Annotated in this window: 97 protein-coding genes and 5 pseudogenes (1 of these 102 running past the window's edge); 58 read left to right on the plus strand and 44 right to left on the minus strand. The window is 62.9% G+C overall.

Translation table 11 applies throughout. The features are described from left to right. The coding region (locus ABMA59_RS21520) for an ATP-binding protein (protein WP_349007100.1) at positions 1–125 on the plus strand (125 nt) is incomplete at its 5' end. 64 nt (positions 126–189) lie between these two features. Here ABMA59_RS21520 and ABMA59_RS21525 read toward each other — a convergent pair. Continuing rightward, positions 190–684: an alpha/beta fold hydrolase gene (locus ABMA59_RS21525; protein ID WP_349007447.1), complete on the minus strand. Its 495-nt coding sequence runs from the start codon at positions 682–684 to the stop codon at positions 190–192. Positions 685–887: 203 nt separating this feature from the next. Here ABMA59_RS21525 and ABMA59_RS21530 point away from each other — a divergent pair. Continuing rightward, positions 888–1,621, plus strand: a pseudogene (locus tag ABMA59_RS21530) (IS5 family transposase). Positions 1,622–1,816: 195 nt separating this feature from the next. Next, a pseudogene (locus ABMA59_RS21535) lies at positions 1,817–2,611 on the plus strand (IS481 family transposase); the annotation flags it as partial. 325 nt (positions 2,612–2,936) lie between these two features. Here ABMA59_RS21535 and ABMA59_RS21540 read toward each other — a convergent pair. Further along, a complete protein-coding gene (locus tag ABMA59_RS21540; RefSeq protein WP_349007448.1) occupies positions 2,937–3,851 on the minus strand; it encodes a LysR family transcriptional regulator in 915 nt (304 codons plus the stop codon). Between the two features lie 249 nt (positions 3,852–4,100). On the opposite strand from ABMA59_RS21540, the gene ABMA59_RS21545 reads away from it, so the two are divergent. Further along, entirely contained in the window at positions 4,101–4,808 is a 708-nt protein-coding gene (locus tag ABMA59_RS21545; RefSeq protein WP_349007449.1) for a peroxiredoxin-like family protein, read from the plus strand. Here ABMA59_RS21545 and ABMA59_RS21550 read toward each other — a convergent pair. From ABMA59_RS21550 to ABMA59_RS21590, 9 genes and pseudogenes are all read right to left on the minus strand, one after another. Further along, positions 4,792–5,847: a LysR family transcriptional regulator gene (locus ABMA59_RS21550; RefSeq protein WP_349007450.1), complete on the minus strand. Its 1,056-nt coding sequence runs from the start codon at positions 5,845–5,847 to the stop codon at positions 4,792–4,794. The genes ABMA59_RS21545 and ABMA59_RS21550 overlap by 17 nt on opposite strands. Positions 5,848–5,859: 12 nt before the next feature. Beyond that, positions 5,860–7,704 carry an adenylate/guanylate cyclase domain-containing protein gene (locus ABMA59_RS21555; protein WP_425475960.1) on the minus strand — a complete coding sequence of 615 codons (1,845 nt, stop codon included), beginning with the start codon at positions 7,702–7,704 and terminating at the stop codon, positions 5,860–5,862. A 19-nt stretch (positions 7,705–7,723) separates the two neighbouring features. Next, positions 7,724–9,027: pseudogene (locus tag ABMA59_RS21560) on the minus strand (NAD(P)/FAD-dependent oxidoreductase). 27 nt (positions 9,028–9,054) lie between these two features. Beyond that, positions 9,055–9,504, minus strand: a complete 450-nt coding sequence (locus ABMA59_RS21565) for a DoxX family protein (protein ID WP_425475965.1) — start codon at positions 9,502–9,504, stop codon at positions 9,055–9,057. Between the two features lie 35 nt (positions 9,505–9,539). Continuing rightward, positions 9,540–10,322, minus strand: a complete 783-nt coding sequence (locus tag ABMA59_RS21570) for an HvfC/BufC family peptide modification chaperone (protein ID WP_349007452.1) — start codon at positions 10,320–10,322, stop codon at positions 9,540–9,542. Then, positions 10,309–11,331, minus strand: coding sequence for an MNIO family bufferin maturase (gene bufB / locus ABMA59_RS21575; protein ID WP_349007453.1), 1,023 nt, complete (start codon positions 11,329–11,331; stop codon positions 10,309–10,311). Before bufB ends, ABMA59_RS21570 begins: the two co-directional genes overlap by 14 nt. 32 nt (positions 11,332–11,363) lie before the next feature. Further along, positions 11,364–11,633, minus strand: coding sequence for a BufA1 family periplasmic bufferin-type metallophore (locus tag ABMA59_RS21580; protein WP_349007454.1), 270 nt, complete (start codon positions 11,631–11,633; stop codon positions 11,364–11,366). 283 nt (positions 11,634–11,916) lie between these two features. Next, positions 11,917–12,999, minus strand: coding sequence for a patatin-like phospholipase family protein (locus ABMA59_RS21585; RefSeq protein WP_425475961.1), 1,083 nt, complete (start codon positions 12,997–12,999; stop codon positions 11,917–11,919). Positions 13,000–13,035: 36 nt separating this feature from the next. Continuing rightward, entirely contained in the window at positions 13,036–13,866 is an 831-nt protein-coding gene (locus ABMA59_RS21590; RefSeq protein ID WP_349007455.1) for a 3-hydroxybutyrate dehydrogenase, read from the minus strand. Positions 13,867–14,041: 175 nt separating this feature from the next. Between ABMA59_RS21590 and ABMA59_RS21595 the strand changes: the two genes are divergently transcribed. From ABMA59_RS21595 to ABMA59_RS21610, 4 genes are all read left to right on the plus strand, one after another. Next, positions 14,042–14,956: a LysR family transcriptional regulator gene (locus ABMA59_RS21595; protein WP_349007456.1), complete on the plus strand. Its 915-nt coding sequence runs from the start codon at positions 14,042–14,044 to the stop codon at positions 14,954–14,956. Between the two features lie 278 nt (positions 14,957–15,234). After that, entirely contained in the window at positions 15,235–15,735 is a 501-nt protein-coding gene (locus tag ABMA59_RS21600; RefSeq protein ID WP_425475962.1) for a cupin domain-containing protein, read from the plus strand. 84 nt (positions 15,736–15,819) lie between these two features. After that, the gene (locus ABMA59_RS21605) at positions 15,820–17,040 is read left to right on the plus strand and encodes an MFS transporter (RefSeq protein WP_349007457.1); all 1,221 of its coding nucleotides are present in this window, start codon (positions 15,820–15,822) and stop codon (positions 17,038–17,040) included. Positions 17,041–17,134: 94 nt separating this feature from the next. Beyond that, positions 17,135–17,608 carry a DUF302 domain-containing protein gene (locus tag ABMA59_RS21610; RefSeq protein ID WP_349007458.1) on the plus strand — a complete coding sequence of 158 codons (474 nt, stop codon included), beginning with the start codon at positions 17,135–17,137 and terminating at the stop codon, positions 17,606–17,608. A gap of 66 nt (positions 17,609–17,674) precedes the next feature. Here the strand turns inward: ABMA59_RS21610 and ABMA59_RS21615 are convergent, their stop codons facing one another. Beyond that, positions 17,675–18,127, minus strand: a complete 453-nt coding sequence (locus ABMA59_RS21615; protein WP_349007459.1) for a GNAT family N-acetyltransferase — start codon at positions 18,125–18,127, stop codon at positions 17,675–17,677. A 1,141-nt stretch (positions 18,128–19,268) separates the two neighbouring features. On the opposite strand from ABMA59_RS21615, the gene ABMA59_RS21620 reads away from it, so the two are divergent. Then, complete coding sequence (locus ABMA59_RS21620; protein ID WP_349007460.1) at positions 19,269–22,100, plus strand: glycosyltransferase; 2,832 nt, start codon at positions 19,269–19,271, stop codon at positions 22,098–22,100. A gap of 134 nt (positions 22,101–22,234) precedes the next feature. On the opposite strand, the gene ABMA59_RS21625 is transcribed toward ABMA59_RS21620, so the two are convergent. From ABMA59_RS21625 to ABMA59_RS21635, 3 genes are all read right to left on the minus strand, one after another. Beyond that, on the minus strand, positions 22,235–22,666 hold the full coding sequence (locus ABMA59_RS21625; RefSeq protein WP_349007461.1) for a hypothetical protein: 432 nt from the start codon (positions 22,664–22,666) through the stop codon (positions 22,235–22,237). A 427-nt stretch (positions 22,667–23,093) separates the two neighbouring features. After that, positions 23,094–24,707, minus strand: a complete 1,614-nt coding sequence (locus ABMA59_RS21630) for a polysaccharide pyruvyl transferase family protein (protein ID WP_349007462.1) — start codon at positions 24,705–24,707, stop codon at positions 23,094–23,096. Further along, the gene (locus ABMA59_RS21635; protein ID WP_349007463.1) at positions 24,704–25,372 is read right to left on the minus strand and encodes a class I SAM-dependent methyltransferase; all 669 of its coding nucleotides are present in this window, start codon (positions 25,370–25,372) and stop codon (positions 24,704–24,706) included. The genes ABMA59_RS21630 and ABMA59_RS21635 overlap by 4 nt, the downstream gene beginning before the upstream one ends. 177 nt (positions 25,373–25,549) lie before the next feature. Between ABMA59_RS21635 and ABMA59_RS21640 the strand changes: the two genes are divergently transcribed. Continuing rightward, positions 25,550–26,260 carry a class I SAM-dependent methyltransferase gene (locus ABMA59_RS21640; protein WP_349007464.1) on the plus strand — a complete coding sequence of 237 codons (711 nt, stop codon included), beginning with the start codon at positions 25,550–25,552 and terminating at the stop codon, positions 26,258–26,260. 78 nt (positions 26,261–26,338) lie between these two features. On the opposite strand, the gene ABMA59_RS21645 is transcribed toward ABMA59_RS21640, so the two are convergent. The 8 genes from ABMA59_RS21645 to ABMA59_RS21680 are packed head-to-tail and all read right to left on the minus strand — an operon-like array spanning position 26,339 to position 35,565. Next, a complete protein-coding gene (locus tag ABMA59_RS21645) occupies positions 26,339–28,018 on the minus strand; it encodes a tetratricopeptide repeat protein (RefSeq protein ID WP_349007465.1) in 1,680 nt (559 codons plus the stop codon). A gap of 28 nt (positions 28,019–28,046) precedes the next feature. Beyond that, positions 28,047–28,928: a glycosyltransferase family 2 protein gene (locus ABMA59_RS21650; protein ID WP_349007466.1), complete on the minus strand. Its 882-nt coding sequence runs from the start codon at positions 28,926–28,928 to the stop codon at positions 28,047–28,049. Beyond that, on the minus strand, positions 28,925–30,103 hold the full coding sequence (locus ABMA59_RS21655) for a cytochrome P450 (RefSeq protein ID WP_349007467.1): 1,179 nt from the start codon (positions 30,101–30,103) through the stop codon (positions 28,925–28,927). The genes ABMA59_RS21650 and ABMA59_RS21655 overlap by 4 nt, the downstream gene beginning before the upstream one ends. Further along, the gene (locus ABMA59_RS21660) at positions 30,100–31,407 is read right to left on the minus strand and encodes a polysaccharide pyruvyl transferase family protein (RefSeq protein ID WP_349007468.1); all 1,308 of its coding nucleotides are present in this window, start codon (positions 31,405–31,407) and stop codon (positions 30,100–30,102) included. Before ABMA59_RS21660 ends, ABMA59_RS21655 begins: the two co-directional genes overlap by 4 nt. After that, positions 31,404–33,122 carry a fatty acyl-AMP ligase gene (locus ABMA59_RS21665; protein ID WP_349007469.1) on the minus strand — a complete coding sequence of 573 codons (1,719 nt, stop codon included), beginning with the start codon at positions 33,120–33,122 and terminating at the stop codon, positions 31,404–31,406. The genes ABMA59_RS21660 and ABMA59_RS21665 overlap by 4 nt, the downstream gene beginning before the upstream one ends. Next, positions 33,119–34,024, minus strand: a complete 906-nt coding sequence (locus tag ABMA59_RS21670) for a glycosyltransferase family 2 protein (RefSeq protein WP_349007470.1) — start codon at positions 34,022–34,024, stop codon at positions 33,119–33,121. Before ABMA59_RS21670 ends, ABMA59_RS21665 begins: the two co-directional genes overlap by 4 nt. Before the next feature lie 8 nt (positions 34,025–34,032). After that, positions 34,033–34,320 carry an acyl carrier protein gene (locus ABMA59_RS21675; protein WP_349007471.1) on the minus strand — a complete coding sequence of 96 codons (288 nt, stop codon included), beginning with the start codon at positions 34,318–34,320 and terminating at the stop codon, positions 34,033–34,035. A 21-nt stretch (positions 34,321–34,341) separates the two neighbouring features. Beyond that, a complete protein-coding gene (locus ABMA59_RS21680; protein ID WP_349007472.1) occupies positions 34,342–35,565 on the minus strand; it encodes a polysaccharide pyruvyl transferase family protein in 1,224 nt (407 codons plus the stop codon). A gap of 134 nt (positions 35,566–35,699) precedes the next feature. Between ABMA59_RS21680 and ABMA59_RS21685 the strand changes: the two genes are divergently transcribed. Then, positions 35,700–36,566, plus strand: coding sequence for a phytanoyl-CoA dioxygenase family protein (locus tag ABMA59_RS21685; protein ID WP_349007473.1), 867 nt, complete (start codon positions 35,700–35,702; stop codon positions 36,564–36,566). A gap of 140 nt (positions 36,567–36,706) precedes the next feature. Here the strand turns inward: ABMA59_RS21685 and ABMA59_RS21690 are convergent, their stop codons facing one another. After that, positions 36,707–37,534 carry a phytanoyl-CoA dioxygenase family protein gene (locus tag ABMA59_RS21690; RefSeq protein ID WP_349007474.1) on the minus strand — a complete coding sequence of 276 codons (828 nt, stop codon included), beginning with the start codon at positions 37,532–37,534 and terminating at the stop codon, positions 36,707–36,709. A 497-nt stretch (positions 37,535–38,031) separates the two neighbouring features. Between ABMA59_RS21690 and ABMA59_RS21695 the strand changes: the two genes are divergently transcribed. The 4 genes from ABMA59_RS21695 (at position 38,032) to ABMA59_RS21710 (ending at position 44,397) form a co-directional block, all read left to right on the plus strand. Continuing rightward, a complete protein-coding gene (locus ABMA59_RS21695; RefSeq protein ID WP_349007475.1) occupies positions 38,032–38,778 on the plus strand; it encodes a class I SAM-dependent methyltransferase in 747 nt (248 codons plus the stop codon). Between the two features lie 195 nt (positions 38,779–38,973). Next, complete coding sequence (gene rfbA, locus ABMA59_RS21700) at positions 38,974–39,843, plus strand: glucose-1-phosphate thymidylyltransferase RfbA (protein WP_349007476.1); 870 nt, start codon at positions 38,974–38,976, stop codon at positions 39,841–39,843. A gap of 57 nt (positions 39,844–39,900) precedes the next feature. After that, positions 39,901–43,284: a glycosyltransferase family 2 protein gene (locus tag ABMA59_RS21705; protein WP_349007477.1), complete on the plus strand. Its 3,384-nt coding sequence runs from the start codon at positions 39,901–39,903 to the stop codon at positions 43,282–43,284. Positions 43,285–43,419: 135 nt separating this feature from the next. Then, a complete protein-coding gene (locus tag ABMA59_RS21710; RefSeq protein ID WP_349007478.1) occupies positions 43,420–44,397 on the plus strand; it encodes a glycosyltransferase family 4 protein in 978 nt (325 codons plus the stop codon). A 36-nt stretch (positions 44,398–44,433) separates the two neighbouring features. Here ABMA59_RS21710 and ABMA59_RS21715 read toward each other — a convergent pair whose 3' ends face one another. The 4 genes from ABMA59_RS21715 to ABMA59_RS21730 form a co-directional block, all read right to left on the minus strand. Further along, positions 44,434–46,137, minus strand: a complete 1,704-nt coding sequence (locus ABMA59_RS21715; protein WP_349007479.1) for a capsular polysaccharide export protein, LipB/KpsS family — start codon at positions 46,135–46,137, stop codon at positions 44,434–44,436. Between the two features lie 436 nt (positions 46,138–46,573). Next, positions 46,574–47,221, minus strand: coding sequence for a class I SAM-dependent methyltransferase (locus tag ABMA59_RS21720; protein ID WP_349007480.1), 648 nt, complete (start codon positions 47,219–47,221; stop codon positions 46,574–46,576). 28 nt (positions 47,222–47,249) lie between these two features. After that, positions 47,250–47,435 carry a hypothetical protein gene (locus tag ABMA59_RS21725; RefSeq protein ID WP_349007481.1) on the minus strand — a complete coding sequence of 62 codons (186 nt, stop codon included), beginning with the start codon at positions 47,433–47,435 and terminating at the stop codon, positions 47,250–47,252. A 45-nt stretch (positions 47,436–47,480) separates the two neighbouring features. Next, positions 47,481–48,749, minus strand: coding sequence for a glycosyltransferase family protein (locus ABMA59_RS21730; RefSeq protein ID WP_349007482.1), 1,269 nt, complete (start codon positions 48,747–48,749; stop codon positions 47,481–47,483). Positions 48,750–49,724: 975 nt separating this feature from the next. On the opposite strand from ABMA59_RS21730, the gene ABMA59_RS21735 reads away from it, so the two are divergent. From ABMA59_RS21735 to ampH (ABMA59_RS21745), 3 genes are read left to right on the plus strand one after another with little or no spacing between them, the layout of a single operon-like run. Continuing rightward, positions 49,725–51,026: a M23 family metallopeptidase gene (locus ABMA59_RS21735; RefSeq protein WP_349007483.1), complete on the plus strand. Its 1,302-nt coding sequence runs from the start codon at positions 49,725–49,727 to the stop codon at positions 51,024–51,026. Positions 51,027–51,078: 52 nt separating this feature from the next. Then, positions 51,079–52,233, plus strand: coding sequence for a D-alanyl-D-alanine-carboxypeptidase/endopeptidase AmpH (gene ampH / locus ABMA59_RS21740; protein WP_349007484.1), 1,155 nt, complete (start codon positions 51,079–51,081; stop codon positions 52,231–52,233). A 46-nt stretch (positions 52,234–52,279) separates the two neighbouring features. After that, positions 52,280–53,431, plus strand: coding sequence for a D-alanyl-D-alanine-carboxypeptidase/endopeptidase AmpH (gene ampH / locus ABMA59_RS21745; RefSeq protein ID WP_349007485.1), 1,152 nt, complete (start codon positions 52,280–52,282; stop codon positions 53,429–53,431). 36 nt (positions 53,432–53,467) lie between these two features. Here the strand turns inward: ampH (ABMA59_RS21745) and ABMA59_RS21750 are convergent, their stop codons facing one another. From ABMA59_RS21750 to ABMA59_RS21760, 4 genes and pseudogenes are all read right to left on the minus strand, one after another. Next, complete coding sequence (locus tag ABMA59_RS21750; RefSeq protein ID WP_349007486.1) at positions 53,468–55,156, minus strand: ShlB/FhaC/HecB family hemolysin secretion/activation protein; 1,689 nt, start codon at positions 55,154–55,156, stop codon at positions 53,468–53,470. 146 nt (positions 55,157–55,302) lie between these two features. Continuing rightward, complete coding sequence (locus ABMA59_RS21755; RefSeq protein ID WP_349007487.1) at positions 55,303–56,373, minus strand: serine hydrolase domain-containing protein; 1,071 nt, start codon at positions 56,371–56,373, stop codon at positions 55,303–55,305. A 207-nt stretch (positions 56,374–56,580) separates the two neighbouring features. Next, a pseudogene (locus ABMA59_RS37255) lies at positions 56,581–56,736 on the minus strand (IS701 family transposase); the annotation flags it as partial. Positions 56,737–56,781: 45 nt separating this feature from the next. After that, a complete protein-coding gene (locus ABMA59_RS21760; RefSeq protein WP_349007488.1) occupies positions 56,782–59,655 on the minus strand; it encodes an ATP-binding protein in 2,874 nt (957 codons plus the stop codon). Between the two features lie 388 nt (positions 59,656–60,043). On the opposite strand from ABMA59_RS21760, the gene ABMA59_RS21765 reads away from it, so the two are divergent. The 10 genes from ABMA59_RS21765 to ABMA59_RS21810 all read left to right on the plus strand — a co-directional run bounded on the left by ABMA59_RS21765 (position 60,044) and on the right by ABMA59_RS21810 (position 70,123). Then, positions 60,044–61,588 (plus strand): ABC transporter substrate-binding protein, encoded by a 1,545-nt coding sequence (locus ABMA59_RS21765; protein ID WP_349007489.1) that lies wholly within the window; start codon positions 60,044–60,046, stop codon positions 61,586–61,588. Positions 61,589–61,621: 33 nt separating this feature from the next. Next, positions 61,622–62,626, plus strand: coding sequence for an ABC transporter permease (locus ABMA59_RS21770; RefSeq protein WP_349007490.1), 1,005 nt, complete (start codon positions 61,622–61,624; stop codon positions 62,624–62,626). Continuing rightward, positions 62,623–63,459 carry an ABC transporter permease gene (locus ABMA59_RS21775; RefSeq protein WP_349007491.1) on the plus strand — a complete coding sequence of 279 codons (837 nt, stop codon included), beginning with the start codon at positions 62,623–62,625 and terminating at the stop codon, positions 63,457–63,459. Before ABMA59_RS21770 ends, ABMA59_RS21775 begins: the two co-directional genes overlap by 4 nt. After that, complete coding sequence (locus tag ABMA59_RS21780) at positions 63,456–64,460, plus strand: ABC transporter ATP-binding protein (RefSeq protein WP_349007492.1); 1,005 nt, start codon at positions 63,456–63,458, stop codon at positions 64,458–64,460. The genes ABMA59_RS21775 and ABMA59_RS21780 overlap by 4 nt, the downstream gene beginning before the upstream one ends. Positions 64,461–64,538: 78 nt before the next feature. Beyond that, on the plus strand, positions 64,539–65,432 hold the full coding sequence (locus ABMA59_RS21785) for an oligopeptide/dipeptide ABC transporter ATP-binding protein (protein WP_349007493.1): 894 nt from the start codon (positions 64,539–64,541) through the stop codon (positions 65,430–65,432). A gap of 162 nt (positions 65,433–65,594) precedes the next feature. Then, a complete protein-coding gene (locus ABMA59_RS21790) occupies positions 65,595–66,353 on the plus strand; it encodes an alpha/beta hydrolase (protein WP_349007591.1) in 759 nt (252 codons plus the stop codon). 196 nt (positions 66,354–66,549) lie between these two features. Beyond that, positions 66,550–68,220 carry an FAD-dependent oxidoreductase gene (locus tag ABMA59_RS21795; RefSeq protein WP_349007494.1) on the plus strand — a complete coding sequence of 557 codons (1,671 nt, stop codon included), beginning with the start codon at positions 66,550–66,552 and terminating at the stop codon, positions 68,218–68,220. Next, positions 68,220–68,525 (plus strand): UBP-type zinc finger domain-containing protein, encoded by a 306-nt coding sequence (locus ABMA59_RS21800; protein WP_349007495.1) that lies wholly within the window; start codon positions 68,220–68,222, stop codon positions 68,523–68,525. Before ABMA59_RS21795 ends, ABMA59_RS21800 begins: the two co-directional genes overlap by 1 nt. A 125-nt stretch (positions 68,526–68,650) precedes the next feature. Next, positions 68,651–69,616, plus strand: coding sequence for a VOC family protein (locus ABMA59_RS21805; RefSeq protein ID WP_349007496.1), 966 nt, complete (start codon positions 68,651–68,653; stop codon positions 69,614–69,616). Positions 69,617–69,700: 84 nt separating this feature from the next. Beyond that, positions 69,701–70,123 carry a putative quinol monooxygenase gene (locus ABMA59_RS21810; RefSeq protein ID WP_349007592.1) on the plus strand — a complete coding sequence of 141 codons (423 nt, stop codon included), beginning with the start codon at positions 69,701–69,703 and terminating at the stop codon, positions 70,121–70,123. A 12-nt stretch (positions 70,124–70,135) separates the two neighbouring features. Here ABMA59_RS21810 and ABMA59_RS21815 read toward each other — a convergent pair. The 4 genes and pseudogenes from ABMA59_RS21815 to ABMA59_RS21830 all read right to left on the minus strand — a co-directional run. Then, positions 70,136–70,451 (minus strand): annotated as a pseudogene (locus ABMA59_RS21815) (2Fe-2S iron-sulfur cluster-binding protein); the annotation flags it as partial. Between the two features lie 101 nt (positions 70,452–70,552). Further along, a complete protein-coding gene (locus ABMA59_RS21820; protein WP_425475963.1) occupies positions 70,553–70,921 on the minus strand; it encodes a response regulator transcription factor in 369 nt (122 codons plus the stop codon). Between the two features lie 115 nt (positions 70,922–71,036). Continuing rightward, entirely contained in the window at positions 71,037–71,687 is a 651-nt protein-coding gene (locus ABMA59_RS21825) for a response regulator transcription factor (protein ID WP_349007498.1), read from the minus strand. Then, positions 71,687–73,123: an ATP-binding protein gene (locus ABMA59_RS21830; RefSeq protein WP_349007499.1), complete on the minus strand. Its 1,437-nt coding sequence runs from the start codon at positions 73,121–73,123 to the stop codon at positions 71,687–71,689. Before ABMA59_RS21830 ends, ABMA59_RS21825 begins: the two co-directional genes overlap by 1 nt. Before the next feature lie 453 nt (positions 73,124–73,576). On the opposite strand from ABMA59_RS21830, the gene ABMA59_RS21835 reads away from it, so the two are divergent. Genes ABMA59_RS21835 through ABMA59_RS21845 form a run of 3 tightly spaced genes read left to right on the plus strand, consistent with a single transcriptional unit; the run spans position 73,577 to position 77,085 of the window. After that, positions 73,577–74,293, plus strand: coding sequence for a helix-turn-helix domain-containing protein (locus tag ABMA59_RS21835; RefSeq protein ID WP_349007500.1), 717 nt, complete (start codon positions 73,577–73,579; stop codon positions 74,291–74,293). Positions 74,294–74,353: 60 nt separating this feature from the next. After that, positions 74,354–75,505, plus strand: a complete 1,152-nt coding sequence (locus tag ABMA59_RS21840) for an HlyD family secretion protein (protein ID WP_349007501.1) — start codon at positions 74,354–74,356, stop codon at positions 75,503–75,505. A 14-nt stretch (positions 75,506–75,519) separates the two neighbouring features. After that, a complete protein-coding gene (locus tag ABMA59_RS21845; RefSeq protein WP_349007502.1) occupies positions 75,520–77,085 on the plus strand; it encodes a DHA2 family efflux MFS transporter permease subunit in 1,566 nt (521 codons plus the stop codon). Between the two features lie 24 nt (positions 77,086–77,109). On the opposite strand, the gene ABMA59_RS21850 is transcribed toward ABMA59_RS21845, so the two are convergent. Continuing rightward, positions 77,110–77,328 carry a hypothetical protein gene (locus ABMA59_RS21850; protein ID WP_349007503.1) on the minus strand — a complete coding sequence of 73 codons (219 nt, stop codon included), beginning with the start codon at positions 77,326–77,328 and terminating at the stop codon, positions 77,110–77,112. 141 nt (positions 77,329–77,469) lie between these two features. Between ABMA59_RS21850 and ABMA59_RS21855 the strand changes: the two genes are divergently transcribed. After that, positions 77,470–78,963: a winged helix-turn-helix domain-containing tetratricopeptide repeat protein gene (locus tag ABMA59_RS21855; RefSeq protein ID WP_349007504.1), complete on the plus strand. Its 1,494-nt coding sequence runs from the start codon at positions 77,470–77,472 to the stop codon at positions 78,961–78,963. A gap of 78 nt (positions 78,964–79,041) precedes the next feature. Here ABMA59_RS21855 and ABMA59_RS21860 read toward each other — a convergent pair whose 3' ends face one another. Beyond that, complete coding sequence (locus ABMA59_RS21860) at positions 79,042–79,764, minus strand: YoaK family protein (protein ID WP_349007505.1); 723 nt, start codon at positions 79,762–79,764, stop codon at positions 79,042–79,044. A gap of 272 nt (positions 79,765–80,036) precedes the next feature. Here ABMA59_RS21860 and ABMA59_RS21865 point away from each other — a divergent pair, with 272 nt between their 5' ends. From ABMA59_RS21865 to ABMA59_RS21890, 6 genes are all read left to right on the plus strand, one after another. Beyond that, a complete protein-coding gene (locus ABMA59_RS21865; protein WP_349007506.1) occupies positions 80,037–81,281 on the plus strand; it encodes a cupin domain-containing protein in 1,245 nt (414 codons plus the stop codon). Between the two features lie 94 nt (positions 81,282–81,375). Continuing rightward, positions 81,376–81,891, plus strand: a complete 516-nt coding sequence (locus ABMA59_RS21870; RefSeq protein ID WP_349007507.1) for a Dps family protein — start codon at positions 81,376–81,378, stop codon at positions 81,889–81,891. A gap of 109 nt (positions 81,892–82,000) precedes the next feature. After that, positions 82,001–82,465, plus strand: coding sequence for a nuclear transport factor 2 family protein (locus ABMA59_RS21875; RefSeq protein WP_349007508.1), 465 nt, complete (start codon positions 82,001–82,003; stop codon positions 82,463–82,465). A gap of 174 nt (positions 82,466–82,639) precedes the next feature. Next, a complete protein-coding gene (locus tag ABMA59_RS21880; protein WP_349007509.1) occupies positions 82,640–84,937 on the plus strand; it encodes an FdhF/YdeP family oxidoreductase in 2,298 nt (765 codons plus the stop codon). Between the two features lie 312 nt (positions 84,938–85,249). Continuing rightward, complete coding sequence (locus tag ABMA59_RS21885; protein ID WP_349007510.1) at positions 85,250–86,080, plus strand: alpha/beta fold hydrolase; 831 nt, start codon at positions 85,250–85,252, stop codon at positions 86,078–86,080. Between the two features lie 280 nt (positions 86,081–86,360). Continuing rightward, on the plus strand, positions 86,361–87,311 hold the full coding sequence (locus tag ABMA59_RS21890; RefSeq protein WP_349007511.1) for a GGDEF domain-containing protein: 951 nt from the start codon (positions 86,361–86,363) through the stop codon (positions 87,309–87,311). A 55-nt stretch (positions 87,312–87,366) separates the two neighbouring features. Here the strand turns inward: ABMA59_RS21890 and ABMA59_RS21895 are convergent, their stop codons facing one another. Together ABMA59_RS21895 and ABMA59_RS21900 are read right to left on the minus strand one after the other, a co-directional pair. After that, positions 87,367–88,278 (minus strand): SMP-30/gluconolactonase/LRE family protein, encoded by a 912-nt coding sequence (locus tag ABMA59_RS21895; RefSeq protein ID WP_349007512.1) that lies wholly within the window; start codon positions 88,276–88,278, stop codon positions 87,367–87,369. 214 nt (positions 88,279–88,492) lie between these two features. Then, positions 88,493–88,642 carry a hypothetical protein gene (locus ABMA59_RS21900; RefSeq protein WP_349007513.1) on the minus strand — a complete coding sequence of 50 codons (150 nt, stop codon included), beginning with the start codon at positions 88,640–88,642 and terminating at the stop codon, positions 88,493–88,495. Between the two features lie 253 nt (positions 88,643–88,895). On the opposite strand from ABMA59_RS21900, the gene ABMA59_RS21905 reads away from it, so the two are divergent. The 3 genes from ABMA59_RS21905 to ABMA59_RS21915 are packed head-to-tail and all read left to right on the plus strand — an operon-like array spanning position 88,896 to position 91,832. Beyond that, the gene (locus ABMA59_RS21905; protein WP_349007514.1) at positions 88,896–90,140 is read left to right on the plus strand and encodes a phosphopentomutase; all 1,245 of its coding nucleotides are present in this window, start codon (positions 88,896–88,898) and stop codon (positions 90,138–90,140) included. Continuing rightward, a complete protein-coding gene (gene mutM / locus ABMA59_RS21910; RefSeq protein WP_349007515.1) occupies positions 90,133–91,026 on the plus strand; it encodes a bifunctional DNA-formamidopyrimidine glycosylase/DNA-(apurinic or apyrimidinic site) lyase in 894 nt (297 codons plus the stop codon). Before ABMA59_RS21905 ends, mutM begins: the two co-directional genes overlap by 8 nt. Positions 91,027–91,058: 32 nt before the next feature. Continuing rightward, on the plus strand, positions 91,059–91,832 hold the full coding sequence (locus ABMA59_RS21915) for an enoyl-CoA hydratase (protein WP_349007516.1): 774 nt from the start codon (positions 91,059–91,061) through the stop codon (positions 91,830–91,832). A gap of 69 nt (positions 91,833–91,901) precedes the next feature. On the opposite strand, the gene ABMA59_RS21920 is transcribed toward ABMA59_RS21915, so the two are convergent. Then, on the minus strand, positions 91,902–93,734 hold the full coding sequence (locus ABMA59_RS21920) for a calcium-binding protein (protein WP_349007517.1): 1,833 nt from the start codon (positions 93,732–93,734) through the stop codon (positions 91,902–91,904). A 458-nt stretch (positions 93,735–94,192) separates the two neighbouring features. Here ABMA59_RS21920 and rpsT point away from each other — a divergent pair, with 458 nt between their 5' ends. The 9 genes from rpsT (at position 94,193) to trmB (ending at position 104,318) form a co-directional block, all read left to right on the plus strand. Next, complete coding sequence (gene rpsT, locus ABMA59_RS21925) at positions 94,193–94,459, plus strand: 30S ribosomal protein S20 (RefSeq protein ID WP_349007518.1); 267 nt, start codon at positions 94,193–94,195, stop codon at positions 94,457–94,459. A gap of 880 nt (positions 94,460–95,339) precedes the next feature. After that, a complete protein-coding gene (gene dnaA, locus ABMA59_RS21930) occupies positions 95,340–96,794 on the plus strand; it encodes a chromosomal replication initiator protein DnaA (RefSeq protein WP_349007519.1) in 1,455 nt (484 codons plus the stop codon). Between the two features lie 187 nt (positions 96,795–96,981). Beyond that, positions 96,982–98,100: a DNA polymerase III subunit beta gene (dnaN, locus tag ABMA59_RS21935; RefSeq protein WP_349007520.1), complete on the plus strand. Its 1,119-nt coding sequence runs from the start codon at positions 96,982–96,984 to the stop codon at positions 98,098–98,100. A 20-nt stretch (positions 98,101–98,120) separates the two neighbouring features. Beyond that, positions 98,121–99,266, plus strand: a complete 1,146-nt coding sequence (recF, locus tag ABMA59_RS21940) for a DNA replication/repair protein RecF (RefSeq protein ID WP_349007521.1) — start codon at positions 98,121–98,123, stop codon at positions 99,264–99,266. A 148-nt stretch (positions 99,267–99,414) separates the two neighbouring features. After that, positions 99,415–101,004, plus strand: a complete 1,590-nt coding sequence (lnt, locus tag ABMA59_RS21945) for an apolipoprotein N-acyltransferase (RefSeq protein WP_349007522.1) — start codon at positions 99,415–99,417, stop codon at positions 101,002–101,004. A 116-nt stretch (positions 101,005–101,120) separates the two neighbouring features. After that, positions 101,121–101,540, plus strand: coding sequence for a helix-turn-helix domain-containing protein (locus ABMA59_RS21950; RefSeq protein WP_349007523.1), 420 nt, complete (start codon positions 101,121–101,123; stop codon positions 101,538–101,540). 144 nt (positions 101,541–101,684) lie between these two features. After that, positions 101,685–102,116 (plus strand): hypothetical protein, encoded by a 432-nt coding sequence (locus ABMA59_RS21955; RefSeq protein WP_349007524.1) that lies wholly within the window; start codon positions 101,685–101,687, stop codon positions 102,114–102,116. Positions 102,117–102,334: 218 nt separating this feature from the next. Then, complete coding sequence (gene metK / locus ABMA59_RS21960; protein ID WP_349007525.1) at positions 102,335–103,600, plus strand: methionine adenosyltransferase; 1,266 nt, start codon at positions 102,335–102,337, stop codon at positions 103,598–103,600. A 16-nt stretch (positions 103,601–103,616) separates the two neighbouring features. Further along, positions 103,617–104,318, plus strand: a complete 702-nt coding sequence (trmB, locus tag ABMA59_RS21965; protein ID WP_349007526.1) for a tRNA (guanine(46)-N(7))-methyltransferase TrmB — start codon at positions 103,617–103,619, stop codon at positions 104,316–104,318. 184 nt (positions 104,319–104,502) lie between these two features. Here the strand turns inward: trmB and ABMA59_RS21970 are convergent, their stop codons facing one another. Then, on the minus strand, positions 104,503–105,942 hold the full coding sequence (locus ABMA59_RS21970; RefSeq protein ID WP_349007527.1) for a sensor histidine kinase: 1,440 nt from the start codon (positions 105,940–105,942) through the stop codon (positions 104,503–104,505). Beyond that, positions 105,939–106,616, minus strand: a complete 678-nt coding sequence (locus ABMA59_RS21975) for a response regulator transcription factor (protein ID WP_349007528.1) — start codon at positions 106,614–106,616, stop codon at positions 105,939–105,941. The genes ABMA59_RS21970 and ABMA59_RS21975 overlap by 4 nt, the downstream gene beginning before the upstream one ends. A gap of 75 nt (positions 106,617–106,691) precedes the next feature. Here ABMA59_RS21975 and ABMA59_RS21980 point away from each other — a divergent pair, with 75 nt between their 5' ends. The 4 genes from ABMA59_RS21980 (at position 106,692) to ABMA59_RS21995 (ending at position 111,052) form a co-directional block, all read left to right on the plus strand. Further along, a complete protein-coding gene (locus tag ABMA59_RS21980; RefSeq protein WP_349007529.1) occupies positions 106,692–107,759 on the plus strand; it encodes an ABC transporter substrate-binding protein in 1,068 nt (355 codons plus the stop codon). A 311-nt stretch (positions 107,760–108,070) separates the two neighbouring features. Further along, positions 108,071–109,015 (plus strand): Bug family tripartite tricarboxylate transporter substrate binding protein, encoded by a 945-nt coding sequence (locus ABMA59_RS21985; protein WP_349007530.1) that lies wholly within the window; start codon positions 108,071–108,073, stop codon positions 109,013–109,015. Then, positions 109,012–109,497, plus strand: coding sequence for a tripartite tricarboxylate transporter TctB family protein (locus ABMA59_RS21990; RefSeq protein WP_349007531.1), 486 nt, complete (start codon positions 109,012–109,014; stop codon positions 109,495–109,497). The genes ABMA59_RS21985 and ABMA59_RS21990 overlap by 4 nt, the downstream gene beginning before the upstream one ends. Before the next feature lie 10 nt (positions 109,498–109,507). Then, on the plus strand, positions 109,508–111,052 hold the full coding sequence (locus tag ABMA59_RS21995) for a tripartite tricarboxylate transporter permease (RefSeq protein ID WP_349007532.1): 1,545 nt from the start codon (positions 109,508–109,510) through the stop codon (positions 111,050–111,052). A 27-nt stretch (positions 111,053–111,079) separates the two neighbouring features. Here ABMA59_RS21995 and ABMA59_RS22000 read toward each other — a convergent pair whose 3' ends face one another. Continuing rightward, a complete protein-coding gene (locus tag ABMA59_RS22000; protein ID WP_349007533.1) occupies positions 111,080–111,238 on the minus strand; it encodes a hypothetical protein in 159 nt (52 codons plus the stop codon). A gap of 291 nt (positions 111,239–111,529) precedes the next feature. Between ABMA59_RS22000 and rimP the strand changes: the two genes are divergently transcribed. The 4 genes in view from rimP to infB are tightly spaced (at most 37 nt apart) and all read left to right on the plus strand, a layout consistent with a single transcriptional unit that may run on beyond the window. Next, the gene (gene rimP / locus ABMA59_RS22005; RefSeq protein WP_349007534.1) at positions 111,530–112,144 is read left to right on the plus strand and encodes a ribosome maturation factor RimP; all 615 of its coding nucleotides are present in this window, start codon (positions 111,530–111,532) and stop codon (positions 112,142–112,144) included. 37 nt (positions 112,145–112,181) lie between these two features. Then, positions 112,182–113,771, plus strand: coding sequence for a transcription termination factor NusA (nusA, locus tag ABMA59_RS22010; RefSeq protein ID WP_349007535.1), 1,590 nt, complete (start codon positions 112,182–112,184; stop codon positions 113,769–113,771). A gap of 29 nt (positions 113,772–113,800) precedes the next feature. Beyond that, positions 113,801–114,451, plus strand: a complete 651-nt coding sequence (locus tag ABMA59_RS22015) for an RNA-binding protein (protein ID WP_349007536.1) — start codon at positions 113,801–113,803, stop codon at positions 114,449–114,451. Then, on the plus strand, positions 114,448–115,343 hold the 5' portion of the coding sequence (gene infB, locus ABMA59_RS22020) for a translation initiation factor IF-2 (protein ID WP_349007537.1). It continues 1,945 nt past the right edge of the window; the window shows 896 of its 2,841 coding nt (coding positions 1–896); the start codon lies at positions 114,448–114,450; its stop codon lies beyond the right edge, outside the window. Before ABMA59_RS22015 ends, infB begins: the two co-directional genes overlap by 4 nt.

Consider the following 115,343-nt stretch of genomic DNA (forward strand, 5'->3'; position numbering starts at 1 on the left):
TCGATCGCCTAACTCACCATTGCCATATCCTGGAGACCGGAAACGACAGCTTCCGCTTCAGGAACAGTTCGGCAAAACCCGTCAAACCCGCGAAGGAGAAAACCAAAAACTTGACCCCGACCTGACCCAGACCCATCATCCACCCGGGTCAGTTCTCAGTGGAAACCCCGGGTCAGTTCTTCGCGGAAATCAACAGCCTGGCTCGAAGTGCATTGCGAGAAATCCTCCAAGGGCGTCCACCTCGGATAGATATTTTCGCGCAGAGTTGTCCCCAAACGCCCCGTAGCTGCCGCCGGCAACGCTAGTGACATGAACCAGTCGCGCAGGATCTATGTACGCCGCCGCGGCAAGCGCCCAAGGCCCGCCCTCAGACCAGCCCGTCACGCCAAACTTTTGGTATCCTAGCCTGTCGGCGATGTGCTCCAAGTCTTGTGCCCAGCTCTGATATCCTCTCGACGGCTGCGGGCTCGACTGGCCTATGCCTGGCCGATCGACACCCAACAGCCGTATGCCGCATCTCTGGGCAGCATCCGCGAACAGTTGCACTTCAAGCCTGCTGCTTGGTCCACCATGATTGTGGATGATCAGGGGGCCGGCGGGATGGCCGACCTCAACGCACGCGAGTGAACGGCCATCGGAGGTCGTGATATTTCTTGTGGCGAGGTGCTCGGTCTTGGCGATCATTGTGACCTGGTTTTCTGGCTTCCTGGACGAGACGCGGAGAGGCGATTGAGCAGACTAGAAGGTCAACTGTGGATTCAGACAGGCTAGCGCTCGTGGACAAACGTTGACTGAGGAATCCGGTTTTGATTCAAGGCTTCTTTTTGGAGGGAGCCTTGGGCGAACGCGTTGGACTGACGGACGAGGAATGGGCGCTGATCGGGCCTTTGCTGCCGCCTGAGCGCGGACGCGGGTGTCGGCCGGCACAAGACAACCGGCTCTACTTCGAAGGCATGATGTGGATGGGGCGCACGGGTGCGCAGTGGCGACATCTTCCCGACGAGTACGGCAAGTGGAACAGCGTGTTCCGCCGCTACCGGCGATGGGTCGAAACCGGCGTGTTCGATGCCATGCTGGAAAGTCTGGCGGAAATGGTCGAGCGAGATAGTACCGCCGACATGATCGACAGCACGATTGTCCGGGCGCATCACTGCGCAGCCGGCATAAAAAGGGGACTCAGCAGACGGAGGCGCTTGGTCGGTCGCGCGGCGGCTTCACCACCAAGCTGCATGCCCGCTGCGACGCCAGAGGCCGCCCGCTCGGCTTCGTCGTGACGGGCGGAGAAGCGCATGACATCAAAGGCTTCGCGCCGCTGCTGCGAATGATCGCCGGCAAGATCGAAGCGCTGCTGGCCGACAAGGGCTACGATGCCGACGCCATCAGGGAGACGTTGGCGAAGGCCGAGATCGAGGCGGTCATCCCGGCCAAGCGCAACCGCAAGGACCCCGCGCCATACGATGCTGAGAAATACAAGTGGCGAAACCTGGTCGAGCGGCTGTTCAACAAGCTCAAGAACTGGCGCCGCGTCGCCACCAGATACGACAAGACAAAGGAATCCTACCTTGGCTTCGTCGCCATCGCAGCAGCCAAGCTTTGGTTACCCTTTGTCCACGAGACCTAGCACAGCATCTTGTTGGCAAAAATCCGCGTTCTCAAAGGACGCTGGAAGCCATCGGTGAGCAAGGCCTACTCTCAGACGATAGGGCAAACTCGACCTCGGACACTTCTACGGTGCCCCCATCGACCCTCTTCCGCACCTGACCACCTTCGAAGACGTAATGAACTCCACCGATCAATATTCGAAGGAGTCTACATGGGCGGTAGCGCCGGCATGTTCGACCATTCCTCGCGGCCCAAGACAAGCCCGAGGCGAACCGAAGCCGCGGTGGCGGATGCGATCGTGGCGCTGCGCCGGCAGCGCCTGACTGGCAAGCACATCGCCATGCAAACCGGCGTGTCCGAGGCGACGGTGAGCCGGGTGCTGGCACATGCCGGCCTGTCCCGCCTGAAAGACCTGGAACTGGCCGTGCCGGTACGCCGCTATGAGCGCGAGCATCCCGGCGAGCTCATCCATCTCGATATCAAGAAGCCCGGCCGGATCGGTTCTGTGGGACACCGCATCACCGGGCGATATCCTGGCGCGGTCAACCGCCATCTCGGCATCGGCTGGGGATTCGTCCACGTCTGCATCGACGATGCCTCTCGCGTCGCTTTCGTCCAGGTCATGCCCGACCAGCGCAAGGAGAGCGCTGTCGCCTTCCTCGAAGCTGCCATCGCTTATTACGCCAGCCTTGGCATTAAGGTGCTGCGCGTGATGACCGACAACGGCTCCTGCTGCCGATCAAAAGCTTTCCGGGCAGCCTGCAAGCGTTTGCGTCTTCGTCAGATATTCACCAGGCCGTACACGCCCAAGACCAACGGCAAGGCTGAGCGCTTCGTCCAGACGAGCCCGCGCGGATGGGCTTGCGCCCGAGCCTACAACACTTGTCATGAACGCACCGCCGAACTGCCAAGATGGCTTCATCGCTACTATTGGTACAGGCCACACGCCAGCTTAAAATCCAAACCACCTATCAGCCGCCTCGGACTAACTAAGGACAACCTATTGAGATCCACAACTAGCTATGGAATGCCAGCGCTTCGAGAGATTCCCAAACTGAAAGTGGCTCTGCGTGCTTCGAAGGACAAATTGTACTACGCCAGCGTGCTGGAGAACTTCCGACTGCACGATGCGGTGTGAATTGGTGGCTCGCGAACACAGTTTTACACTCAAAGCGACGGCTGAGTCAGCCGAGGATAGAAACACATCAATACGGCATCGACGACGCATCAATGAACTATAGCGAACTGCGGCTGCCTCTACGAGGGACCTATTAACCGTCGGGTTGCTGTAAGTGCTGGCCGGCATTTATGTCTCAAGATCTGGGCCAGATTTCTCACGCCGCTGAGCGTTGCGGAACCTCCACGGCGTTTCCCTCCGCCCAATCATAGGATTTGACGGAATTTACGAAGGTTAGTACCGCGGGCGAAAAGCGCCGACCCGCGACCGTGACGAGGCAGACTTGTCGCACCACCTGCGGTTCCGCGACAGGACGCACCTGTAGCCCGGGGATCACCGCGCTGTATTCTGGGATGAAGCAAATGCCCAATCCGCCGGCCACCATGTTCTGGATCCAGTCCTCGCGCTCGCTTGAATAGGACACGAGCACTTTGACACCACGCACCTCGCAAAGCTTCGACAGATAGTCGGCGTATTCGCAATTGATACGCCGCAGGTAGATCTCGCCATCGATCGCCGTGATCGGGATCGCCTCATATCTCGCAAGTTGATGGCCCGGTGGGACGGCGAGCATGAAGCGCTCGTGAAACAGGCAGGTAAAATCGAAGCGTTCCGGGAACGAGCCGCTTGTCGACATGATCGCAACGTCGAGGTCTCCCGCCTCGAGCATGCCCGAAAGCTTGTCGGGAACGCCTTCGATGAGCTGTAGGCGGATGCCGCTGTGGCGCCGGTTGAAGTCTGTGAGCAGACCGGTGAACCGCCGGGGACCGATCGTGCACATGACGCCGACCTTCAAATGGGCATCGTCCAGGCAAAGGAATTGCGAAGCTTCCTGTCGGACACCCATCAATTCGTCGACGATCTGTTGGAAGCGGGGACGAAGCAGTGCGCCGAGATCGGTGATGTGCGTAAGATTGCGCTCGCGCCGGAACAGGAGGCCGCCGACTTCGTCCTCGAGCTGCTGAACGGCGCGGGACAGCGCAGGCTGAGTGACGTTGCATCGTTCGGCCGCCCGCGTGAAATTGCGTGTCTCGCACACAGCGAGGAAATAGCGGATGTGATGAATGTCCATGGCGCCCTCCAGCCCTTTGTGGACGCTGCTGTTCTATCCCGTCGGAGGACATGCCGACCAATACCATGAGCGCATGGTTTCGATAGCAGGATGGCATTTTATTGCTGGACGGGTGTCGAGCATCTTGCAGAGCGATCTGGAAGCGAGGCTCATCCCTCGAAGATTTGGCCAGGTTAATCTTCCAATGCTTGCGAGAAGTGGCAACACTGTACCATAGTATTTCTGCTTCAGGCGAAAAGGATCGCGGGGTTGACACTGGAACAGGGAATGCCACCGCTGGCGCAAGCCGTAAAGGCAGCCATAGAGCTCGATGCTCCGCTGCGGCAACGTCTCGGATTGATCGCCGATGCGGTGCAGCGTTTTCGTCCGCAACAGGCGGAAGCGATAGGCCGGCTCGTAACACGCCTGAAGAGCAATGATGTCGGGCATTCCACCCCCAAAGTGGGACAGATGCTGCCCGGCTTCGTGCTGCCCGACGAAAACGGCAAGGTGGTCAGGCTTGCGGATTTGCTTCGGCGAGGACCGCTCGTCGTCACATTCCAGCGCGGGCATTGGTGCCCCTATTGCCGATTGACCGCTGTTAGCGTTGCCGCCGTACAGGACAAGATCGAGGGTTTGGGCGCACAGCTCGTGGCAATCGTTCCCGAGCACGCGAGATACTCCAAAATCCTCAAGGAGAGTGCGAGAGCGCGCTTTCCTTTTCTTACTGACGCCGCCAACGGGTATGCGCTTTCCCTGGATCTAGCCATTTGGGTCGGGTTGGAAATGGAAAGGATCATGGCGGAGGCCGGCGTCGATCTTCCCCGATATCAGGGCAATTCAGCTTGGTTGCTGCCTATTCCCGCAACATTTGTGGTCGGCAGCGACGGCGCCATAGTTGCTCGTTATGTCGACCCCGATCACCGGCGACGGATGGAGATCGATGATCTGCTCGCCGCTGTCAGACAGGCTCGCTGACACCGAAAGGCGACCAGTCTGCCGCGCGGAGCAGGCTAAGAAGCAATCCGCCGGCAGCCGAATTCATGCGGCCGGCTATCGCAAAGACGGAGATCGTCCGTGAGAGTTCGATGTCCGGCCTGAGAAGACGCACCCTCGCGGAGCCAGGCGCGGTCACCGAAAGGAACGCTACGCCGGCGTTGGCCTCGAGCAGAGCCAGCAGATCATGATCCATCTCGACCTCGTGTTCAATTGAGGGAACGAAGCCGGCTAAAGACCTGTCGTGATCGTTTCGAAGTTCGCAATCCGCGCGGCGCAGGAAAACCTCGCCCGCGAGTTCCGCGATTGCGATATCGGGCGGTATGCGCCGGCCAAACCGGTGATCGACATTGACCGCTACCAGGATCTGTTCGCGAAAGAGAGGCCACATGTTCAAGCGCTCCCACGAACTCAACGGCCCCGCGATCGCGATATCCACCTCGCCGTCCTTCAGAGCGTCAAGGATAGCAGATGCAGCCCCCCGCCGGATCTTCAGTTCCAGGGCTGGATAGCATCGCGCGAGTTCGGCGACGGATTGCGCAAGCACAGCCATGTTCACGCAATTGGCGACGGCGATATTGATCGAAGCCACGTCGCTGTCATGGACGGCTTTCGCTATCGCCTTTGCCGAAACAGCCGCTTCATAGCATTGCTGCAGCGTGGGCAGCATCCGACGGCCGAGTTCCGTCAAATGAGAGTGTCCCCTCTCTCGGCGGATCAGGGCACCGCCAAGTTCATCTTCGAGCTGCTTGATCGAACGAGTGAGCGCAGGCTGGCTGACATGACACTCCGCCGCCGCTCTCGTGAAATTGAGCGTCTTGGCGAGGGCCAGAAAATAGCGAACCTGCTGCATTTCCATGCGGATGAGCTCCCTCAGGAGGAAGCCTATTCGATGTTGCAGATTGGAGGCAATACAGCCGGCCAGTCCGTGAAACTGACGCCGCCAAGCAACAGCGACCGATATGTGCAAACGTAGACGGCGACGAATGCCATTACATGAGTGCAAATTGCAGGACGGCACCGCCAGCCGATCTCAGCCCAAAGCGTGAATCTCCACCGGCACCGCCTTGCCGCGCACCATGGTGATACCGAGAGGACGCGACGCAACGGTGCCGGCCGCGGCTTGCAGCGTTGCGCCGCTGATGACGATCTCCACGCCATGTTCCTTGGCGACGCCGACCAGGCGGCTGGCGAGGTTCACCGTATCGCCGATCGCCGTGTAGCTTAGTCGTTCCACCGAACCGACATTGCCGACCAATGCGGTTCCCGTATTGATGCCGATGCGAACGCGGATTTCGTCACGGTCGGGCGAGATCGCTGGCCTCGCATGCATGGCGGCGCGGATGGCGGCCGCCGCCCGGCAGGCTCGCGCTGCGTGATCGGGCAACTCATTGGGCGCGTTCCAGATCGCCATCACCGCGTCGCCGATGAACTTGTCAACCGTCCCGCCTTCGGCGTGGATCGCGTCCACCGCCAGCGTCAGAAAGCTGGTCAGGTGTGGTTCGACGCCCGGTCCTAGCTGTTCCGTCAGCTCGGTGAAGCCGGGCAGGTCTGCAAACAGCACGGTGATCTCGGTGAGTTCGCCACCCGGCTTCGGCTCGATGTCGCCCTGGACCAGTGGGCGCACGACATCGAGCGGCAGATAGCGGCCGAAAGCAGACAGGCCGCCGGCCATGCGCTTCAGCGCCTGGGACAGATCGTTGAGTTCGACGAGAAAGGTTGGCGTGTGGCGCACTTTATCCAGCTCGAAGTGTTCGACCGCATGCAATTGGCCGGCGAGCCGCCTGAGCGGTCGGGCGAAGAGGAGGTTGGCGAACAGCACCGCGCTGGCGGCCGCCAGCAACGCCATGCCGGCGATGACGAACAGCACGCGCCTGGTGTTGCGGTCGATCTCGCCGGCAAAGACCGAGCGCGGTATTGCCGTGACAAGCCGCCATTCCTGGAATGGCAGCGGCGTCGAAGAAATGAAGACCGGCCCGAGCGTTTCGCTCTTGGCGAGCGTACGATATTCCCTGTTCGGCTCCGCCGCATCGGTCGTCGCGACGGCGGCGGCCAGCGCGTCGGAACGGGGATAGTCGGAGAGCCGCGAGGCCATGATGCCGTCGTCCGGGCTCGAAGTGGCAAGCACCATGCCGTCCTGGCCAAGTACGAATGCCTTGCTGCCCTCCGCCATGTCGAGGCCCTGCAATGTCTGCGAAAGGCGGCGCAGGCTGACGGCGACCATGACGACACCCTGGAATTTCCCAAAAATCTCGACACGTTTGGAGACGACGATCGACGGCTCGAAACCGGCGGGTAGTATGTCGGCGACGGTCCATACGGGTTCGACCGCATCCTTGCCCAACCTGAACCAGGGGGCGCCCAGCGGGATGTAGGCGGTCTCGCCAAGCGACCGCTGCTCGAAAAAAATGTCGCCGGGAATTGGGTGGTAGGTGTCACGGCGCAACGGCCGGGAAGCGCCCGGCGCACCCGCGCCGATCTCCAGCATCTCGATCTTGCCTTCAGATGTCGCGTGCGAACCGAAGAAGCGACCATCGGGAAATCCGAAGCCGATCCAGGCGATCGCCGGTTGCTCACGCAGCAGCGACAGGAACAGGAACTCGCGCTTCACCTCGTCATCCGCCTTGATCGCGCCCTGGAACAGGATCGAGCGTACGATCTCGGCGGTGGAAGCGACGAGCGCAAGCGTTGATGTCAGTTCGCCGCGCACGGCGCCGACGCTCTGCGCGTCGAGGCTGGCGACGACCTTCTCGACATTGGCGCTGGCGGTGCGCTGCCAGATGATGTGCACGAAGGCGGCGGTCGACAGGACGGCAAGCAGAAGCAGACCGGTGACCGCCCGGCCCAGCCGCACTCGCGGCAGCGACCAGCCTTGCAATCTGTTTGCTTGCGTTGCGTTACCGGTCATTGCGGTCGGTGATGAGCCGCGCGCCGCGATCGAAGGTGACATAGGCCCAGGCCCAATCGAGGAAAACGACAATGCGGTTGCGGAAGCCAACCAGATAAAAGTGGTGGGCGAAGCACCAGAGCAGCCAGGCCGGAAATCCGGAAAGCCGCAGCCATCCGAAATCGGCTACCGCCGCCTTGCGGCCGATCGTGGCGAGGTTGCCGTAGTCATGGTAGCGGAACGGATCGATGGTCGCGCCGGCCAGCCGCGCCTTGATCAGCCGGGCGACGTATTTGCCCATCTGTTTTGCAGCCGGCGCAACGCCCGGCACCAGGCGCCCTTCAGCGCCCTTGACGGCGGCCGTATCGCCGATGACGTAGACGCCGTCGCGGCCGGGGACATGCAGCCGCTCATCGACTGTGACCCTCCCGGCCCGGTCTGCCGGTACGTCGAGCCACTTGGCGGCGCGTGAAGCCATGACGCCCGCGGCCCACAGGATCGAGGCGGCGGCGATCTCGTGCCCGTTCGCAAGGCTGACGCCGTCGCGATCGCAGCGGGTGACCGCCGCGCCCAACCGCACCTCTACGCCAAGCCGTTCCAGTTGCTTCTTGGCCTTGGCGGAAAGTTCTTCCGGGAAGGTAGGCAGGATGCGGTCACCGGCCTCGACTAGGATGACCCGCCCCGAGGAGGGATCGATATGGCGGAAATCCCGGACAAGGGCATGGCGGGCGAGTTCGACGATGGCGCCTGCCAGCTCGACACCGGTCGGCCCGCCGCCGACCACGACGAAGGTGAGGAGGTCACACGCAGATTGGCATCCTGCGTCGCCTCCGCCCGCTCGAAGGCGGCCAGAATGCGCCCGCGGATTTCCGTAGCGTCTGGAATGGTCTTCAGCCCCGGCGCTACCGGCTCCCAATCGTCATGACCGAAATATGCGTGGCGCGCGCCGGTGGCGATCACCAAGAAATCGTAAGGAATCCGGCAGTTTTCAATGACGACTTCGCGAGAGGCCGTGTCGACGCCCTCGACCTTTTCCATCAGCACTGTCGCATTCTTCTGGCGCGACAGGATACGGCGGATCGGCATGGCGATCTGGGCCGGAGACAAGCCGGCGGTGGCCACCTGATAGAGCAGCGGCTGAAACAGGTGATAGTTTCGGCGGTCGATGACGGTGACGTCGACGGGCGCGTTGCGCAGTCCGATAGCCGCGTTGAGGCCGCCGAAGCCGGCACCGAGGATGACGACGCGCGGCCGCCGCCCGGCGTCTTCGGTTCCGTCGGCCCGGATGTCTTCGATCACGGCATCCATCGTCATCTCTCCGATCGCTTGCCGCAACATGGGTCAGCCCCTGCCGCGGAACAAGCGGGCGACAAGATGATCGAGCGAGAAGACACCGGCGCCACGCGCGAAGATGAGCAGCAGCAGCGACGCCCACATCAGATGTTCGGCCCAATGGCCGGGATAGACGAAGATCTGGATCGTCGCGACGACGCCGAGCAGCATCAGCGCCGCTAGCCGCGAGAACAGACCGAGTGCGATCAGCACCGCGCCGGAAAGCTCCGCCGCCGTCGCCATCGGCGCGGCGACGTCAGGCGGCAGGATCGGCAGCTTGTACTCGTAGGCAAAAAGCTGCAGCGTCACCGGCCAGGAGGCGAGTTTGGTCTGCGCCGACTGCCAGAAGACGTTGGCGACGGCGACGCGACTGGCGAGTTGGACGAGCGATAGCGGAAAGGCATCGGCGATCCGGATCAGGCCGCGTATGCGGCCTGTCCAGCCGCACCGGTGCGGCATGGGCATCGAATGGGTCATGGCCACAGGACTCTCCATCAATTGCTGGGGTTTGGATCGAAACGGACATGTGCGACAAGACCGTCGCCGAACAAGCCGACCAGCGCGCCGAGCACGTCGAACATCGGGTCGTGAGCAAGGGCGCGGGAGACGGCCTTCTCCAGGCCCAGTCCTCCCCTGAGCGAATTGCGGAACGCGAACTGGGCAGCAGGCAGACTGGCGAAGCGCACGCTTTCACCGCTGCGCCAAAGCGCGATGCGCTCGGGGCGCCGCCGTGAGGCGTCGACATGCATGGGTTCTCCGCCGTCCTGGTGCGCCGACCAGATCGACAGAACCGGCCAGTGGGAGACGAGCATACGCAAAGACGGCTGCAGAATAAGGTCCGGCGTCGCCTCGGCATCGGCCTTGTCGAGATCAGCCAGGGTTCGTGCCGGGCGCGTGGCGGTGTCCAGTGCCTCGGCGATCGTCCATTCGAGCCGGGCCGTTTCGGAAACGTAGGGCATCTCCTCCAGGCCGTCGAAGGTTCGCAAGAAAGCCGGGAAATCCGAGCCGTAGCGGCTGAGCCGCGGCTCGCGCGGCGGATTGCGACGGACAAATTCACTTGCCGCGTAGCGGAAGAAGCGCTCGTCGACGAGTTTGACGGTGACCGGAAACACGGCCATCAAGGTCGCGGTGAGCGAGGCGCGCGTGTTGTTCTGGTAGACGCGCAGCCTGCCGTAGGGATCGAACTGCCCGGCCTCCAGCAGAGGCGCCAGCCCGAAACTGTTGCCGCCCAGCACCGAGCGGGCGATCGTCTTCTGCAAGGCATCAAGCGACAGCATGGCGGCGGCTCCCGGTTTGCGGATTGGTCGCGGGTGCGAGGCGCAGTGCCTCGAAGGCGGCGAGCGCCGGCATGCGGCCACGGTTGGGTTTGCGCTCGAAAGGAACGACGACGCTGGAGAAACGGCTGTCTCGCTTGGATGGCGGGTCCCCGGCCCTGCGCCCGAAGGCGATCGACGCCGAAAGCATGTCCGCCCACATCGCCTCTCCGAGCAGCACGTCGAGCTCAGGCACCTCCGTATCCCATTCGATCAGCGTCGGACGCGAGCCGATCGTCTGGAGGGTGTCAGCATATAGCGACCAGACGGCCGGCGGGACGCGCGAGCCGTGATCGTCGATCAGGATGGTGTCGTCGCCGACATGGTTGACGGCGTGACCGGCGAGATGGATCTCGCCGACCGCTTCCGCAGGCAGCGTCGCGATGAAATCCGCGGCGTTGAAGCCCAGATTGTGAGCCGATACGAAGACGTTGTTGACGTCGAGCAGCAGGCCGCAGCCGGTTCGCTTAACCAGTCCGGCGAGAAACTCGGCCTCGGTCATGGTGGAGCCGGCGAATGCGATGTAGGCCGACAGGTTCTCGATCAGCACCTGCCGCTTCAGCGTTTCCTGCAGCCGGTCGATATTGCGCGCCACGATGGCAAGCGCCTGATCGTCATAGCGCAGCGGCAACAGGTCGTTGAGATAGGCGCCATCGGCGACGCTCCAGGCGAGATGCTCGGAGACGAGGTCTGGCTGAAAACGCTGGCAGACCTTTCGCAGCCGCTCCAGGTGATCGGTGTCGAGCCCACTCGCGCTGCCGAGTGAAAGGCCGACGCCGTGAACGGAGAGCGGGTAGGTTTCGCGCAGTTTCTCGAGTGCCGAAACCTGGGCGGATTCGCCCATGTAGTTCTCGGCGTGGACCTCCAGCCAGCCCGCCGCGGGGCGGCGGGCCAGGATCTCGGCGATATGGCGGGAGCGAAGACCGATGCCCGCCGCCCTCGGGATGGTGAGAGAAGGGAAAATGTCGGACATCGGTCAGTTCCTCCGCTGCTTGCCGTTTGGGATCAGGCCTTGGGTTCGTTGCTTCCGCCGGAAATCTTGGCGCAGGTGCCGGCCGGCACGTAGATCCAGGAGTCGCCCTGGTTGTCGGCGGTGGACGTTCCAGCGCAGGAGTGCGTCGCGGTCTGGCAGTCATTCTGGCCAGCCTTGACCACGCCGTAGCATTTCTCGAACGAGAAATCAGGCTGGGCGGCGGGACCGGCGAAGGAGCCGGAAGCGGCGAGCGACGTGGCAGCGGCAAGCGCCGAACCGAGGAGAGTGCGGGTGTTGATCATGGAAAAGTCCCTTCCTGTGAGGTTGCGTATCGACGGGCCATCGACCTGTCCGAGACGACATTCGCCGATCCCAACGATCGTCTGAAATGCTGTCTCGGCATGGTTTCGATAGCGTCGGGCTATTCGTTACGTGGCGGCCTGCGGCACCAACGGAAAAACCCTCCGGTGGGCGCCGGAGGGCTTTTCTGGGCCGCGAACGGGGGCGGAACACGGCCCGGCGGCGGGTGGAGGGGACGCCCGCCGATAGCGATTTTCAATACGAAGCCGCGACGCTGCCTTCGGATCAGAGATACTTTTCGCGGATGTCGACGGTCGACCGCTTGCCGATGTCGCCGTAACTGGCTTCCAGCCACTCGTCGGCGCGCTCACGCCCCCGGTCGCGCAGATCGGTCAGCGCACCCCAGTCGGCATTCAGCTTGGATGACACACTGAGCTTCTTCATCGCCTCGTCGTCGGAGATTCCGTGGATGTGCATGCGCTTGAGGTCGAGCATGCTACCTGCCTCCGACTCGATGAGTTGGGTGACGAAGGCGATCGCCCTCATCTCGCGAAGCAGCGAGGAATTGAAGCTGATCTCGTTGATGCGGTTCAGGATCTCCATTGCCGTGCGCGGCAATTCGGGTCGTTCGATCGGGTTGATGTGAACAATCAGTACGTCCGGCGTTTCGCATGAATAGATCAGCGGGAAGATCGCCGGGTTGCCCATATAACCGCCGTCCCAATATGCCTCGCCGTCGATTTCCACCGCCTGGAACAGGAACGGCAGGCAGGCCGAAGCCATGATCGCATCGATCGACAACTCGTCGTTGGAGAACACCTTGACCTTGCCGGTACGCACGTTGGTGGCGCAGATGTTTACCTTTACCGGACAGCGCGCCATGCGGATCGCGTCGAGGTCGATCGACTGTTCCAGCACCTTGCGCAACGGATTGAAGTTCAGCGGGTTGAACTGGTAGGGCGACATCAGCCGCGTCACCATGTCGAACACGACGAAGGCCGGCGAGTATTCGAGCGACTTTGAGCCGGTCACCCGGTCGAGCACGCTAGGCTGCAACGGCCCGAAAGCGGAAGCATGGCTGACGCGCCGCCAGAAATTGGCGAGCGCCTTCTGCGCGCCGCGCCGTCCGCCCTCGGCCAGCCCATAGGCGAGCACGGCGGCGTTCATCGCGCCGGCGCTGGTCGCCACCACGCCCTCGAAGGAAAGGCTGGGCTCGTCGAGCAGCCGGTCGAGCACGCCCCAGGTGAAGGCGCCATGCGCGCCGCCGCCCTGCAAAGCGAGATTGATCGTGCGCGGTTCGCGGACCGCGACCGGCGCCATGGCAGGTGTCGCGGCGTCGGCCGTGTCGATTGTCGCATGCTGGTTCATGGTCGTTCCCTCGTTGTTATGGCTCCGGCAGGAGCGTCAATGGGCGGTCCAGCCGCCGTCAACCGGCAATGCCGTGCCGGTGATCGATGCGGCCGCGTCGGTACATAGAAAGACCGCGAGCGTGCCCAATTCTTCTGTCGTCGCAAAGCGTTTTGTCGGCTGGTTTTTCAGAAACACGTCGCGGATCACCGCATCGCGGGCGATGTTGTGGGACTTCGCCTGGTCGTCGATCTGCTTCTCGACCAGCGGCGTCCAGACATAGCCGGGACAGATCGCGTTCGAGGTGATCCCGAACTCGGCACCTTCCAGTGCCACAACCTTGGTGAGGCCAACCATGCCGTGCTTGGCGGCGACATAGGCAGCCTTGAAGGGCGAAGCGACCAGCCCATGCGCGGAGGCGACGTTGATTATGCGGCCGTAGCCGCGTCCACGCATGCCGTCGAATGTCGCCTGGATCAGGTGGAAGGCGGCCGAGAGGTTGATCGACAGGATCGAGTCCCATTTCGCCGGCGGGAACTCGCCGATCGGCGCGACGTGCTGGATGCCGGCATTGCTGACGACGATATCGACCTGGCCGAAACGCATTGCCGCGCGTTCGACCATCATGTGTATCGCCGCGCGGTCCGACATGTCGGCGTTGTCGTAAGCGACGTCGACGTCGTTCTCATCGGCGAGAGCAGCGCGCAGTGATTCGATCTCTACCGCATCACCAAAACCGTTGAGCATCACCGCGGCGCCCGCCTCGACAAACGCCCTGGCGATGCCGAGTCCGATGCCGCTGGTCGAGCCCGTGACGATCGCTGTGCGGCCTTCCAGCGGCCGCCGGCCAGTCAAGGCTTCCGCGCCGGCTTCGACAAATTTCAGCATGATGATCTCCATTGCGAAGTAACGTTCGATGTTGTCTTGCCGAACTGTGCTCGACGCCGACGCCGGTTTGAAATGCCGCTGTGCTATGGTTTCGATATGCGGTTTGCATTGGCGTCCTGGCTCACCGTCGCGCGAGAAAGGACGTCATCGGCGGCCGGCCGTCTTGGGGATGGGCATGGATATTCACCACATCCGTTATTTCCTCGCCGTGTGCGAGACCCGCAATTTCACGCGCGCGGCGGAAAAATGTAATGTCACGCAGCCGGCACTCTCGCGCGCCATACAGCAGCTCGAGGACGAGGTTGGCGGCCTGCTGTTCCGGCGCGAACGCAATCTCACCCACATCACGGATCTCGGTGCGCTGCTCAGGCCGCGTTTCCAGCAAGTGCTCGACGAATTGACGGGCGTTCGCCAGGAAGCCTCGCGTTTCCTCTGTCTCGACGAGGCGCATCTCAAGGTCGGCATCATGTGCACGATCGGACCGCGCCGCTTCACCGGGCTGCTCACCGACTTCAACATGCGTCACAAAGGCATCCAGCTCGAACTGATCGAGGGCGTGCCTGCGAAACTCTCGCAGCTGCTTGAGGCCGGAGATATCGACGTCGCCATCATGTCGACAGCGGAAAATTTTCCCGAGCGCTTCGACGTGACATCGCTGTTCCGCGAGCGATTCATGCTGGCTTTCCCGGCCGGCCACCGGCTCGCCAGCTATGACGCCATTCCAATCAAGGCGATCGACGGCGAGGTGTATCTGAAGCGAGTCAACTGCGAATATTGGGACTATCTTTCGCAGCTCTGCGACGAGCGCGGGGTAAAGACGCTCGACTCTTATTCGAGCGAGCGCGAGGACTGGATCCAGAACCTCGTCGCCGGCGGGCTGGGCATATGTTTTATCCCGGAATACAGCGCCGTGGTTCCTGGCCTCCAGGTCCGCCCGGTCGCCGATCCCGAGGTTTCGAGAGAAGTCTGCCTCGTCACCGTCGCCGGCCGCCGTTTCTCGCCGGCCGTCGCCACTTTTGTCGGCGCGGTGAAATCTTATGGCTGGGCGGAAGGCCCGGGTCCGGCAACGCTGCGGCGTCCGGCGGCATAACCGACGCGAGACGCATCAACATCCAGGCGCACTAAAGTGATCGCGAGGGCGGCTGTGCGGACCGTGGCGTCGTTGCGGCTACATTCCGCCCCCATCCGATCCCGCACGGCAGCTTTCGTCGGCCTGAGTCTGATCGTGCACAAGCCCGTTGCGCCATGCGCCGGTGCTATCGAAACCAAAAACACCCGGCATTTCTCTTGGAAAGTCGTCCCGGCCACTCTGGCATCCATGCCCCGCGGGAATCCTCCACGCCGGGTGCGAACAAGGAGAACCGCAAAATGACTTCGAAGATGACCGCGACGCACAAGCCGTTTCGCGCCCTGATGGCGCTCGGCCTGCTGGCTGGAGCCAGCATGATTTCCATGGGCACGGCCCTGGCCGGCGATTGCCCTGCCGACCAGGTCGCCGACAACGCCATGGAGGCCGGCGCCACCATGCCAAAAGACGTCACCGACGAGGTGATCTCGGCAATCGACCTGTCGTCCAAGGGCGACGCCTGGAAAGGCAGCCAGTTGCGCATGCGCAAGCTCGTCGTGCAGCCGGGCGGCGTCGTTCCATGGCATTCGCATGAAGCGCGCCCTGCCAACATCCTCGTCACGGAAGGCGCCATCACCGAATACCGCAGCACCTGCAAGGTGCCGATCGAGCATGTCGCCGGCGACGTCACCGCCGAATTCGGCCAGCTCGCGCACTGGTGGAAGAACAACGGCAGCGTGCCCGTCGTGCTCTATTCCGCGGACATTCTTTCGCCGGAAACCGACGCATCGGGCTCGATGTAAGGCGCCTTTCCCACTGCAACGTCGACCGAACGACGTTCCCGGCCTACCCGCCCGGAACGTCGTTTCGCATGAAAGGACAGTCACATGTTCGCAGCCGACCATGCCGCGCCGGGAAGTCTGCGGCTCGCCGCAGCCGACAGTTTTCGCTTCGCGATCATCGCGCTGATCGCCTTCCTGACCCTCGTCGACCTCTTCGCCGCCCAGGCGATCCTGCCGTCGCTGGTTCACAAATTCGACGTCAGCAGGGCCACCATGGGTTTCGCCGTCAACGCCAGCACATTCGGCATGGCGGTGGCCGGCATCGCCGTGGCACTGTTCGGCAGGAACATTGATCGCCGCAATGGCATCTGGATCAGTCTTGTCGTTTTGGCTCTGCCGACGACGCTGCTGGCGTTCACCGACGACATCCTCGTCTTTGGCTTGCTGCGGGTCGCCCAGGGACTGTGCATGGCCGCCGCCTTCACGCTGACCATGGCTTATCTTGCCGAGCACTTCTCGCCGGCAGAGGCTGCGGGAGCGCTGGCCGCCTACGTCACCGGCAACGTCGCCAGCAATTTCTTCGGACGCATCCTTTCGGCGGCCGTTGCCGATACGCTCGGACTGGAAGGCAATTTCCTCACCTTCGCCGGACTGAACCTCGCCGGCGCGCTGCTGGTCAGGTTCACACTGCGCAGGGCCGAACCGATGATGGCGACCGGCGGCATGCCGACGATGCGCGGCTGGGCGGCGCATTTCGGCAACCGCGAACTGCGTCACGCCTTCGCGATCGGCTTCCTCATTCTCTTCGTCTTCATCGGCACCTACACCTACGTCAATTTCGAGTTGACGGCGCCGCCGCTCGGTCTCTCGCCGATGGGGCTCGGCCTGGTTTATTTCGTCTTCCTGCCGTCGCTGCTGACCACGCCCTTCGCCGGCAAGGTTTCAAGGATATTCGGCCCGGGCGCCGGTGTCGCCATCTCGCTTGCCGTGGCCGTGGCGGGGCTGATGTGCCTGCTGTCCTCAAACCTTGCGACCGTGCTCGCCGGCATGGTGCTCGTCGCCGTCGGCACATTCCTGGCGCAGGCCATCGCGACCGGCCATGTCGGGCGTGTCGCCCTCACCGACAAGGCATCCGCCGGCGGCATTTATCTCGCCTCCTATTATTGCGGCGGGTTGGTCGGCAGCTTCGTCCTCGGCCAAGTCTACGACGCGGTCGGGTGGACGGCAGCGGTGGCGGTGCTGGTCGCGGCGCTTGTCCTGGCGACGCTGCTCTCGGCTGGGCTGCGGGCGCCGCAGCCAATTGCCGGCCATAAGCCAAGCTCATGAAAACCCGCAGGAAACGGCATTATCAATCGGCCGAAAGGCGCTGCATGGTCGAGGCAGCCGGCTCAAGGACGGGCCTTCAACAAGGAGAGACCACATGATCAAGACCATGAAATCGCTGCTGACCAAGTCATTGCTCGCGGCCGCAATCGCACTTCCCGCCGCTGTCGCACACGCCGATGCCAGCAACGGCATCGTCACCGTGAAAAGCAAATACTCCGTGTCGGAGACGGTAAAACGGATCAGGCGCGACGTGGCGAAAAAAGGCATCACCTTCTTCGGCGTCATCGACCAAGCGAAACTCGGCAACGCCGCCGGAAACGACGTGCGGCCGTCGCGGCTCGTCATGTTCGGCAACCCGGCGCTGGGAACCACCTTCATCACCGCCAACCCGACCGCCGGCCTCGACTGGCCGGTTCGCGTGCTGGTCTATCAGGACGCCGATGGCTCCGTGTACGCCGCCTATACGGATTTCGACTGGATCGCCAAGCGCCACGGCATCGAGAACCGTGCCAAGGAATTCAACATGGCCACCGAAGTCATACAGTCGGTCACGTCGACGGTGAGATGACGCCAACCCGGGCCGCAGCCAACACCAACCAAACTGACCTGCGAACGGCTGAGGCTCGTCTACCGTTCAACCCTTCGTCGGAGACCAACGCGCAACGATCTTGTTGCGCAGCGTCACGCCAAGGCGGGCGTAGAACTTAAGGGCGTTCTCGTTGCTCGGCTCAACTTCCCACCGCATCTTGGCGCCGCGCTCGAGCGCGCGCTCAGCCAATGCCCGCATCAACGCGGTTCCAACACCAACGCCACGATACTTCTCGTCAACAATCAGATCATCAACCCGGAGAATTGTACCGCCGGACCATATAGCGAAATCCCAGGTGTAAGTTACACAACCGGCGACTTGACCTTGGCACTCAGCAACGAGAGCATGAAACTGCCCTGACTCCGACAAAGCGCGCTCGATGTCCGCGAGTGTGAAGGTCAAGTCGTCGGAGACACCTTCGAAATCCGCCAACGACCTCAGGAGGCGGTCAACATGGCTCGCGTCCGTAGAGGTCGCATCTCGCGTCTTGAAGCTCATGATGTTTGCCATTTAAAAGTAAAATCGGTGGTGAATAGCGCAGCCCAGCCTGCACAAATGCAAACTTGCTGTCCATCTCAAACCCTTTCAGCAACACTGACGCAGTCTCGTTACCTGCTATCGACAACGCTGCCGGTCGCTCTGTCTCAAGAAATTCCGGACCAATCTGGCTTACCTGGCAGATGGAGTGTCCTTTCTGTTAAGCTACGCGAAGAATTGATTTGTGGTCCCGGTCGACGGAAGAGGGAAAAGCGCGGGTGATCACCAGGGCGCGCGACAGATCCCGGCGCCGCAGTGTCACGAGAAACAGGAACCGCAGCGCCGAGACAGTGCCGTTAATGGTCGCAGGTCCCACGCCGTTCTCATGCTGATCCAGCTGGAAGCGGCGGATATCCTCCGGCGCCGCGGTGTCGGGCGAGCGCCCGAGAAACGCGGCAAAACACTGGACGTGGCGATCAGTATCCGACCGTGAGGCGTCGCTCTGGCACTCTCAAACGTGTCCGTTCGAGGATCACGCAGAAGGATTGGCTGTGTCGCAAGAACACCCCGTTAAGCCCCGGACGCACAACCTTCGCCTCGACGACACCGAAAGCGCTCTTCTGTGGAAGCTGCGATGCATGGTAAGCTTTGCACGCAGTTCGCCAGAGTGGGAAGGGACATGCCAACGTCGCTTGAAGCGGCCTCAATAGTTTGCCGATGATCCAAGGACTTGATAGCAAACATGATTCGGACTGCCTTCAATCAAATTCAGGAGCCGGTGCAGCTTGGCCGTTCAATCCGGCGAAAATCAAGTCGTTGATTCCGCAGCCTGGCAACGCAGCTTTCCTCCGGGCAGAAACCCCCGTCGCCGAGAAATTCCACCAGGGCACCAATATATATCGAAATTGGCAAAGACGAAACTGAGTAATACCGGAATAATATGAGCATAATATCAACGTCTTTCGGCGAAAATGATGCCATCGAAGATTCCGAAGTCGGAAATCTCGCGGTAAAGGGCTGGAGCGTCAGCACGCAGGACGCCGGAGTTCGAGCCTTATTGTCCAGCTCGCGGCGAGGACTGGAAGTCTCCGTTCCGCCGGAAGCAAAGAATCTTCATTTTCAGACGGGCCTTACGGTTCCGATCGAGGCCATCGGCGCGTCGTTGCAACTGTCCGTCTCGGTTCATTCGGAAGACCGTCAGGCCTTGCGCAAGGCACTGGCGGAGATCGCCGTATCCAGGGTGAACAAGGCGGGACGCCAGGCCCCGCTCTTGCGTCTGTTCGACACCATTCTGCGAGAGGAGGGCACAGACGAACTGAGGGTGGAGACCGCGGTTTCGTGGCCGCCGCGGGAGGCGGAGCATATCCTGTCGTTCCGTTTCAGGTCTGGCACGGCGGCTTTCTCGATCTCTAGGATCGTCGTCTCGGTGGCATCGCTGCCCGTCGCGAAAGCCGCGGTGCCGGTACGGTCCCCCTGGCCGATCGGCGGATCGGCACCGGCGCAACTGCGCGCGGCCGTCGTCACCTGGGAGGTGGGCGACAATCCGTTCGGGCGCGCCCATACCCTCGCCGACATGATCGCGCGCCGGCATGGCGTGGAAATCCTCGGCTCGGCCTTTACGAGACCCGGCCAGGGGATCTGGACGCCCCTTCGAGATACGGCCCTGTCGGTCCGCAGCCTGCCCGGGTCGCCCATGGGCGAATTCCTGCCCGCCGTTCAGGCGTTTGTCGAAAGCGCCACTTGCGACATCGTCCACCTTTCCAAATATCGGTTCCCCGGCATGCTGATGGCGATGCTTCTGAAGCACCGCCTGGCGTGCCCCGTCGTGCTCGACCTCGACGACCGCGAAACCGCGTTCTTCCCCGACGGAGCCACCACGGCCCGGCTCGATGACCTGACCGTCACAGCGGAGGCGCCTGCCGATCTCGACGTCCCGAACGGCGCATTCTGGACGGGCATCGCGGAAGGGCTCATTCCGACATTCGAGGATCGGACCGTCGCCAATCAAACGCTGGGCGATCGTTTCGGCGGTCTCCTCGTTCGGCATGCGCGCGACGAAACCGTTTTCCGCCCCGATCCTGCCCGCCGTCAGCGCGTTCGCTCCCAAATGCAGTTGACGGACGAGGATCGTGTCGTCCTCTTCGCCGGCACGCCCCGGCGCCACAAGGGCCTGGCGCGTCTGCTCGCCGCGCTGGACAGGCTTGCCGATCCGCGCCTGCTGCTCGTCGTCGCCGGCACCATCCACGACCGCGGTTTTGCGCGCGAACTGAATGCCTTCACGAAGGCGCGAGTCAAATTCCTCCCCGACCTGCCCTTTTCGGAGTTGTCGGATCTGCTTCAATCGGCGGACGGGGTTTGCCTGCTCCAGAATAAGGAATCGCCGATCTCGGAATTCCAGACGCCTGCAAAACTGTCCGATGCATTGGCGCTCGGGATTCCGGTGGCGATGTCGCCGATTCCGTCGGTCGCGGACGCGATTGGACAGGGGCTTGTCACACCGGTCGTCGCCGACGACGACGTCGAGGCCTGGCTGCTCGGCATCGCCGAAGGGCGGGACACCCCGGCTGCCCGGCAACGCCGCCTCGATGGCTTCGACGCCGAGTTCAGCTACGGCGTAAACTGCGCCCGGATCGACCGCGCCTTCTCCCGGGCGCTTTCGCGGCCGGTGACATGGAACGATGAGTGGACACGCCTCTTCCGCGAGATCAATCGCCGGTTCGGTTCCGCCTTGCCGGAGGATCCTCCCAAATGGGCGCGCAAGGGGGGAATCGCTGCCCCGGCGGTGCGTCGCAAACGACCGATCGATCTGGTCTGTTTCTGGAAACAGAACGACACGGGCATCTACGGCCGTCGCCACGACATGCTGCTGAAATACCTGCGCCAGAGCGAAGATGTCGGCACGATCGTCCAGTTCGATGCACCGGTGCGGGTGGACCGCCTGCGTAGCGAGGAGCGTGCGGGCGCCGAATCGGCCTACCACCACGGCAAGCTGATCGCAGACGCCACCGCGCGCCGTTTCCTCGAGATCGACGACGAGCCGGGTCTGGTGAAGCGTACCTTCGTCTACGGACGGGAACCGGGCGTCAGCTATCTCGGGCGCGCCCTGCCCAGGATAGACGACTATCAGGGTTATGTCGCCGAGACGATTGCGCGCCATTGCAGCGGCAACATCGTCGGGCTGGGCTGGCCGATTGCGCCGATGTATGCCGACATAACCGAAGGGCTCGGCTTCGACCTCAGCGTGGTCGACCTGGTCGACGACCAGCGTGTGATGGCTCGGGACCAGGAGCGAGCCGATGAAGCGGAGGCAGTCTATCGCCAGACGCTCGCGCAAGCCGATCTGGTCTTCGCCAATTGCGGAGCGGTGGGGGAGGCGTTCGCGCCATTGAGCCCGGCACAGATCCACGTCGTGCCGAACGCTTGCGAGCTCTATGCGGCCGGTGGCCGCCGACCCCGCGAACTGGAAGGCATCGAAGGGCCCATCATCGGTTATGTCGGCAACCTTCGCTCGCGCGTGGACGTGACGCTGCTGGACGATCTGATCGGCCGGCGGCCATCCTGGACCTTTGTCGTGATCGGTTCGGCGCACGGCACCACCGACATCCTGGACCTGCGACGCCATCCGAACCTGCGCCTGCTCGGACCAAAAGTCTATGAAGAGGCCTTGGCATTCATGCGCTGCTTCGACGTGGCCATCATGCCGCACCTGCACAACGCCGTCAGCGAACGGATGAACCCGCTGAAGCTTTATGTCTATGTGGCGCTGGGCTTGCCGGTGGTGACGACCAACGTGGCCAATATGGACGATCTGCGGGGCCGCATCGACATCGCCGACAGTGCGGCGGACTTCCTCGCCAAGCTGGATTCCGCCGTGGCGCGGCGGGCCTTCACCGGACCGCACAAGCAACCGCCGGTCGAGAGCCTTTGGTCCATCTCCTGGCCCAAACGGGTGGCTGATATGCTGGATCTGTGCAAGCAGGCGCTGAAAATATGATAGCAACAGTCATGACGAACGGCCGTTGTCGGCGCCGGTCTGACCCTGAAGTGAATGGATACACCACGGCCAGCGTCGCCAAGCGCATGGCGCAAGGCGTTCTAACCCCAGAACCTTGAACCCGCATCCGGCGGTCACGACGTATCGATGCGACCCGCCGCGCCCTCGGCCATCACCCACCGCGCAGTCGTCAACTGGTCCCATCCGAGCGCCGGCGCGTGTCGTGCAAGACGTCCGGCCGGCCCGCCGCGAAGCGGCCGTCCCGCCTGCAAGCCGCCGAAGACCAAGGCCAGCGCGCGTAGGCAGCGGGCAAGTCGCAAAGCCTGGGCGCAACTGTCGCCATCCGGCCCCGGAGACGCAGCCGAAGGCATAGCCAGCGCGCCGCCAGCCATCTCAGCGGCCAAAATACGTGCTACGGCCTCGCAATAGCGCATGAGCGGCAGCAGCAGAAAGCGGAGCGGGAGCGGCAGGACGCAAAGCAGTTCGGCCAGAACGGCCAGCCGAAGCAGCATCACCGCGATGCTCTTCAGCGTCTCCTGTTCGTCCTGGTGTTCGGTCCTGCCCACTCCAGCCTCCATTCGACGCGCATGATAGCAAAGACGAGAGGAAGGTCAAGGTATTTTTTCCTATTCTCTGTCGACACCTATTGCATCGCGTGAAAAGGGGGGAGTTTGTGGCCGGGAGCGAACGCCTCTGGTGGCAAATTAAAGCGTGTCGCGCCCAATCTGCCCCGTTCTGCAGGGCCGGATTTGACCCAAATCCATCGGACTTCGTCTTGTCCGGGCCGCCAGCGCGGCCTGCGACGAAGCCCTCGACCTTGGGCCAAACCGTCTCCGGCACAATAAGGCCGATTGTGCGCGACACGCTTTAACGGTCGATCATTCCGGCCGCCGGTATGGGCTCCTGGATGAAGCCGACGCCAAGTCGGCGGCTCGTAGAGTTTCCGGGACGTTTGGGCGACCGACGCCTCGGAACCGCCTCCTGCTCCGGCCATCAGCCTGACGGCGTATCCGGCGAAAAGGAACCGGTCAGTTCCCGGTGCAGCGCTGGCGTGAGCGTCAGGGACTGCAGATTGGCTTCATAGAGCGCGCGCGCGTTATCCAATTCACCCTGCGCGGCCAGCAGGCGGACCAGCCTGACCACGGGCCAGGGGTTACCGGGATGTTGGGCCCGCAGGGCGGTGAGCCGCGCACGGGCCGATGCCGCATCGCCCGAGCGCTCAAGCCATTCGGCTTCAAGCAAGGCGAGCCGAAGGCTGTTCGGCCAGCGGGCCAAGGCGGCGGCGATGCGGGCGCCCAGATCAAGGTCGACGGATACTCGCAAAGCGGCGGCGATCGACTGGGCCACCCGATCCGGATCGTCGGCCGCGGCTGCGTCTTCGGTCAGCGCCTGGTCCAGGCTGGACCATTCCTCGAAGGGAGCACCGGCGGCGGAAACGGCGAAACGCAGGGCTGCGCGGCCCTCGACGGCGGACGGCGCGGGCGGAGAGGTCATCAGCCGCCGGAGCCGAGCCCCGTGATCGTCGATCAGCTTGTCGGCGGCGTCGAGCCGATCCAGAAGCGGCGCGGCGAGGGGCCGCAGCAAGGTCGCGGCCCCGCGCTCGGCGTCCTCCCAGCTTTCCTGCAGACGATCGGGTTCGCCGAGTTGCTCGAGCAGGCCGAGAAATTTTACCATGCGCGTGCGAGCGATGGCGATGCCGGGCCGGCGGTAGGCGAGCGCGGTGATCAGCCCGTGCATGGAGGAACCGACATAGGCAGATGCGTGGGCGATCAGGCCGGCGATCTCCTTCAACCCGCGCGGCCGATCGACCATAAGCACGTCGCCCTCAAACAGGGAGGATGCCTCGCGAGCCAGGGCATCGTCGCCGTGGCAAGGGCCGATGGCCACCAGGACCGGGACGGCGCCGACGGAGGCTGCGATGCGTCGCGCGACTGCGCAGGCGGCGGGGAGGCCGGAACCGACATAGCGGTCGTTGAGGTGAAAAACGATCCAACGCTCCGGCACAGCCATGCCGCGGCTTTCAAATGCGGTCCGCGCGTGATCCTGGAGCGCGGCCGCCGGCCACACCGCGCCGAGGCTCAGGACGGTGTCGGGCAGGACGTCGATGTCGAACCTGCCGCCGCTGAGATAGACGCGACTTGCCTCGTCGCGCACCGAGAGGTAGTCGGCGGCGCCCAGAGCCAGGTCGCGCAGACGCCGAGCCCACGCCCCTTCCAGAGGCGCGGGCACGCCCGGCGCATTCCATGCGAGGGCCGCGTCCGTACGCGCGGCAAGGATGGAGGCGCCGAGCCAGAGCGAAGCATAGGTGAAGCGGGGATCCGCAAAAGCACCGGCGTAGTCGGGCAGCGGCGTCGGGTTCGCATGAATGATGTTGCCGCCGCCGATCAGGCACAGAGCCGGCCGCGGATCCTGGCTGAACATCGTGACGGCGCGGGCCACGACGGTGTTGTCCCAATCAAGCCCGCCGCCGCGCGGCGAGTAGCAGCGCAGGTCGCCGGGCGACATGCCGAGCAGATGGGCGGCGACGTGGGGGAAAAGCAGATCGCCGTAGTTCGCGACGTCAAACGTTCCGAAAAGCGCGACACCATCCGGCTGCCGGCGGCTCATGCCGCACTTCGCTTCCGATATGCGCGCCGGTGCTCGCGCTTGCCGTAGCCAATGTCGATCTTCGTGTAGTCCTCGTCATGATCCATGAAGAGATCGCAGATCAGCTGGACATGCGCGGTCTCGATCTGGTCTTCCGTATAGAGCTCGAGAATTCCGGGATAGACGGAGGGCCTGAGCGTGGGAGAAACCGCGAACGACCAGTCGTAGTCGTCGAACAGGATGACGCCGCCGGGCTTGAGCAGTTCCTTCAGGAGCATCGCGGCGGGCGCATCGTGATGAAAGGCGTGGCCGCCATCGAGGAAGACGAAATCGAAGACGGGCGCCGGCCCTCCGGAAGCACGGCGGGCTTGGAGCATCTTCGCCAGCGCCCAATTGTAGCTGTCGAGCTTCCGGCGCGTGTTGCCGTGATAGACGACGTTGTGGAAGCCCAGTCCGTCGAGGTCCGGCTTGAGATCGTCCAGCCGGCTTGAATAGTCGAAAAGGTGAAACTCGCCCCGATTGTCCAACAGGCGGCAGATCGCCGACGTGGTGGCGCCGATGCCGATACCGACCTCGCAGAGCACCGGCTCGGGGTTCTGCTTCAGAACGTCCGTCAGCAGATTGAGCGCATGCTCGTTCGGTTTGGAGATGTGGAAATTGGCCGGGTCGGTAAGTTTCTCCAGCATGCTCTTCCAGCCCGCCTGATCGCCGTGAATCTTTTCATTCGACTAAGGCAGCCCAAGAGAGGCTGTCAACCCAACCGGGAGCGGCGCGTTCACGATCCTTTCGTTGTTTCCGCCGTCATTCGCATCTTGCGCCCGGCGGCGATGCTCCGTAGCTGAACTGGCATGATCGAAGCCGCATTGACCAAACTGCAAGCGCCGTTCCGGATGAACGAGCCGGAGCCCCGCGCTCATTTCCCCGCGTTGGGCCAACTTCCGCTGCGATTGAGGACGTTCCGCTGGCTGCTTTCCGAAACCTGGCCGCAGGCCAAGGGAAGGCGTCTTGTCGATCTCGGCGCGGGTCCCGGCCTGTTCGCGCGGATCGCGAGCCGCCACGGCTTTGCAGTGACCGCCGTCGACGCCAGGATGCCGTGGACGGCGGCGGACATCGAAGCTGGCCAAAGTTCCTCTGGATCCGGACCCGGCTTCAAGGATGACGAGTTCGTTTTCATCCAGAAGGACCTTCGCGATGTCGACGACCTGTCCGGCTTCGACGTCATCGCCTGCATCGGCGTGCTCTATCATCTGCCCTTCGCGGACCAACGGGATCTGCTAGTGCGCTGCGCGGGGCGCGCGATGGTGATCGACACCGAAATCTACGACGCCGCCCGAATTCCCGAGACCGAGGCCGGCCGCTTCCAGCCGGCGACAGTCGATGGAGGCTATTCGGGAGCCTTCTGCCGAGAGCAGGGCCAGGTCTACTCGTCGCATGGCGACGCATTCAGCTTCTGGTTCGACCAGGAAAGCATCCTGCGCTTCTTCGCGGATGCCGGCTGCTCGCGCGTCACGATGGTTGAACCCCAGTATTTTTCCGCTTTCGGGCCGCGGCGATGGTTTGTCTTGAACGGCTGATCGGACCAACGACCTGGAGTGTTTGCGGCGAAGCCGAACTTAGCGGAGCGACCGTCGCATTCCGGAACGCTGCCACTGTCAGCCTTTGATGACTTGCCGCAGAAACAGGTCGAATGCGCCCGTCGCGATCATGTGTGACATGACGTAATGGTGATCGCAACCGCTCACGCCATGGCGCTGGAAGTTGGGGAGGTCGCGCAGGGTCTCCACGACCTGAGCATCTATTTGATGGCCTTCGCCGTAGAAATGGTGGACCTCGGTTGCCGGAGACGCGGCGATCATGTCGACAAGGCTTTCGTCCACGTTGGTGAAGGCTGAGTACATGGCGTTTCGCAATCTGGAGCGGCTGACTTCGCTGTCGTCGTCGCCGGTTCCCGCCGCGCTCCATTGCAGGGGACCGGCAAAGGACAAGGCGGCCTTGGCACCCAGAAGCGAGCCGAGCCGGACGGCACTCGCGCCGCCGAGCGATGCGCCGAGCGTGATCGTCGGCACGCCGCCAAGTTGCGCAAGCATGTCTTTCAGCGTTGCGACAGTCGCCGTCTCGTCCGGCCCGAGGCTCGAAACCCCGGCCGTGAAAGCAAGTTCGTTCCGGTCCTTGAGGTAGATGACATTCGCCGGCATGGAGCCAAGAAGCACGTCGGCATGCGAATATGGGAGGTAACCCAGTCCTCCCTGCACACCGGCAAGCACGATCAGCGTCGCGCGCGCATCGGGGACGCGGCGGACCTGCACGTCTTCGGCGGGATCGTTGGAAATGCGGCGCGGATTGCACCAGGCCTCGTCCGGCCGCGAACCCATGGCAGCGAGCAGCGGGTCGGACATATGTGCCACCGGACTTTCCGGCTTGAGCCGGCGCAGGATCTCCAGCGCCCGGTCCGTTTGTTCGTGCCGCAGGCAGGCAAGCGCGAACTGGAACATCCACCGGTCGTCAGCGGCAAGGGCGTCCGCATGGGCGCCGAGTTTCAGGAACAGGGCATTGTCGAGGTCGAACGGGCAAAGGGCCCGATTGTACCGGAACACGAGGAGCCAGTCTTTCGGCCAGCGCTCGAGCGCGTCTCGCAGCAACGGAACCAGGACGTCGGTCCGCCGGCTGAGGCGCGCTGCGAGAATCGCACGCCGGGCCACGTCGAGGCGATCCGGGCGTGCGCGCAGGATGTCGAGTGCTGCCGCGAGCGCGTCGTTGGCGCGGCCGGACACCATCAGCAGTTCCAGGTGCAACGGACCTGCCTCGGCAGGAAGAGGACCAAGTGCGGCGGCGGCGTCGAACAAGCGCGTCGCTTCGGCGCGTTCGCCCTCCCGGAAAGCGAGTGATCCGAGCTTCACCAGGACGAAGCGGTCGGAGGCGCCTCCCGTCAGAAGGCTCGTCAGAAAGGTCCGCCGCGCCGGGTAGCCTCGCAACGCCGATGCGATGTCGGACAACGCGCCTGCCGAATCCGCCTCCGAAAGCGTCGAATTCCAGACACCCGCGACGAAGGTTGCAGCGGCCTCCTCGACTTCACCCTTGGCGAGAAGAAGCCGGACGATGCGCAACGCCACCCAGGGATTGGCCGGATGCGCGTCCTTCAGGCCGCGCAACATCGCCAGGGCCTGATCGGCGCGGCCGGTCTTTGCCAGCAGGTCACCCTGCGCGAATTTCAGCCTGATATCACGCGGGCGCTGCGCCATGGCGGCGTTCAGCCGCTGCTCGATATCGGGCGTGATCGGGCCGCGGACCAGCTCGACGAGGGCGCCGGTTTCGTCTGAAGCAATGCTGTTCAAGCTGATAGTCCCATGTCGTCGCGGCGATTCATCGCTGGACGGTCTTGCTCGCCGGGTCATAGAGCCAGCCAAGCGTCCGGACCGCCGAAAAAGGCCGGCCCCTGATGCGAAAATACTCGCGGCTCATCGCCTTGCCCGCTTCCATGAGGCCGGCGTCTCCGCTCGTCGACACACCGCCATGTACCTGATGGAACGTACCTTGCCCGAGAATCCGGATCAACTGAACGTCGGGCAGTGCGCAGGCGCGAATGAAGATATCGGGATTGACGGCCCCTCCGCCCGGACTGACGAAAGCCTCGTCCGCTCCGCCCAGTTCGTTCCAGAGCGCACGCGGCATGAACAATGCGCAGCTTTCGATCATGGGGCCGGTCAACCCGCCCTTGGCGTCGAGCGTGGAGATTTCGAACAGGCGCTCGCCGTCTTCGGGCCAGCCGATCGAGGCCAGCAGCGCGTCCTCCGCTTCCCGCGTATGCTCTTCGGCAGCACTGAAATACTGGAGCCTGCGGCCCAGATGATAGTTGAAGGTCGCGATCACAGGCCGGGGGTGAAGACGGGCCGCTTCTACGCAGGCGCTTACCAGGCCAGGCGAGGCCAAACGCGCGGCGTCGACCCAAAGCCCGATCAGAGGCGCGCGCGCAAGCCTCAGGCCGCGATTGATCGCCGGCGCGGGGGAGACAGTGGGCTTTTCCACGGTTTCGACGATGACATTTGTCCCCTGCCCGGCCATCGTCGCCCGATCGACAGGTGGCGCTGAGCCGTTGTCGACGATGATGATCTCATAGTCCGCCGGGGCAATGCAGCGCTGATAGGGCGCAGAGACCGAGACAAGCGTTCGCGGCAATTCGCGCTGCATCTGGAAGCAGACAAGCACGAGGCTGACCGCGAGCCTTCCATCCGTGCCTTCGTTCATGCCTCGAACGCCACGTCGAGCCGCCGCAGGCGTCGGAAGGAAACGTGTCGTTCCCATTCCAGGTCCGGCTTCAGCGGCACCATCGGCGCCTCGTCCAGCATGGCATCGAGAAAGATCCTGGCTTCGAGACGGCCGAGCGCAGCGCCGAGACAGGCATGCGCACCGAGCCCGAAGGCGATGTTCGGCGGTCCTTCCCGGCCGATGTCGAACCGCTCCGGTTCTGGGAACGCGGCAGGGTCGTGATGCGCCTGCTCGAGATCGACCAGCAGCATGTCGCCTTTCCTGACGGGATGATCGCCCACCATCGTATCCGCTAGCGCGAGTCGGGGGGCGGCCTGCCGCATCGGGCCGGCATAACGGACCGCCTCCTCGACGAAAGGCGCGATCAGCTGGCGGTCGGCGGCGACGGCCTCGCGTGCGGCGGGGTTCAGATGCAGGAGGACGATCATGTTGCCGAACAGGCCTGTCAGCGTTTCCACGCCCGCCAGCACCAGAAAGAAGACATATCGCGCAAGGGTGCGCGTCGAGAAGCCAAAGCCTGCCTGGTTGAGTTCCACCAGTGCCGCCAGCCCGCCTTCGGCCTTAGACAACTCGTCAAGGATCGCACTTTCAGCAGCGACCGCGTCGGCCTCCAGCTCGGCCAGCACCGTAAGCGGCAATGCACGCGCGTAGATCGGAAAAATCGACTGCGACGCGCGGCGGATCGCATGGACGGTGCCGGGCGCGATGCCGAGCGCGTTGGCCATGACGGCGGTTGGGATGGCGCGGCAGATGGCCTCCATCGCCTCCACCTGGCCAGCCCGGCGTGCGGCGGCTAACCGGTCGCGCACGATGGCGGAAACGATGTCCGGCGCGAAGGCCGGCGCCGACTGGGCGAGCGCCTTGCGCACGAGGGTTCGAAGGCCCGGATGGTCGGGGTCGTTAGGGCTGAAAAGCATACCCTGAAGCAGGTTGGCGAGCCCGGAAAAGTCGCGTCCGGCACGCCGCCCGACGCGAGCGATCGCCGTCCAGGGCTCGGTCGGCCCGACAAGCGGATTGCGCAGGACCGACATGGCGTCGGCGTAGCGCGTCACGAACCATGAGTCGCCGCCTGGCGCCGGCGTGAGCGGCGCGTGCCGTGGCACCATCCAGGCGCGGATAGGTGCCGGGGCGCCACCCGCGGCGAAGGCGTTCATGTGCCCACCTCCGCTGTCGCCTTAGTTCCAGTCGGCTTCCGCCACCGGCCTTCGACACGTTCGTTGACAAAGGGCGCGAGCAGCCCGTTGAAACCCGTGCGAATAAAGCTGTTTGTAACGATCCCCCTCAGGAATGCGGCACGCCGTGCTCGGCCGGGCTCCAGATCGTCGATCACCTTCACGACCTGCTCCCAATGGCGATCGAGGGAAGACGCGACAGAGCTGCCGATACTTGACCGGGTGTTGATGCGGACGGCGGCCCGCTCGAAGGCGCCCGGCCAGTTCCGCGCCACGTCGTCGGTGGCGTCGATCTGACGGGCGAAGCCGACGAATTTGTGAAAGGCCGGCCGCGCCACGATCACGCCGGGCGTGGCGTAGCAGGCCGCAGCGATATAGCCGTGCATCGAGTTGCCGACATAAAGACGCGCGTTCGCGATAGCCGCCGCCATTTCGCGCAAGCCGGCGGGATTGTCGAGCAGGACATGGCGGATCGGCATGGCCTGGGAAAGCTGGCGCAGCACTTCCACGTCGCCAAGGGATGGCCCGAGCGACAACAGCAACGGCGTCAACCCGCGCGGCTCTGCGAAGTCGGCGATCATGGCCGCCAGGGCCGCGGGCGAAAGGCTGCCGAGCCCGCCGGGCCTCGCGTGCACCACAAGGAGGGCAGCATCGGCACCAATGCCTTTTCTCTGGCGGAGAGCGTCGAAGTCGGTTGCGAGAGACGCCGCCGGCCAGACATCGGCGAGATCGGCGACCGTATCTGGAACCAGGATGGCCAAACCGCCGTCCGGCTGGAGAAAGCGCAGGCTCGCCTCGTCGCGAACCGCGACATAGTCGGCCGCCGCCAACGCGGGATCGAGTGCCGCCTCCCTGATCGAAGCGGAAAACGGCGCGGGAGCGCCCGGGGCGTTCCAGGCGATTGGAACGTCCAGAAGCGAAGCCACGAAGGTGGCCCCGAACCAGAGGGCCGGATAGACCTGGTTCGCTTGCCCCGCTTCGACATATTCGGCGACGAACTCGGCTGGGAAGGCGTGGGCTATCTCACCCCCGCCGATCAGCACCGCGTCGATCGGGCCGCTACCGACCGCCGACGTGAGCCCGATGCTCGGCGCGGCATCCGGCAGGCCGCACGATCCGTCGGTGGGAGATGCGGCCAGGACATCCCATCCGAACGGTCGCAGGCGATGGGCGGCGACGATCGGAAACAGGAGATCGCCGAAATTGCCCACATCGAACGTGCCCGAAATGAGAGCGGTGCGCGGGCGCGAGGAATCCGGCCGGGGCGAAATGCGGGAAGACGTCATGCGTTCTCCCGCAACGAGGAGACCGGCCGGCGGGGCGTGAAGCGGGCCAGGATGGGGAGTTCGCCTTTTGCAAGGCGTTCGGCCGTGCGTGCGCGCTGGAGCTTGCCGCTCAGCGTGCGCTCGATCGCGCCCGCGGGCACGATAACGAGGTCCTGCGGCAGGAAGCCGTGCGCATCCGCGACGGCGCCGGCCAGCCGCTGGAGGAGCGGCGCGGGGTCGGCGGATTCACCCGTGCGGCTAGCCTCGCATACGATCGCCAGTCCCTCGGTGACCGTGGGATCCGCCGCGACCGGCAACGCGGCGACGGCGCCGAGCTGCGCTGCCTCGGGCAGTTCCCTGACGGTCAGTTCCACGTCCTCGGCATAGATGTTCGTACCGCGGATGATGGCCATGTTCTTCAGCCGCCCGACGACGTGAAGCTCCCCATCGACGATCGCCCCAAGGTCGCCCGTCCGCAGGTACGAGCGCCCGCCCAGGTCCACCGTGCGGCCCCGGTCCGGCACGATGCCACCGCGGTCCGGATCCCAGAAACCGGGACTGACCTGGTCGCCGCTCACCGCGATCTCGCCGATCCCGCCAGGCGGCACCGGCTGGTCCGCACCCGGCTCGAGCAGAAGCACCGATGTGCCGTGGCTCGGCGTCCCGCAGGAAACGACCGACACGGGAACGCTGCCGCTTCGCGCAATCTTGCGCTCGCGCACGCCTGTTCCGGGTCGGCCGCCGGTGACGAACAGCGTCGCCTCTGCCAGACCGTAGCAGGGATAGAACGCCTTTTCGTTGAAACCGTGCGACCGGAAGCGCTGGGCAAAGCCGGCCAGCGTCGCGGCGCGGATGGGCTCGGAGCCGCAAAATGCAAGCCGCCATCGCGACAGGTCGACCTGCGGAATCTGGTCGTCGGTGATCATGCGCGCACAGAATTCATAGGCGAAGTTCGGCGCGCCGGCCGTCGTGGCACCAAAGCGTGCCATCGCCTTCAGCCAGCGGGCCGGACGTTGAAGAAATGCTATCGGCGCCATGAGGATCGACTGCGCGCCGAGATAGAGAGGCTCCAGCACGCACCCGATGAGGCCCATATCGTGATGAAGCGGCAGCCAGCTCACCGTGCTGTCGCTCTCGGTTTGTCCAAACGCGGCTTTGATCATGGCCAGGTTCGCCATGATGTTGCGATGCGTGATCGCCACGCCCTTCGGTCGGCTCGTGGACCCCGATGTGAACTGCAGAAAAGCCACGTCGTCGGGCAACGGGTCGCGGAGATCGGTCGCCGTATTGCCCCGCAGAAGGTCGCCCGCGCTCAGGAATGCCACCTCGGGGTTGTTCTCGCGCAGACTTGCCCAGCCGCGGCTTTCAAAAGCTTCCGCCGGCGCGATGACGGCGGCGGGACGGGCCGCTTCGACGATGCCCGCAATACGCTGCGCGGCGCGAGGGTCGGTCAGTCCCGGCGTCGGGATCGCGATCACGCCGGCATAGACGCAGCCGAAGAAGCAGCGGATGAAATCGAGCCCCTGCGGTAGCGCAAGCAGGACAGGGCCGGTTGCCAAGCAGGCGGCTGCGAGGTTGGCGGCCACCGTTGCCGCGGCCCCGTGCAGCGCCCCGTAGGTGGATTCGTCGATCACCTCTTCGCCACGGCCGAGAAAGCGCAGAGCGGGGCGTGCGCCGTCGTGTTGCGCATGGTCGCGCAGCATCGAAAGCAGTGAGGCGGCGGGCGCGCCGGTCATCGGCCCCCTGCTCCCATGACAGCTTCGCTTGGCCCGTCGCTCGACAGGATCGCGTTTTTCGATGCGTCGAAAACCCATCCGAGCTTTCTGACCGGCTTCAGCGGCTGGCCGCGAAGCCGCAGGTAGAAGCGGCTGCCCTGGTCCAAGGTTCGAAGCGCCAACGCCGCGCTGCTCGTCGTCATTCCGCCGTGGATCTGGTGGAACGTGCCCTCGCCTGTGACGCGGATAAGCTGGGTTGCCGGCAGCGCGCAAGCGCGTGCCAGCGTATCAGGATTCGCCATGCCGCCGCCAGGCTCGGTGAATGCGGGATCGTAGCCGCCGAGTTCGTTCCAAAGGCTCTTCGGCATGAACAGGGCGTTGCTTTCCAGCATCGGGCCGAAGGGCGGATCTTTCATCTCGGGCGTCGCTACTTCGAACAGGCGGTAGCCGTCGCCCGGCCACCCGATCGAGCGGAGCAACTCGTCTTCGCGCTCGCGATCATAACCTTCGGCGGCGCTCAGATGCTGCCGTTGGAAACCGAGCTGGTAGTTCGTCGTCGCAACGATCGGCCGGGGATGCAGCGAGGCCGCCATCGTCGCGGCGTGAAGCAGGCCAGGGGACGCAAGCCGGGCGCCGTCGATCCAGGCGCCGACAACATTTCCGCGCGCCGCTGCCAGTCCTTCGTTCAACGCGATGACGGGCGAGGGCGAACCGCTGCTGCATCGCAGAACACGTAGCGTCAGACCAAGGTCCGCGAACTGCTTTGCCTCCGGCGGCTCGGCCGATCCGTTGTCGACGACGATGACCTCGTAATTCCCAGACGAGACGCCGCGCTGGTAGGCAGGCGAAAGCGAGATAAGTGTCCGCGGCAATTCGCGGGCCATCTCGTAGCAGACGACAACCAGCGAGAGGTCTGGATGCATCGGGGCGCTCAGCCGATCTTCTCACCCGTCAGGGGTTGCTCGGACGGTTTGGCGTAGGTCTGGACGAAATCATCGATGGTGTGATGCTCGAAAAACTGCATGGGATCGACTGGCACCCGGAATTCCTCCTCCATCACGCCCGCCATCACGACTGCCTCGACCGAATCGAGGCCGTAGGTCGTAAAGCTTTCCGAGGTATCGAGCTTGCCCTCTGGCAGGTCGAGCACCGTGGTGATGTACTGAACCATCCAGGCGCGCAACGTATCGCCGTCAATGTCCTGCAATGTTGTGGCCAAGGGCTCGCCTCCTTCTTGGTTTCAAGCGTTTTCGTCGCGCCGTATCGGTCTCGATCCCGATGGGCTGAGAAATGGTGCAAGTGCCCAACTCGGCCCCCTGTTGTCGAGTCCCATTCGAAGAACGTCGCGGAGGAAGTCGCGTCGCGCGCCGGCGCCGCGTCCGGATTCGTCGACCCCGTCAAGGACGCGCGTCCAATGCTCGTCGAGCCGGGCGAGAACCTCGGCGGAAATGGGGGGCGCGGCTCCGGCAGGTTTCGCAGCCGCCTTGTCAAGGGCCGCGTCCCAGTCGCGCGCCATGTCCTCGGAGCGCCCGGTATGCTCGAGGAAGCCCGCGAACTTGCGGTAAGCGGGCCGCGCCACGAGGACCGACGAAACCCGGTGCGCCACGCACGCCACGTATCCGTGCAGCGACGCGCCGATGTAGAGCGCCGAATGCGCGAAGACGGCGGTCATCTCGCACAGGCTCAGCGGATCATCCAGCAAGACATGGGGCTGTTTCAGGTGCTTCGCCAGCCGGTTCGCGGTCCTCGGGTCGTCGTGATTCCGGCCGACGGCGACGAGGAGCGGGGTGAGGCCATTTGTTTGCGCGAAGGCGTCGATCTTGGCCGCAAGAACCGCCATGTCGAGGCCGGCGACTGATCGATCTCGCAAATGGAGGGTCATGTGACGCGCCGTCCGGTTCGCACCCTTGCGTTCAAGGAACCCGCGGTAGGCGGCTGCGAGCTGCTGGCTGGACCACAAGGCGCCTATGCCGGCAATGGTATCGGGAACGATGGCGAGCGGCAGGTCCGGAGGCGGAGCAAGCAGCTCGGCGGCACCACGATCGCGTAGCGACAGGTAACTGGCCGCCCGCAAAGCTGCGATCGTGAACGGATGCACCCCTCGACCGAGAACGTGCGGCACGCCCGGCGCGTTCCACAACACCGGTACGTCGGCGAGCGCGGCGGCGAGCGTGGCCCCCAACCAGAGCGCTGAGGATGCCCAGTCGCTGACCTCGTCGTTTATGTATTCGGTGAGAAAGGTCATCGGGTGATTGTGGATGAGATAACCACCACCGATGAGCACTGCATCGAAATCCTCCTCGCCGGAAAGCATCCTCGCGGCCGGGATGGGGGTGATGGCATCGGCCAGGCCGGCCGACCGGCCAGTCGGCGCAACGGGCACGATCTCGATGCCGTGCGGGGCGAGCCGTTGCCGGGCCACAAGCGGAAACAGCAGGTCGCCGTAGTTCTGCATGTCGAACATGCCGGTGATCAGGACGCGGCGCTCGCGCGGCGGGCTCATGATCGCAGCATCCTGTTGCTGGCCGGCGCGGGCGCGGGCATGATCGGCATCGCAAGATAGCGGCCGCGGCGGGCGCGCGAGGAATGGAAAAAAGCATGCGACCTGACGAGGCGATGAAAGCCCGGTTCGAACGCGACGGTCTCGTCTTCCCGATCCCCGTCCTGGAAGCCGACGAGGCAGCCCGATATTTGAGCGGCTATGAGGCGATGGTGGCGGCGCGGGGTGGCCGCCTGCCCAAGGCGTTCAACGCCAAGACGCATCTTCTCGTGCCGTGGCTCTGGGATCTGGTCCACGATCCCCGGGTGCTGGATGTGGTCGAAGAGGTGCTCGGACCGGACATACTGTGCTGGGGCACGAGCTTCATCACCAAGCGCGGCGGAGACGGCCGCTACGTAACCTGGCATCAGGATGCCACGCACTGGAAACTTTCGTCTCCCGAGGCGGTGACGGCCTGGGTTGCGCTGTCGCCGAGCAACCGGAGCAACGGCTGCGTACGCGCCGTGCCGGGAACGCATCACGTGCAACTTGCGCATGATCACCCCGAGGACCCGAACAACATGCTGGGCCGCCGCGAGCAGGTGGTCGCAGACATCGACGAGGAAACCGCGGTCGACATCGTGCTGCGGCCCGGCGAAATGTCGATCCATCACCCGCTCATCATCCACGGCTCGGAGCCGAATCTGTCGAGCGGCCCGCGCGTCGGTTTCGCCATCCGCTACATTCCGGCAGCCATCCGTCAGACCGATGGACTGGAAAATTCCGCTACTCTGGTGAGAGGCCGCGATCATCGCACTTTCGTTCTCGAACAAAAGCCTGAAGGCGAGTTCCATCCGGAAGCGGTGAAGCGGCATCGCATGGTGCTGCGGCGTGCCATGAGCGTGATCTTCGGGGACGCCGTACCGGCTCCTGAAACAGGCGGCAGTGCGCTGGAAGACGCGCAGGAGGTTAATACCAAGCGTTAAGGTTCGGGCAGCGGGCGGCGTTGGCGCGACATCCGCTGTCATGGCTAAGGACCGAAAGGCATAGCCAATCCACTGCCTTCGCTCGGTGCGCCCGTATAGAGGTCGCTCGAAGACCGAGAAGGACTTTACGGCTAATCCCATCAGGCTGGCGCCTCGTGGCTCCGTTTCACCGCGGGATACACAATGCTCATCCAGCTCCGAAGACTCTGGCTGTGGCGGCGAATTGCCTCCGGGGCGAACTCGCCCGCGGGCGGCTGCTCAAGATCGAAGGTTCCGTGATCCCGCCCGCTGACCAGGGTTGCCGATCCTCTGAGGGACCCGATCTGCGACAAGTCGCCCGCGATGTAGCGGATGGCGAAACCGAGGCGGCGCGCGCCGGACGTGTTTGGCTTCGAGCCGTGGATCAGCAACAGATGATGGAGCGACATCTCGCCGGGGGCCAGGTCCACATGAACCGCCTGCTCCTCATCGACATCGACACGGATTTCCTCGCCGCCCGCCAGCAGGTTGTTCTGGGAAGCGGACGGACCGTGCTCATGCTGCCGGGTGTGGCTGCCGTAGACCACCTGCAGCCCACCATTCGTCCGTGTCGACGGCGTGAAGGCGACCCATGCCGTCAGCGCATGAGGGGCCGATAATCCCCAGTAAGTTGCATCTTGATGCCAAGGAACTTCGCTCGGCTCGCCCGGACGCTTGTCGAAAAAACTTGAAGCCCAGCACAGCACGTCAGGGCCGAGTACCTCTGTGACCGGTGCGACGACCCGCGGGTCGGTGACGAGGTCCCAGAGCCATGGTACGAGCAGATGCGGCTTGAAGTTAAGCACCGGCGGCAGCCGACCCGCCCGCTTCTGCTCCATTTCCTCGATGCGACGCAGCCTGTCGGCCGCCTCCTCGCGCGACAGCACGCGGATCGGGAACACCGCGCCGTCGCGCTTGTAGCTGGCGGTCAACGGAGCGTCGACACTCATCGGCACATCATCTCGAATTCAAGCCTCGACTCGCGTGACAGGAACAGGATCATGCCCTGTTCAGACCTTCAAGGATCAGATCGTTCCGATCCGACAAACCGCCGCACAGCTTTTTTGGGGGAAAATGGGTGCAAGTCAACGCCGGCTGCGTGTTCGCAGCACGTTGCGATCCCTGAAGACACGATTGATGAGTTGTATGGTGCTGCGTCGTCCGGCGCCCACGGATCGCCGACGATAGGCACTTGGCGATGCCGAACGGGTCACGAAATTCGCAGGCGCAATGACGAGGGCTCGGGATTTGCCTTGGCAAAGCGGCGAAAGAGGTCTTTAGGGAGGCTCGCGACATACCGCTTGCCCCTTTGTAAGGCAGCCGTCAGCATGGGCGCGGGTGAATCGGAGCTGGCCTTCGCAGATGGATCGGGCCGCTCGTCCCGTGAGATAACGGCGAAGCGAGATAAATCATCGCGCGGACGAGCTCGTAGGAACGGAGGAACGGATTGAACACTTCGGCTGTCACGGAGGAATACGAAGGTGTCTGCAACATCTGCGGAGCGGCAAACCTCTTCAAAAGAGAAAATATCAGGACCCGCGAGACGTTTCTCTGCTCTTCGTGCCGTGGCTCGCTTCGCTATCGGGCGCAAGCCGACGCGATTCTAAGGGAGTACGCGCCAGAAGGCGTGTCGACGATCAAAGCCCTAATCGAGTCGGAAACGTTCGGGCACATCAGATTATACGAGCCCGGCGTGGTCGGACCGTTCAGAAGGCTGTTTCAAACCATGAGCAGTTACGAACAGTCATTCTATTGGGAGGATGTGGCCGAAGGCAACAAAAAGGACGGCATGGTCTGCCAGAATCTCGAACGCCTTACCTATCCAGACGAAACGTTCGACCTCGTTGTCTCATCCGATGTTTTCGAGCATGTGCGCAAGCCATATGTGGGCTTCGCTGAGGTGAGAAGAGTTTTGAAGCAGGGCGGACGTCACATCTTTTCCGTTCCCGCGAACGACAATCTCCGTGCCGATTCGGTTTCCCGCGTCGATACAAGCTCGGATAACGATATTTTCCTTCTGCCTGCCGTGTATCACGGCAACGGCACGGCCGGGGGGCGGTCTCTGGTTTACACCGACTTCGGTACCGATGTGCTGGACAAGCTCGGTGAAATCGGTCTCACGACCCAGATTTTCTACTATGCTCCGGCGCCCGGTTTCCCAAGGCAACTGACGTTCGTTTCGCGTCGCGATTGATCGATCTTTCAATCTGCGAAAAATGGCCAGAGCGACCCATGGACAGGATCTGTCGAACCGGAATCTCCAACCTTTCAACCCAGGTAAAGATTTTGACATGGAAATTCGGGCAGCCGAATCGCTTGGAAATCCGGCTCACAAACTGTATGCGAAACTGGAGGACGGCCAAACCCCACCGCCACGCCGAGGACGCAAGTGAAGGGAATCATACTGGCGGGAGGGAGCGGCACACGCCTGTACCCGGTCACCAAGGCGACGTCGAAACAACTCCTGCCGGTCTTCGACAAGCCGATGATCTACTATCCGCTCAGCATTCTGATGCTGGCCGGCATCCGCGAAATCCTCGTCATCTCGACACCCTACGATCTCCCGCAATTCGAACGTTTGCTGGGCGACGGCGGGCAAGTCGGTCTTAGGATCAGCTATGCCGCACAGCCCGAGCCTGGCGGCCTGGCGCAGGCCTACCTGATCGGCGCCCCCTTCGTGAACGCCGAGCCCTCTGCCCTCATACTCGGCGACAACATCTTCCACGGGCACGGTCTGGTCGATCTTCTCGCAAAAGCCGGCAGCCGCCAGCGCGGAGCGACCATCTTTGGATATCGTGTGAAAGATCCGCAACACTACGGGGTTGTCGAGTTCGATGCCGAGGGGCGAGCGATCTCCATAGACGAAAAACCTCACATTCCGCGGTCGGAATGGGCCGTGACCGGCCTCTATTTCTATGACGGCGACGCGCCGGAAATGGCGGCAAGGCTAAAGCCTTCGGGGCGGGGCGAGCTTGAGATCACCGATCTCAACCGGGCGTATCTCAAACGGGGCGATCTTCAGGTCGAGAAATTTGGCCGCGGATTCGCCTGGCTCGATACCGGCACAATGGACAGCCTGCTGGAGGCCGCGACCTTCGTCAGGACTCTGGAGCGGCGTCAGCGCTTGCGAATAGCGTGTCCGGAAGAGATTGCATTTCGCAACGGCTGGATTTCTCGCGAGGACCTGCACGCCCTCGGGTTGAAGTACGGTGCAAGCGAGTATGGGGCCTATCTGGCCCAGATTGCATCTACAGAGTAGTTCGACGACAGCCGAGCTAAAGGACCAAGACAACATCCGTTTCCAGGACCGCCTCCGATGACAACCACCAAATACGGGGACATCAACAAGAAGGTGACGAACCAGTTGCGCGGCTGGGCATTGGATCCAGAGGCGGCCACGAACCGTATGTCGATAACAATATCAATCGACGGTCAACAGCTTCCTCCCGTGCTTGCGAAGGAGTTCCGGTCGACGACGGTCGGCCGCCACGGAAGCGACGGCTATTGTGGTTATTCGATTGTTCCTCCGCTCTCATTCTTCGACGGCCGGGAACACCGCGTCGAGGTATCCATTTCCGGGACAGGCAACACGATATATTCCGGTCCATTCAAGTTCGATGATTTACGTGTCGGAGGCAGCGGGGCGAACATATTTGGTGTCGTCACCCAGATTAATACGGCTGGTGTTCGCGGATGGGTGCTCGACAACGACAATCGTGACAAACAGATAGTCGTATCGGTACATATCGACGGGGCGCTTCGTTTTGAGATTGCCGCCGCCGATCCTTCCAACGGCGGACCGGCCGAAGCCGCCAAGCATGGCTTTGGTTTCGAATTTCCCAGTGATCTATACGATGATCGTGAGCATACAGTAGCAGTGCATGTGTCCGGTGCGGGCGCCGTCCCCTGTCTGGTCTCCCCTGCCATCCTGCTTGCGTCGGCTGACCGGCCGTGCGTCGAGATCGAGGTGCAGGGCTGGCGCGCAGGAAAACTGGTTTGCACCGGGCGCGATACCGCCAAACCCGACGGCACCGCGCCATCCCTTGTGCTGGCGGCGGGTGACAAGACCATCATTCCAGACGTTCGCAGAAAAAGTGCGGCTGGCGATCCGCAACAGTTTGAATATTATTTCGATCTGTCCGCAATAAAGCCTTCTTTGCTAATCTCGTCTGGTGCCAGTATAAATAAAGCGAAGTCAAGAGAGTTTCTCAAGAAGGTGCCTGCGAATATATTGTCCGCATGCGCCCGGCTTGAAATCGAAAGAACTGACCGTGCCGAAGCGCGTGCATCGATCTCTCTGGCATATATGCCGCAGGAGCAGGACAGCTTTTTTGTCCTTGTCGATGGCGCCTTGCAGTGTTCGATAAGTACCGCGCGGGTGCATCCTGATGGCAAGCTGTCAGTGCCGCTGTCTCATATTGTCGGGGACCGAAGGCATCCGGTCGAGTTGGAGGTGCGTTTTGCCGACGAGTCGACTCAGATCTCCCGCTCGCCGCTGCGACTGAACCTGCTCCGAGGCGAAGATCTGGTCAGCAACGGCAGTTTGGCAAATTGGACCGGAACCCTGCCAGACAACTGGAATGTCCACCTTGACGCCGGCGCTACGCTTGTCAAATCACGTTCCCCCGGATTCGATTTCGCGCGCGTGGCAAACGAAACCGCCGAGCCGGCTATCTTTCACTTTTCGCAGAAGCTTACGGTCGACCCCGATGAGAGCGCGCTTGCCGTAGTCTTGAAGGCGCGTTCCTCCGAAGCCGCCAGTGCTGGCCTTCGAGTGGCGCTGGTCGGCGCTGGAGTGGCCCTCGAAGAACCTCAGTTCAAACCTGTCCCGCTGCATCGCGCCTGGTCGGTGCAAACCATGCGTGTCGGAGTCCCCCGCTCTTCGAATACTCATCAGGTGAAATTGGTCATCGAAGCCACCTCGCCGGCAGGCGGCTGGATCGACATCGCCCAGATAGCCGCAGGCGAGCCCGGATTTGTCGCCGGTTCTCGCCCTCACCTCGAAGCCAACAGCTCCGAGGGGGGCGACCTCAATGCAGTGACGAACGGGGATTTCAGCAATTGGGTAGGCCCTTATAGACGTGCAGCATCGTTTCGCGCCTCCGACCTTGCGGACGGCTGGACCTTTCGCTGCAAACCCGCCAGTCCGGCCTTAAGCATCGCCCTTTGCCAAGGAAATCTAAGGGAAATCACCCTGCCTGAACGCGGCCCCCTGGCCTATGGCGTCGCTATTTTCGGTCAAATCAAGGAGGGCTACGCGCGGCTGGAAACAAGACTCGACAAATATCGGCTTTCGCTCTCGAAATCTCTCAATTTAGGATTTTATGTGCAATGCGCTTCCGCGCTCGGCTTTGAGAACAACACGGCGGAAGTCAGATACGAGATTGACCACATAGGCGTCATCGAGCGCAGCCACGAGGGCCGCGATGGCGTCCGCTCTTATAAGGATCAGCGACTCTTCGTAATCAAACGCCGCGTTGCGGTCACCCGGACAGGGCGGCATTTCGGCTTAGACTTGAAACCGGACGATGTTGAGACATTATGCCGGCACGCTCGCCTGAACCTCGATAACCCGGATAGGGAATACTTTCTGTCTTTCGTTTGGACGGCTAATGTCGACGCCGCGCTGTTTTCTGTCCGATTGGGGCCGGTCGCCGAGCGGCCTGTTACCGATGCGCCGAGCAGATACTATGCCTTGGAAGACCCCAATATTGCCGCACAAATCGACCGTACCGTCGGGTTGGCTGCTTGGACGAGTCAAGCAGGAATACCGGTGTCTTCGTCCCGGCGCGTTCCCGAAAAACTCTCGGTGAAATGGAGTTGGGATCAGATCCATCCCGGCGAAACAACCGAGATTGTCATCCCGGTCTTCAACGCCATTGATGAAACGTTGGATTGCCTTTCATCCATTGGTTACGCGACGGATCGTCCGGTGTTGGTGACGCTGGTGGACGACGGGTCGACAACTCTGAACCGCGAGCGCTTGCGCCGTTTCGTTGCCGATGTGCCATGGATAAAGCTCATCGAGAACGAGGGGAACACGGGCTATACCAACGCTGCCAACAAGGGAATGAGCAGAGCTCTATCCAAATGGATCGTTCTGCTGAACAGCGACACGATCGTCACCCGGGGTTGGCTCGATGGGTTGCTCGAGGCCGCGATCGCCCGCCCGGACGCGACGATGATCGGCCCCCTCTCGAACGCGGCATCCTGGCAATCCGTCCCGGACGTCAAGGACGCCAAGGGCGGATGGAGCACCAACCCTCTTCCGCCCGGCATTTTCATCGAGGACATTGCAGACGATGTTCGCCGGTTCTCCGAAAAGGCGTTCCCTTATGTCCCGCTTTTGAACGGATTTTGCACCCTCATTCGAAGGGAGGCGCTTGAAGAAGTCGGATACCTGGATGGTCACTCCTTTCCCATGGGATATGGAGAGGAGACGGATTTATGCATCAGGATGGCCAAGGCAGGTCACAAGCTTGTTCTCGCCGACCACGTGTACATATACCATCAGAAGTCAGCGAGTTTTGGCGAAAAGCGCCGGTCCGTCTTAACGAAGCAGGGCAGCAAGGCCTTGGCAGGCAAGCACCCGGATGTAAATCTCGTCGACCTTCAGCAGAGCCTTTCCGAGCTGAACTCCTTAATCGGAATCAGAAAAGCTCTTCGAGAGATCTATCGAGCGGCGAATACGAACACCTAAATTGAGATCGGGCCCGTGGCGAAAGTACCCTCGGTTGTTTTTGTGTTGCCTGTCAAAGGGGCAAGCGGCGGAGCCAACTCCGTCGTGCAGGAGGCCCTTGGGCTTTCTGAGCTAGGCGTAAGATGCGTCGTAGCAGTGGACGCCAAGAACTGGGGTTCGTTCATCGACAACTACCCTGAGCTCATGGGAAAGGCAGTCGTATTGCGCTCTTACGATTCGCCCAATGCTTTGGCGGAGTTGATGAGGGATTGCGACGTTGCTGTTGCGACGACCAACGTGTCCGTTGCGGAGGTCTCGGTTGCGCTTGAAGCGCTCTCGTCAAAAGAGCGGGCGGGCGTGAAGCTGGCGTATTACGTCCAGGACTATGAGCCTCTTTTCTACCACCCTGAGAGCGAGGGCTGGCGTATTGCCCACGCATCGTACGGCACCCTGAAGGAGGCAACGCTTTTCGCGAAGACGAAGTGGCTCTGCGATATCGTTTATCTTAATCACGGCATCAGGGTGAGGAAGGTTACCCCATCAATCGATCACGGTATCTATTATCCCGATTTGTCGCTGGAGAAGGACTATATATGTGTCGGCGCCATGCTGAGGGTAAGGACGGCAAGGCGCGCGCCGCAAAGGACCGCCAGGATACTTCAAATCTTGCGTGATACGGTGCCGGAAAAGATCGTGTTGCAGGTGTTCGGTTCCAGCGACGAGGAACTCGAATCGGTGGGCATTGCGACATCGCAAGGGATCGTAAATCGCGGACGCCTGAAACGCACGGAAGTGCCCGCATTCATGCGGGGGTGCGACCTTTTCCTGGATTTATCCGACTTCCAGGCGTTTGGTCGAACGGGACTTGAAGCGATGGCTTCCGGCTGTATTCCCCTTGTTCCGGCGCTAGGCGGGACGGATGAATACGCTATCCATGGCAAGAACGCGCTTGTTGTGGATACCAGAAGCGACCGCCACATTCTCGATGCGGTAGGAATGTTCTTGACCTTGTCGGATCGTGAACGGCGCACCATGCAACAGGCGGCATTGGAGACAGCGTCGGATTTTTCGATACGAAAGGCCGCCCTTTCCGAGCTACGCTTGTTCCAGGAACTGTGCTGGCAAGACCATTGACTAAGCCCATAGCCCGCCGAGATCGGCGCATAGCCGTCATGGTGGAGTCGGCTGACGATTGCGGCCTTGCTTTCGTGCCCTGCGCTCCCTTATCGCTTTCTCGGTCGCGAGCAACTTGTCGTGTTCAGGATGTTTCCGTAGAGCTTCCGTTACAAGTAGCAGCGCCGCGTGGCTTTCCCCCTTGATGTGGTGAGCCCGTGCAATGAGCCACATCGGCATTGGATCATCCGGCACAAGCGCGTGCGCGCGCTCGGCGCATTTCAAGGCGGTATCGGTTAGTTCTGGCGACTTCCCAATGATCCGCCGTGAGTAGTAAGTCAGGGCTTCGCTGGTAGCATCCTTATGAAAGGCGGCGGCCCGAGCGTAATCAAAAGCCTCCTTGTCCAGGCCCATCACGAAATGTAGTTTAGCCAGCAACATAAGGTCATCGGAATCGCCCGTATGCGTGGCCAACGTCTTCGCCCAACTTAGAGCCTCTTGATGATCTTTAGCTCTATGGCATAACATTACATATTTTCGCAGTATTTCGGGGAAATCAGTCTTTAGGATTCGTTGCCTGGAGATGCCGAGGCGGGCTACCCTGGAGAGCAGCAACTCCGTCAGATCGCGGTCAACGCTGCTGGATGAAATCTCCTTGCTTGCCAGCAGCACATCGGCCACTTCAGAAATCTGTTTCTCCATGGCAAGAAGGAGCGTCGTCGTCTTGCTGAGCCGCGTCACTTCGTCGGAGACCGCGTCGTGAGACCCGTTCGCTGTTTGCGCTAGAAATTCCCCACAATGCCGCCTGACGATCGATCGCAAACGGTCCTGATCCGAAATATCTACGAAAAACTCCGACAGGAGATATCCAATGCCCCGCGTGACCTCTTGCGATTGCGGCGACTTCGCCCCGACAAACGCATCCTCCAGATCCCGCAGGTCGTCGACCCGCTTGGTGAGATGGCGGTATTCGCTGGCGGCTAGGCCGTATACGGCGGCACCGTGGATCAGTGCCTCAAGTCCGACACCGGAATTCAGCACCACCACCGCGCGCGCGGCGGGTATCAGCTGATGGACAGACGCGTCCGAAACCCGGACGTGCGCGTGCTCCGCAGCCCAGGTGAGGGCTCTCTCGATCAACTTGGACTTGCAATGCGGATGTCGCTTGAAAACCACCTTGGCCATTTGCGCTTCACTCAGATCGACAAGACGCCGGATGACGTCGACCTGGGTAAACGAAGATAGATTTAAGACCTCGTCGTCGTTTACCTGCAACGGAAAGAAGACAAACCCGCTGCCGTCTGTTTCTTCAATTTCGACTTCAGGAGCTTTCTGGACATACTTCGACTCGTTGCTCCCAAGGAATCTCGCCCGATAGTGGTCGACCAGTCGAGTCGACTCGACGATACCGCAAGACCCAGCCCTGTCGCGAATTGCAGGATCGCGTGCTATGCTGCTCCATCCGCTGTAACCATCCTTGTCCAGATACCAAAGGCCCTTGATCGGCCCGGGCCGGACGCAGTAGCTATTATTGCCCGGCTCCCTGGCGTGATAGACATAGGAAATGCCGTCCTCGCTTCCGGTACTGTATCCGTCATTGACACGAGATCTATAAGGTGAAACGATAAAATAGTTATCCGTATGTATTATGGCTTCAGAAATCGAGGAATATCCGCTGGATATCTCCTGATGCATCGCACTTTCTTTATTCCACAGATGACTGGGTATATCGAGATAAAACTTAACCATCAATTCACGCATCCCGACCAGAAGCCGCAGGACGCCAAGCCTTTTGGAGCGAGGGCCTGGCTCGCCATAGGTCAGCCTGCGTTGGATATTTCCTTGGCATAAGCTAGCCCCACCTCCTCAAATCTGCCTGGCAGGCGGCGCAAACAATGGCGCCCCCGACAAAGCGTCATCTGCATCGCGGTTTGGATATCCGAAGCCTCGCTTTCCCGGACTGCCGCCACATCTTATCGCATGGTACCCCAGATAGGGACGAACGTGCTAGGTTTTCAGGCGACAATCACAGGTTAGAATCGGTTCGAGCGTTCGCCTCCGTCATCTTCCTGGAGTGTCTGCGTCACACCCACCACGATGACAGGTCCACGCCCGCAATGGCGATCGATGCTGGCTGACTGCTGCCCGACTCGAACAGCGAACTGACCAGGCGTGCCGGTTTAAGACGCAGGTAACCTCAAACCCGGCGCTCGTTCGAGAACAGGACGTAGAAGCGCCGGGCGCCGTAGCCAGAGCGGAACAGCGGCTCGACGAGCTGAATTTCCCTGAACCCGCAATCGGCGAACAGACGTAGCATCGAGGCTTCGGTGTGCCAGAACGAGGTCGGGTTGCCGATCGAGGCCATCGGGTTGTCTTTCTCGGGGAAGAGGACGCCTTCATAGTTGTCCTGGCGAACGATCGCGTGCCAGGGCTGGCTTTCGTGCGACTCGAGAATTTCGGGCACGTGAACCTGCGTCTCCAGAATGACGGGTGCGCCATAGGTGCAACGGCTTAGCAGATTCTTCTGAGCCTCGAGCTCAAGATGGTAGAAGAGACCGAGATTGGCGATCACGCCGAAGCCGGCTGGATCGTAGCTGCGCACATCGCTCTGGACGAAGCGGACCGATCCTATATCTGGCGGCAAGCGGACGGTGCGACCATCGACCGCAGTCACATCATAGCCGCGTTTTGCAGCGAGCGCACTGAACTTACAATGACCGGCGCCGAGATCGACGAGAGTCTTGTCCTCGGGCCTGAGCGTGTCGAGGATGTCGACGAACGTCCGGAGTCGGTGGGCACCGATATTTTCGTACTTTCGCCCAAGGTCGAGGCGACTCACCGCCATCGGTTGGGTCGGCGGCGAGCCTAGAGTATCACGTGGTGTAGCCTTTGAGCTGGTCCTCGGCGGCGACGGCTTCGTCTTCATTGTCCTGTGCGATTCCGCTATCGGCGCTGACAACACCTACAACCAAGCTTTGGTGGTCGGCATAGCACCGGCTGACTTGAACGATCAACCCACAATAGCCGATCCCGCAAGCTCTCAGGCGGGGCGCAAACATCCATGCGCCGGCTCCCAAGGGGACTGAGTTACCCCATCCACGGCGCTACAATCGCACATCCACGTTCAGTAGCTCTGCCCAAAACCTGGTGGCCTCGGATAGAGAGCATTTTTGCTGGTTCGTAAGGCGGCAAGCGGACGCCATTCTATGTACACGATCTGGATCGCCTGCCAGCGATTGCAAAGCGCCCAGCCAATCATCCTCGGTATTGCTCACCAGCAAACCATCAACGCCATCATCAACTATCGCTCGATATATCGGGTTGTCGGTGAAAATCCCTGCCGCTCCCAGTGAACTTGCGTCACAAAATTTGATCCGAGACTTTCCTCCGTTGTAGGCATGGTCGAGCAGTGGGGCGACCATTATGTGGCAGGGCCGTTTCCTGACAAAATCCTTGTATTCTTCCCACGGCAGAGGGTCCATTACATTGATTTGACCAAATCCGCGCACCATCTCGCGAATTCCTTTGTGACCAAATAAATCAAACTCGACGTCGGGATTTGCTTTGCTAAACTTTTTTATCACAGGGGTGAGGAATTCCAGATCGCGGTAGTGAGTATTCGACCCATGATATCCAATTCGCAGCGGGCTGCTGTCCAAATGGTGGTCAAGCGATTCGCTTTCACGTATCGAGGGTGGTTCCAGTAAATGCGTCTTCGGTGAGTTGAAGCGCTTAGCCAAAGCCGGCGACGAGACAACCATTATGTCAGAAATGTATAGCATGTATTGAAACTCGCAAGAAGTAACATCGACCAAGCGACGTCTGTATGTGGCAGGCAACTCAATCGTATCCACGGCGGATGGAATGTCATCGTCGAAAAGGTATGTAATAAACGCGCGCGCCTTGCATTTGGCCAGTGCATCCATCCATTCCGCCGAAATGTATCGCACAACGACCACCATATTCACATCACGAAATAGATTGGCGTCTGGATGCTGCAGCGTTGTATCCACGACGATGAGCTCGCATAGTCCCGCCGAACACATCTGAGCAAGCGGTGCCTGCACATAGATCTCATCAGTTGGCAGCTGGCGTGGCCGTAGCAATAAAATCCGTCTTTTCGTCTCCGAGAGATTTATTTTCTGATTATTCAACGAAGCAACGACAATCGCCTGACGAAATGCATTTGGGGCGTCGTTGAAGAAAATCCTGGAATTTCTGACGGATGCTTTTCGCTTTTTGTCGAGATCGGATAGAGTGAAGGTATCCGGATGCGTCTGGACGTCCACTATATCGCCGTCGTCTATTTCGATAGGAGCGCCATCTCGCTCAGAGCGTGCATGACAGCGCCATCCATTGTCTTCCACTGCCATCTGGATGGGTGCCACGTTGCGAATGGTATCTCCGGAACTGAGGCTTATGTCACAGTATTTTTGTGATCGGAGCGCCTTTCGGAACAGCTCGAATCCAGGTGATCGCCAGCGCCAGAGAGGCAATCGGGTAAGAGAGCGATCGTGAGCTAAGACTTCGAGTACAAGGAGCGATTCTCGGGTCTTAATATGACCTCTGTGCACGTGCGAAAAGGACGTGGGCAAAAATTCGATGATGTCGTGTGCTGGTTGGCCATTTACATACACGTCGTAGTCGATTGGGCATCCGACACTGAATTCAATGCAATTGGTGACGTACCCGTCACGCTTGACCACATCACATTGGAGCAAGCGATTTTCGACGCGAAGCGGAACGGCGTTAACGACGCCGCAATACACCTGATCATCGCCGACCCAAAGCCAGGCATGCACCGCCGCATGCGATTCTGGCTCGAATGCAGCCTCCCATGTGCCATCACCTCGGACGTCGCAGCAAGATATCAGCCGACCGAATGACCAGAACTCTAGCGCATGTGGACGCAGATAATCGGACCGAGCAATTCCCCTCAATAGGTGCCCACCGGATTCGGTGGGAGAATGCGCAAAATGGACGCTTGGGCAATGTGGTTGGTGAGGACTCGGCATGCGATCAGTCTTCCTTGAAGAATTGTGGCGGGAAGGCTTGGATACGCCCTCCCGGTACGCGAGCAGTGCCGAGGCAGGCCCGGGAAACGCTGCACGCAGGAAATGAAGTCAGGACCAACAGGCGCTGTTGGGGCCTTCGCCGAGTGCGACCGCTTAGCATGCCGCAACCGGCAATTACTTCGAGGACAAGCACAAATAGCCACGCGGTAGCCCTGAGACGATGGCTTTGATCCGCGATGATCATCGGCTGGTCGATCGTGATGACGCGCGTCGTCGCAAAGGAGCAGACGATCCCGGACCTAGGAGCCGTTGCGGCTACTCTCGGTGGCACGGATGCCAACCCCGCGGCCTGCTCGATTTTGCGATGAATGTATCCCATTACGCGAATCATCTTGGCTCCCGCCGCACCTTGTCGTAGCCTCTCGTTTCGCGGCGCAAGTGGATGCGGGGGCATTGGAGATGTGGGTTCCAATCTGGGCTCTTTTTGCCCTCCTTATGCTGCCGATAGGGTCATCGTTCAATGCGTGGGCCGGCAGCGCAGACCCCAAGCTCACCCCGCTCGTCGCGGATATCATCGCTGCTCCCCATGTCGTTCCGGGCTCGGACGGTTCGCGGCATCTCGTCTACGAACTGGCGGTAGACAACGTCACCGGCAGAGATGTTCGTTTCGAGAAACTCAAGGTCATTGATCCCGACAGCGGAGCGACGCTTGCCGAGCTTGGTCCGGACGACCTGGCCAAACGTGTCACACCGGGTGCGAACCGCGGCAACGAAACGCGCGAACTGACAGCCTACCAGTTCGCAGTGATCTTCCTGCATGTCGCTCTGGCTGAGGGTGCGACTATTCCAAGTCGGATCACTCACGAGATCACTGCACATTTCACAGTCATTGACGCGGACATGACCCTGACGATTGGCGAGAGCCCTGTCATTTCGACAGCACCCGTTGTTCTCGGGCCGCCTTTGCGCGGCAAAGGTTATGTCGCCGCTGACGGTTGCTGCGATTCCATCCGCCACGTCCGCGCGCTGCTGCCGCTCGATGGCAAGTTTTATCTCGCCCAGCGCTTCGCCGTCGACTGGGAACAGATCGATGAAAAAAACACTCTGGTCGCGGGCGACCTCAAGGTGCCGGCGAACTACCACATCTACGGCAAGCCGATCCTCGCCGTTGCAGACGGCACGGTCGTCGGGACTCGCAATGATCTCCATGACCAGGTGCCGGGAGCGTTGCCCGCAAACCTGCCGCTCGACGAGGCGGACGGCAATTTTGTCGTTCTTGACATAGGCTCCGGCCTGTTTGTCAACTATGCCCACATGCGACCGGGCAGCGTGACGGTCAAGCTCGGCGACAAGGTGCGGCGCGGCGACCAGTTGGGTGAGGTTGGAAACACCGGCAACAGCCAGGCGCCCCATCTGCACCTGCATGTCATGGACAGTGCTTCTCCGCTCGCTTCGAACGGTCTGCCTTACGTCTTCGACAGCTTTGCCATTGCGGCGGTAGACGAGGCCGGCACGGAAGATTTCGACAAGGCGGAGGCGACGGGATCGCCCCTTACGCTGACCGCGCGCGTTCCACCGCAGAAGCTCGAAAACGTGCTGCCGCTTGATCTCTCGATTGTCGACTGGCTGCAATAGTCGGCTTTCAAATGCGACTGCCAGACCACATCAATTCCGGATGACGAATTCGATGCCGAAGAGCAAACCCCGCCTGACATCGTTTCGCCTCATCCTGGCGTCTGCTGTCCTTGTCTGCGCAAGCCCGGGGAGCGCTGATCCGCTGCTGGATGAATCGGTCAGATTCACCGGAACGATCGCTTTTGTCAGTTCGGGCGCGCCGGGCCTTGTGATTGCCGCCGTTCGAAACGGTGAGACCGCCTTCGCAGGGTTCGGCGAAACCGTTCGCGGGTCAGGCATCGTGCCGTCTGCCGATACGATGATGCGGGTTGCATCCATCTCGAAGGCCTTTTGCGGGGATGTTCTCGCCAGCGAACTGGCCAAGGGAGAAATTGGCCTGACAGACCCCGTTCAAAAACACCTGCCCGACGGGTTCGTCATCCCCGAGGCAGGCGGACGAACCCTGCGCATCATCGACCTCGCTACACAGACCTCGGGCTTGCCGCGCGAGATGGCGCAGACCGGCGGAACACCCAACGATCCCTACGCCGGTCATACCCAGCAGGCGATGATCGCGGCGATGAAGGATTCGCCGTTCCTTTTTCCTCCGGGGACCGGCGCGCTCTATTCGAACCTCGGCTTCGACCTTCTCGGGCTGGCGATCGGTGGAGCGGCGGGAAAGCCCTATGCCGCCGTGTTGGAGGAGCGCGTGTTGCGGCCACGCGGCATGGTAGACACAGTCTTCAATCCGCGGCCGGCCGACGAAGGCCGGCTTATGCAGGGCCACAATTTCGATGGATCGCCGCTGCCCTTCGTGCCGACGCCGGTGACGATGGAATGTGCCTCGGGACTTTATACAACGCCCAACGACATGCTGAAGTGGATCGGCTGGCATTTGGCGCAAGGCGGTGAAGAAGACGACGCGCGTCGGGCAATCGATCATGCCAGCCTTGTTCGGCGCGATGGGCTCTCGCCGGCCTTGGGTCTCGACGACGGAGGCGCGCCGATGGACGCGATGGGTCTCGGCTGGGTTGTCGTCGATGCCGACGGCAACCATCCCCCGGTGCTGAACAAATCCGGCGGCCGGCAAGGCATGTTCACCTATGTCGCCATCGCACCGACGCGGGGCGTGGGCGTCTTCGTGGCGATCAACCAATTCAGCGCCGAAGGGTTTGCCGCAATCGTCCAGCGCGCAAATGGGTTGATCTATCAGCTCGCGCCTCGCTAGCCGAATCCATCGTCCTAAACGCCAAATTCTCATTGATGAGGTTGCAATGACCGGCCACAAGCGTTTCCTCTTCTCCTGCCTCACGGCTGCCTGCGTCCTTGCGGCGCCCCATGTCGCTTCCGCCGAGGATCGCCTCCTGGAGGAAGCGGTCGGCTTCGCCGGCGGCATCGCCTATCTGGGCTCGGGCGCTCCAAGCCTGGTGATCGCGGGAGTTCGTAACGGCGAAACCGCCTTTGCCGGCTTCGGCGAAATCCGAAAGGGGTCGGGCCGCACGCCCGACGAGCACACGCTGATGCGTATCGCCTCCATCTCGAAGGCCTTCTGCGGCGATCTGATGGGCTCGATGATCGTGGATGGGACCATCGGCGTGGCCGATCCCCTGGCCAAACACCTGGGTCAGGACTGGACCGTGCCGGAGCGCGGCGGGCGCACGCTCCGGCTCGTCGATCTGGTGACGCAGGCATCGGGCTTGCCGCGCGAGGTGCCCAACCAGACGGGCGGCACGACGGATGATCCGTTCGCGGGGAATACATTCGAGCTCAGCCGCGCCGAGCTTGCGAAGGCCGACCCGTATCTTTTCCCTCCGGGCACTGGCGTCTTCTATTCGAACTGGGGTTACGATCTGCTCGGCCTGGCGCTCGCCAATGCTGGAGGCAAACCTTACGGCGATCTGCTGGCCGAGCGTGTGCTCACCCCTCTCGGCCTGACCGATACCAGGCTCAAGCTGGCGGAAGGCGATGCGGACCGGACCATGCAGGGCCATTTCTTCGACGGCGCGCCAATGCCGCTCGTCCGTTCCCCGGAAACGATCGGGTGTGCCGGCGGCCTCTACTCCTCCGCCGCCGACATGATGAAGTTCATGGCCTGGCATCTCGGCAAGGACGCAGCCGGCGACGCACAGCGCACGATCGACCATGCCGGCTGGCTGTGGCGTGACGGGCTCTCGCCGGTCAGCGGGATCGACGATGCCGGGCCGATGGGAATGATGACACTCGGCTGGGTGGGAGTGCTGCCCGCAAACGACAAGCCCTTGATGCTGAACAAGACCGGCGGTCTGCAAGGGCAGTTCAGCTATGTAGTGATGGCCCCGACACGCGGCGTGGGTGTGTTTGTTTCGATCAACCAGTTCAGCGTTGCCGGGTTCAACGCGATGGTCGCGGCGGCAAATGATCTCGTCGCGCAACTCGCGCCGCGATGAATTGGCAATCACGCAAAAAGGGCGCCGCTGCCCGACCTAATATGTACTCACGAGCTGAAACAGGAATCGCGTTCCCGTGTCGGTCAGATCCTGGCTGTCCCTGTACGGTATGGCTACGAGCGCTCTCGCGTTAAGGTTTTGTCCGAACACGGCCCTCGCGCCAAATCCTGCCGATCCGAGTTCCGCATTGGTGTAGTCCACGCCCGTGTCGTGGTTCCAGATCGAACCGTAGTCCACGAAAGCGAACATATTCAGGTTCGAGATCGGCAAATCCTCCGGAATCTCGATGTTGCGTCCCAATTCCAGCGAGGCTGCTATCCCGCTGTCTCCGGAAGCCGCGGAGCCATCGAAAGCCAGCCCGTAGGGATCGCCGCCAAGCACGATTTGCACCGACGAAGGAAGCGCCGTCGGCGCATATTGGGCCGCTACTCGAAGACGAGCGACAGCCAGTGACGCGATGTCCTTGCTGACGTCGAGGTCGGCCCGGAAATATCTGTAGTCGTCCGGAACGCCAAAGCGTGGCGCGAAGGGATCGGATCTGCTGCTTGCGCCCAGCGCGTCAAGACCCTGTCCGAACGTGCCGGTCAATGTGACGGCACCGTTCTCCAGTTCGCCGGTATATCTGAGGGACGCGGCCAGCCATCGCAAATCCTCGGCCGTTTGTCTCTCGCCGGCTACGTCCAGCGAGTTGTCTTTAAAATTCAGATCCAAGCGGCCAAACAGGCTATGGTCGATTGTCCGCAGCAGCGGATATTGGGCATAGGCTGATCCGAAGGTAGAGGCTATGTCCAGATCGAGGGGAGCAAGGTCGCCGCCCGGCTGGGATGAAACATAGCCCACGTTGTATCCCACATGCAGGCCGTCATACCCTATCGGAATGTCCTGCGAGCCAAGAACGAACTTCAATTCGTCGGGACTGTCTGGAATGGTCATCGCGACGACATTTGCCGCATCGAACAGCCTCAAAGTGTCGTTAAGCGCACCTGTACCGGTCAGTTCGTACGGACCGACGGCGTCGCTGCCGAAGTTGTCGAATATTCCATTTGCGCCCGCGCGCTTGAAGCTGATGTCGAGTTTCAAGTCACCGCCGGCAGAAGGGGTCTTGGGGCGAATTACCGTGCCTTCGATGGTGAGGCCGGCAAGATCGCTCATCAGCAGGAGAACACGCTCGACTTCCTTGATGCGTATCGGCCGCATGGCGACGATCCGGTCGATGTACGGCTTCAGCCGCTGCTCGATGTTCGGGATGTCGCTGTTGATGATGACGCGCCGGACATAGGATTCATAGAGAACGATGACGACGTTGCCGGAGGAAAAGTCCTGCTCGGGAATGACCGCCCAGGAGAAATAGCCCGCTCGCGTGTATATCTCGTCGATGCGCTCGGCAATGGCGTAGAGGTCGGCCAGACTTATCCTGGTGTTCAGTTTCGCGGCCCATGCCCGCGCCAGCTTGGTGGTGGGCACCGTCACAGCCCCTCGAACGGTCACCGACCTCAAAGTGAAGGTTATTCGTTTAGCTTGTTCGGGAGTCGCTGCCTTGCGCGCATCCGAGACTGAAAGATCAACCGTGCCGGGCTTTCTCGGTGCCGAATAGCGCCGAATGATCTGATTCTGATCCGAAATCACGGAGTCGACTTGATCGGGGATTGTCTGAGCAAGGCTCGGACCGACCGAGCAACCGACGATCGCAAGACCCAGCAATAGTTGCCGCACCAGGTCGAGCAATGAGGATAGCCTCTTCGTCAACGGCATCTGGCGAACTCGCGGAGCTGGCGCAATCAAATATCAGCTATAAGTCGCACCGGCGTGTCGGAAACTCAATCGGGGTCCTACACCCGAGGGCAGTATATCAACGCTAAATGCATGCCGGCTCAACGGGCCAGCAGTGCACAGACCGCCTTACTCTGGAGTTCCCTTAGACGATCGAGTAGCGGGCCAGTCGGCGGGGGGCTGTTCAGGGTCGTGGTGACGGAACGTGTTCCGTCGGCGATCGACGCCGCCCACAGCGTGTATCCGACGAAATTGCCGGTATGGCCGTAAACGACGCCGCAGGGCGTGGTGTACCTGTAGAGCCCGAGGCCGGACTCGTTCGTGCCGGGTCCGGGCGGACCGGAATTGCCCGGTATGAACTGCATCTGCTGCAACTGCTGGGCTGCGCCGAAGAATTTGAGCCCGAGATCGGCCCTTATGAACGCGCCGAGATCGATCGAGGTCGAAACGATCGCGCCCGATGCCCAGGCGCCGCTGGGGCTGATAAAGCTGGTCACGTCCTTCGGCTCGGACCCGGGCTGGATGCGGTAGCCATGGATATATGGCGACGGCAGCGAGATGTCCCGCGTCGGGAAACTCGTGTGGGTCAGTCCGGCGGGAGCGAACACGATCTCCTGCAGCAGCGTGTCATAGGACTTGCCCGTGACCGCCTCCGAGATAAGCCCGACAACGATGTTATCTGTATTCGAGTAGGCATACCGTGATCCTGGGGCGAACTCGAGTGGCGCTTCGCGGACCCAGTCGATGATTGTGGCGGGGCGAACATAGCCACCAGGATCGGCTGCGATATGCTTGGCAAAGTCTTTGGACTGCAGGTAGTCAGGTAGCCCGCTGGTGTGGTTCAGCGCCTGGCGGATGGTAACGGCCGACCAGGCCGCAGGCAGATCCGGAAGGTGCCGGACGATGGCGTCATCCAGGGTGAATTTCCCCTGTTGAACCAGATGAAGCGCAACGGCGGCGTTGTATGCCTTTGATATGCTTGCGATGCGCATGTATTGGTTGGCCGCTGGCACGTTTTCCGATCCGACATCGGCCCGACCTGCGCTCATAACCGTCAGACGGCCATCGTGGTACAGCGTGGCGATGGCTCCCGGCGGCCCGCCCTCGGCATCGACGAGTTCCTGCAGCCCGCGCTGCACCTCGGCATCGGCCGTCGTCGACTGCGCCGCCACGGTCAACGTCGGTGCTAGAAGCCAGACGCATGTCGCGCAGACTCGCGGGATTTGGGTCGCTGGATAGATCATCTGGCTCTCACGAGACGGGATCGAAATTATTGGGTAGCCGTAGGATACACCTTACTTCCACACTTCCACGTTGCCCTAAGTTTGCCAACTGGCACCTAGAGAAGCGCGTCAGTGGCTTGTCCCTCAGCGTACTGGATCGAGGCTGAGATCGTCCTTGGCGCACAGGAAGCATTCCTCGGCCGTCCAGCGCAATGCGGCCGCCGCGGCCAGTTCTGCCAACGCACCTTGGGCCGGCGCATAGGCGAAGGAACAGACGATAGCGTGCGGATCGCGCCGGCTCCCGCGCGCCAGCGGCTAGCGGGCGAAGCCCACCACGGCCTGGAGCAAGCAGCATGGTCAGGCGTATGAAAGCGCGTTGCCGGCAGCCGCTCGGAGCACGTGAAGGCGCGCACGCGCTTCCCTCAACTCCGCGAAAACGTCCTCCTGCCGGAACTTCCCGCAGCTTGCTTCCAGAATGCCCAAGGCCCGGTTGATGCAGCCATCCCCTTCCAGCTTGGCGGAGAGTGAGAGCGCGGCACGAAGCTCCAGGGTCAATGCACCGATTGCCGAAGCTTCCTTGATCGAACGCCTGAGCAATCGCTCGGCCCTGCCCGCGTCCCCGGAGTGCAGTTCCACCAGACCAGCGATCCGCAAGATCTCTGGCAGACACCAATGGGCAACCTGCTTGATTGCGAGCGCGTGCGCTTCGTCGATGACGGCCCTTGCATCTGCCAGCGCGCCGGCATCAAGGAGCGCTTCCGCCACCATGCTGTAGTGCATGGGCGCGCGCAGCAGGTTGCGCGCCGCGATAAGATCCCCGAGCCTGGCTTTCATCTCGGCCGCGGCACCGGGCCCCCGTAGCTTCGCGCTGAGCGCGCTTTTGAAGAAACGGGAAAATTCCCGCCAAATCCCAATGTCCTCGCGCCGACCGTTTTCCTCGAGCATGGCTAGGAATCTGGCACAGCTCTCGTAGTCGCCGGACCACAAAGTGATCGGAATCGCAAAAACGGCCAGGGCGTTCGACTGGGAAACCACATGTCCTGAAGCATCGGCCCGCTCGACCGCCTCGCGAGCGACCTGCATTGCCCTGCCAGGCTCGCCTGATACCCACAGCACCAGCGCCAGCGAGCACCGGATCGCCACGCCCCGTTCCGCCTGAAAGCGGGCGAACCGCACAGGCTCGCTCGGCCTGTGATACCGGGTGGCCAGCATCTCGAGCCGCTGCCTGGCGCTCGAGATTTTGCCCACATACATCTCGGCCAAAGCCATCATACGCTGCCCCTCGTCGACCGCCGACCAGTCGGCTTGCGTCTCAGCGAGAGCAATGAACTGATGAAGCCGGTCTATGCCTTCGAGCGGTCTTCCCACGTAGATGAGGTGCGCCGCCAATCCCCAGAGACCGAAGAGCTGGTATTTTACATTGTTGGCTTCCACGCCGAGCGCATGACATTCGTTCCAGGCGGTTTCAGTTCCGAGTGCAAGATGCTGGGCAAAGCTCATTCCGGACGCCCGGGCCGCAATCAGCTTCATCGTAAGGTCGGTTGGACAATCGCCGAGTTCCCGCGCAGCGAGGAGCGCGCGCTCCACCCGCGACTGCATTTCGGACAGAGACGACAACTCGTACCATAGCGGAATCGCTGCGGCCGTCAGCCGGACGCCGAGCATCCGTTGGCTGGTCTTGCCGAACGACCAGGACATCGCATTGCGCAGATCGTCCACGCGATCCGCATAGTCGGCCATCCAATCGCGCTTCTCGCGCGTTTCCAATTCCTCGCTCGCCCGTTCAAACAAGGCGAGCGTATGCCACGCATGCCGTTGCAACCCGCTGTCCCGCTCGCCGGCGTCTCCCAGCCTTTCAGCCGCATAGGCGCGGGTACTCTCTAGCAATCTGTAACGAATGGAGCCGTCCTGATAGTCTGCATAGACGAGGGACTTGCTCGTCAGCCGCTCCAGGGCATCGATCGTCTGCGTCGCGTCGAACGCCACTGCCTCCGACATGGCGATGGCGTCCTGCAAGCGGAACGCTCCTGCGAAAACGGACAGGAGCCTGAGCAGCACGGCCTCGTCCTCCGACAGCAGCCGGTAGCTCCAATCGAGAGTTGCCAGGAGGGTCTGCTGACGAAGCGGCGCCATTCGTTCGCCATTGCTCAGCAGAAGAAACTTCTGCTCAAGCATGGTCAGCAAGGTCGGCACACCGAACGTAAATGTTTTGGTGGCCACCAATTCTATGGCTAGCGGAATACCGTCAAGTCGCCTGCAGATAGCCGAGACCAGGGGCGCATCGGCGTCACTCAAAACATACTGACCGCGCTCCTGCGCGCGGGTGACGAAGAGATGCACGGCGCCGAACTCGATAGCGTTTTTGGCCGACAGGCCTCGGTCCGCCGGCGGCACATCGAGGCTTGGCAGACGATAAACATGTTCGGACACGGTCCGCAGCGGCTCGCGACTGGTTGCGAGCAAGGTGACCGTGGGCAGGCTTTCCAGCAGCCGGTTGACGACCGCCGTCATGGTCGACGACAGGTGCTCGCAATTGTCCAGGATCAGTAGCATCCGCCGATCGTGCAGCAGTTCGATGATCTCCGAGAGCGTGTCCTCGGAACGCTGCCGGGCACCGACCCCGGCGGCTATCGCGGCCGTGGCGTATTGAGGATCGCCCACCGTCGAGAGATCGACAAAGCAAGCACCATGCGGGTATTTCGCCAGCACCTGATGAGCGACCGCAAGCGCAATAGTCGTTTTGCCCACGCCGCCGGGCCCAACAATCGTAACGCAGCGGGCCGCAGCCAGCTTCTGGACAAGGCGCTCTATGTCGTCGGATCTGCCGATAACCTTTGGACGCTTGAGGAGCGGTTTCGCCTGCGTGGAAACAATTCTGGCCGGCGTGGAAACTTCAACCTGTTCCACCTCCACAGACGCGGTGAAGCGGTATCCACGACCGGCGACCGTTGCGATATAGGGCTCCGCGCTCCCGTCCGAAAGCACGCGACGCAGGGCGGCAATATTGACCTTAAGGTTGCTCTCATGGACGAACGTGCTGGGCCAGCAGAAGCCCAGCAGCTCCGTCTTGCCGACGACTTGACCCGAGCGGCGCGCGAGCAAGGTAAGGATGTCGAGCGCACGTCCGCCAATGCGAACAGGGAGACCTTCGCGCAGCAGAAGCTGTCGCCTCGGAAGGAGCCGAAACGGGCCGAATATGTAGGTCTTGTTATCGGGCTCGGGGGAATCCAATACCATCTCCTGCGGTGACCCTTGCGCGAGCGGCCGTCCACTTCTCCGTTGGAATACGCGATCTCGCCGCGTGCCGCAGCGCTAAGCCGCGAAATCGCCGGACTCTACGCAGTCAAGATGTCGTAACGTCACGCATGCCGCAAGCCCGCACCTGATGCGTGTGCATCCCGACGAGCCGGCCTCAACTCGGGCTTCATCTCGATTGCAAAGGGATTTCATACAGTTGCAGCGATTGTAAGAAAGACCGGGCGGGCTGCCGGGTTCACCACTTTTTACCTCTTTTTACGCCCGGCACCGCGTAGTCAGTCTATGCTCTACCGATCTATGCTCCCCCATCCTTCATGAAGTTGTCTTCGGGAAGAGAATGACGCCGTCTCGAAGAGATGCCTTGAAGATTTTGGCAGGATCGGCTGTCGTTTTGCCCGGCATCCGCGACCGCGCTTTCGGCCGGGGCGCCGAGAAGTTCGTTTTCGCGAACAACACCCTTTATGACACCCTGGACCCTCACACGGTCTTTGATGCGTCGCGCGTCGCGGTTCGGTTCAACCTCTACGATGGGCTTTATCGCTACGTCGACAACCCGCCAAAGCTGATCCCCTGGCTGGCCGAAAGCCACACCGTTTCCAGCAATGGGAAGGCTTACACCTTCAAGCTTAATCGGAATGCGAAGTTTCACGACGGCACGCCGGTGACGTCCCTGGACGTGGTTTATTCGATAGAGCGCATCATCGCCCTGAAGAAGGGACCCGCAAGCCTCTATCTCGAAGCGATCAAACCGGGCACCACCGAGGCCCCCGATCCGCATACGGTCGTCTTCAATCTCGCCAGCCCGTCGGCGATCTTTCTTGCCACCGTGCCGGATATTCTGGTCGTCAACCGAGCCCAGGTGACAAGCCATGAGGTTAACGGCGATTGGGGGGAAGCCTGGCTGGCGCGCAACGAGGCCGGCTCGGGATCCTACGTGCTCGATCGATACGAGCCGGCCGTCGGGTGGGCCGCGCACCGCTTCGTCGAACACTTTGCCGGTTGGGAGACCGACCCCATCGAGGAACTTGAGCTCCGGACAGTATTGGAGACGAACACACGGGTCCTCGGACTGATGCGCGGCGACTTTCAGGGTGCGGACGGATCGATGCCGTATGACCAGATTCGGCGCCTTCGCCAGTCGCAGGAGGTGCAGATCATCGAGCAAGAGTCGATGCGTATTTTCCTGCTCGCGCTAAACCACCGGAAGCCGCCGATGAACGACGTTCACCTGAGGCGCGCCCTTGCTTATGCCTTCGACTATGAAGGGTTCATCAACAACATCATGGGCGGATCGGTTTCACGCAACCCGGGACCTATTCCCAATACTATGTGGGGCACACCGCCCGGTTTGAAGGGGTACAGCTTCGACCTCGATAACGCCCAGGCGGAGCTGAAACAGATGACGGAGCCGCTCCGGCCGCTGACCATCAACGCGCTCGCCGGATTTAACGATTCCGAGCAGGCCGCCGTCCTGCTCCAGAACACAATCCGCAAGATCGGAATCGAGGCGGAGATCGAGGTTTCGCCCTGGCCCGTGGTGGCGAACCGACTTGCCAACGCGGAGACGCGTGCGGACATCGTGCCGATTTTCAGAAGCACCTTCTACGTGGATCCCAACAACTGGATCGGGGAAGGTTTCGGAACGCGCTACCACGGCCAACGGTCGCTGTCCTATTACAGCAACCCGACATTCGACCGACTTCTCGACAAAGCGCTGGTGTCGGACAGCCAAGTGGAGCGTCGACACCTTTACGAACAGATGGCGCAGATCGTCAGCGACGACGCCGCGGGGATTTTTATATACAATACGCGCTGGTACGGGCCTTATTCGAGACGGGTTGCCGGGGTCCGTTTCTCGCCCGTAAACAGCGGGCAGGATTTCCGCTGGGTTTCAATGAAAAGTTGAGAGCCGGGACCGCTTCGGGTCAAGGGAGTTTCCATGCACTGGGTCACGTTGGTGACGAACCGGCTGATATGGCTTGCGCCTACCCTCTTCGGTATCCTCGCTTTCGTATTCGTCCTGTCGCGGGTTGTTCCCGTGGATCCGGCCGTCCTGGCAGCCGGCGAAAATGCATCGCCAGCGCAGGTTGAAGAGCTTCGTCAGCACTCGGGCTTCGACGAGCCACTTCCGCGGCAGTTTATCCGTTATATCGCCGACGTTGCGCGAGGCGACCTCGGGACCAGCTTTTACACCCAGCAACCGATTGCCGATGATCTCCTCACCCGGTTGCCCGCCACCCTTGAACTCAGCATCACGGCCGTGCTGCTCGCCGCGCTGATCGGCATTCCTCTTGGCGTGCTCGCCGGCTTGCGCCGCAATTCCTGGCTCGACCATTTTCTTCGCATGGCGACGGTCTCCTGTATGGCGCTTGCATCATTCTGGATTGCGATCCAGCTTCAGCTTATGTTCTCGATGAGCTTTAGCTGGCTTCCGCTATCGGGCAGGACTGATGGTTTCGCACCGACTGCGCTGACAGGATTCATGGTGGTCGACGCGCTCATCCGGGGCGATGGCGGATCGGTTCTCTCGGCATTGGAACACCTCGTTCTACCGGCACTGACCCTGGCCCTGCCCGCCGCGGCTACCGTTCAGCGATTCACCCGCAACAGCGTGATAAACGTCATCGCATCGCCGTCGGTCACCTACCAGTCGGCGATGGGGCTGCCGCGCCGCGTGATCGTCTGGAAATATGTGTTGCGCATGGCGCTGGCCGCGACGGTAACGCAGCTTGGGCTGATTTTCGGCATTCTGCTGACGGGAGCGCTGGTCGTGGAAACCGTCTTCGACTGGCCGGGGCTCGGCGGCTACGCCGTGCGGTCAATCATGTATTCCGACTATAACGCGGTCATGGGCCTGACGCTGTGCGTTGGCGCCTTATTCGCCGTTCTCAACCTCTTGGTCGATATTCTGCAGGCGGCCATCGATCCGCGCGGTGCGGCATGAGCCGTTTCGTCCCGCGCATCGCCGGCAATCGAATGGCCCTGATCGGCCTTGGCCTGCTTGCCCTCATCGTCCTGTTAGCGCTTCTGGCACCCTTGATTGTCGCCGATCCCGCACAGTTCGACGTTGCCCGGCGCCTGATGCCCCCCTCCTCCGCCGCGCCGTTCGGCACCGATCGCATGGGGGGCGACATCTTCTCGAGCGTCGTCTTCGGCGCGCGGGTGACATTGCTCATCGCCACCGCAACCGTGGCCACGGGCATTTTGATCGGCGTGCCGATCGGCCTCGTCGCGGGGTATTTTCACAACTGGATCAGCGACGCCCTGATGCGGGTAAGCGACATAGCCTTGGCCGTGCCTCAGATCGTCCTCGCGATCGCCATTACACAAACACTTGGTCCGTCAGTCAAAAGCGTCGTCGTGGCGCTCTCGCTCACCTATTGGCCGTTCTGGACTAGACTCGTTTACGCGGAAACCCGGTCGATGCGAAACGAGATATACATCGAATCCGCGGTGGCCCTCGGCGCATCGCCCTGGCGCATCATGATCCTGCATATTCTGCCGGCCATTGCCTCGTCCATCGTGGTGCGGTCCTCGATCGGCGTGGGTGGGACGATCCTTGCCGCCGCAACGCTTGGGTTCCTGGGGCTCGGCGCACCACCGCCCACGCCGGAATGGGGCCGCATAATCGCGGAGAGCCGCGACTATCTGCCGGAGGCCTGGTGGTATCCCCTCGCACCCGGCATGGCGATCTTCCTGACCGTTCTCGGCTGCTATCTGTTCGGCGACGGGCTGCGGGATGCCCTAGATCCACGCACCAGTACCGCAAGACGATGACGCCGGTCCTCGACATAAGCGACCTTGCCGTCAGTTTTCGGACCAGCCAGGGGCCAAGCCGCGTGCTGGACCATGTCAATCTTTCAATCGAGCCCGGAGAGATCGTAGGACTCGTCGGCGAATCCGGCTGCGGCAAGACAACGCTGGCACGCGCGATCCTGGGAACGCTCGCGGAACGCGAGGCAGTGATCGGCAGCGGCCACATCCGCATAGACGGGATCGACATGCTGCGGGGCGGCGAAGCAGCCCAGCGCGCGCGGGGCCGAACCGTCACCGTCGTGCCGCAAGACAGCTATCTCAGCTTCAATCCGTTGTTCCGCGTCGGCACGCAGATTGCCGACCTTATGCGGTGGACAGCGCCAATCCACGAAGGCGGCCGCTTCCGGGGCTCGCGGCGCCTCAACGAGGAGAAGGCCCTGGCGATGCTCGCGGCTGTGCAGTTGCCGCAACCCCGCAAGATCTTGGCCAAATACCCTCACCAACTCTCCGGCGGGCAGCGCCAGCGCGTGATGATCGCAATGGCGCTTCTGCCGCAGCCGCGGATTATCATCGCCGACGAGCCTACCAGCGCGCTCGATGCGACCGTACAGGCACAGATATTGGGATTGTTGCGCCGTGTGGCGGTCGAACAAGGCGTCGCCATCCTTTTTGCGACCCACAACCTCGGAGCGGCCTGGGAAATCTGCGACCGGATCATGGTCATGTATGCCGGCCAAATCGTCGAGGCGGCGCCGCGCAACGCCTTTTTTTCCAACCCGCGTCATCCGTATTCGCGAGGCCTTCTCGCCAGCCTGCCGGAATTCGGCCGCGACCTTGCGGGCATACCGGGCGAGGTGCCCGACCCTTTGTTGCCCGCACCCGGATGCTCGTTCGGCCCCCGCTGTTCCCGCGCCTCGGATATCTGCCGGAATGCCCGGCCGGCGTTTCGGGAGGACGATCCGGGGCACCTGGTTGCCTGCCATCACCCCTGGACCGCCGAACACCCTTTCGCCTATCTCTAGGGCTTGCAACTGCTCAGGGTCGACAATCTTGCCTGCCATTACCCGATCAGCGGCCTGCTGGGTCGCCGGACTGGGATTGTGCGCGCCCTCGATCGCGTCTCGTTCAGCGTGGCTGAAGGTGAGGTGCTTGGCATCGTCGGAGAATCGGGTTGCGGGAAATCGACGCTCGGCAAGACGATTGCCGGCATCCGCGACCCAACGGGAGGCTCCATCAGCTTCAACGGCGAGCAGATCGCATCGCCGGGCCAGCAACGGCCGAAGGGCGTGCGCGCGCGGCTGCAATATGTCTATCAGGACCCAGGCGCGTCACTCGATCCACGCTGGACCCTGCGGCGCTCGCTGCATGAACCGCTGGTCATCCACACCAACTGGTCTCGCGAACAACGCGCCGCGAAAGTGGACGAAATTGCCACGGCAATGGGCCTGCCGGCGGCTCTCCTCGACCGATATCCGCATGAGATCAGCGGCGGCCAGCAGCGGCGCGTCGGGCTTGCACGCATCCTCGTGCTGGCCCCGCAGATCGTTATCCTCGACGAACCGACATCCGGGCTCGACGTATCCTTGCAGGCGACCGTACTGGCGCTGCTGCGCGATCTGAGACGTGGATTCAATCTCACATATCTTCTGATCAGCCACGATATCGCGGTCGTAAGCTCGATGTGTGATCAAGTCGCGGTCATGTATCTCGGCCGCATCGTCGAGATCGGGCCGACAAACCAAGTTCTCGCCCGCCCACGGCACCCGTACACCCGGTCCTTGCTGGCCGCATCGCCGCGAATCGGCGGACCACGGTTTACCGACAGCCTGTTGCAGCCGGATGAGGTCGCGGAACCGACCGAGATCGAATCAGGCTGCCGGTTCAGATCGCGCTGTCCCATCTCGATAGCGGCCTGCGCGACGATCGACCCGCAGCTCGTTGTCGAGGACGGGCATGGCGCCGCCTGTCTGCGTTGGAGCGATCAGCCGGCCTGACCGCGCTTGCCCGCCGGATAGATCGTTTACCCGATTTTACCATTCCTAACCCCACCGAGGCCGGGAGCAGCCTAAGAATTCACTGCCCTTTCCTCGACGAACCGCAGCGGAGAAGGTCTTGGATCCGATAGAGGTCAACTGAGACGCTTTGGAGACAGCATGATGAAACGCGCAGTCACGGGTTTGCTTGCCGCCATGATCGCCACCGCCTCCGCTGTCAGCGCCTCTGCTGCCGAGAAAGCGGTTTCGATCGTGCTCGTCCACGGCGCCTTCGTCGATGCCTCCGGCTGGCAGGCGGTCTACGACATTCTGTCGGCGGACGGATACGAGGTGCTTGCCGTCCAGAACCCGACCGTCACCTTGCAGGGTGACGTTGAGGCCACCCGGCAAGTCATCGCCAGAGCCAGCAAGCCGGTGGTGCTGGTCGGCCATTCCTATGGCGGCGCGGTTATCACCGAGGCCGGCGGCATGCCGAAGGTGGAGAGCCTGGTCTACCTCGCCGCATTCGCGCCCGAGGCCGGAGAGTCGGTGTTCGACATCGCCACGGCGCCAACCCCCGGCGAAGACAAGGCGCCGCTGCTGCCGCCATCCGACGGCTTCCTGCTGGTGGACCAGGAAAAGTTCCCCACCGCCTTCGCAGCCGATGTGGATGGCGCGAAGACCCGGTTCATGGCGGACGCGCAGGTGCCGTGGGGGCTCGGCGCCGTACAGGCCAAGATCACCGCTCCCGCCTGGAAGGACAAGCCGACATATTTCATGGTGACGACGAGGGATCACATGGTCCCGCCTAGTCAGCAGCGCGCAATGGCGAAGCGCGCCGGGGCAAAGGTCGCGGAGATCGATAGCAGTCACGCGGTGATGCTCTCGCATCCACGCGACGTGGCCGCCTTCATCGCCAGCGCGGCAGGTAATTCGAACTGACGGAAGCAGTGGCGGCACATCGCGCCGGCCGTTTAGGGACCGGCGTGACAGTTCGCAAATTATCGGGAAGGCTCTTGTCCCGGCGCCAATTCCCCGCGCCGTTCCACACCGGAAGCCCATTCCGACAGAACCCGGAACGGAGTATGAAGAGGTCGATTGCACGTCTGAACCGAACCGCCCGGCCATAATGGGAAACATGGCGAACCTCCCCCGTCACGCCCGCTACGATCAGATGTTCCCGGTTCTGGAGCCGCGCGACATCGAGCGACTGATGCGTTTCGGCACGAACGTGACGTATGACGCCGGCACGCGGCTGGTAACGACCGGCGGACTGGCGCCCGGTTTCGTCCTCCTCCTTTCCGGCGAGATAGAAGTCAGCCAGCGGACGGCCCTCGGCCAGCGCCAGGCGATCGTGACCTATGGAGCGGGCCAGTTCACGGGTGAATTGGCTCAGCTGTCGGATCGCCCGTCGCTGGTCGATGTGGACGTGATCCAGGATACTAGCGCGTTCTTGATTGCGCCCGACCGTCTGCGCGATGTGCTTGTACAGGAAGCCGCACTGGGCGAACGCATCATGCGCGCGCTCATCCTGCGACGGACGAATCTGCTGGAGCTGTCAGCCGGCGGACCGGTCATTCTCGGACGGTCGGACAGCGCGGACGTCCTGCGCTTGCAGGGTTTCCTGCGCCGAAGCGTGCAGCCTCATCGTGTCCTCGACCTCAATCGCGATCCCGACGCCGCCGCCTTGGTCGAGCGTTTCCATATCGACGTCCATCATCTGCCGATCGTGCTATGCCCGAGCGGCAAGATCCTGCGAAATCCCGGCGAGAATGAACTCGCCCGCTGCCTCGGCCTCGTCCGGCGCACGGACGACAACAAACTTTACGACGTGGCGATCGTCGGCTCCGGGCCCGCCGGGCTCGCTGCGGCGGTTTATGCCGCGTCCGAAGGCCTGTCGACCATAGTTCTCGATTGCCGTGCTTTCGGCGGCCAGGCAGGTGCGTCGTCACGAATCGAGAATTATCTCGGCTTCCCGACCGGCATCTCAGGCCTGGCGCTGATGGCCCGAGCCTATAATCAGGCGCAGAAGTTCGGCGTCGAAATGGCCATTCCGGACGAAGTACGTTGCCTCGGTCTGGAGCAAGACGGCGCAAGCCCCACCTTTCGGCTCGAAGTCGGCGACGGCAACAGGGTGAGGGCTCAAACCGTGGTCATCGCGAGCGGCGCAAGATACCGGAGGCTCAATCTCGCCAACATCGCCCAGTTCGAGGGTGCGTCGGTACATTATTGGGCTTCGCCTATCGAGGCACGTTTGTGCGAAGGCAAGGAGGTCGCGCTTGTCGGGGCCGGAAACTCCGCCGGTCAGGCGGCCGTCTATCTGGCAAGCCAGGTGGCCAAGGTCTGGCTGCTCGTTCGAGGCGCCTGTCTTGCGAGTTCAATGTCGAGCTATCTCATCGAGCGCATCCAGGCGCAGCCGAACATCAAGGTGGTGCTGCGCACGGAAGTCACGGAACTTTTGGGTGACGAAGGCCTGACGGACGTCAGTTGGCGGAATGCCGATACCGGCGAGCAAACGCGGCGACCGATCGGCCACCTTTTCCTGCTCGTCGGGGCCGATCCGAATACGGACTGGCTTGCCGATTGTGGTGTGGCGGTCGACCCGAAGGGTTTCGTCACGACCGGGGCCAACGGCCGCCATGCTCTGGAGACAAGTCTGCCCGGAACGTTCGCGATCGGGGACGTCCGTGCCGGATCGATCAAGCGCGTGGCGTCGGCGGTGGGGGAAGGTGCGCAAGTGGTCGCCGCCATTCATGAATACCTGTCTCAGGGGCGAAACCTGCAGGCATTGTCAAAGGGAGTTTCCTGATGGCGTTCGAGTGTAGCCATGCAGAGCACGTCAAGGATGTGACCCCGAGTGCCCTCGGCTGCGAGGAATGCCTCAAGACGGGGTCATGGTGGGTGCATCTGCGGCTGTGCAGAACCTGCGGCCATGTCGGTTGCTGCGACGACTCCCCCAACCGCCACGCCACGGCTCACTTCCGAACCACGGGCCATCCGGTCATAGAAGGCTATGATCCGCCTGAAGGCTGGGGCTGGTGCTACGTCGACGAAATTTTCATCGACCTCGGCGATCGCACCACGCCTCAGCGGAAACCGATACCAAGGTTCTAGCAGACAAGAATGAACGTCGGGCCAGGCAAAGGTTGCTCCTTCTGCCGCGCTGCATTTGCGAAGCGCCCGCGACGTCGCAACGACCCGCGGGAGTTCCATGAGCCCGATCGGACGTCCGCGCGCACATGGCTCGGGGCGCGACAATCTCCTACGTTTTACCTGTTTTAACAAGCTGCGGAGCGGTTGCGGGATTAGGCTTCGACCTAGTTGTCCAGTGTTCGACAGGAGAAGCCATGTCTGACCATCCCGAAGCCGCCAGTGAGTTGCACGATCCAGACCGCCGCGCTGTCCTGCGCGCCGCGGGCGGCGTCGCCATTGGCGGAATCGCCGCCGCCCTCGCCACGGGCGCGCCGGCGTTCGCCACCCAGGGGACGACCGTCCCAGCCCGCGATCAGAACTCGCTCGGCGCCAGGCTCCAGGGGGTGCAGCATTTTGGCCTGACCGTTCAGAACATGGAGCGTGCCTACGAGTTCTACACCGAGGTGCTCGGTGGAACGGAAGTGTTCCGGCATGGCGACTTCCAGGGAGATGCTGTCCAGAACACCCTGCTGGCCGACCAGGAAATCTTCGCCATCGAGCTTGGCGTCAACCCAGGAACCATCGGCGTGCCGGATCTCAGGGGCGGCGCGCAGCGCCTGGACGTGCGATTTATCCAGTTCGACAATGTCGTGATCGAGCTTTTGCAATACCGCGACGCCGACCAGCCGATGGGCGGTCCCAAGGCGTTCGCCGAACCGGTGCAACATATGAGCCCGGCCTTCCCGCGCATGATGCACATCTGCTTCTATGTGCGCGACGAAGTCGATTTCAACCAGTTCATCACCGATCTCGAGGCCGAATCCGCGCGCCGCGGCATGACCCAGGTGCGGGCGAACAGGATCATACGCGTATCGACCGAGGATGAGCGAAAGGCCGCTCCCCAGAGCGCCAACACCAACAAAGTCACGGTCGCTCCATCGGATGGCTGGGAGTTGATCTACTGCAAAGGCCCGGAGGGCGAGCAGCTTGAATTCGTCAAGGCGCTGGGTCCGGTGAAAAAGCGGTTCGCCGACGCGCTGGAAGCGCATCAGCGCCTCGCGTCAGCAAATTGATCGATCTTGGTTTCATCCGAGCGAATTGAGCCGGTCGGGCTATCGCCCGCCGATGCTGTCCAAGGCCTCGACAAGGAGAACGGCATGATCAGAACGGTACGCCTGCCGGCCGCCGCCCTTTTGCTGGCGGGATCGCTTACCCACGCGGGAACCACGTTCGCGCAGGGTAGTGGCCCCGGTCAAGGCTACACACAGATCTCACCAGGGGCGTACTCTATCGTCGCAGAGGTTCGCGCGAAGCCCGGCAAGGAAGCCGAGTTGCGCGCCGTCACTCTTCCCCTGGTCGATCTCGTCAGAAGCGATCCGAAGAACCTCGTCTATTTCCTGCAGGAAAACCGTGAGGCGCCCGGGCATTTCATCTTCTACGAAATCTTCGCAAACGAAGCCGATTTCGAAGCCCACAACGCCATGCCCTACGTGAAGGAATGGTTCGCCAAGCTCCTGGAACTGGCCGACGGCGGGGTGAAAGTCATGCGGATGGAGATACTCGCCGCACCTGCGGAATAGCGCTTCGGCGTCGTCGGCGATGTTCGAGTAGGCGCCACAGCGGCGGATGCTGCCGCTCATACGCTCGCGCAGCTCGAAATTGGTGGACTCCACCGGCGCCGCGAGATCGCTCGTGACGTGGCTCGGGACACGGTTTTTGACCTCTTCGATCACGGCAACGGCCGAGCAGATCTGGCCGACCGTGCAGTAGCCGCACTGAAAACCTTTCATGCTTCATGAATGCAGCCTGCATCGGATGCATGTTGTCCGGCGTGCCCAATCCCTCGATCGTCGCGACACTGTCGCCGTCGTGCATGGCCGCGAGGCTGAGACAGTCGCAAGCTCGTTTGAGGTGGATGCGTTCGGCGGTTGCTGCCGGGAGACCGACGATCCTCTGTCGACTTGGCACGCCATGTCCTCTTCGACCGGGCCAAGGCTGCGGCTAGCGCATTAAGGCGAGTTCTGCGCCAGGGCCTTGTCGACGCAGGACATCAGCGAGGCCGCCTCGAAAGGCTTGCTCAGGAAACCGAAAGCGCCGGCGGCTTCGGCCCGCTTGCGCAGCCTCTCCTCGGGAAAAGCGGTGATGAAGATCATCGGAACGGTGCAGCCCCGCGCTCGCAGGGCGCATTGCAGATCGATGCCGCTCATGCCGGGCATTTGCACATCGGTGATGAGGCAAGCCGTGCGGCAGACCATCGGCGATTCGAGGAACGCCTCCGCCGATGTGAAGGTTTTAGCCTCCAGTCCGTAGGATTGGATAAGGTTCTCCGTCGCGACGCGAACTTCGTCGTCGTCGTCGATAATCGTGATCGTCGGCACTTTCCGTACTTTCTTGTTTTTGCCCATGCTTACGCACGGGTCCGGCCTGTTCAGCCGCAAACCCAGCATGGGGCAATTTGCACCGCCGCGAAACTTATACGGTGGTTTGCCCGCCTTATCCTTTGTGAATGCCGAGGCTCTCGGCCATGCGGACGAGGTCGGCCACGGAGCCGGCCTGCATCTTGCGCATCATGTTGCCGCGATGGATTTTCACGGTGATTTCCGCGAGATCCATCTCGCCGGCGATCTGCTTGTTGAGCAGACCCTTCGTTACATATTTCATGACTTCGGACTCGCGCGGGGTCAGCGCTGCATGGCGCTCGCGCAGCAGGCCGGCCGACTGGCTTGCAGCCCGGCGCTCGCGGTCCCGCTCGATGGCCACCGCGACAGCGTCCAGCATATCCTGGTCGCGAAACGGCTTTGCCAGGAAATCGACCGCGCCGGCCTTCATGGCGCGCACCGACATCGGGATGTCGCCGTGGCCGGTCATGAAGACGATGGGCAAGTGCATCTCAAGCCTCGCGAGCTGGCCCTGGAAGTCGAGGCCACTGACGCCGGGCAGGCGTATGTCGAGCACCAGGCAGCTCGGCACGTCCGGCAGCTTCGCCCGCAGCAGTTCCGGCGCCGAACCAAACACCGAGACCTCCATCCCGACCGACTGGAACAGATTGGCCAGCGCGTCGCGCAGGTCGGCGTCGTCGTCGACAACGATGACCATCGAACGGACCGGCTCCTCGGCCTTGGGCGGTTTTGACGAACCGGGCATCAGGCATCTCCTGTGGCAGCATCAGGCAATCGCACGATGAAAGTGGCGCCGCCGCGCTCATTGGCCGATGCCGAGATCTGGCCATGGTGAGCCTCGACGATCGAGCGGCTGATCGAAAGTCCCATGCCCATGCCATTGGCCTTGGTGCTGTAGAAGGCGTTGAACAGCTTGCCGGCTTTCTCCGCATCGAAACCGGCTCCGGAATCGGTCACCTCCAGTACGACATTCTGGCCGTTCTCGGCCATCTCGCGCCGCGTCGCAATGCGCAGCCGGCGCGGGCCTTCGACATCGTCCATGGCCTGCAGCGCATTCATCACCAGGTTGATTATGACCTGCTGAAGCTGCACGCGGTCGCCCAGCACCGCCTGCAAGGCTGGATCGAACGACAGGTCGAGATCGACGCGCCTCTCCGCGATTTCGCGCTGCACCAGAAGCAGCGTATCGTCGACGGCTTCGTTCAGGTCGAGCGGCAGGTGCTCGGCTTCCGACCGCCGCGCCAAGGCGCGCAGTCGGGCAATCACGTCGCTGGCCCGCCTAGCGTTGGAGATCATCTTTTCCAGCGACATCCGCGCCGCGTCGATATTCGGCGGCTCGCGCGACAGCCAGCGCAGCCCCGCGTCGCCATTGGTGACGACCGCTGCCAGCGGCTGGTTGGTCTCATGGGCGATCGAGGCGGCAAGCTCGCCCAGCGTGGTGACTCGGGAAACATGCGACAGCTCCGCCTGCGCCTTGTGGAGCGCGCTCTCCGCCTCGCGGCGCTCCGTGATGTCGCCGTTGGTCTCCATGGTCGCCGCCGGCCTGCCGTGCTGGTCGCGATGCAGCGACCAGCGGCTCAGCACCTTGAGTTCCGAACCGTCTCGGCGCGTGTGCGAAAGCTCGCCCTCCCAGCGCCCGGTCTCCAGAAGTTCGGCTTGCAGCCGCGCCAGTTCGATAGGGAACCTCGTCTTTAGAAATTCGGCCGCCTTGCGCCCGACCGCGTCCTCGGCCGGCCATCCATACAGCCGCTCGGAGCCGCGATTCCAGTAGGTGATGGTGTCCCCGGCGTCGCGCACGAAGATCGCATCATGGGTCAGGTCGAGCAGCGCCGCCTGATTCTTGAGCTGCAACATGGCTTCCTGGTTCTTCAGCGACAGCAGCGTCGTGACGATGATGGCACACAGGCTGATCGCGCAGCGGATCGCGGCATCGGTATCGAAGGTGTCGCTATGCCCGAACAGGAAGGCGACGAGCGTGAAGACCACGCACAGCACCGAGACCGCGATCAGCCCGCGCCGGTCGAGCGAGGCGGCGCCAAGGATGATGACCAGCGCGTAGAGCACGGCGATTGCGATGCCGAGCGAGGTCAGCGCGTCTACGACGAAGATGGCGATCGTCAGCAGGATCGCCGCCACCCCCTTTGCGGTGGACTGAGTGTGCGCGGGCACATGGATAGGCATGCGGCTTTTCCTGCGTTTCCCCTCTAACAAACGCAATATCATCAGATCTCGCAAGGCGGCCACAGGCGGTCACTCCCTTTCCGGGATCGGGATCGTTCACAACGTCGATCGGCGACCCGGCGAATTCGCCTCGGCCCGCTTTCATCGCGTTCGGCCTGCTTTTTCGATGCCCGCCGCGAAACGTCTTTCGCGAAGGCACGCCCACCCGGATACCGCCCGCCATGAGCCTAGGCAGAGCCGCGATCATACCAAGGTTTGGGGTGCTCCAACCCATCAGATGGGCCGCGAAACCCCGGTATAATTGAGCAATTCGCCCCCGGAAATATCTTGAGTCTGCAATCGCCGGTGTTTCCGGACAGGGTTCACAGAGGAAGCCAAACCGCCTTCCCCCCGAAAACCCACCGGTCGGAAATCCCAGGAGTTTCGTCTCAGGATCATTGAGGGAGATCGGACATGCCCATCAGCTCATTCACCAGCGCCTCGACCGGTTCCATCCATTCCGCTCCGGCCGGCCTGCTCGCCGCGAATGCCCACATGAACGATGTGCCGTCCGCGCCCCGCAATTCCCGGGCCACCGTGAAGGTCGGCCTTCCGCATATGGGTGTCGTCCTGTCGCTTTCAGCCGATACGGCGGATAGCGGCGGCCTCGACTTCGACATGCCCGCGACGTCCGAAGCCCTGGCATCCGATCCGGTCATGCAGCGTCTGTTCGACCAACTCGGCCACTCCGGCAGCGAAGACAGCAACGATGACGGCGCCTATGCCGACGCCATCCGCGTGGCGCTTGCCGCCCGCTGGCTCAAGCTGCGTTCAAACGAACAGTCCGAATCCACCGAGGCCCTGCAGAAGTGGCGGCTGAAGCGCGTGCTCGCCCATATCGACGAGAACCTCGGCGAGGCCGTCTCGCTGGCCGATCTGGCGCGCGCCGCCGGCCTCAGCCGTATGTATTTCGCGGCCCGCTTCCGCGCCGCGACGGGCCTGCGCCCGCACGACTACCTCCTGCAGCGCCGGATCGAGCGGGCCAAGGAACTGCTGTCACGGACCGAGGAGACGCTGGTCAACATCGCGCTCGATGTCGGTTTCCAGACGCAGGCCCACTTCACCACCGTCTTCAAGAAATTCGCCGGCAGCACGCCGGGTCGCTGGCGCGCGGACAACCGCTTCGCCTGAGCGCCACGTTTCGACGCCGGCAGTCGCGCCCACGCATTCGCCAATCGATGGGGAAATCTCATGAACGTTGTCGTCCACCCTGCGAGCCTCAAGGCGGGCACCGTTGCGCTCGCGCCTTCTCAGCCCGTGCAAGCCCCTCCTCCGCCCGTGCAAGCGCCGCCGCGACATTTGCGGCGCGTCCTGCTCGGCGCGGCCGTGGTGCTGGCGCTATGCGCCGTTGCCTATGCGGGCGAGCAATACTGGACGGTCTGGCGTTTCCAGGAATCGACCGACGACGCCTATGTCCAGGCGGACGTCGTCACCATCGCCCCGAAGGTCACCGGTTATCTCGCCACCGTTTCGGTCGCCGACAACCAGCCGGTAAGGGCCGGCGACGTGCTGGCGGTGATCGACCAGCGCGACTACCAGGCGGCCGTCGACCAGGCCAAGGCCGATGTCGCCGTGGCGCAGGCGGCGATCGCCAGCACAAAGGCTGAACTCGACGAGCAGAACGCGCTGATCGACGAGGCGAACGCCACGATCAAGGCCGACGAGGCGACGGCCGTCTACGCCGAACAGAACAACCAGCGCTTCGGCACGCTCGCCAAGACCGGATACGGAACAGTGCAGGACGCCCAGCAGGCCGCTTCGCAGATCGCTTCCGCCAACGCCGTCGTGACCAAGGACAAGGCGGCGCTGCAAGCCGCGCAGACCGAGATCGAGACCCTCAACGCCCAACTCGCCGAAGCCAATGCCACGCTCCGGCACAATCAGGCGGTGCTCGACCAGGCCGAGCTCAATCTTGGCTACACGGTGCTGCGCGCCCCGGTCGACGGCGTCGTCGGCATGCGCCAGTTGCGGGTCGGGCTCTACGTGCAGCCGGGCATGCAATTGCTGGCCGTAGTACCGCTCGCCCAGACCTACATCGTCGCCAACTACAAGGAGACCCAGCTCGCCGACGTCGCGCCGGGCCAGCCGGTCAGCATCGACGTCGACACTTTCGATGGCGTCTCCGTGCGCGGCAACGTCGACAGCGTCGCCCCGGCCAGCGGCCAGGAATTCGCCCTGCTGCCGCCGGATAACGCCACCGGCAATTTCACCAAGATCGTCCAGCGCATACCGGTGAAGATCGCCATCGACCGCACCGACCCGCTGGCCGGCCGGCTGCTGCCCGGCATGTCGGTGACCGCGACGATCGACTTCAAGCCGCCCGTCGAGACCGCCTCGAGATAGTCCGGAGTTCGGCCATGGCCGACATCACCTATGCGGCCGCGTCTCCTGCCCAGGAGGGCGCCAGCCTGCGGGCCTGGATTTCCGTGTTCGGCTGCATGGTCGGCGCACTGATCGCGGTGCTCGACATCCAGATCACCAATTCCTCGCTTCCGGAGATCGAGGGCGGCATCGGCACCGGCGCCGACAACGGCACATGGATATCCACCTCCTACCTGATCGGCGAGATCATCATGATCCCGCTGACCGACTATCTCAGCCGGGTCTTCACCTTCCGCCGCTTCCTGATCGGCAATGTCATCCTGTTCCTGATCTTCTCCATCGCCTGCGCCTTCGCTGAAAACCTCAACCAGATGATCGTGCTGCGTGGCCTGCAAGGGTTCAGCGGCGGCGTGATGATCCCGATGGCCTTCACCCGGGTGCTGACGACGCTGCCGCCGCGCCAGCAGCCGATGGGGCTTGCCGCCTTCGCGCTCACCGCGACCTTCGGCCCGTCCATCGGCCCGACCATCGGCGGCTTCCTCACCGAGAATTATGGCTGGCAATACATCTTCTTCGTCAACATCGTGCCCGGAGCGCTGATGCTCGGCCTCCTCTATCCCACCCTCGAACGGGCGAAGATGAACCTCGCCTTGCTCAGGGAAGGCGACTGGTGGGGCATCGCCTTCATGGTGGTCGGCCTCGCCTGCCTGCAGACCGTGCTCGACGAAGGCAACAAGGACGACTGGTTCGGCTCGCCGCTGATCGTCAGACTGTCGATCATAGCGGCCGTCGCCCTGTCGATCTTCGTGGCCATCGAGCTGACGGTCGAGAAGCCGGCCGTGCGGTTGCGCCTTCTCGCCCACCGCAATTTTGCGCTTGGCACCATCGCCAACGTGACCGTCGGCTTCGCGCTGTTCGGCTCGGTCTACGTGCTGCCCGCCTATCTCGACCAGGTCCAGGGCTACAATGCGGAGCAGATCGGTCTCGTGCTGGCCTGGGCCGGCCTGCCGCAACTGCTCATCATCCCGTTCGTGCCGCTGCTGCAGAAGCGTTTCGATGCCCGCCTCATCGTCTGCACCGGGCTCGTGATCTTCGCGACCAGCTTCTTCCTGAACACGCATCTCAGCTTCGACAATGGCGGAGACCAGTTCATGACCACCAACATCGTGCGCGCGTTCGGCCAGGCCGTCGTGCTCGCTCCGCTGGCGGGCATAACGACGGCCGGCATTCCGAAGGAACTGTCGGGCGCGGCCGCGGGCCTCTTCAACATGATGCGCACCCTAGGCGGCGCGGTCGGCACGGCGGTGCTCGCCACGATCATCACCAAGCGCGAGCAGTTCCATTCCAACATCATCGGCCAGTCGGTCACGCCCTATGGCGAGAACGTCCAGCAATTCCTGTCCAGGCTGCAGGCCTATTTCCTGTCGCACGGCATTTCCGACCAGAACCTCGCGCACCATCAGGCCGAGATCCTGCTCGGCAAGCTCGTCGCGCAGCAATCGCTGATCATGGCCTTTTCGGACACGTTCTTCATCATGGGCCTGGTGCTGCTGGTGGCCGCCGTGGCCGTGGTTCTGACACGCAAGCGGCCGGCTACATGACGGCGGGCGCACAATGTCCCAAAGTCACCAGTCGGGATCCCGGCCATCCAGATCATCGTCGGAAGCGACCTGCGGCCGGCGACGGTGAATCGTATAGGGCTCCACATAGGCCATGTTGATTGCATCGCCGAGCAGACCGAACATGGCGGCCAGCGATGCTCCAATTTTGAGCATCGGAATTTTCAGTCGCTGCAAGTCAGGGCGGCGGATGACGATCGGGGCGATACCAGGGATATCGGTCATGGTGTCCTCCTGTGGCCCCGAGAGTGACACCGCTTTCCGGTCAGGTCCTTGGCTAGAACCTGAAGAGACCTGAAACACTCCTGAAGTTCGCCATCAGGTTCATCTTGGATTATCTTGTCCGCGAGGGTGGATTCTTGGCCAATGGACCTGGAATTTGGAGACTATCGCCTGAAACGCGCCGAACGGCTGCTGCTGGGGCCGAACGGGCCGCTGGAGCTTTCGGCGCGTTCCTTCGACATCCTCGCCCTGTTGCTCGACAGGCCCGACGAAGTGATTGGCAAGACCGAACTTTTCGATGCGGTCTGGCCCGGCGTGGTGGTCGAGGAAAACACGCTGCAGGTCCACATTTCGGCGCTGCGAAAACTGCTGCCCGCCGAGATGATCGCGACCGTGCATGGCCGCGGCTACAGATATGCCGGTCCCAGGCCCTTCATGGCTACGGCGGAGGCTACGGCACCGATGAGGCCGTCCATCGCCATACTTGCCTTCGACAATATGAGCGGCGACCCGGAGCAGGACTATTTCAGCGACGGCATCACCGAGGACATCATCGCCGAGCTTGGCAAGTACAAGGAGTTTTTGGTCATTGCGCGCAACTCCTCGTTCCAGTTCCGCGGCAAGGCGCATGACCTTTCAGAGGTGGCAAGCAAGCTTGGCGTCCAATACGTCGTGGAAGGCAGTGTGCGCAAGATCGGCAACCGGGTGCGGATCACCGTGCAGCTAACCGATGCGTCGTCGATGGCGCATATCTGGGGCGAACACTACGACCGGGAACTCGACGATATCTTCGCCATCCAGGACGAAATCACCCGGATGATTGCGGCGCGTCTCGCCCGGCAGGCCAGAACCGCGATTGCGTCGCGCGCCAGGGCCCGGCCGACCGACAATATGTCGGCCTATGACTTTTACCTGCGGGCGCTGCAACTGGCAGCCACCTATGACTACGACACGGTGCGCGAAGCTGAACCCTTTCTGCGCCAGGCGGTAAAACTCGACCCGCGGTTTGCTGCTGCCCACGCCTTGCTCAGCTTTGTGGAGACCCTCAAGTTCTTCTGGATCTTTTACAATCCCGACCTTTTACGCCCCGGACTGGAGATGGCGAAAACCGCGTTGCAGCTTGACCCCGACGAGGCGTACGGCCATCTCGCGACCGGCTTTGCTCTCTTGTACCTGCGCCAATTCAGACAGGCTGAAATCAGTCTTGACCGTGCGGTTGCCCTGAACCCGAACGACCCGCTCATTCTGAGCATCCGTGCGCTTTTCCTCAATTACACGGGCAGGCAGGAGGAAGGACTCGGCGAAATAGCCGAAGCCCAGCGCCGCGACCCATATGCCGTGGGATGGTATGAAGACTTTCGCGGCATCCTGCTGACGACGGCTGGGCGCTATCGCGACGCAATTGGCTGCTACGCGAAAATGGCTGATGTACCGCGGTGGTCGCTCGTCCGTCTTGTCGTCTGCCATTCCGAACTCGGCGAAATCAGGCAAGCGCGGGACACCCTGGCAAAAGTCAAGGCACATTATCCCGGGCTACGCCTTGACGAGATCGTCGATGCGGAAGTGGACTTCTATGAGGATCCCGCCGTATGCATGCGTTACCGCGCGATCCTGCGGCGCGTCGACGGCCAGGAATAAGGTCGCTGGCTGTGGTCCACCGCGAACCCCAGCGACCCGCGGAGCAGCAAGTCGGCGACATTTTTGAAACTTGGGCCTTCAGGTCGCGCGGCGGACAAACCAGATCAGCGCCATCAGGCTGAGCAGGATGGGCAGCATCAGCGCCGACAGCCCGACCTGCCATTCCAGCACCCCGCCGGCCGCACAACCGACGATGAAGCCGAAGATCTGAGGAAATGTGGATGCGACCTTGCCGCGCGCTTCGGCCCGTTTCTCCATCGGGCCGGCAGTGGCTTCCACGGCGGCAATCGTGAAGCGCCCGACATTGGTGGTCAACACCGAGGTCGAGGCGACGCCCGGCAGCGAGGTCTGCACCAGTACGGTCTGGACGGCCATGGCAGCAACGCCGCACATGCCGGCCGCCACGGCCCAGGGTGCGTTCATGCCGAAGGATTCTCCCAGCGGAAGGCTGAGCAGAAAGAACATCAGCAGGAAGACGAACTGCGCCACGAGGAATGCATGCGCGGATATCCGCCTGCGATCGAGCGTGAGACCGAGCAGCCTGGCAAGTGCGGCCACGGCCATGAACATCGGCACCGCGAGCAATTGCCCCACGCCGGCCTCGCCGCCGGCAACGAGATGGCTGGTAAGCACGACGATATTGCCGGTGATATGCGCGGTGAACAGGCCGTGCAGGCCCAGGAACCCGATCGCATCGGTCGCGCCCGCCGTCGCGCTGAGCAGGAGCAGCAGTGCCAGGTCGTGCGGAGCCTCGCGCTTCCCGACTGAACTGCCAGTCTTGGCCTGTGGCTGATGGCTCATCCTCGTCCCCCGTTTGCCCCCGCCTCGCGCAACACCATAGCTCGTGCATCGGTGCGAAAGCCTCCTTACACGGGATCGGGACGCCATTCTTTCCGTATCGGTTGTATTTTCCGGCTGGCGCCCGCGCGGAGCTCCCGGCATTCTCGAAACAGGGCCGGCATTCCCAAAATACCAAGAGCCCTCCTTAAGCGACTATCACTTCCACCAACACCGAAGCGACCGCGAGGCAACGCCGATTTCCGAGCGAGCCCGAGCAGAGAGGAGACAATGCGATGGACCAGATTTCACGCCGCGCGGTGCTGGCGCTGGGCGCGGTCGGAGGCGGCGTGCTCGCCGCGACCGCCCATGCGGCCACCTTCGGCAATCCCGATCAGCCGGCGGAGGGCGCCGTCAACGCCAATCCCGCCGGGCTTTCCGATCCCGGGCCGAAGAACCCCGTCCTCGAGAGCCAGTTCCCCTCGCGCGGCAGCCCGCCGGCGACCGACATCGGCGACATGCCGCAGTTCTGGTCGTCCTTCAGCACCGCGGCCAAGCGCATCCAGGACGGCGGCTGGGCGCGCCAGATCACGCAATCGGACTTCGCAATCTCGGAGGCCGTCTCCGGCGTCAACATGCGGCTCGGCCCCGGCGGCATCCGCGAGATGCACTGGCACCTCGCCGCCGAGTGGGCGATCATGACCAACGGCCGCTGCCGCGTCACGGTTCTCGATCCGCAGGGCCGCGCCTATGTGCAGGATGTCGGCGTCGGCGACCTCTGGTATTTCCCGGCCGGCTATCCGCACTCGCTGCAGGGGCTCGGGCCGGACGGCTGCGAATTCGTCATCGTCTTCGACCAAGGCAACCAGTCTGAATACAACACGCTGCTCGTCACCGACTGGCTGGCGCATACGCCGCCGGATGTGCTGGCGCTGAATTTCGGCGTACCGGCCGACACCTTCAAATCGATCCCGCTGAACGATCTCTGGATTTTCCAGGGCAAGGAGCCCGGCCCGCTGGCGGACGACCAGGCCGCCGTCGCCTCGGGCGGCACGCCGCCGGAGCCCTTCACCTTCCGCCTCGGCCAGTCCGAGCCGCTCCGCAACGGCAAGTCCGGCAAGCTGCAACTGGCCGACAGCTCGACCTTCAAGGTTTCCAAAACGATCGCCGCCGCGCTGGAAACGCTGGCGCCCGGGGCGGTACGCGAGATGCACTGGCATCCCAACGCCGACGAATGGCAATATTGGATCGAGGGCGAAGGCCGCATGACCGTGTTCGACGCCGGGCCCCGCGCCCAGACAGGCGACTTCCACGCTGGCGACATCGGCTACGTCAAGCGCGGCCAGGGCCATTTCATCCAGAACACCGGCACCACCGAGTTGCGCTTCCTGGCGGTGTTCAAGATCGCCGAATACCAGGAGATCAGCCTCTCCGACTGGCTCACGCACACGCCGCCGCAACTGGTCGCCCAGCATCTCAACATCGACCCCGCCGTGCTGACGAAATTCCCGAACGATCGGCCCGGCATTCTGCCGCGCTGATCCGTGAAGAGGCTCGCCTCGTCACAAAAAGCGCCTAGATTTCCGCTCGCGTTATTTCCTCCGATCCAACCGCCGAACAAAAAAGGACCTTACCATGACCACCGACACCGCCCGCCTGCGCACCGCAAAACTCCGCACCCCGTCCGACCTAGGCGAGAATGCCGCCAAGGACATCTCCGCCGCGCTTACCGCCCTGCTTGCCGACGCCTTTGCGCTCTACATCAAGACCAAGAACTTTCACTGGCACATGTCCGGCCCGCATTTCCGCGACTACCACCTGTTGCTCGACGAGCAGGGCGAGCAGATCTTCGGCATCACCGACGACATCGCCGAGCGTTGCCGCAAGATCGGGGGCACGACACTGCGCTCCGTCGGGCAGATCGCCAGGGAGCAGCGCATCCCCGACAATGACGCGGCCTATGTGACGCCGCGCGACATGCTGGCCGAGCTTGCCCAGGACAACCGCACTTTCGCGGGCTTGCTGCGTTCCGCGCACGCCGTGGCCGAGGAGCACGGCGACGTGGCCACGACCAGCCTGCTGGAGGTCTGGATCGACGAGGCCGAGCGGCGCACCTGGTTCCTGTTCGAGGCCGGCCGGTCGACCGACTGAGCCGCAAGCCGATCGGACGCGGCGGGCCAAATGATAGCGTGCCGCGTTTGATCCGCCGGCCTGTGCCAAGCAGGTGCTCTCGTGTTTCGTTTCTGAGAGGAATGCAATCATGTCCCGCCCGCCCCTGCCGCCCTTCACGGAACAGACTGCCATCGAAAAGGTGCGCTTGGCCGAGGATGGCTGGAACAGCCGTGATCCCAGTCGGGTTGCGCTCGCCTATACCGTGGACAGCGCCTGGCGCAATCGCGCCGAGTTCGTGACGGGCCGGGAAGCCATCGAGGCTTTTCTCACCCGCAAATGGAACAGGGAACTCGATTACCGGCTGATCAAGGAACTTTGGACATTCGCCGGCAATCGCATCGCCGTCAGGTTCGCCTACGAATACCATGACGACAGCGGCCAGTGGTTCCGCGCCTATGGCAACGAGAACTGGGAGTTCGAACCGGACGGGCTCATGCGCCGCAGGATTGCCAGCATCAACGAACATCCGATCGCCGAAGCCGACCGGAAGTTCCATTGGCCGCTGGGCAAGCGTCCGGACGATCATCCCGGTCTGAGCAGCTTCGGCTTTTGAGGTCCCGGCGCGCAGGCATTTTTTCTTCACTGCACTACCCGCCGCACCAGTCGGACCGTCGCCGCGGAGGGCCGGCGTGCAAATCGGAAAGCAGCGAACCTGTCGGAAAGATCATGCTGAACAGCGCCGGTACCATCCGGCATCTCCATGACAGCCCACCACAAGGGGGACGACATGCCTGGCAAGAAGTCCATTCGCCGTTACAACGAGCCGGCCGGCGGTTGGGGCGCTCTGAAGGCGCTCGGAGAGCACCTCCTCGAGCAGGATATTCCGGTCAAGGGCGCGACCACGCTGCTGCGCATGAACCAGCCGCTCGGCTTCGATTGCCCGGGCTGCGCCTGGCCCGATCCGAAACACACCTCATCCTTCGAGTTCTGCGAGAACGGCGGCAAGGCGGTCGCCTGGGAGGCGACGGCGAAACGCTGCACGCCCGAATTCTTCGCGGCCCACACCGTCACCGAGCTTGCGTCTTGGAGCGACTACGAGCTGGAAATGGCCGGGCGCCTGACGCATCCGATGGCCTATGACGCGGCCAGCGACCGCTATCTGCCGGTAAGCTGGGAAGACACCTTTGCAACCATCGGCCGGCATCTCTCCACTCTTCCCGATCCGAACATGGCGGAGTTCTACACCTCCGGCCGCACCTCCAACGAGGCCGCCTTCCTCTACCAGCTCTTCGTGCGCGAATACGGCACCAACAATTTTCCCGACTGTTCCAACATGTGCCACGAGGCTACCAGCGTCGGCCTGCCGCTGTCGCTCGGCGTCGGCAAGGGCACGGTGCTGCTCGACGATTTCGACAAGACCGACTGCATCTTCATCTTCGGCCAGAACCCCGGCACCAACAGCCCGCGCATGATGACCAGCCTGCGCAACGCCTCGCGGCGCGGCGCCACCATCGTCTCGTTCAATCCCTTCCGTGAGCGGGCGCTGGAGCGTTTCCAAGCGCCGCAGAGCCCGATCGAGATGGCGACGTTGACCTCCACCCCGATCAGCTCGCGCCTGCATCAGGTCAAGGTCGGCGGCGACGTCGCGGTGGTCAAGGGCCTGATGAAGGTGCTGGTCGAGGAGGATGAGCGGCTGCGCGCCGAGCACCAGATCGAGGCCCTCGACTGGGATTTCATCCGCGGCCACACTCTAGGGATCGAGGCGCTCGTCGCCGATCTCAAGGCGACACGCTGGGAAGACATCGAGCGGCGCTCGGGTCTTACCCGTTCGGCGATCGAGGAAGCCGCCCATGTCTACATGAAGGCCGAGAAGGCGATCATCGTCTACGGCATGGGCATCACCCAGCACCGGCGCGGCACGCGCAACGTTCAGCAGCTTGCCAATCTTTGCCTGCTCAAGGGCAATATCGGCAAGGACGGCGCCGGCCTCTGCCCGGTGCGCGGCCACTCCAACGTGCAGGGAGACCGCACGGTCGGCATCACGGAGACCCCGACCGCCGAATTTTTGGGCCGGCTGGAAAAACGTTTCGGCTTCAAGCCGCCCGCCGCCCACGGCCACAACGTCGTCACCGCGCTGGAGGCGATGATCAAGGGTGAGGCGCGTGTCTTCATCGGTATGGGCGGCAACATCGTCGCGGCGATCCCCGACTGGCAGGTCACGCGGAATGCGTTCCGCCGCCTCGACCTCAGCGTCCACGTGTCGACAAAACTCAACCGCAGCCACATCATCCATGGCCGCGAGGCGCTGATCCTGCCTTGCCTCGGTCGCACCGAGATCGACGTGCAGGCGACAGGCCCGCAATCCATCACCGTCGAGGATTCCATGTCGATGGTGCATGCCTCGACCGGCATGAACACGCCGGCCTCAGAGCATCTGATGAGCGAACCGGCCATCGTCGCCGGAATGGCGGGCGCGACACTCGGGGAAAGCTCGGTGGTGGAATGGGAAAAATTCGTCGCCGACTATGACCTGGTCCGCGACGCCATGGAGGCGGTGTTCCCGTTCTTCCAGGGCTACAATGCCCGCATCCGCGTGCCCGGCGGTTTCCATCTCACCTCGACGGCGCGCGAGCGCATTTGGGCGACCGCTTCCGGCAAGGCGAATTTCCTTCTGTTCGATGGGCTGGGCGAGGATCCCGAGGAGGCCGAGGACGTGCTGTGGCTTACCAGCGTGCGCAGCCACGACCAGTACAACACCACGCTCTATTCGCTCTCCGACCGGTATCGCGGTGTCTTCGGCCAGCGCGACGTGCTGTTCATCAGCGCCGAGGAGATCGAGAAGCGCGGCTTCAAGCCGGACGACCGCGTCGACCTCGTCACCGTGTCGGACGACGGCGTCGAGCGGGTGGTCCGCAACTTCAAGCTGGTGGCCTATGCGTTCCCGGCCGGTGGCTGCGCGGCCTATTATCCCGAGATCAATCCGCTGGTGCCGCTTGCGGCGCACGACCCGATGAGTTTCACGCCATCCTTCAAGGGCATCCCGATCCGCATCGTGCGGGCGCCGGCTGAAGTCCAGGCGGCATGACCATGGACGCGGTCATCCTCGCCCGGCTGCAGTTCGCCTTCACCAGCGGCCTCCACATCCTGGTGGCCGACGGTGATGATCGGGGCAAGGGGCCTGCGGAACAGGTCGGTCAGGCCGTGAACCGCGGCCGGTTGCGCGTCGGGATAAAGCAGCAGGCCGATTTCGGCGACGATTTTGGGATTAACCGCCATTCCGTCAGTTTTGCCTTGCAACTTGTCAGTTCCGCCCATCGTGATGATGAGCGCGAAAGGCTATTTCGTCCATATCGAGAGCGAGCGATCCTGTCGCCTCGGACACCAGGAGAAGAGAGAGATGACCACGATCACCACCAAGGACGGCACCGAGATCTACTACAAGGATTGGGGCTCCAAGGACGCGCAGCCGGTCGTCTTCCATCACGGCTGGCCGCTCAGCGCCGACGATTGGGACAACCAGATGCTGTATTTCTTGGACAAGGGATTCCGCGTCATCGCGCATGACCGCCGCGGCCACGGGCGCTCGACGCAGACCGCGACCGGCAACGAAATGGACACCTACGCCGCCGACGTCGCCGAACTGGCCGAGGCGCTCGACCTCAAGAACGCCGTCCATATCGGCCATTCGACCGGCGGCGGCGAAGTGGCCCACTATGTCGCCCGCGCAAAACCCGGCCGCGTTGGCAAGGCGGTGCTGATTGGTGCCGTGCCGCCGATCATGGTGAAGTCGGACAAGAATCCCGGCGGCTTGCCGATCGAAGTCTTCGACGGTTTTCGCGCAGCACTTGTCGCCAACCGCGCACAGTTCTACATCGACGTTCCCGCCGGGCCGTTCTACGGTTTCAACCGTCCGGGTGCGAAAGTCTCTCCGGGCGTCATCGACAATTGGTGGCGGCAGGGCATGATGGGCGGCACGAAGGCGCATTACGACTGCATCAAGGCGTTTTCCGAGACCGACTTCACCGACGACCTGAAGACCATCGACATGCCGGTGCTGGTCATGCATGGCGACGACGACCAGATCGTGCCTTATGCCGATTCGGCCCCGCTGTCGGCCAAACTGCTGAAGAACGGCACGCTGAAGACCTATCAAGGCCTGCCGCACGGCATGTGCACCACGCATCCCGAAATCGTCAATCCCGACCTGCTCGCCTTCATTCGAGGCTGATCAAGGCCTGAGAGCGAGATTCGAGCCGGTTCGCCGGCTCGAATTGTTTTCATTGGTGAATCTCGACCCGCATCCCCGGCGAACCTAGCGGACAAGGCGGCAGGTGTTTTCGATCGCCGTCAACCTGTGGCCGCAATCATCATTGTATTGATCGCGGGTAAGCGTAATACATTCCGCAGGGGACGCCTTTGTGCGTCGCGGGATGTTGAGCGGATGTTAACAGGCCGACGCCATAGTTTCGGACTTGTGCCACGGCTTGGTTTCGCTTGGTGAGGCTCGGGTGAAAACCTCTGACATCGAGATAGACCCCAAGCTTCTGGCGATGCTTGCCAGCGCCTTGGGATCGGGGCAGGTAGGCGTTTGCCTTTGCGACGACAACGACGATATCCGTTACGTCAACCAGTCGTTCCGCACGACATTCTTTCCGGATTGGCCGGGCCAGCCCGCCAACTTCGTCGACGCTCTGGCCGACGCCATCAGGTCGGGACGAGGCGTCAAGCTCGTATCCATGTCACTGGAGACATTCGTCCCGAGGATAAAGCAGCGCCGCAAGAGCGGAGAGCCGCGCTACAATTTCTCCGTCGACATGGTCGATGGAAGCTGGTGGTGGGTGAACGACTGCCGACTGGACAATGGCTGGATGCTGGTCATGGCCACGGAGATCACCACGCTCAAGAATGAGGAGAGCAGGCTTCGCGACGCGCACGCGGTCGCGCTGCAAGCTGCCGAAACGGACGTACTGACCGGGCTGCCGAACCGCCGCAGCGGCATGGCGACGGCCGACGCGGCGCTGAACGAGTTCAGGGTCAGCCGGCTGCCGCTGTGTTTCGCAGTGCTCGACATCGACCACTTCAAGTTCATCAACGATACCTATGGTCACGTCATCGGCGACGAAGTGCTGCTGCACTTCGCCAAGTCGCTGGTCGGCAGCATGGGCTCCCGCGCCAAGGTAAGCCGCCTCGGCGGCGAGGAGTTCCTCGTCGTCATGCCGGAGACGTCGCTGTCGCTGGCCGAACAGTTCCTCGACCTGTTCATGCGCACGCTGCGGCCCTACGAAGGCACACCTTCGCACCCGCCCGTAAAATTCACCTTCAGCGCCGGGGTGGCGGCGGCCAATCACGGCGACGATCTCCGATCTCTGTTCAGCCGCGCCGATCTCGCTCTCTACGCCGCCAAGAAAAACGGCCGCGGCCAGATCAAGGTCGATCGGGCCGCGTCGAACGTCGCATAGGGCCAACCGGCCGCGGGCGGCGCCCGACCGGGGTGCGCCGAATCCGCCTGAAGCGTCAGTAGGTCTTTGCGCCGTTCACCATCAGGCGCACGCTGTAGAGCGAGGTCGTGCCGCAGATATAGAGCACGTTGCGCTTCGGCCCGCCGAAGACGACGTTGGCGACGACTTCCGGCACCTTGACCTTGCCGATCAGCGTGCCGTCCGGATCGTAGCAATGGACGCCGTCGGCCGCGCTCGTCCAGATGCGGCCCTCGGAATCGAGGCGAAAACCGTCGAACAGTCCGGCCGTGCACTCGGCGAACACCCGGCCGCCGGAAACCTTGCCGGCCTCGTCGACGTCGAACACCCGCATGTGGGCGGGGTGGTGCGCGCCATGGGTGCGGCCGGTGTCGACGACGTAGAGCTGGCGCTCGTCGAGCGAAAAGGCGATGCCGTTCGGCCGCACCATGTCGGTGATCACGGCGTCGACCGCGCCCGTGCCCGGATCGACCCGGTAGACGTAGCAGGCGCCGATCTCGCTCTCGGCCTTGTCGCCCTCGTAGTCGGTGTCGATGCCGTAGGCCGGGTCGGTGAACCAGATCGAGCCGTCAGAGCGCACGACCACGTCGTTCGGCGAATTCAGGCGCTTGCCGTTCCAGCGGTCGGCGATGGTGGTGATCGAGCCGTCGAACTCGGTACGGCTGACGCGCCTGCCGCTATGCTCGCAGCTTACCAGACGGCCCTGCCGGTCCGTTGTGTTGCCGTTGGAATTGCCACACGGCTCGCGGAAGACACTGACGCTGCCGTCGGTCTCGTCATAGCGCAGCATGCGGTTGTTCGGGATGTCGGACCAGACCACATAACGCCCGGCCGCGAAATAGGCCGGGCCTTCCGCCCAGCGGCACCCGGTGAAAAGTTTATCCACCTGCGCGCTGCCGTTGAACAGGCGCGCAAAGCGCGGATCGAGGATTTCGTGATAGGTACCCATGGTCCCCCCTAGATTGTCAGTGCAGGCCTGGACATTCGCCGAAACGTCTGTCTCCTCCCGCGAATTTTTTTGCCCGGCCGCCGGCATTTTGGAAATCGGGCAGGCTTGCAAGCGGCAACCTATCGGCGACCGCGCCCAAAATCGAGCCCCGTTCCTTTGAAAAGTCCGACGCTTTCCCAGCCTTCGTGAACCGGCGAAAGATCACCTTCGGCTCTCATGGGCACGGCCGCCGTCCGCCGGAATCACAGAGGTTCATGGTCGAGCGGGTCTCCATCGGATCGATGTTGAGGCCGACGGCTCTCGACAGCAGGACACCGAAACACAGCGCGAGCAGCAGGACCGCACCAAGACGCACAACGGACATGTGGCATTCCCTCAGAATTGGACATGCCCTCTTTGCGCCATCGGTCCTGAACCCAAGCCGGCTGGCCCGTTCAGCCTCGGTTCAAACATCTTTATGAAAAGTTAAATTGAATGTTCCGGACCCGTTTCGCAGCCTCTGCTTTTCAACACCGTTAACGCAATGGATCAGAGCATGGCGGATTCCCTGCCGCCATTTGCCATTCTTTTCAGCCGGTCCTATGTGTTGCATCCTGTTCCCTCCAGGCCGAAAGACCATGGCGCGCGCCTTCCTTTTCGTTCTCGACTCCTTCGGCATAGGCGGCGCTCCCGACGCGGCGCGCTTCGGCGACGACGGTTCCGACACGCTTGGACACATCGCACTGGCCGCCGCCGCCGGCTCCGCCGACCATCAGGGTCTGCGCCAGGGCCCGCTGGCCTTGCCGGTGATGGCCTCGCTGGGCCTCGGCCAGGCAGCCCGCGTCGCCACCGACGAAGACCCGTTCGCGGCTTCGGGGATCAAGCTTATGGACGGCGCGTTCCACGGATCGGCGCAGGAACTGTCCAACGGCAAGGACACGATCACCGGGCACTGGGAGATCGCCGGCGTGCCGGTGCCCTTCGCATGGGGTTACTTTCCGGAGACCGTTCCCGCCTTCCCGACCGAACTGGTCGAAGCGATCGTTCGCGAAGGCAATCTTCCCGGCATCCTAGCGAACTGCCAAGCATCGGGAACCGAAGTCATCGAGCGCTTCGGCGGGGAGCATGTGCGCACCGGCAAGCCGATCTGCTACACGTCGGTCGATTCCGTCATCCAGATCGCCGCGCATGAGCAGCATTTCGGCCTGGAGCGCCTGTACGCCCTTTGCAAGACAGTGCGAAAACTGGTCGACCCGCTGAACATCGGCCGCGTCATCGCCCGGCCCTTCGTCGGCGAGACCGTTGCCACCTTTGTGCGTACTCCCAACCGGAAGGATTTTGCCGTCCCGCCGCCGGAGCCGACCATTCTGGACCGCGTGGTCGCGGCCGGCGGGCGCACGCTCTGCATGGGCAAGATCGGCGACATCTTTACCCATCGCGGCGTCAGCGAGGCGCGCAAGGCCGCCGGCAATCTGCCCTTGTTCGACAAGACGCTGATTGCCATGGACGACGCTGGCGACGGCGATTTGGTCTTCGCCAATTTTGTCGATTTCGACACCGAGTTCGGCCATCGCCGCGACGTCGCGGGATATGCGGCCGCCCTTGAGGCTTTCGACCGCCGCCTGCCGGAGGCGCTGGCGAAACTCAGGCAAGGCGACCTGCTTTTGCTCACCGCCGACCACGGCTGCGACCCGACCTGGCGCGGCACCGACCATACGCGCGAGCGCGTGCCGATCTTCGGCATGATACCCGGCGGCGCGGGCGGCTCGGTCGGCCTCAGAAGCACCTATGCCGACATCGGCGAGACGGTCGCCGCGCATCTCGGCCTTGATAAGGGCGCGCACGGCACTTCCTTCGCGGAGACCATAACCAGGCATGCCTGAACTGCCGGAAGTCGAGACGGTGCGGCGCGGCCTGCAGCCGGTCATGGAACGCGCCCGCATCGACCGCGTAGAACTTCGCCGCAAGGATTTGCGTTTTCCGTTTCCCGACCGCTTCGCCAAGCGCCTGACCGGTCGGACCATCGCCTCGCTCGGCCGCCGCGCCAAGTACCTGATCGTCGAGGTCGAGGGCGGGCCGGCGCTGATCTGCCATCTCGGCATGTCCGGCTCCTTCCGCATCGAGCGCGACGCGCAGCCTGCTGCCGTACCAGGGCAGTTCCAACATGAACGCTCGAAGGCGGCGGCGCATGACCATGTCGTGTTCCATCTCGCCTCGCCCTCCGGAGATATCGCACGAGTCATCTTCAACGACCCTCGCCGCTTCGGCTTCATGCTGTTTGCCGAGGACGGGCCGAACAACCATCCGATGCTCGCCGGCCTCGGCCCGGAGCCGACGGGCAACGCCCTGGACGGCGCCATGCTGCGCGAACTCCTGGAGGGGCGCGTTGCGCCGCTGAAGGCGGCCCTGCTCGACCAGCGCACCATCGCCGGGCTCGGCAACATCTACGTCTGCGAGGCGCTGTGGCGCGCGAAACTTTCGCCAATGCGCGCCGCCGGCACGATATCGGTCAAGGGCAAGCAGGCACTTGCGCGCAGCGACGCGCTGGCGGAGGCGATCCGCTCGGTGATAGCCGAAGCGATCGGGGCAGGCGGTTCGTCGCTGCGCGACCATATCCAGACGGACGGGTCGCTCGGCTATTTTCAGCATTCGTTCTCGGTCTACGACCGCGAGGGCGAGCCCTGCCCGCGCCCCGGCTGCCCCGGTCATATCGACCGCGTGGTGCAGTCCGGCCGCTCGACCTTCTATTGCCGGTCCTGCCAGAAATAGCTTACTCGCTTTGCGCCAACCGGAGAGATCACATGGCTTATGAAGACATCATCGTGGAAACGCGGAGCAAGGTCGGCTTGATCACGCTCAACCGTCCCAAGGCGCTGAACGCGCTGAACAGCCAGGTTCTTTCGGAACTGCTTGCTGCCGTGGCCGCGTTCGAGGCGGACCAGAAGATCGGCGCGCTGGTGCTGACCGGCTCGGAAAAAGCCTTCGCCGCCGGCGCCGACATCAAGGAGATGCAGTCGCGCAGCTACGCGGAGATGTATCTCGCCGACTTTTTCAGCGGCTGGGAACAGTTCACGCGGCTGCGCAAGCCGATCATCGCGGCGGTCGCGGGTTATGCGCTGGGCGGCGGCTGCGAACTTGCCATGATGTGCGACTTCATCATCGCCGCCGAGACGGCGAAGTTCGGCCAGCCGGAAATCACGCTCGGCGTCATGCCGGGCATGGGCGGCTCGCAGCGGCTTACCCGTTTCGTCGGAAAATCCAAGGCGATGGACATGTGCCTCACCGGCCGCATGATGGATGCCGCCGAGGCGGAGCGTTCCGGCCTCGTGTCGCGCGTCGTGCCGGCGGGCGAGTTGATCGAGGAAGCGCTGAAGGCCGCGGCCAAGATCGCGGAATTCTCGCTGCCGGCCGTGATGATGACCAAGGAGGCCGTCAACCGCTCCTACGAGACGACGCTCAGTGAGGGGCTGCGCTTCGAACGGCGCCTGTTCCACTCGCTGTTCGCCTTCGAGGACCAGAAGGAAGGCATGGCTGCCTTCGCGGAGAAGCGGTCGGCGAATTTCCAGAACCGCTGAGAGCTGTCACGGGCATGCCGGGCAGCGGCCTCGAACGATCCCCGAGGCCGCCCCGTTCAATTCAAGCGGCTAAAACACCACAAAATCCGCGTTGGTCAGCGCCAAGCCGGTCGAGAGCGTCGCGAACCGGATTGCGGCTCCAGCGCCCGAGCCGTCGGCGTCGTAGCTCAGCGCCCCAGTCGCAACATCATAGACGATGCGATGGTCGGTCGTGGTCGCCGCCGCGCCGATGTGGAAGGCATTCGCGGCGAGCGTTCCCGGCGCGCCGGCGGCGGCAAATATCCGGTCGTCCAGCCGTACCGTATCATCGGCGATGCTGAAGTCGATGATCGTATCGACATTCGTCGCCGCGTCGAGACCGGAACTGAACACGAAGCTGTCGGCGCCCGCGCCGCCGGTCAGCACATCGTTGCCGCCATAGCCCCGCAGCGTGTCGCTGCCGCCGCTGCCGTCGATGCCGTTGTCCAATGCGTCTCCGGCCAGAGAGTCGCCAAAGCTCGAGCCTAGAATGTTCTCGATGGACCAATAGAAGTCACCGAAAGCGTCGCCGATATTGTTCGACTTATTCATCAGGCTGACGACGACGCGCGCCGCCGCATCCGCATATGAGGCGGTGTCGATGTCGGACTCGGTGATCCCCCCGCCGCCATCCAGTTCGTCGGCACCCGCCCCGCCATTGAGAATGTCGTCGCCTGGCTCGCCGTAGAGGTCATCGTTGCCGCCGCCCCCGACCAGCAGATCGTCTCGGACGCCCCCCCAAAGCCGATTGAAGCCTTCATCACCATAGAGCGTGTCCGCCCCTATCGTGCCGATGAGGCTTTCGATCGAATCGTATGTATCGCCAGCGGCGCCTCCGGTGTTGAGGGCGGAATTTGCGAGGCTGGCGGTGATGGCGCTGTGAAAGTCCGCATAGGAGGCGGTGTCCACCTGGTCGCCGCCGTGCAACTGGTCCGCACCGGCGTTTCCAATCAGAGTGTCATCGAACCTACCGCCATACAGTTTGTCGTTGCCGGCGCCCCCTTCCAACCTGTCGAGGCCCTCTCCGCCTTCCAGCCGATCGTTGCCGTCCCTGCCCCGCAGCCAGTCGTTGCCGTCATTGCCAACAAGCAGGTTGGCGCCGGCATTGCCGACCAGGGTATCGCCGAAACTCGATCCGTTGAGACCTTCGATCGAATTATACGTATCGCCCTTCGCGGCATTCTGGTTGATCGCCGGGTTCTCGAGACTTGCCACCACGAAGGTGGTTCCATAGTCCGCTATGTCGAATCCTGCCCCACCGCTGAGATAGTCGTCGCCAAAGTCGCCCTGCGTGCGGTCGCCCTGCAGGATGTCGTCGCCGGCGCCGCCATAAAGTCTGTCGCTTCCCGATCCGCCGATCAGGACGTCATCGCCATCATAACCCCTGAGCGAGTGCGTCCTGTATCCGTTGTCGAAGCGATCCGATCCGCCAGCGCCGTCATAGGTCCACAACAGCCCGCCGAAGTAAAAGGCAAGCGGGGCAATATTGCCCAGCAGCGCCTGTTCGATCAGGTCGCCGTCCGTCGCGGCGTCGATCGAAAGTCCCGAAATCTCCAGCACCAGCGGCCCGGACGGCGGATAGCTGCCGCCGAATACCGTTCCTTCGAGCACGATGCTCATCGCGGTGATGGTGCCGCCATTCGGCGACCCGCCGGCATAGGTCAGGCCGGTTCCCTCGAAGACGAGGCTCAAGGGGCGCAAGGTAAACTGTCCGGGATCGTCCTCGCTGGAGGCGCCCCAGACAAAGCCGCTCGAAGTAGCATGGATGAGGCTGCTTCCACCGATCTCGGCGGCGTGGTCGATCTGTTCGAGCGGCGTGAATGCGCTCCAGCCATAGCCGGGCGGAATGCTGTCGGCGGACACATGCTGGGTAGTCAGAACCATCTCGTTCCTCCTCGCCAAAACAGATATCGAGTATATTCTATGGATTATATTTAAAATAACGGAATTTTATGGCTATATCAATGCGAATTGCAATTCTTCAGTCATCTCTAAAATAACCACCTTGCACTGCACATATCCAATACTTTCCACGCCATGCCTTCGCGGAGCCACGGACGACGGCGCAGCCTGCAACGCCTGGATCCGTCGCCCGGAAAATGCCGCTGCCGGGGATTTCGCCGGCCGGCGGGACTGAAATCCGCATGCCGCGAAACGCAGGGAACGCCTAGCGAAAACGTCATTGCTTGTCGCTTCCGAGAACTCTCCGAAACGGCGTTGACGGAATGGGAAAGCTCGACTATAAGCCGCGCCAGTCAGGGCGGCCTTTGGCTGCCCGGAATTTTTTGTGCTCAGAACGATCCCGTTCGGGCGCCCACCACTGAAGATACGAAAGAGGCATCATGGCCAACACGTCCTCGGCCAAAAAGGCTACGCGCAAGATTGCCCGCCGCGCCGCGATCAACAAGAATCGCCGCTCGCGCGTCCGCACCTTCGTGCGCAAGGTCGAAGAGGCTCTCGCCGCCGGCGACAAGGCTGCGGCGACAGCGGCGTTCCAGGCGGCCCAGCCCGAACTGATGCGCGCCGCCACCAAGGGCGTGCTGCATCGCAACACCGCATCCCGCAAGGTTTCGCGCCTCGCGCAGCGGGTTAAGACGCTTTCCGCCTGACGTAAAAACGATCCTTTCCAGGAACGTTCGGACCCGGCCTCACGGCCGGGTTTTTGTTTGTCGTCAAAGCCTTGCCCCTGCTATTCTTGCGCCCGCGGGAAGTGACCCTGCGGCATGCCTGAAACTTGCAGTATAGTATTTCCTCTGACTAATATTCACCACGTGAAATTGTGACAGTCACACAATTGCCATCAGTGATTTTTCCTTTTCAAATCAATTGCTTGCCCTATGCTTATCCACAGGATTTCCGAAGCCCCGGGGCGGCCCGCCGCGCTTCTGCTCTGTCAAGCAGATTCTTTTAAAATATTTCGTCGGCGCGCTTGTTTGCAGAGTGATTTGGATAAGATTTTGAATCACAAGGCATTGGCTTTCCCAATCCACAGGATGGGGTCCAGAATCGGAGTTTTCGTTGCCGGCAAACCTTAAAAAACAGTTATTCCGTCCCTTGCGAGAGTCCCCTTTGGTTCGTTAATGTCCGCGCATCGATAAGACGGGCTTACAGCCAACCCAATCCTGACAAAGCGGCGGGATGTGTGTGACGCAGGACTATTGTCCTGTGCGCGGAAGGTTTGCGTCTTTCGAGCGACAGACGAGTGGGGTTACAGGGCGTCCCAGACGAGTTCACTCCGGTCTTGGCCGGGGGGAGGTGTTTATTGCCGCCTGGTCGAAGGGCGGCGGTTGGTACGGCCATGGGCCGTGAAGGAAGAAGCGGGCGGTTTGCGCTGCGGCGCGCAGACCATACGAGGATTGCCGGCGCGGGAACGGGTGGGGTTCCGTGTACGACAGCGAAGGGAGACGAGGTGGACCTATGCACAGCAGCGTCGAGAAAGAAGCCAAATCCGGCTTTCTTTTGCCAATGAATCTCATCGGGGAAAACAATATGGCGGCATCCAGCGGCGTGGACGGCGTGTTCGAACGAGTCAAGACGCAGCTGAAGGCCCGGCTGGGCGGCGAAGTTTATTCTAGCTGGTTCGCCCGCATGAAACTCGCGGAGACGTCCAGGGGGCTTGTGCGCATCTCGGTGCCGACGGCCTTTCTGCGTTCGTGGATCAACGGCCACTATCTGGACATGGTGCTGGACATCTGGAAGCAGGAAGACCCGGACGTGCTGAAGGTGGAGTTCGTGATCCGCAGCGCGACGCGCCCCGTGCCGAGCGAGAGCGATGCGCGCGGCCCGCGCAAGGTGGCCCGCCAGACCTTCTCGACCCTGACCGCGGGCACGACAACTCTAAACGTCATGGACCGCGATGCCGGCAAACGCGCCCTGCCCGCGGAAGGCGAGGCCAAGACCAGCGTGCTCGGCTCGCCGCTGGATCCGCGCTACACTTTCGAGTCTTTCGTCGAGGGGCCGTCAAACCGCGTCGCGCTCGCCGCGGCCAAGGCCGTCGCCGAGTCGGTATCTCGCTTCAACCCGCTGTTCCTGCACGCCTCCGTCGGCCTCGGCAAAACGCATCTGCTGCAGGCGATCGCCGCGGAAGCGGTGCAGCAGAACGGCAAGTCGCGCGTCGTCTATCTGACGGCGGAATATTTCATGTGGCGTTTCGCCACCGCAATCCGCGACAACAACGCGCTGACGTTGAAGGAGCAGTTGCGCGACATCGATCTCTTGATCATCGACGACATGCAGTTCCTGCAGGGCAAGTCGATCCAGAACGAGTTCTGCCACCTGATCAACATGCTGCTGGACAGCGCCAAGCAGGTCGTTGTCGCCGCCGACCGTCCGCCGGCGGAGCTGGAATCGCTGGAGCCGCGCGTCCGCTCGCGTCTGATCGGCGGGGTCGCGCTCGAAATGTCGGCACCCGACTTCGCCATGCGCCTCGGCATGCTGAAGATGCGGCTCGCGGCGGCAAAAGCTGAAGATCCGGCGGTGGACATCGCCGACGACGTGCTCGACCACATTGCACGCACGGTGACCGGCAGCGGCAGGGAACTCGAAGGCGCGTTCAACCAGCTTCTCTTCCGCCAGAGTTTCGAACCGAACATTTCGATCGACCAGATCGACGACATTTTGCGCCATATGTACCGGTCGAGCGAGCCGAAGCGCCCGCGCATCGAGGACATCCAGCGCATCGTGGCGCGCCATTACAATGTGTCGAAGACCGAACTCCTGTCCAATCGGCGCACGCGCACCATCGTCAAGCCGCGGCAGATCGCCATGTATCTCGCCAAAGTCATGACGCCCCGTTCATTGCCGGAAATCGGACGGCGGTTCGGCGGCCGTGACCATACCACCGTGCTGCACGCGGTGCGCAAGATCGAGGACCTGTCCGGCAACGACAACTCGCTGGCTCAGGAACTGGAGCTGCTCAGGCGGCTGATCAGCGACCAGGCGTGACCGGCAGGGCCGGCCAACCCGGCAAAGGTTTTCCACAGCGCCCGCGGATCGGCCATCCTGCCGGTTCGCGGGCTTGCCTTTGCAAGCCTTTTGCTGTCAGTTTGAGGCAGATTCCCGCCGAAGTCGGGTGGCGCGGGTGATATTTCCACCGACGTTTCGTGTATAGAAAATTCGAGCCTGTTTCGTCATGCGTGTAATCCTCGAACGCTCCAATCTCCTGAAGTCCCTCAACCACGTGCATCGCGTGGTCGAACGGCGCAACACGATCCCGATTCTGTCCAACGTCATGCTGGTGACCGAGGGCAACAGCCTGGAGATGAAGGCCACCGACCTGGACCTGGAGATCACCGAGGCGACGCCGGCGCAGGTCGAGCGCGCCGGCGGTACGACGGTTCCCGCGCATCTGCTGTACGAGATCGTGCGCAAGCTTCCAGAGGGCGCGGAGGTCATGCTGCGCACCGACGACGATGGCAACGCCATGACGGTGGCGGCGGGCCGCTCCAGCTTCCGCTTGCAATGCCTGCCGCAGTCGGATTTCCCGCAGCTCACCGCAGGATCGTTCAGCCACATTTTCCGCCTGGACGCCGCGTCGCTGAAGAAGCTGATCGACAAGACGCAATTCGCCATCTCCACCGAGGAGACCCGGTATTACCTGAACGGCATCTACCTGCATGCCGTGGAGGCCGCCGGCAAGCTGAAGCTGCGCTCCGTGGCGACCGACGGCCACCGCCTGGCGCGGGCCGAGATGGATGCGCCGGCGGGCGCGGAAGGCATGCCGGGCATCATCATCCCGCGCAAGACCGTCAACGAATTGCAAAAGCTGGTCGACGTGCCGGATGTCGCCGTCGCCGTCGAATTGTCCGACACAAAAATCCGCTTCACCATCGGCGGCGTGGTGCTGACCTCAAAACTGATCGACGGCACTTTCCCGGACTATCAGCGGGTCATTCCGACCGGCAATGACAAGCGCCTGCTCATCGATCGCGAGACATTCGCCCGCGCCGTCGACCGCGTGTCCACCGTCTCGTCCGAGCGCGGCCGCGCCGTAAAACTTTCGATCGCCGACGGGTTGGTGACGCTTGCCGTCAACAATCCGGATTCCGGCAGCGCCACCGAGGAGCTGGCGGCCGATTATTCCGCCGATCCGATGGAGATCGGCTTCAACGCCAAATACCTGCTCGACGTCGCCGCCCAGCTTGGCGGCGAGAATGCGCGCTTCATGCTGGCCGATTCCGGCTCGCCGACCCTGATCCACGACACGGCCGACGAGGATACCCTCTATGTCCTCATGCCGATGCGCGTCTGACGGACCTGCCGCTCGCCACTATGTCGGAACAACCGGCGCGGGTCCGCCTGACCAGGCTGCGCCTGACGAATTTCCGCAACTACGCGGCACTTGACCTGCCGCTTCAGCCGCGCCCGATAGTGTTTGCCGGCGACAATGGCGCGGGCAAGACCAATCTGCTCGAGGCGATCTCGCTGCTGGCGCCCGGCCGCGGCCTGCGTCGCGCCACCTATGAGGAGATCGCCCGGGATGGCAGCGAAGGCGGCTTCGCCGTGCACGCGACGCTCGACGGAGCCTTTGGCACGGTCGAGATCGGCACCGGCACTGCGGGATACAGCGCACCGGACGGCAGCCGACGCACCCGCATCAACGGCGCGGCCGCCAAATCCGCCGAGGCGATGCTCGAATGGGTGCGCGTCGTCTGGCTGACCCCGGCCATGGACGCACTGTTCACCGGGCCGGCGGCGGACCGCCGGCGCTTCCTCGACCGGCTGGTGCTGGCCATCGATCCCGGCCACGGCCAGCGCGCGCTCGACTATGAGAAGGCGATGCGCGGCCGCAACCGCCTGCTTGCCGAGGACAGCCGCGACAATGACTGGCTCTCCGCCATCGAGGCGCAGATGGCCGAGACCGGCGTGGCGATCGCCGCCGCGCGCGTCGAACTTGTCGGGCTGCTGACCGCGATGATCGGCAAGATGCCGGCGGATGGAGCGTTTCCGCAGGCCGACCTGGCGCTGTCCGGCGCAGTCGAAGGCGCCATTGCGACAAGTTCCGCCACCGAGGTCGAAGAGACCTATCGCCGAAGGCTCGCCGAAGGGCGCGCGCTCGACCGAGCGTCGGGCCGTACCCTGGAAGGCCCGCATCGCTCCGATCTGCTGGTGCGCCACCGGCCGAAGGACATGGCCGCGGAATATTGCTCCACCGGCGAACAGAAGGCGCTGCTGGTCGGCATCGTATTGTCGCATGCCCGCCTCACCGGCGAGATTTCCGGTCAGGTGCCGCTGGTACTGCTCGACGAGATCGCCGCGCATCTGGATTCGCGCCGCCGGGCCGCGCTGTTTTCCATCATCGAGGACATAGGCTGCCAGGCCTTCATGACCGGCACCGAGGCCACGCTGTTTTTCAGCCTGGCCGGCAAGGCGCAGTTCCTGACGGTCGACAAGGGCCAGGTCTTCGAGGCCGGGTAAGGATCGCTTCAAACAGCATTTGCCCCTCCACCGCCGTCGGCGGTGGAGGGCGCGCATCTGCGTGGTGCACCTGCGCCCCTTTGGCGTTCGCGAAGCGCCTGCCATGCTGCTAAGCCTGTGGCAGGGTGATTCGCGACGGGGACAGCGCATGGAGCGCCTGGCTGGGCGTATTATCTTGCTTTGGGGGTGGCGCCGTGCCGTGACGGCGTTTCTGGCCGGCGCCCTGGCGGTGCTTGCGCAGGCGCCCTACGATTTCTTCGCCGTCGGCTTCGTCTCCTTCCCCATCCTCGTCTGGCTGCTTGACGGCGCGACGGCACCGGCCATGTCGGGCGTGCTGCGCCGGTTCCGCCCGGCCTTCGCGGTCGGTTGGTGGTTCGGCTTCGGTTACTTCCTCGCCGGCCTGTGGTGGATCGGCAGCGCGCTGTTGGTCGAAGCCGACAGTTTCGCCTGGGCTCTGCCCTTCGCGGTGCTCGGCGTGCCGGTCATGCTCGCCTTCTTCTACGGTTTCGCGACGGCGCTGGCGCGCCTTCTGTGGAGCGATGGAATCGGCCGCATCGCAGCGCTCGCCTTCGGCTTCGGTATCGCCGAATGGCTGAGAACGTTCCTGTTCACGGGCTTCCCTTGGAACGAGATCGGCTATGCGGCGATGCCAGTACCGCTTTTGATGCAAAGCGTCTCCGTCGTAGGCCTGATCGGCATGAACGCGCTTGCCGTTTTCGTCTTTGCCATGCCGGCGCTGCTGTCGGACAGCCGCCACAGCCGCCTCGGCCTGGCGCTGGCGGCAATCCTGTGCGTGCTGCATGCCGGTTTCGGCTGGTACCGGCTGTCGTGGCCGGCCGTCGACGACGAGCGCAAGCTCATCGTGCGCATCGTTCAGCCCGCGGTCGATATGTCGCGGAAATGGGACCCGGCGGAAGAGGCAAAGGTGTTCGACGACCTCATGCGCCTCAGCGCCGAGGCGCCGGCCGAGGGCCATGCCAAGCCGCAACTCATTCTGTGGCCGGAAACCTCTGTGCCTTTCCTGTTCACCGACCGGCCCGATGCCTTGGCCGCTATCGGCGCGATGCTCACGGAGGGCCAGATGCTGCTGGCCGGAGCAGTGCGCGCCGAAGGCGACGGGAAACAAACGGCGACGATCTACTACAATTCCGTGGTAGCAATCGACGCCGGCGGCGAAATCGTGAATGCGGTGGACAAGATTCATCTCGTCCCTTTTGGGGAATACCTACCCTTTTCTGATGTTCTCGATCGCATCGGCCTCAAGCAGATCGTCGCCGGACCTATGAATTTTGCTGCGGGAACTCTTCGCAAGGCTATCGAGCTTCCCGGAGGCATCCTTGCAACCCCATTCATTTGTTACGAAATCATTTTTCCGGACCTTGTGGCCGTTGACGTTGCATCCAGTGATATTATTGTGAATGTCACAAACGACGCATGGTTTGGAAATACGCCTGGTCCCTACCAGCATTTCCGTCAGGCGCAGGTCCGGGCCGTAGAGACAGGACTGCCGGTCGTGCGTGCTGCGAACACGGGAATTTCCGGTACTGTCGATGCGAGTGGGCGTGTGATCGACGCCTTGGCTATCGACGCGCATGGCTATTTCGATGTCGATCTCCCGATGCCCGCGCGGGAGGGTCGGCAGGCATTGCCACGTGGCGTCATCGGCCTTGCGATCGTTGCTCTGTTCGGGCTGATCGCGGCTGCCGCCATGGCTTTGCGGCGCGTCAGTTCGAATTGACAGACTGTATATTAGAAACTCATACTGTAATCGATCCGTCATGGCTTTAACCGGCACGCCATGCTCCGGAGAGGAACCGCCATAAGAACAATCAGCCGCGGAACGGCGAGGAAAAAATGAACGGCAAAGAGAACAAGAAAAAACCGAACCCGACAGACATTCATGTCGGCAGCCGGATTCGCCTTCGCAGGAACATGCTCGGCATGAGCCAGGAGAAGCTGGGCGAGACCCTCGGCATCACCTTCCAGCAGATCCAGAAATACGAGAAGGGCACCAACCGCGTCGGCGCCAGCCGCTTGCAGGCGATCTCCGAGATTCTCGGGGTGCCGGTGTCCTTCCTGTTCGAGGATGCGCCTGGGCACGAAAGCGCCGCGCGGGGGTTCGCGGAAGACTCTTCCGCGACGCTCGCACTCGACTTTGCCACCAGCACCGAAGGTCTGCAGTTGAACCGTGCCTTCGTGCGGATCGCCGACCCCAAGGTGCGCCGCAAGATCACCGAGCTGGTCAAGGCGCTGGCGGCCGACGAGGCAGAGTAGGCGCGCGAGCAGTCTACCGCTCAACTGCTTCCGGTTGTCTCCCCTGCGTTGTTGAAACACCGACGCAATGCCTCGCCCTGTCTGATGGACAGGCGGCGTCCAATCCCTTTATCCTCCTCTGGCGCAGCCATGGGGGAGCATGTTTTGACCATCGCCATGACGCCGTCATTGTTCAAACAACTGGTCGTGGCGAGCCTTGCCGTTCCCGTCGTCGGCATGGCCATCGATCTCGTGCGGTCGCCTGCTGCTCCCAGTGACGGACCTCCCACGATGTACGACGGTATTTTGGTGGGGCTTGGCCTTGCCTACCTCGTGGCTGCAGTCGCCGCGACCATCGGCCTTTGCTTTTTTGCACGATGGTCGAGGCCCACTGTTCTTTGGCTCACGGTGTTCGAGGTTGTGATGATTGTTTTCGACGGCCCCGACCTCCATCAAACCGACGCGTTGGCCGAAGCATTCTATCACCTGTCCACGCTCCTTGCCGGCGCGGTGCTCGCAGCCGCATACTGGTCACCCGTCAGCCGGCTGTTCGAACCGGGAAGCGCCGAGGCGGATTTGATGGACGTCTTCAGTTAGCGGCGACGCCATCGGGTTCGGCCCGCCGGTCGGGTGATCGCGATGCCCGCCCATTGCCGCAACAAGTCGATCTTGGCTGTTCCACCCAAGTCAAGGCATCTAATTTCAAGCTGGCGCACCTCGCCGCTTCAACGCGGGCTTGACGCCCTGCATCCCGCTTGGCTATCCGGTTGCGGCTTCGGCATCCTGCCGGACAGGCCTTTCAAGAGGGGACACCCGTGGCGCGCCAGAACTATCTCTTCACCTCGGAATCCGTTTCGGAAGGGCATCCCGACAAGGTATGCGACCGCATCTCCGACGAAATCGTCGATCTGGTCTATCGCGAGGCCAAGAAGTCCGGGATGAACGCTTGGGACGTGCGCGTCGCCTGCGAGACCCTGGCCACCACCAACCGAGTCGTGATTGCCGGCGAGGTGCGCGTGCCGAAGTCCCTGCTCAAGCAGGACAAGGATGGCAACATCCTGGAGGACGCCAAGGAATTCCCGATCATCAACCCCTCGAAATTCAAGTCGGCGGCCCGCAAGGCCATCCGCGCCATCGGCTACGAGCAGAGCGGCTTCCATTGGAAGACGGCCAAGATCGATGTGCTGCTGCACGGCCAGTCGGCCGACATCGCCCAGGGTGTCGACAACGCTGCCGACAAGCAGGGTGAAGAGGGCGCCGGCGACCAGGGCATCATGTTCGGCTACGCCTGCAAGGAGACGCCGGACCTGATGCCGGCGCCCATCTACTACTCGCACAAAATCCTTGAACTGCTGGCCGCCGCGCGCCACGAGGGCAAGGGCGAGATCGGCAAGCTCGGGCCTGACGCCAAGAGCCAGGTGACCGTGCGCTACGAAAACGGCAAGGCAGCGGAGGTCACCCAGATCGTGCTGTCCACCCAGCATCTCGACGATAGCTGGGATTCGAAAAAGGTGCGCCAGGTCGTCGAACCCTATATCCGCGAGGCGCTTGGCGACCTGAAGATCGCCGAAGACTGCAACTGGTACATCAACCCGACCGGAAAATTCGTGATCGGCGGTCCCGACGGCGACGCCGGCCTGACCGGCCGAAAAATCATCGTCGACACCTATGGCGGCGCGGCCCCGCATGGCGGCGGAGCCTTCTCCGGCAAGGACACCACAAAGGTCGACCGTTCGGCCGCCTATGCGGCGCGTTATCTCGCCAAGAACGTCGTCGCCGCCGGGCTGGCCGACCGCTGCACCATCCAGCTTTCCTACGCCATCGGCGTGGCTCAGCCGCTGTCGGTCTACGTCGACCTGCACGGCACCGGCAAGGTGGACGAGGCCAAGCTTGAGGATGCGCTGCGCCATGTCATGGACCTGTCGCCGTCCGGCATCCGCAAGCACCTCGACTTGAACAAGCCGATCTACGCGAAGACGTCCTCCTACGGCCACTTCGGCCGCAAGCCTGGCCGCGACGGGTCGTTCTCTTGGGAAAAGACCGACCTGGCGAAAGCGCTCAAGCAGGCGCTCGCGGCCTGACCGCGACCGAACGGTCATGACCGGCTCCGAAAGGCCGAGCCGCTCCACCGAAGGTTTCTTCGGTAGGCGGCGCGGCCGGCCCGTTGGGTCGCAGCAGGCTGTTGCGCTGAGCACTGGCCTGGAACGATACCGGCTCGACCTTTCCGTCCCCTGCCCCGCCGGCCCGGCCGCGCTCTTTCCGATCCCGGTTGCGGCGATCCGCCTTGAGATCGGTTTCGGCGGAGGGGAACATCTCCTGCATGCGGCAACCGCCGAACCGGGCGTCGGCTTCATCGGCGTCGAGCCCTTCGTCAACAGCATGGCGAAATTGCTGGCGCGGGTCGAGGCGGAGCCCCGTCCGAACCTGCGCGTCTATGACGACGACGCCATCCGCGTTCTGGACTGGCTGCCGCCCGCCTGCCTCGACCGCATCGATCTTTTCTATCCGGACCCCTGGCCCAAGAAAAAGCATTGGAAGCGGCGCTTCGTCAGCCGGGTCAATCTCGACAGGTTTGCCCGCGTGCTGAAAAGCGGCGGGCTGTTCCGCTTCGCTTCCGACATCGACACCTATGTCAACTGGACGCTGCTCCATTGTCGGGCGCATCCGGATTTTTCCTGGCTGGCGACCGAAGCTGCGGACTGGCACCAGCCCTTTGCCGGCTGGCCGGGCACCCGTTACGAGGCGAAGGCGCTGCGCGAAAACCGCCGGCCGGCCTATCTGACTTTTCGGCGGGCGTGATCCTCCGCGTCACGTCAATCGGTGCCGAATGGACGTCGCCGTCAACGCGGAACCCGGAAAGAAGCCGTTGCGGCAAGCCCGCAAGGGGTCTTCGTCAGGTCAAATTTGCTTTTTCAGATTATTTTTCGGGCAAGCTACTGAAATCATTGAATTTTCAGAACATGCCGAGGCAAGTAGAAATCGATTACCGGGCCGCCTGCGGAACATTGCCTGCTTCGCCGTTTGCCGGCACACTTTCCGAAAAAGCCTGCGGAAACAACACTCTCACCTTGAGCCCCTTGCCACCCCCGGGCTGCAACAGGCTGAGCGACCCGCCGAACAGCGCCGCGATCTCCTCGACGATCGGCAGGCCGAGCCCTGCCCCCGGTTTTGCCTTGCCGCCGCCCCTGGCAAAGCGCCTTCGCACCAGCACGATCTCTTCCGCCGAAAGCCCCGGCCCGTTGTCCTCGACCTCCAAAACAACGCCGGCGTCACGGCAAACCCGCACCGTCACCTCGGCCCCGGAGCCGGCGTAAGTTATTGAATTGTCGATCAGATTCCGGACAAGTTCGCCGATCAGCAGCGCATCGGCGCGGATGGACAGCGGCTCGTCGCCCTCAAAGCCGAGGTCGATGCCGGCGGCATTGGCGCGCATGATGTGATCGGTTGTCACGTCCCGTGCCAGTGCCGCAAGATCGAGCGATTCCAAGGCCTTGAGCTTTTCGGACGATGCCGCGTCGATCTTCGCCAGCAGCAGAAGCTGCGCCAGAACACGCTCGGCATGCGCCACCGCCTCGTCGCCGGCCCGCGCCGCCTCTCTCGCTTCAGCCAGCGAGCCGGCGCGTCCCGCGAGGGCGAGCTGGGTCCGGATGATCGCCATCGGCGTGCGAAGCTGGTGGCTGGCGTTTCCGGTGAAGTGCCGCATCGCCTCCAGGGCCGAATTCAGTCGTGCCATGAAGGAGTTAACGGTGTCGACCAGGCCGTGCACCTCCTGTGGGACCACTTGCTCGATCGGCTTCAGATCGTCCGGGCTGCGTTCGGCGATGGCATCCCGCAACCGGTAGAGCGGCCGCAGCGAAGCGCTGACCGCGAACCAGACGATCAGCGCAGCGCCCGCGATCAGCACGCCCAGCCTCAGCGCCGAGCGGATCAGGATCGCCCGCGCGAGTTGGCTGCGCGCGATCGTCGTTTCGGCCACCGTCACCACGAACGGGATCGAATTGGTGCCGGTCGAGGCCGAGCGCGCCAGCACGGCCAGCCGGATCGGTTCGCCCCGGAACGTGGAATCCGCGTAAGCCGTTGTTTCCCTTGTCACGCCGTCGATGGTCGGCAAGGTCTCGTAACCGGTGATGAAGGTGCCCGGCGGCCCGTCGACGCGATAGAAGACGCGATCCTGCGCGGCCGAGGTGAGCATTTCCAGAGCGACATACGGGATGTCGACTTCGAGCGTGGCGTCCTCGCCGACCACCACACGCTCGGCGATCGCCAGCGCCGACCCCGCCAGAACCCGGTCGGATACGGTGTTGGCGGTGGCGACTGCCTCGCGATAGGTGTCAACCAGCGCCAGCAACCCAACCAGCACCAGCGGAGCCAGCAGCCAGGCCAGCAGCCGGCGGCGGAGCGAATAGGCCGGGCGCTCCGTCATCCCAGCGGCTTCGACAATTCGAGATAGTAGCCGATTCCGCGCGCCGTCCTCACCGTAAGTCCGTACGGTGCAAGGCGCTTGCGCAGCCGGCTGACATATTGCTCGATCGCGTTGGCGCTGAGATCGTCGTCGAAGCCGGCCAGGGACTCGATGATCGCCTGTTTCGGAACGACCTTTCCCGAACGCAGGAAAAGCGTCTCCAAAAGACTGCGCTCGCGGGCCGGAAGATCGATCGGCGCGCCGCCGGCCGAAAACGAGCGGGCATTGAGGTCGAAAGTCACCTCGCCCACCGAAACGGTCGTGGCCTTCAGCCCGACGCGGCGGCGCAGCAGCATGCGGACACGAGCTTCCAATTCGTCCACGTCGAAAGGTTTTGTCATGTAGTCGTCGGCGCCGAGATCGAGGCCGCGAACCCGATCGTCGAGCTGGCCGCGCGCCGAAAGGATCAGCACGCTGGCGCCGTCCTGCCTCGCCCGCAGCGCGCGCAACACGTCCAGCCCGTCCATATCAGGCAGGTTGAGGTCGAGAACGACGAGGTCGAAGCGCTCGGCGGCGAGCACGGCCATCGCGGCCGCACCGTCCGCGACCGCGTCGACGGCATAGCCGCCGCCCCTCAGCACCGTCGCCAGGCCGCGCGCAAGCGCCGGGTTGTCCTCGACTACCAGAATGCGCATCCGCCCTCCTGGCATTACATTAGCCAGCGTCGGAAAGGTTGTGAACATCGCAGACGTCGGGCATGTTTGCTTGCCATGCGCCTCGCCACAGGCATTGTTGCCCTCCTCCTCACCACCGCTTCGGCGCTTGCCGACCCGCTGGATTTCCCGGCGCTCGACGGCAATGCCCAGGCGCGGGTTCTGACGGTCTATTCGTCGCTCGACACGCCGATCGCCAAACCGATGATCGCCGGGTTCCAGAAGGCCAATCCCGACGTGGCGCTGCGCTACGAGGAGATGCTGACCAGCGACATCTACGACCGCATCGTCGCCGAGACGGACGCCGGCCGGAAGACCGCCGACTTCGCCTTCTCCTCGGCCATGGACCTGCAAGTTAAACTCGCCAATGACGGCTATGCGCAGCAGAGCGACCTGCCGGGCAGCGCACGCTGGCCGCGCTGGGCGAACTGGCGCAACACCGCCTATGCACTCACCTTCGAGCCGGCCGTCTTCGTTTATCACAAGCCGAGTTTCCGCGACGCACCCCCGCCGGCGACGCGCGGCCAGTTCGTCGACTATCTCAAGGCGCAGGGCGACCAGGTGTTCGGCCGCATCGCCACCTATGACATCGAGCGCTCCGGCGTCGGCTTCATGTTCCTGTCCCGCGACCAGGAGCAGTTTCCCGACATCTGGTCGGTGGTGCGTGCCATGGGCGGGGCCGGCGTGAAACTCTATTCGACCAGTTCGGCCATTCTCGAACGCATCGCCGACGGTCGCTTCGTGCTCGGCTACAACATTCTGGGCTCCTATGCCGCCGATTGGGCCGCTCACAATCCGGATGTCGGCATCATGCTGCCGGAGGACTATACGATCGTCATGTCGCGTATCGGCCTGGTGCCGAAGGCGGCCAACGCGCCCGACCTCGGCCGCAAATATCTCGACTATTTCATGTCGGACGAAGGCCAGAGCGTCATGGCGCGCGAACTGCACATCGCTGCCGTCAACCCCGACATTTCCGGCGAGAATACCGCCAACTCGATGCAGGAGGCGATCGGCGGCCAGTTGCGCCCCGTGCCCGTCACACCCGGCCTGATGGTTTATCTCGACCAGGTGAAAAGGCAGCGGCTGATCAAGCGCTGGAACGAGGCGTTGCGCGGGCAGTAGAATTGCCCGGCAATGTCGGGCATGATCGGCTCTTGGCGTCAGCTAAATGACAGCTTGGCGCTGTAACGTGGTTCCCCAGTTGCCGTGGAGGCGGCAGGCTGAGGGCCTGCGTAAACCTTGGACGGCAAAAGGGGTTCGGGAGGACTTCGCAACATCTCATCGCGGGCTTTGGCCCGGCGACGCGGAACCGGTTCACAAGGCCGGGTCTTGTTCCGTCATCGGCGTGGAGACATCCATGCCGATCCGGCAACGAAAATGCCATTTCGGCGCGGCCGCGCATCGCGGTCACGCAATACCAAGGAGGAAATTCGGTGAAACATTTCGTCTACGCAACGCTTCTGACCGGGCTTCTCGCCCTGCCGGCGCAGGCCGCGGACTATAAGATCCTGGCACCCGCCGCCCCCGGCGGCGGCTGGGACCAGACGGCGCGCTCGATGCAGGCCGCCCTTCAGGACGAAGGCATTTCCGGCAATGTGCAGGTCACCAACGTGCCTGGCGCCGGCGGAACGATCGGCCTTGCGCAGTTCGTCAACCAGGCGAACGGCGACCCGACCCAGCTCATCGTCGGCGGCTACGTCATGGTCGGCGCTATCCTCACCAATGCATCGCCGGTGACGCTCGAGCAGGTGACGCCGATCGCCCGCCTGACCGGCGAATACGAGGCGATCGTCGTACCGGCCGCCTCCGACATCAAGGACATGGCCGGCCTGGTCGAGAAGCTGAAGGCCGATCCCGGCGCAGTCTCCTGGGGCGGCGGCTCGGCCGGCGGCACCGACCACATTACGGCAGGGCTGATCGCCAAAGCGATCGGCGTCGATCCGACCAAGGTCAACTACATCGCGTTTTCCGGCGGCGGCGAAGCGCTGGCCGCGATTCTCGGCAATCAGGTTACGGTCGGTATCTCCGGCTACGGCGAGTTCGCCTCACAGATCCAGGCCGGCACGTTGCGCATCATCGGCATCTCCAGCGACGAGCGCGTTCCCGGCATCGACGCGCCGACCTTCAAGGAAGGCGGCGTCGACGTGTCGATCCAGAACTGGCGCATGGTCGCCGCCGCGCCCGGCATTTCCGCCGAGCAGAAGGCCGCGATCCTGGCAGATATCGAGAAGCTGAACGGCTCGGCCGCTTGGACGAAGACGCTGGCCGACAAGGGCTGGGCGAACACGTACCTCGCCGGCGACGCCTTCACCGAGCAGCTCAAGAAGGACACCAACGCCACCGGCGCGATCCTCAAGGACATCGGCCTGGTCAAATGAGCCTCAACGGCGGACCGAGAGAGGAGCGCCGTCCCGACCGGGCGGCGCTCATCATAGCCATCGTCCTGGTGCTTGCCGGGCTCGGCATGGGCTGGGGAACCTTTGCGTCGGGCGGCGTTTCGATGAACACGCCGGTCGGGCCGAAGACCGTACCCTACATCATCGCCGGAGCGCTGGTCCTGCTCGGTCTCCTGACGGCGGTTGCGGCCATGCGCGGCGACTTTCCCGAGCGCGAGCGGCAGGACTTTCCGCCCATGCTATGGATCATCGGCGGGCTCGCGGTGCAGTTGCTGACGATGAAAAGCATCGGCTTCTCGATCGCCACCGGCCTGCTTTTCGCTGCCACAGCGAAGGGCTTCGGCAAGGGCCCGCTGTGGAAGACGATCCCGATCGGCATCGTCTTTTCCTTCGCGGTCTGGCTGCTGTTTGCCAAGGGCCTGCAATTGACCCTGCCGGCCGGCCCGCTCGAACGGCTCTTCTAGAGAGATCAAAATGAACACGTTCGAACTGCTTGGCCAGGGTCTGCTCACCGCCCTGCAATGGTCGAACCTGCTCTACGCCCTGATCGGCGTGACGCTGGGTACCGCCGTCGGCGTACTGCCCGGCATCGGGCCGGCGCTGACCGTGGCGCTGCTCCTGCCCGTCACCTACAAGCTCGACCCATCGGGCTCACTGATCATGTTCGCCGGCATCTATTACGGCGGCATGTATGGCGGGTCGACGACCTCGATCCTGCTCAACACGCCCGGCGAAAGCGCCTCGATCGTCACCGCGCTGGAGGGCAACAAGATGGCGCGCGCCGGACGCGGCGGACCGGCGCTGGCAACGGCCGCGATCGGGTCTTTCGTGGCCGGCCTGCTGGCGACGCTCGGGCTCGCCTTCATCGCGCCGTCCGTGGTGAGTTTCGCGCTGTCTTTCGGTCCCTCGGAATATTTCGCGCTGATGCTGCTCGCTTTCATGACGGTTTCGGCCGCCTTCGGCGATTCGACGCTGCGCGGCCTGACATCGCTGGTGATCGGCCTTGCGCTCGGCCTCATCGGCATCGATCAGTTGACCGGTCAGGCACGGCTGACCATGGGCCTTCCGAACCTCTTCGACGGCATTTCGGTGACGACGCTGGCAGTGGCGCTGTTCGCTATCGGCGAGACGCTGGCAGTTGTAGCAACCCACGCCTTCGGCGGCGAAAAGGTGGAGGCGATCAAAGGCTCTGTGATGATGACCAAGGAAGACTGGAAGCGGTCCTGGGTGCCGTGGCTGCGCGGCACGGCGATAGGCTTCCCGATCGGCGCCATGCCGGCCGGCGGCGCGGATGTGTCGTCCTTCCTGTCCTACTCGGCGGAACGCAATTTCTCGAAACATCCGGAAGAATTCGGCAAAGGCGCCATCGAGGGCGTCGCGGGGCCGGAAGCCGCAAACAACGCCTCCGCCGCCGGCACGCTGGTGCCGCTGCTGACGCTCGGCCTGCCGACCACGGCGACGGCGGCGATCATGCTCGCCGGATTCCAGCAGTTCGGACTTCAGCCCGGACCGCTGCTGTTCGCCACCAACGCGCCGCTGGTCTGGGGGTTGATCGCCAGCCTGCTGGTCGCCAATTTCATGCTTCTGGTATTGAACCTACCGCTGATCGGGCTGTGGGTGAAACTGCTCACCATTCCGCGGCCGTGGCTCTATGCCGGCATTCTGGTTTTCGCCACGCTGGGCACGATCGGCGCCGACGGCTCGACATCCTATATCGGGCCGGTGCCGATCTCGTTCGGGCTGGGGCTGCTGCTCGCTTTCGGCGTACTCGGCTATCTTCTGCGGCGGTTCGGCTATCCGATAGCACCGGTGGTCGTCGGTCTCATCCTCGGTCCCATGGCGGAGAAGAGCCTGCGGCAAGCCTTGCAAATCAGCCAGGGCAATCCGATGACGCTGTTCCATTCCTGGATCGCGGTCGTGCTCTGGCTGCTGGCGCTGACGGCCGTTCTGCTGCCGCTGTATCTGCGCTATCGCGGCAAGGGCAAAGTGCTGACGCAGTTCGGCACCGACGAGGACTAACCCTCGCTCACCTGGCGGAAAAGCCTGTTACTGGCCGATTCGACGGAACTGCTCAGGATCGATGCCGAGCGTGCGCAGGTCGCGAGCGGCCGGCTGGCGGCCACGTTCGACCGCAGATGCGGCCGCGACAGCGCTGCCGAAGATCTCAATGAATTCGCCTATGGTCCGGCGGGTGCGGGTCGACATTGTCTTGTCCTTTCGCATTGTGCGATGCAACAAAGATAATATCGCCCGTGCGAAGACAGTAGGGGCCGGACCGCAAGGCAGGCATGCGCGGACAGCACATCTGTATGAGAACGTAGCCAGCTCGGTACGGTCTCAATTTCACCCGCTGTTCACAAATTCATAGGCCGACGCGTTGGTGGTTGAAAATGCCCCTCGCATGGTTTATCTGATCCCTAAATTCTTGGTCGGTATGACGAAGAGTGGGTCCTCCCGGTCCCGCTCTTTTTTATTACCCGGGCCGCTGGAGATTAAATGACGGCCGAACAAGGCGCACAGGACGACCGGATCATCCGCGAAAGCGGCACCGAAGCGCGGGTCGCGGCGATCATCGCGCCGGTGCTGCGCGCGACCGGTTTCCGCCTCGTGCGGGTGCGGCTGATGGGCCAGAACGGCCTGACCTTGCAGATCATGGCGGAGCGCGAGGACGGCACCATGACGGTCGAGGATTGCGAAGAGGTCAGCCGCGCGATTTCGCCGGCGCTGGACGTGGATGATCCGATCGATAAGGCGTATCATCTGGAGGTTTCGTCGCCCGGCATCGACCGGCCGCTGGTGCGCAAGTCGGATTTCGTCACCTGGACCGGACATCAGGTGAAGATGGAAACCTCCATCCTTGTCGCCGAGCGCAAGCGCTTCAAGGGCAAGATCGCCGAGGCGGGCGAGACCGACGTGCTGATCGAGCGGGACATGCCCGCCTACGGCGTCGAGCCGACGGTGCGGGTGCCTTACGAGGCCATCGGCGAGGCGCGGCTGGTGCTGACCGACGACCTCATCCGCGACGCGCTGTCGAAGGACAATCGGGCCCGCAAGGAAGCGCGCAAGCGCCGCGGCGAGACCGACGAAGAAGACACAACGGAAAATGAATGAGCACCCGGCATAGCCGGCGAAGTTCAGGGAGATAAAAATGGTAGTCAGTGCGAACAGGCTGGAGCTGCTGCAGATCGCCGACGCGGTCGCGCGCGAGAAGTCGATCGACAAGGGGATCGTGATCGCCGCCATGGCGGACGCGATCCAGAAGGCGGCGCGCTCGCGCTACGGCCAGGAGACCAACATCCGCGCCGACATCAATCCCAGCACCGGCGAGATGAAGCTGCAGCGGCTGATGGAAGTGGTCGAAACCGTCGACGACTATGCGACGCAGATCGCGCTGTCCTCGGCGCGCGAACGCAACCCCGACGCCGAGCTCGGCGACTTCATCGCCGAGCAGCTGCCGCCGATGGATTTCGGCCGTATCGCCGCCCAGTCGGCCAAGCAGGTCATCGTGCAGAAGGTACGCGAGGCCGAGCGTGACCGGCAGTTCGACGAATATAAGGACCGCATCGGCGAGATCGTCAACGGCACGGTCAAGCGCGTCGAATACGGCAACGTCATCGTCGACCTCGGCCGCGGCGAGGCGATCATCCGCCGCGACGAGCTGATCCCGCGCGAGAACTACAAGTACGGCGACCGCGTGCGCGCCTATGTCTATGACGTCAGGCGCGAGCAGCGCGGCCCGCAGATTTTCCTCAGCCGCACCCACCCGCAGTTCATGGCGAAGCTGTTCACCATGGAAGTGCCGGAAATCTATGACGGCATCATCGAGATCAAGTCGGTCGCCCGCGACCCGGGCTCGCGCGCCAAGATCGCCGTGATCTCGCGCGATTCGTCCATCGATCCGGTCGGCGCCTGCGTCGGCATGCGCGGTTCTCGCGTGCAGGCGGTGGTTGCCGAACTGCAGGGCGAGAAGATCGACATCATCCCGTGGTCGCCTTCGGCCGCCTCCTTCATCGTCAACGCGCTGCAGCCGGCGGAAGTCGCCAAGGTTGTGCTCGACGAGGACGCCGAGCGCATCGAGGTGGTGGTTCCCGACGACCAGCTTTCGCTGGCGATCGGCCGCCGCGGCCAGAATGTGCGGCTTGCCTCGCAACTCACCGGCTGGGATATCGACATCCTGACCGAGCAGGAAGAATCGGAGCGCCGCCAGAAGGAATTCGTCGAGCGCTCGAAGCTGTTCATGGACGCGCTCAACGTCGACGAGATGGTCGGCCAGGTGCTGGCGTCGGAAGGTTTCACCAGCGTCGAGGAAGTGGCCTATGTCGATGCCGACGAGATTTCGTCGATCGACGGCTTCGACGAGGACACGGCCGGCGAGATCCAGTCGCGCGCCCGCGACTATCTGGAGAAGATCGAGGCCGAGCACGACGCCAAGCGCAAGCAGCTCGGCGTCCAGGACGAGTTGCGCGAAATCCCGGGCATGACCACCGCCATGATGGTGACGCTCGGCGAGGACGGCGTGAAGACGGTCGAGGATTTCGCCGGCTACGCCGTCGACGACCTCGTCGGCTGGAAGGAGCGCAAGGACGGCGAGACCAAGATATTCCCCGGCGTTCTGGCCAATCACGAAGTGTCGCGCGCCGACGCCGAACAGATGGTGCTTGCGGCGCGGCTGAAGGCAGGATGGATCACCGAGGACGAACTCGTCGCCGAGGAAGCCGCCGAGCCGGCGGATGCATGAGGTGACCCATCGCCAGTCCCCTCGACGAGATGAACGATCGCACCTGCATCGTTTCGCGCGAACGGCGCGAGCCGGATGAACTGATCCGGTTCGTCGTCGGTCCCGACGGCGCGGTCGTTCCAGACCTCAAGAGAAAACTGCCCGGCCGCGGTTGCTGGGTGAGCGCCGACCGCCTACATGTGGAGAAGGCGGTCGCGAAGAATTCCTTTGCGCGTGCCTTCAAACGGCAGGTCGACGTTTCCCCTCATCTCGCAGACCAGGTCGACCAGATCATGGTGAAGTCTGCGCTGGGCGCCGTCGGTCTCGCAAGAAAGGCCGGAGCGGTTGCATTGGGCGCCGCGAAGGTCGACAATGCGGTGCGTAGCGGCGAAGCGCTCTGCGTGCTCCATGCCACGGATGCGTCTCAGGACGGCGTCCGCAAGATTACCCAGGCCAGGCGGGCGACAGCCCATCTCGGCGGACCGGAAATCCATGCCTATAAACTTTTTTCGGAAGCCGAATTGAGTTTGGCATTGGGCGGGACAAATGTGATACATGCTGCCGTTCTCGCTGAGGAGGCGGGAAAGGCGGCAGAAAAGCGTCTCATGGCGCTCGACCGCTACCGGGGCGGCTCCCCGGAAGATCAGGCGATGTTTGCGGCGATCGCCGAAGACGAGACAGCCGCAGAGGATATGGAATGAGCGATACGAAATCCGGCGACGACAATACGTTGACCGTCAACACCAAGAAGACGCTGAGCCTGAAACCGGCCGGCGTCACGCAGGGCATCGTGCGCCAGAATTTCTCCCATGGCCGCACGAAGCAGGTCGTCGTCGAAACCAAGAAGCGCAAGTTCTCGATGCCGGGCGATCGCCAGGAACCGGCGCAGGCTCCGGTGTTGACGCCACGGCCGCAGCAGCAGCCGGCGCCCGCTCCGGCAGCAGCCGCTGCTCCGCAGCCGGTCGCTCCGAGGCCGCAGCCCACCCCGCCGCCCGTGGTCGCAAAGCCGCAGGTCGCGGCGCCAGTGGTCGCGGCTCCTCCGCCGGTGGCGGCTCCTCAACCGGCGGCACCGCCCAAGCCGCAACCCACGGTCGCCGCTCAGCCGGCCGCGCCGCGCCCCCAGCCTGCTCCGCAAGCTCCGGTGGCCGCCAGGCCGCAGCCGGTTGGGTCACGTCCTCAGCCGACCGGACCGCGTCCCCAGTCACCCTCCTCGCGTCCCCAGGCACCGGCGCCGCGCCCGCAGTCCGAGCGAAGCGGCATGGTGCTGAACGAACTTTCCAGAGGCGAGATCGAGGCCCGCCGCCGCGCACTCGAAGGTTCTCATGCCCGTGAGCAGGAGGATCGCCAGCGCGCTGTTATCGAAGCCAAGCGCCGCCAGGAAGACGAAGAGCAGCGCAAGCGCGAGCGCGAGGCTTCCGCCCGCCGTCAGGCCGAGGAAGAGGCTCGCCTTCAGAAGGAAGCCGAAGCCCGCCGCCGCTCGGAGGAAGAAGCGCGCCGGCGTGCGCCGCAGTTGGAACCCAACCAGAGCGACGACGACGCCGAGGTGCGGCCGCGCGGAGGCGCGGGCGCCGGACTTCGTGGCGCACCGCCGCG

Source organism: Mesorhizobium yinganensis (assembly GCF_040081985.1).
GTDB classification, from domain to species: domain Bacteria; phylum Pseudomonadota; class Alphaproteobacteria; order Rhizobiales; family Rhizobiaceae; genus Kumtagia; species Kumtagia yinganensis.

Excerpts from the sequence above, each read along its gene's own strand:
- ABMA59_RS21915 (WP_349007516.1), top strand. The coding sequence starts at position 91,059 with ATGGCTTATGAAGACATCATCGTGGAAACGCGGAGCAAGGTCGGCTTG.
- ABMA59_RS21790 (WP_349007591.1), top strand. The coding sequence starts at position 65,595 with ATGAAACGCGCAGTCACGGGTTTGCTTGCCGCCATGATCGCCACCGCC.
- ABMA59_RS21590 (WP_349007455.1), bottom strand. The coding sequence starts at position 13,866 with ATGCTGAAATTTGTCGAAGCCGGCGCGGAAGCCTTGACTGGCCGGCGG.
- nusA (WP_349007535.1), top strand. The coding sequence starts at position 112,182 with ATGGTAGTCAGTGCGAACAGGCTGGAGCTGCTGCAGATCGCCGACGCG.
- ABMA59_RS21565 (WP_425475965.1), bottom strand. The coding sequence starts at position 9,504 with ATGCCGCACCGGTGCGGCTGGACAGGCCGCATACGCGGCCTGATCCGG.
- ABMA59_RS21720 (WP_349007480.1), bottom strand. The coding sequence starts at position 47,221 with ATGGCGGTGAGTCGCCTCGACCTTGGGCGAAAGTACGAAAATATCGGT.
- ABMA59_RS22000 (WP_349007533.1), bottom strand. The coding sequence starts at position 111,238 with ATGTCGACCCGCACCCGCCGGACCATAGGCGAATTCATTGAGATCTTC.
- ABMA59_RS21900 (WP_349007513.1), bottom strand. The coding sequence starts at position 88,642 with ATGTCCGTTGTGCGTCTTGGTGCGGTCCTGCTGCTCGCGCTGTGTTTC.
- ABMA59_RS21880 (WP_349007509.1), top strand. The coding sequence starts at position 82,640 with ATGCCTGGCAAGAAGTCCATTCGCCGTTACAACGAGCCGGCCGGCGGT.
- ABMA59_RS21975 (WP_349007528.1), bottom strand. The coding sequence starts at position 106,616 with ATGCGCATTCTGGTAGTCGAGGACAACCCGGCGCTTGCGCGCGGCCTG.
- ABMA59_RS21605 (WP_349007457.1), top strand. The coding sequence starts at position 15,820 with ATGTTCGCAGCCGACCATGCCGCGCCGGGAAGTCTGCGGCTCGCCGCA.
- ABMA59_RS21585 (WP_425475961.1), bottom strand. The coding sequence starts at position 12,999 with ATGAACCAGCATGCGACAATCGACACGGCCGACGCCGCGACACCTGCC.
- ABMA59_RS21990 (WP_349007531.1), top strand. The coding sequence starts at position 109,012 with ATGAGCCTCAACGGCGGACCGAGAGAGGAGCGCCGTCCCGACCGGGCG.
- lnt (WP_349007522.1), top strand. The coding sequence starts at position 99,415 with ATGGAGCGCCTGGCTGGGCGTATTATCTTGCTTTGGGGGTGGCGCCGT.
- ABMA59_RS21825 (WP_349007498.1), bottom strand. The coding sequence starts at position 71,687 with ATGCCCGGTTCGTCAAAACCGCCCAAGGCCGAGGAGCCGGTCCGTTCG.
- ABMA59_RS21895 (WP_349007512.1), bottom strand. The coding sequence starts at position 88,278 with ATGGGTACCTATCACGAAATCCTCGATCCGCGCTTTGCGCGCCTGTTC.
- ABMA59_RS21780 (WP_349007492.1), top strand. The coding sequence starts at position 63,456 with ATGACGCCGGTCCTCGACATAAGCGACCTTGCCGTCAGTTTTCGGACC.
- dnaN (WP_349007520.1), top strand. The coding sequence starts at position 96,982 with ATGCGTGTAATCCTCGAACGCTCCAATCTCCTGAAGTCCCTCAACCAC.
- ABMA59_RS21635 (WP_349007463.1), bottom strand. The coding sequence starts at position 25,372 with ATGCTGGAGAAACTTACCGACCCGGCCAATTTCCACATCTCCAAACCG.
- ABMA59_RS21770 (WP_349007490.1), top strand. The coding sequence starts at position 61,622 with ATGCACTGGGTCACGTTGGTGACGAACCGGCTGATATGGCTTGCGCCT.
- ABMA59_RS21830 (WP_349007499.1), bottom strand. The coding sequence starts at position 73,123 with ATGCCTATCCATGTGCCCGCGCACACTCAGTCCACCGCAAAGGGGGTG.
- ABMA59_RS21665 (WP_349007469.1), bottom strand. The coding sequence starts at position 33,122 with ATGACCGGCGCGCCCGCCGCCTCACTGCTTTCGATGCTGCGCGACCAT.
- dnaA (WP_349007519.1), top strand. The coding sequence starts at position 95,340 with ATGGCGGCATCCAGCGGCGTGGACGGCGTGTTCGAACGAGTCAAGACG.
- ABMA59_RS21870 (WP_349007507.1), top strand. The coding sequence starts at position 81,376 with ATGACCACCGACACCGCCCGCCTGCGCACCGCAAAACTCCGCACCCCG.
- ABMA59_RS21810 (WP_349007592.1), top strand. The coding sequence starts at position 69,701 with ATGATCAGAACGGTACGCCTGCCGGCCGCCGCCCTTTTGCTGGCGGGA.
- mutM (WP_349007515.1), top strand. The coding sequence starts at position 90,133 with ATGCCTGAACTGCCGGAAGTCGAGACGGTGCGGCGCGGCCTGCAGCCG.
- ampH (WP_349007485.1), top strand. The coding sequence starts at position 52,280 with ATGACCGGCCACAAGCGTTTCCTCTTCTCCTGCCTCACGGCTGCCTGC.
- ABMA59_RS21860 (WP_349007505.1), bottom strand. The coding sequence starts at position 79,764 with ATGAGCCATCAGCCACAGGCCAAGACTGGCAGTTCAGTCGGGAAGCGC.
- ABMA59_RS21840 (WP_349007501.1), top strand. The coding sequence starts at position 74,354 with ATGAACGTTGTCGTCCACCCTGCGAGCCTCAAGGCGGGCACCGTTGCG.
- ABMA59_RS21835 (WP_349007500.1), top strand. The coding sequence starts at position 73,577 with ATGCCCATCAGCTCATTCACCAGCGCCTCGACCGGTTCCATCCATTCC.
- ABMA59_RS21865 (WP_349007506.1), top strand. The coding sequence starts at position 80,037 with ATGGACCAGATTTCACGCCGCGCGGTGCTGGCGCTGGGCGCGGTCGGA.
- ABMA59_RS22015 (WP_349007536.1), top strand. The coding sequence starts at position 113,801 with ATGAACGATCGCACCTGCATCGTTTCGCGCGAACGGCGCGAGCCGGAT.
- ABMA59_RS21525 (WP_349007447.1), bottom strand. The coding sequence starts at position 684 with ATGATCGCCAAGACCGAGCACCTCGCCACAAGAAATATCACGACCTCC.
- ABMA59_RS21580 (WP_349007454.1), bottom strand. The coding sequence starts at position 11,633 with ATGATCAACACCCGCACTCTCCTCGGTTCGGCGCTTGCCGCTGCCACG.
- ABMA59_RS21775 (WP_349007491.1), top strand. The coding sequence starts at position 62,623 with ATGAGCCGTTTCGTCCCGCGCATCGCCGGCAATCGAATGGCCCTGATC.
- ABMA59_RS21730 (WP_349007482.1), bottom strand. The coding sequence starts at position 48,749 with ATGGCAGTGGAAGACAATGGATGGCGCTGTCATGCACGCTCTGAGCGA.
- ABMA59_RS21650 (WP_349007466.1), bottom strand. The coding sequence starts at position 28,928 with ATGAACGAAGGCACGGATGGAAGGCTCGCGGTCAGCCTCGTGCTTGTC.
- ABMA59_RS21905 (WP_349007514.1), top strand. The coding sequence starts at position 88,896 with ATGGCGCGCGCCTTCCTTTTCGTTCTCGACTCCTTCGGCATAGGCGGC.
- rpsT (WP_349007518.1), top strand. The coding sequence starts at position 94,193 with ATGGCCAACACGTCCTCGGCCAAAAAGGCTACGCGCAAGATTGCCCGC.
- ABMA59_RS21705 (WP_349007477.1), top strand. The coding sequence starts at position 39,901 with ATGACAACCACCAAATACGGGGACATCAACAAGAAGGTGACGAACCAG.
- ABMA59_RS21800 (WP_349007495.1), top strand. The coding sequence starts at position 68,220 with ATGGCGTTCGAGTGTAGCCATGCAGAGCACGTCAAGGATGTGACCCCG.
- ABMA59_RS21980 (WP_349007529.1), top strand. The coding sequence starts at position 106,692 with ATGCGCCTCGCCACAGGCATTGTTGCCCTCCTCCTCACCACCGCTTCG.
- ABMA59_RS21920 (WP_349007517.1), bottom strand. The coding sequence starts at position 93,734 with ATGGTTCTGACTACCCAGCATGTGTCCGCCGACAGCATTCCGCCCGGC.
- ABMA59_RS21855 (WP_349007504.1), top strand. The coding sequence starts at position 77,470 with ATGGACCTGGAATTTGGAGACTATCGCCTGAAACGCGCCGAACGGCTG.
- ABMA59_RS21850 (WP_349007503.1), bottom strand. The coding sequence starts at position 77,328 with ATGACCGATATCCCTGGTATCGCCCCGATCGTCATCCGCCGCCCTGAC.
- recF (WP_349007521.1), top strand. The coding sequence starts at position 98,121 with ATGTCGGAACAACCGGCGCGGGTCCGCCTGACCAGGCTGCGCCTGACG.
- ABMA59_RS21680 (WP_349007472.1), bottom strand. The coding sequence starts at position 35,565 with ATGTTCGACATGCAGAACTACGGCGACCTGCTGTTTCCGCTTGTGGCC.
- ABMA59_RS21685 (WP_349007473.1), top strand. The coding sequence starts at position 35,700 with ATGCGACCTGACGAGGCGATGAAAGCCCGGTTCGAACGCGACGGTCTC.
- ABMA59_RS21715 (WP_349007479.1), bottom strand. The coding sequence starts at position 46,137 with ATGCGTGAATTGATGGTTAAGTTTTATCTCGATATACCCAGTCATCTG.
- bufB (WP_349007453.1), bottom strand. The coding sequence starts at position 11,331 with ATGTCCGACATTTTCCCTTCTCTCACCATCCCGAGGGCGGCGGGCATC.
- ABMA59_RS21725 (WP_349007481.1), bottom strand. The coding sequence starts at position 47,435 with ATGTTTGCGCCCCGCCTGAGAGCTTGCGGGATCGGCTATTGTGGGTTG.
- ABMA59_RS21570 (WP_349007452.1), bottom strand. The coding sequence starts at position 10,322 with ATGCTGTCGCTTGATGCCTTGCAGAAGACGATCGCCCGCTCGGTGCTG.
- ABMA59_RS21610 (WP_349007458.1), top strand. The coding sequence starts at position 17,135 with ATGATCAAGACCATGAAATCGCTGCTGACCAAGTCATTGCTCGCGGCC.
- ABMA59_RS21995 (WP_349007532.1), top strand. The coding sequence starts at position 109,508 with ATGAACACGTTCGAACTGCTTGGCCAGGGTCTGCTCACCGCCCTGCAA.
- ABMA59_RS21735 (WP_349007483.1), top strand. The coding sequence starts at position 49,725 with ATGCCAACCCCGCGGCCTGCTCGATTTTGCGATGAATGTATCCCATTA.
- rimP (WP_349007534.1), top strand. The coding sequence starts at position 111,530 with ATGACGGCCGAACAAGGCGCACAGGACGACCGGATCATCCGCGAAAGC.
- ampH (WP_349007484.1), top strand. The coding sequence starts at position 51,079 with ATGCCGAAGAGCAAACCCCGCCTGACATCGTTTCGCCTCATCCTGGCG.
- ABMA59_RS21795 (WP_349007494.1), top strand. The coding sequence starts at position 66,550 with ATGGCGAACCTCCCCCGTCACGCCCGCTACGATCAGATGTTCCCGGTT.
- ABMA59_RS21600 (WP_425475962.1), top strand. The coding sequence starts at position 15,235 with ATGACTTCGAAGATGACCGCGACGCACAAGCCGTTTCGCGCCCTGATG.
- ABMA59_RS21690 (WP_349007474.1), bottom strand. The coding sequence starts at position 37,534 with ATGAGTGTCGACGCTCCGTTGACCGCCAGCTACAAGCGCGACGGCGCG.
- trmB (WP_349007526.1), top strand. The coding sequence starts at position 103,617 with ATGACCGGCTCCGAAAGGCCGAGCCGCTCCACCGAAGGTTTCTTCGGT.
- ABMA59_RS21805 (WP_349007496.1), top strand. The coding sequence starts at position 68,651 with ATGGCTCGGGGCGCGACAATCTCCTACGTTTTACCTGTTTTAACAAGC.
- ABMA59_RS21845 (WP_349007502.1), top strand. The coding sequence starts at position 75,520 with ATGGCCGACATCACCTATGCGGCCGCGTCTCCTGCCCAGGAGGGCGCC.
- ABMA59_RS21950 (WP_349007523.1), top strand. The coding sequence starts at position 101,121 with ATGAACGGCAAAGAGAACAAGAAAAAACCGAACCCGACAGACATTCAT.
- ABMA59_RS21540 (WP_349007448.1), bottom strand. The coding sequence starts at position 3,851 with ATGGACATTCATCACATCCGCTATTTCCTCGCTGTGTGCGAGACACGC.
- ABMA59_RS21970 (WP_349007527.1), bottom strand. The coding sequence starts at position 105,942 with ATGACGGAGCGCCCGGCCTATTCGCTCCGCCGCCGGCTGCTGGCCTGG.
- ABMA59_RS21875 (WP_349007508.1), top strand. The coding sequence starts at position 82,001 with ATGTCCCGCCCGCCCCTGCCGCCCTTCACGGAACAGACTGCCATCGAA.
- ABMA59_RS21630 (WP_349007462.1), bottom strand. The coding sequence starts at position 24,707 with ATGAGCCGCCGGCAGCCGGATGGTGTCGCGCTTTTCGGAACGTTTGAC.
- ABMA59_RS21660 (WP_349007468.1), bottom strand. The coding sequence starts at position 31,407 with ATGACGTCTTCCCGCATTTCGCCCCGGCCGGATTCCTCGCGCCCGCGC.
- ABMA59_RS21595 (WP_349007456.1), top strand. The coding sequence starts at position 14,042 with ATGGATATTCACCACATCCGTTATTTCCTCGCCGTGTGCGAGACCCGC.
- ABMA59_RS21615 (WP_349007459.1), bottom strand. The coding sequence starts at position 18,127 with ATGAGCTTCAAGACGCGAGATGCGACCTCTACGGACGCGAGCCATGTT.
- ABMA59_RS21885 (WP_349007510.1), top strand. The coding sequence starts at position 85,250 with ATGACCACGATCACCACCAAGGACGGCACCGAGATCTACTACAAGGAT.
- ABMA59_RS21670 (WP_349007470.1), bottom strand. The coding sequence starts at position 34,024 with ATGCATCCAGACCTCTCGCTGGTTGTCGTCTGCTACGAGATGGCCCGC.
- ABMA59_RS21655 (WP_349007467.1), bottom strand. The coding sequence starts at position 30,103 with ATGAACGCCTTCGCCGCGGGTGGCGCCCCGGCACCTATCCGCGCCTGG.